We start from the raw sequence: 112,407 nt of genomic DNA, 5'->3' as shown, positions 1-112,407 counted from the left end.
TTACCCGTGACATCGCCCTCAACCACGGAGCGATCATCGTGACCGACTGCTGCGCCCACAACACCCCCATCCTGTCGCGCCGGAGCGCCTTCGGTCTGATCGCCCTGGGCGGCGGCGTCAGCCTGTTGTCCACCCTGGCGCCCGGCGTCGCCCGGGCGCGGGGCCACACCGAAATCCTGCTGCTGACCTGCATGGACTATCGCCTGACCGATGACACCATCGCCTATATGGAAGGCCACGGTCTCCATGACAAATACGACCACGTCGTCCTGGCCGGCGCCTCGCTGGGCGCTCTGACCGACAAATTCCCCAGCTGGGGCGAGACCTTCTGGACCCACATGGACGTCGCCATCGACCTCCACCACATCCACAAGGTCATGGTGATCGACCACCGCGACTGCGGCGCCTACAAGGTCCTTCTGGGCGCCGAGACCGTCGATACGCCGGACAAGGAACTGGCGGTCCACACTCAGCAGCTTCACGCCCTGCGCGACGCGATCAAGCAGCGCCACCCCCACCTGGAGGTCGAGCTGGCCCTGATGGATCTGGACGGCGATGTCGAGGAGATCGCCTGAGGCGAGGCAAAGCTTCCCCCGACTGCCCACTGGAAACACGCCCTGCCGTCAACGCCAGACGACAGGGCGCTTCATGCATTCCTTGTTTGCGAACCTAAGAAGCTGTTAGGCGCAAAGCGAGTTGAACGATGCCTCGTGACCGGTCACCGGTGACCGGTGACGGATAGACCCAACCTCCGGACCTCACAAGGAATAGTGTCTCCAGCAATATCGGCTTTGGAAACTGGTATTTGGACGCTGGGAGACGTCCACCTTCACTGTCGGCCTAATTGAGCGCGAGTTGAATATGCTTCCGCCGCGCTGAGGACAGTGAATATGCGAGTCAGGTCAACCCCTTGCGCTGCCGCAGCAAGGAATTGACGAACAATTTCATACGAGTTATAAGAACTGGCTCGGCGTGACCCCGCCGGGATTCGGGCCCGGATCGTCAGCTTAGCAGGCAGCCGCTCTATCCATTGAGCTACGGGGCCGTACCGGTTGAAGCCGGGCCGCAGAAAGAGGGATTGCCGTCCCCCTTTCCGCCAAGCCCGGATCAGACCCTCCTAACGAATGCGTGCCAACGCATCTTCATCTCCTTTCTCGTTAAGCCACCCCCGACTCGCGTTGGGGGTGGTCGCACGCCGTCTATGGACTGATTAAGGACAATGTTCAACCCACCCACAATAAACTTGCATTATGGGGTTCGTTGTGAGATCGGTTGCTCATGAGTTCCGATCTCGACACCACGCTGGTCACTGTAGATGACATCCTCGCGGCGCTCCGCGAGCGTGAAGAATTGACTGCTCGTCTTTCTGATGTGGAGCGTAAGATTCAGGGGATCCGGGCATTTATCGGAGAGGCCCGATTTTCAGCAATCAGCCCCATCAGCACAGGCGCTGCCGACGCACCCGCGACCCCACCCTCTTTTCGATCTGTCTTGCAAGAAGCCTTGGAAAATGCCCCTCGCGGCCTCACTTATCCGGAGCTACGTGAGATCCTTATTGATGCAGGGTTCGGAGAGCGACTAGAAAACTCACCTAACAACTTTTTCAACGCGATTGGGCGACTTTTGTCGCAGAATAAGGCTGTAAAGCGCGGCGGCCGGGTATTCTGGATGAATTTCTATGAGGCTCTCAGCGACGATGAATTGAGTGCGCTAGATGGTCACGACCAAGCCCACACTACTCCCGAAGCGATAATTGCCACCCTAAAGGAGGCTTCCGGTCCCCTGAAAGCTGCGGAAGTCATCGACATAATGGTCCAAACGCACAGCTATATCAAAGCTACAGCGATCTACGCTGCGCTAAGCCGTTTGACGAAAGACCGCACTCTCAAGCGTGATGAGCATAGCCGTTATTCGGTAGCCTGAACCTCTGGACCGGGGTCGAGTGGTCTGGACACGGCAAACTTAAACTGACCCACTACCCAGCTTGCAATCAGAACATATCCGGAACATAAATCCGGCATGGCCGCCACCGCAGTCTCGCTCGAACTGGTCTTCAGCCGGCCGGAAACCACCCTGTCGGTCACACGGGGGACGGCGCGGCTGATGCTGGACATGGGCTATGCGCCCCTGCTGGAGGTCTGCCTGCCCAATGGACGGCGGGCCGACGTCATGGCGGTCGGGCCGAAGGGCGACATCGTCATCTGCGAGGTCAAGTCGGGGGTGGAGGACTATCGCGTCGACCGCAAATGGCAGGAATACGGGCCGTTCTGCGACGCCCTGTATTTTGCGGTCGCGCCGGAGTTTCCACAGGACGTCCTGCCGGAGGCGCCCGGGCTGATCGTGGCCGACGGCTTCGGCGGGGCTGTCGTGCGGACGGCCCCGGTCAGTCCGCTGGCGCCGGCGCGACGCAAGGCCCTGACCCTGGCCTTCGCGCGGCTGGGGGCGATGCGGACGATGCGGGATTAAATCAGAGGCGGCGGAAGACGGCGGAGGCCAAACCTTCGGCCGTCAGGCGCGCCTCGACCTCGGCCAGGGCCTCGATCACGACCCCGCCCTTGTCGCCTGTGGAATGGATGATCCGTTCGGCGTCGATCATCAGGGCCGAATGGCCGGTCCAGTCCTGATCGCCGCCGGGCGCCAGCCAGACCACGATGTCGCCGCGCAGGTGCGGGCCGGCGGGGGCCGCCTGGCCCAGTTCGGCCTGGGCGTCGGAGCGACGCGGACCGGGCAGGCCGCAGGCCAGCAAGGCCTGCTGCACCAGGCCGGAACAGTCGGTGGAGACGGAGGAGCGGGCGCCCAACTCGTGCGGCCGGCCCAGCAGGCGTTCGGCCACGGCGGCCAGGTCGCGTTCGAAATCGCCGACGGGTTGCAGATCCGTCTCGGCCAGGCCCTCGGCCGTCTCGACCACCAGGGCGTTCAGCGGCAGGGCGGCGTCCACGGCGGCGACGCGGCGGGTCGGCAGGGGCGCCCCGGCCGACAGACTGTCCAGCACCACCCAGCCGACCACGCCGTCACGGCGCGCCCGGCCCCAGGCCCGACCGTTGGCCCGGTCCAGAACGTCGAAGATCTCGCCGTGCAGCAGCTGGTCGATGCGGTCGTCTCGGTCCGACAGGATGTCGGCCACGGCGACGCGGCAATGCATGGGCTCGGTCTTGCGATAGGCGGACGCGCGCACCAGCCCTTCCAGCGCCTGTTCGGCGAGGTCGGGGCGAGCGAGACGGTCGCCGGTCGGAAGAAGGTCGAGGACGTCGGTCAAACGTGGACTCGCATGGTTGAACCCAAACCCTATCGTCAGATGCCGAAGGGGCCGTTAACAGCCGTCTTTTTTCTGAAAGAAATCAACAGAACCGCGTTTTCAAATAGTGGAAACAAGCCCTTAGGGCCTGAGCCTCGCCGCCTTCGGGATAGCCGGGCCGGGCGCGGGGGTTCCAGGCGAAGATGTCCATATGCGCCCACGCGCCGGTGGTCGGGGCGAAGCGCTGCAGGAACAGGGCGGCCGTCACCGACCCCGCCTGGGCCCAGGCCGAGGAGTCGTTCTTCAGGTCGGCGATCTCGGTGTCCAGAGCGCTGCGATAGCCGGCCCACAGCGGCATCCGCCACAGAGGGTCGCGCACCGCGGTCGCCGCCGCCAGCAGGCCCTCGGCCAGGGCGTCGTCGTCGGTATAGAGGGGCGGCAGGTCCGGCCCCAGGGCGATTCGCGCCGCCCCGGTCAGGGTGGCGAAGTCCAGGGTCAGGTCGGGCCGATGCTCGCCGGCCCGCGTCAGGGCGTCGGCCAGGATCAGCCGCCCCTCCGCATCGGTGTTGCCGATCTCGATCGTCAGCCCCTTGCGGCTGTTCAATATGTCCCCCGGCCGAAAGGCGTCGGCCGAGACGGCGTTCTCCACCGCCGCCACGATGACCACCAGCCGCACCGGCAGATCGGCCTGCATGACCAGCCGCCCCAGGGCCAAGGCGTGGGCCGATCCGCCCATGTCCTTCTTCATGTTCCGCATCCCGGCGGCCGGCTTCAGGTCCAGCCCCCCGGTGTCGAACACCACCCCCTTGCCGACCAGGGCCACCAGGGGCAGATCGGCCTGGTCCAGCTTCCAGCCGATCTCGATCAGGCGCGGGGCGCGGTGCGGCGCGGCGGCGCGGCCGACGGCGTGGACGGCGGGATAGTTCGCCTCCAGCAGGGCGTCGCCCTCGGTCACCGTGATCGCGGCCCCGGCGCTCTCGGCGATCTCGCGGGCGATGGTCTCGATCTGCAACGGTCCCATGTCGGCGGCGGGGGTGTCGACCATCTCGCGCGCCAGGGCGCAGGCGGCGACGATCCGCGTTGTCTCGGCGAGGTCCAGCCCCTCGGGCGCGACCAGCCGGACCGGCGTCTTGTCCGGCCTGGCCTTGTAGCGGTCGAAGACATAGGCCCCCAGCAGGAAGGCCAGGGCGGCGGCCTGGGCCTGATGCGGCTCGGTCTCCAGACGATAGAGGCCGCCGGGCAGGCGGGCGGACAGGCCCCGCGCCGCCATCGGATCGAAGACCGGCCCCGTTCCGACCAGGACCTGGCCGATCCCGTCGCCCTGGGGCGCGATCAGAAGCTGACCCGGCTTGCCCTCGAACCCGTGCAGATCGGCCCAGCGTCTAGCGGCCGCATCAAGCACGCTGTCCGGGTCGACAAATCGGATTGGAATCGCGGCGCTGCCCTGGGAAGCGAGCTCTAGGAGGCTGTGGAACTCGCCCGTCATGGGAAATCCTTATCGAGGTCGGCGGATGGTCTAAGCCCGGCCTATCTCATACGGACATAGAATGGCGAGATCTCCGCGTCTCGCGCCTCTCCGCACACCAGCCTAGAATTCTGAACCGCACCACGTCGAGCAGCATTTGAGCTGCATAGCCGTTCAAAAATGTCATCCCAAGAAGGCCAAATTAGCCTGGGGAAGCACGAAACAGTCGAGCCAAGGAGCGGACGCTTGCAATCCCGTTTCCAAAGCGAGCTTGTTTAATCGTTGCAATCACGTCAGATATTTCACGACAAAAATATGTCTTCGCATTAGAGTTGAACACAATCAATGCTGATATTGACGTTAGGAACGCAAGCGAGCGCTTCGACTTGGATCTTCAACGCCGTGAGAGCTATATTCTCTGTAAACGAGATTCACGCCGCAAGCGCGATGAGTGAAGAAGGTTGCCAATTTCTCGGCATGATGCCCTCAGGCTTTGACCACTTCATTTTGAAATCACACCGAATGGATAGTAATCTTATCAATTTGGCTCGAATATCGTCATCCAAGGTTATAGTTACTTCTAGAGATCCTCGCGATGTTCTAGTTTCGCAAAAAGAGCGGTTCGATTCCGAGTATCGAGATCAAATAGGCTCGTTGTCACGCTCCCTAGTATCAATTGCTTCGATCCCCACGTCGCTTGACACGATGCACCTTCAATATGAAGATAGATTTTTTGAGCGTAGCGACACAATTCGTCGCCTCGCGAGTTTTCTATCGCTTCCCGTTACTGACGAGCAGTGCGAGTCTATCTTCGCCGCCTTGTCCCCCGAGGCTGTTCGAGCACAGATCTCGACATGGGTTTCAGAAGCCGCACCTCGCGACACAGAGGAATGGGACATGGCGACCCATTGGCATCCCGGGCATCTCGGGGATGGCCGATCCGGCAAGTGGGTCGGGGCCCTGCCAGACGTTGCGCGAAAAGCCGCTGAGGGCGCCCTAGCGCCTTTCCACGCCCCAAAAGACTTCCGCTCAGAAGAGACGTTTTGGTCCCCTTACCTGTTCAACGGACCAGAAACTGATAGGGGGGGGGCTGTAACCTTGAGCGTCAATGGGGAAGCGAGCTTGCTTGTTCACGGCCCCTACTTGTGCCTTCCCGTGGGGAGATGGATGATGCGCCCCGTTCTCAAAGCGCCCTCCGATGGTCGTTTGATCGCTATCAAGATGGACGCCTACACCTACGCCGATGACCGGGGTGTGATGGAGATGAAGACCTTGGTCCTGCCTATCACCGCGAAGAAGGCGCCAAGTTTAGAGATTGACGTCGTGGATCATCTTCACCCTCTTGAGTTTCGACTGTACTCCGTGAACGACGGTCGTAAGGGAACTTTCGAGTTCGGAGGCGTGCGTTTGAAATACCTCGGAGAAAGCTCGAACTTGGGTTTGCATCCCGCCATGTCTCGAGTTGCTTGAAGGATCGTCGTAGCCATAAAGATTTAAGGCTCCGCCGTCCGGCGCCAGTCGGCCGAAATGCGATCATGAAGCCGAATAGCTGATCTTAACCAACAGTTGACGCGAACCGGCGATTCTGGGGGCGACCGAGGACCGTCAGGACTCCACCCATGTCGCCCATGCCCGCCCTTCTCGCAACCGCCGCCCTGCTCAGCCTCTCGGCCGCACCGGCGCTTGCGGCCGATCCCGCCCCCGCCCAACAAGGCCGCGCCCCGGCCCCGGCCGAGACCCGCGCCGCCTATGAACGGATGGACGCCCTGTCGCGCTCGGTCTTCTGGGCCGGGGAGCAGGAGATCAATCCGGCCGATCCCGTGGCCGGGGTGAAACTGGCCCAGGCCCTGCGCGAAATGGGGCGGTACGACCAGGCGGTCCAGACCGCCGAGGGGGTGCTGACCGTCCAGCCGGCCAATCTCGACGCCCTGCTGGAGCTGGGTCGCGCCCATATCGCCCGAGGCCAGGCCTTCTACGGCGTCGCTCCGCTGGAGAAGGCGCGCGACCTGGCGCCGCGTGACTGGCGGGCCTATTCGCTGCTGGGCGTGGCCTATGAGCAGGTGCGTCGGTTCGACGACGCCCACGCCGCCTGGAACCAGGCCCTGGTCCTGTCGCCCGACAATCCCGACGTCCTGACCAACGCCGCCACGGCCGCCCTGACGCGCGGCGACGCGCCGGGCGCCGAGACCCTGTTGCGGCGTGCGGCGGCCCAGCCCGCCGCCTCCAGCCGGGTGCGCCAGAACCTGGCCATGGTGGTGGGCCTTCAGGGCAAGATGGGCGAGGCCGAACAGATCCTGCGCCGCGAACTGCCGCCCGAACAGGCCGAACAGAGCCTGCAATGGCTGAAAGCGCGCAATGCGGCGGGCGACGCGACGGCTTCGGGCGGGACGACGCCGGACACGGCCCGGACCTGGAGTTCGCTGCAGGGCGGTTGAGCCGCGATTTCAGACTCACAAAAACATAGTCTGAATTGTCTGAATCGTCTGAAATCTCCCTCATCCGAACTCTGGCCGCCCCTGCGGCGGCCACACCCCAGCCAGGATCGCACGGATTGGAAGACCGACAGGTCGAAGGCCGCGAGATTTCGTCAAGCCGTTGAAAACACAGGCGGCGAACGAGCGTCATTACGGGGGCTGGCCGGCGTCCGGTTGCCCCCGGTCCAGACCCGTGCTGGATAGGCGCATGGCTTCTCCCCACACGCCCAAGACCTATCAGGCCTTCCTGTTCGACCTGGACGGCACCCTGATCAGTTCGACCGCGGCCGCCGAACGGGTCTGGACCCGCTGGGCCGAGCGGCACGGCCTGGACGTGGCGCGTTTCATTCCCACCATCCACGGCGTGCGCGCGCCCGACACCATCCGCCGCCAGAACCTGCCGGACATCGACCTTGCCGAGGAGGCCGCCTGGGTCGAGCGCGGCGAGATCGAGGATGTGGACGGGGTCGTCCCCATTCCCGGCGCCCTGGATTTCCTCAAACGCCTGCCGCCCGACCGCTGGGCCGTGGTCACCTCGGCCAGCGTGCCCCTGGCCCGCGCCCGCATGGCCGCCGCCGGGGTCGAACCGCCCGCCGTCATGATCACCGCCGAACGGGTGGACCGCGGCAAGCCGGACCCCTCGGGTTATCTGCTGGCGGCCCAAACCCTGGGCGTCGATATCAAGGACTGTCTGGTGTTCGAGGACGCCGAGGCCGGGATCACGGCCGGCGAGGCCGCGGGCGCGGACGTCGTGGTCATCACCGCCGCCTGGACCCATCCGCTGGAGACGCCGCACCCGACACTGGCGGACTACGCCCAGGCGCGGCTGGAGGTGGAGGCCGACGGGGCGCTTGGGTTCTCGATCGAGACCTGAGCATTCCGGGTCAGGCTCGGCCGCCCCTCTTCCCTTATCTCCAGCCGTGCCAGGGAGGTGCGGATGAGCCGAAGCGTCATCGACAACTATCATGCGCGGATGCGCCGGGTGCTGGTCTTCATCGACCAAAACCTGGGGGCGGATCTGAACGTGGAGCTGCTGAGCGACGTGTCGGCCTTTTCCAGACACCATTTCCAGCGGCAGTTCTCTTCGCTGTTCGGGATCAGCGTCGGTCGGTACGTCCAACTGAAGCGGATGAAGCGCGCCTCCTACCGGCTGGCCTTTCGTGACGGGGCCAGCGTGCTGGAGATCGCGCTCGACAGCGGGTTCGAGGGGCCGGAGGCGTTCAGCCGCGCCTTCCGACGTCATTTCGACCAGAGCCCGACCGAGTTCCGAAGAGCGCCCCGCTGGACGCCCTGGCTTGCGGCCCAGACGCCGCTCACCCAAGCCCGGAGCCAGACCATGACACCCACCACACCCACCGAAGCCGAGGTTCGCATTCTCGACTTCCCGGAAACCGCCGTCGGCCTGCTGACGCACAGCGGCGATCCCGCCCACATCGGCGACACGATCCGTCGTTTCATCGCCTGGCGGAAAGCGGCGGGCCTGCCGCCGAAGATCAGCGCCACCTTCAACATCTTCCATACGGAGCCCGAGGATGACGCCGCCGCGCCCCATCGCATCGATCTGTGCGCCGCAACCCGGCGCGCGATCCTGCCGAACGCGGCGGGCGTGGTCGCCGGCGTCATCCCCGCCGGACGCTGTGCGGTGCTGCGACAGGTCGGCGGCGGCGACGATCTGAGCGCCTCGGCCGCCTGGCTTTATGGGCAGTGGCTGCCGCGCAGCGGACACGAGCTTCGCGACTTCCCCCTGTTCGCCCAACGCGTCAGCTTCTTCCCCGACGTACCGGAGCATGAGGCCGTCACGGACATCTTCCTGCCGATCCAGTCGTAGGCCGCCGTTCTCCCTCTCCCCTGCAGGGGAGAGGGAGGTTTCGCGGGCGCGGTTGTCGTCCTATGTTCGCACCATGATCGACGATCTCTACAGCGCGCGCATCCTGATGCTGGCGGCGAACCTGCCCCATGCGGGGCGGCTGGCGGCGCCGGGCGGGACCGGTGAGCGGGTGGCCAAACTGTGCGGGTCGCGGGCGACGGTGGATGTGACGCTGGACGACCAGGGCCGGGTCATCGACTTCGCCCAGGACGTCAAGGCCTGCGCCTTGGGCCAGGCGGCCGCCGGGGTGCTGGGCCAAGCCGTGATCGGCGCCGCGGCCGCAGAGATCGCCGAGGCGCGCGACGCCTTGTCGGCCATGCTGAAATCCGGCGGCGAAGGCCCCATCGGCCGGTTCGAGGATCTGCGGGTGCTGAGGCCCGTCGCCGACTATCCGGCGCGTCACGCCTCCACCCTGGTGGCGGTCGAGGCGACGCTTGAGGCCGTGAACCAGGCCCTGGCGGAACGAACTCGTCTCGCCGGCGCGGCCTGACGGGCTCTCAGCGGTTGATCCCCCTGCGATGACAGGGGATAAGCGCGGCGAACCCATCCAGCCCCGGCGAAGGGACATATGTCTCTCTATGAACGCGGCGTCCGCGCGGCCCATCGGGGCTACAAGCTGACGCTGTCCCCCCTGATCGGCCAACAGTGCCGGTTTCTGCCGACCTGTTCGGACTATGGGCGCGACGCCCTGATCCAGCACGGACCGCTCAAGGGGGGATGGCTCACCGTGCGTCGCCTCTGTAAATGCCATCCCTTCGGCGGCTCGGGCTATGACCCGGTTCCGCCTGCAAAGACTGACGAAAAAGAACAACAGTCATGATCGATCTGAAATTCCCTGACGGCGCCGTGCGCCAATATCCGGCCGGTTCGACGGCGCGCGACGTGGCGACCTCGATCTCGCCGTCCCTGGCCAAGAAGGCGGTGCTGGCCGAGCTGAACGGCGAGCAGCGCGACATGGGCCGGGTGCTGGAGACGGGCGGCGACTTCCGCCTGATCATGCGCGACGATCCCGCCGCCCTCTACACCATCCGCCACGACACGGCCCACGTCCTGGCCGAGGCGGTCCAGACCCTGTTCCCCGGCACCCAGGTCACCATCGGCCCGGCCATCGAGGACGGCTTCTATTATGACTTCTATCGCGACGAGCCCTTTTCGACCGACGACTTCGCCGCCATCGAGAAGGAGATGGGCCGGATCGTCGATCGCGACGCCAAGTTCGAGCGGGAGGTCTGGGACCGCGACGAGGCCATCGTCTTCTTCGAGGCGCGCGGCGAGAAGTTCAAGGCCGAGCTGATCAAGGACCTGCCCGAGAACGAGACCATCACCCTGTACAAGCAGGGCGACTGGATCGACCTGTGCCGGGGCCCGCACTTCCCCTCGACGCGCCATGTCGGCAAGGCGTTCAAACTGACCAAGCTGGCCGGCGCCTACTGGCGCGGCGATTCCAAGCGCGAACAGCTGCAGCGCATCTACGGCACCGCCTGGGCGACCAAGGAAGACCTGGACGCCTATCTCCAACGTCTGGAAGAGGCCGAGAAACGCGACCACCGCAAGGTCGGCAAGGCGATGGAGCTCTTCCACATGCAGGAAGAGGGCCGGGGCATGGTCTTCTGGCATCCCAAGGGCTGGATCCTGTGGCGCGTGCTGGAGGCCTATATGCGCCGCCGCCTGGACGCCGCCGGCTATGTCGAGGTCAAGACGCCCCAGGTGCTGGACCGCAAATTCTGGGAACAGAGCGGCCACTGGGACAAGTATCGCCCCAATATGTTCGTCTGCGAGACGGTCGAGGGCGAGACCCTGTCGCTCAAGCCGATGAACTGCCCCGGCCACGTCCAGATCTTCGACCAGGGCCAGCGCTCGTACCGCGAACTGCCGCTGCGCATGGCCGAGTTCGGCGCCTGCCACCGCTATGAGCCGTCGGGCTCGCTGCACGGCCTGATGCGGGTGCGCGGCTTCACCCAGGACGACGCCCACATCTTCTGCCGCGAGGACCAGATCGTCGAGGAGACGTCCGAGTTCATCAAACTGGCGCGCAGCGTCCACGCCGACCTGGGGATGGAGACCGCCTATATCAGCCTGGGCACCCGCCCGGAGAACCGCGCCGGTTCCGACGAGTTCTGGGACAAGGCCGAGGCCCTGATGGCCGAAGCCGCTCGCGCGGCCGGGACCGAGCCGGTGGTCACCGAGGGCGACGGCGCCTTCTACGCGCCCAAGCTGGACTTCATCGTCAAGGACGCCATCGGCCGTGAATGGACCTGCGGCACGATCCAGCTGGACTATGTCCTGCCCGAGCGGCTGGATGCGACCTACATCGCCGAGGACGGCCAGAAGCACCGGCCGGTCATGCTGCACCGGGCGATCCTGGGCAGTTTCGAGCGCTTCATCGGCATCATGATCGAGAACTACGCCGGCGCCTTCCCCCTGTGGCTGGCCCCGGTCCAGGCGGTGGTGGCCACCATCACCTCGGACGCCGACGACTACGCCCGCGACGTCATGGCCCGCTTCAAGGCCGCCGGCCTGCGCACTGAGATCGACCTGCGCAACGAGAAGGTCGGCTACAAGGTCCGCGAACACTCGGTCGGCAAGGTGCCCGTTATCGCCGTGGTCGGCCGCCAGGAAGCCGAGCAGGGCCTGGTCGCCATCCGCCGCCTGGGCTCCCAGGCCCAGACGGTCGTGACGGTGGAGGAGGCGATCCGCCTCCTGACCGACGAAGCGACCCCGCCGGATCTGAAGCGATCGCTAGCGGCTGTTTGAGGCCGCCTTCACGGCGAACGCCGCCTAGGATAAGTACAGCCTCACCATGCTCCCGTGTCCGTCCGGGCAAGGTTCGAAGGAGGGGGCAGTGATGTCCAGCACCATCCTGGTAACTGGCGGCGCCGGTTACGTCGGCTCGCACGTCTGTCTCGCGCTGTCCCAGGCCGGCTTCACGCCGTTGGTCTACGACAATCTGTCGAACGGCCATGAGAGCTTCGTCCAGTGGGGCGCGCTCGAGATCGGCGACATCCGCGACGGCGCGCGCCTGGATGCGATCATCGCCAGGCACAGGCCCGTCGCACTTCTTCATTTCGCCGCCCTGATTGAGGTCGGGGAATCGCTTGAGGAACCCGGCCGCTTCTATGACAACAATGTCGTGGGCGCCCTGACCATGATCGAGGCGGCGCGGCGAGGCGGGATCGAGGCTATGGTCTTCTCCTCGACCTGCGCCACCTATGGCGACCCCGCGTACCTGCCGATGGACGAGGCCCATCCCCAGGCGCCGCTGACCCCCTATGGCCGGTCCAAGCTGATGGTCGAGCAGGCCTTGGCCGACTATTCGACCTATGCCGGCTTCCGCTCGGTCTGCCTTCGCTACTTCAACGCCGCCGGCGCCGACGAGGACGGCCGGATCGGCGAGCGCCACCACCCCGAGACCCACGCCATTCCGCTGGCCCTCCAGACGGCCCTGGGTCAGCGTCAGGGTTTCAAACTGTTCGGCGACGACTATGACACGCGCGACGGCACGGCGGTGCGCGACTACATTCACGTCATGGACCTAGCTGACGCCCACGTGCGGGCGCTGAAATACCTGCTTGCCGGCGGCGAGACGACGGTCTTCAACCTGGGGACGGGGACGGGGACGACGGTCAAGGAACTGATCGACACCATCCGCCGCACCACCAACCGCCCCTTCCCTGTCGAGACCGCGCCGCGTCGCCCTGGCGACGCCCCTTGTCTGGTGGCCGACAACCGCCGGGCGCGCGAGGTTCTCGGCTGGCGGCCGACCCGGACCCTGGAAGACATCGTTCGCACGGCCTGGCGCTGGCATGCCGCCGAGCGGGAGGTGCAAGAGGCCTAGGCTATTGAAGCCCTGCGCACGAAACCGTTCACAGGAACATAAACCCGCCTGATCGCTTGTGATGGGGTGCGCCCCCGCGCCCCATCACAATTTGCGAGAGACGATCATGGCCGAGAAAACCCTCGACACCCTGTTCCACGACACGCTCAAGGACATCTATTACGCCGAGCGCAAGATCCTGAAATCCCTGCCCAAGATGGCCCGCGCGGCGCAGTCGCCCGAGCTGAAGGCCGCCTTCGAAAAGCACAAGGATCAGACAGAAGGCCAGATCGAACGCCTGCAGCAGGTGTTCGAGATCATCGGCAAGGCCCCGCGCGGCAAGACCTGCGACGCCATCGAAGGCATCCTGGCCGAGGGCGAGGAGGTAATGGAAGAATACAAGGACAACCCCGCCCTCGACGCCGGCCTGCTGGCCGCCGCCCAGGCGGTGGAACACTATGAGATCACCCGCTACGGCACCCTGAAGCGCTGGGCGCTGGTGCTGGGCATGAAGGACGCCGCCGCCCTGCTGGACGAGACCCTGCAGGAAGAGTCCCAGACCGACGAAGACCTGACCGGCATCGCCGACGCCGCCGTCAACAAGGACGCGATGAAGTCCGCCGCCTGATCCTGTCGGCCGGATAAGGAACGGAGGCGGCCGCGCGGTCGCCTCCGTTTTCGTGTGCGATCAGTCGCGCAGCAGTTCGTTGACGCCGGTCTTGGCCCGCGTCTGGGCGTCCACCCGCTTAACGATGACGGCGCAGTACAGCGACGGGCCGCCCTTGGGGTCCGGCAGAGCGCCCGGCACCACGACCGAATAGGCCGGCACCTCGCCCCGGAAGACCTCGCCCGTGGCGCGGTCGATGATCTTGGTCGAGCCCGACAGATAGACGCCCATGGCCAGGACCGCGCCCTCGCGCACGATCACGCCCTCGGCGACCTCGGCGCGGGCGCCGATGAAACAGCCGTCCTCGATGATGGTCGGGTTGGCCTGAAGCGGCTCCAGCACTCCCCCGATGCCCGCTCCGCCCGACAGGTGGACGTTCTTGCCGATCTGGGCGCAGGAGCCGACCGTGGCCCAGGCGTCGATCATGGCCCCCTCATCGACATAGGCGCCGATGTTCACGAAGGACGGCATCAACACGACGTTCCTGGCGATATAGGCGCCCTGGCGGACGATGGCGCCGGGCACCGAGCGGAAGCCGGCGGCCTGGTAATCGGCGGCGGCCCAGTCCCCGAACTTGTTGGGCACCTTGTCCCAATAAGGGCCGACGCCCGGGGCGTGGCTGGTCGGGCCGCGGTCGCCGGCGCGCATGATCTGGTTGTCGTTCAGCCGGAAGGACAGCAGCACCGCCTTCTTCAGCCACTGATGCGTGGTCCAGACCCCGTCCTCGCCGCGCGAGGCGACGCGGGCCTGGCCGGAATCGAGCAGGGCCAGGGCGGTCTCGACCGCGTCGCGGATATCGCCATGGGTGGCGGCCGAGACGTCGGCGCGGTCTTCCCACGCGGCCTCGATGACGGATTCGAGATGCGACAGGTCGGTCATGCGGCGTCCTTGAAGGTCAGGGCGTTGAGGAAGTCGAGAAGATCGGGGGCGATCCGGTCAATATGGTCCCCCAGGGGCTTGCCGTGGCCGTCGCCGATCAGGACGGTCGCCATACCCAGGGCCTTGGCCGGCTCCAGATTCTTCGGGGTGTCCTCGAAGAAGGCGGCGCAACGAGGTTCGAAATCGAACCGCTCGATCATGCGACGAAAGGCCGATGGGGCCGGCTTGGGCGTCAGGTCGCCGTCCTCGATGGCGAACACCCCCTCGAAACAGTCGGCGACGCCGATCCGGTCCAGCACCCGATGCGCATAGTCCCGCGCGCCATTGGTGAAGACGAAACAGCGCCCCGGCAGGGTCTTCAGACGCTCGGCCAGGCGCGGATTGGGCTCCACCCCGTCCAGCGGCACGTCGTGGACCACGTTCAGGAAGTCCTCGGGATCGATGGTGTAGTTGGCCATCAGCCCGGCCAGGGTGGTGCCGTGTTCATCCAGAAACTGGCGCTGCAGAATATGCGCCTCCTGGGGCGCCAGGCCGACCGCCTCGACCACATAGGCGTTGATCCGCGCCTGGACGAGGGACATCAGCCCCTGCTCGCGCGGATACAGGGTGTCGTCCATGTCGAACACCCAGGCGTTGACGTGCGACAGGTCGATCAAGACGCCTTCACCAGGGTGCCGGCGCCGAATTCGGTGAACAGCTCCACCAGCATGGCGTGGGGCCGACGGCCGTCCAGAATGACCACGGCCTCGACCCCGGCGCGCACGGCGGCCATGGCGGTCTCCAGCTTGGGAATCATGCCGCCGTGGGCGACGCCGGTGTCGATCAGGCCTTGCGCCTCCTCCAGCGTCATCTGGCGAATGATCTCGCCGTCCGCGCCCTTGACTCCCGGCACGTCGGTCAGCAGCAGCATCCGCTTGGCGCCCAGCGACCCGGCCACGGCGCCCGCCACCGTATCGGCGTTGACGTTATAGGTCTGGCCGTCCTCGGCCACCCCGATCGGGGCGATGACCGGCACCCAGTCCTCGGTCTCCGACGCGATCAGCCCCTTGATCAGCTTGGGATCCACCTTGGTCGGCTCGCCGACATAGCCCAGATCGACCTCGTGCTCGATCATGCTGTCGGGATCACGCTTGGTCCGGCGGGTCTTCTCGACCGTCAGCAGGCCGGCGTCCTTGCCCGACAGACCGACGCCGCGCACGTCCGCCTCCTTGCCGGCCATGGTGATCCAGTGGGCGATCTCCTTGTTCACGGCGCCGGACAGGACCATCTCGGCCACTTCCATCGTCGCCGGATCCGTCACCCGCAGCCCGTCGACGAAGCTGGACCTGACCCCGGCCTTGTCCAGCATGGCGCTGATCTGCGGCCCGCCGCCGTGCACCACGACCGGGTTGACCCCCATCAGCTTCAGCAGCACCACATCGGCCGCGAACTGACGCGCCACGGCGCTCTCGCCCATGGCGTGGCCGCCGTATTTGATGACCACGGTCTCGCGGTCATAGACCTGAATATACGGCAGGGCCTCGGCGAGCGTCTTCGCCGTCTCCCAGCTGCGTTCCTCGGACTGGCGTTCTGTTTCGTTCATCACCGGCGCGAGATAGCGGGGAAGGGGCGCAGCGTCACGAACAAAAGAGGCCCGCAGGATAGGCGCTGAGTCTGCGCGCGCAAAGCTAGCCCTGTGGGTCCATAGCGCCATGCTAGCCCAGCTCCCAACGAATAGAACGATATCACTCGGATACGCATTGAGCCATTGTTGTCGACGTGGCTTCAGGATAGTGTCCAGGCGGAAATCATTTTATCTCGCTAGAGGTTGGTGAGCTAAAATTATAGGTCAATGCTAAATATAGTTTACGCAGCAAAACCGACTAGGCTGATATAGATGTCTGACGACACTGCCCCAAAAAACGGACCAAACTTGACTGATATTGACAGAAAACTTTCAGAACTAATTAGGCTTCTGAATGAAGTCCGTCATGAAACGTGGCGATCGAGCGCTCTCGCGGTGTCTAAACAGCTCTGGGATGCGTTTGGTGCGGACGGCAGATACTCAGATCCAAAGACACTCGCCCGATACAATCGTCGAATGTATAGTCAACACGGTGAAGATGGTATTATCTCTGAGATATTTAGCCGCATAGGTGAAGGCAATAAACGATTTTTCGAGATAGGTGTTGGAGACGGGACGCAGAACACGACGCGATTCCTTTTAGAACGAGGCTGGAGCGGCGTGTGGGTGGAAGGATCCCCAGAACTTGCTGAATCGGCAAAGGAATTTATGAAGCAATACATAGATTCCGGCGATCTAAAAATTGTGCAGGCCTTTATTACCGCTGAAAATGTTAGCCAAATAGTAGACGAAGTCGATGAGAACGGCAAACTTGACTATCTATCAATAGATATTGACTACAACACACCTCACGTCTGGCGAGCCCTAAGAAGAAGCTCGAGGGTCGCATGCCTTGAATATAACTGCACTATGCCCCCAAACATCGCCATGACTGTGCCTTACGATCCAAACGGCGTGTGGGATGGAACCGCTTGGTACGGTGGCAGCCTAAAGGCCTTTGAGAATATCGGCCTTGAAAAAGGAATGGCTTTAGTCGGATCCGATTTAGTCGGGGTGAATGCCTACTTCGTCAATTTCGAAGAGGCGAAAGGAAAGTTCAGAGAGCCGTTCGACGCAGCTACTCATTATGAGCCCCCAAGGTATTATGAGTATGGCCATCAACACCCGCCGCCCACAACGCCTCGCCGCTGGGTGACGGAGTAATCCCTAAGGGCTTCAGGAGGCAAGCTGCGCTGCGCGGCGATGCCATGGTGTCGTAAAGGATGCGAGGAGAAGGCGCCTCGCCCCCCTCCCGTGATCAGTCGCCCGTCCTTGATCTAGCTCTCCCCTTCGGGCAAAGCGCTCGCTGGCAGGGGCCACACAGCTCAATACTTAACCTCTCTGGCCGCATGAGCTCACACGCTCGCCAGGATTGCGAGGCTGGACTTATGACGAAATCGAACACCGCCAACCACGATTACGAATGGGAATTGTCTCCCGAAAGTTATGTCGCATCCTTGTACCGCTCGGTGCTTAAGCGCGAGCCCGACGACGAGGGGCTGGCAGCCCACGTCGCCGCGTTAAGGGCGCACGGCGATCCGACGAAGATTCTGAACGCCTTCCTTTCCTCCCAAGAGTTGATGGACCTCAAGGCCAGGGAGATTCAGCAACGCCTCGAACACCAGAAATATTTCGGCAGCGCGGACGATCAAAGAGCCCCTTTGGATACAAAGGAGATCATTGAGTGCAGCCTGGGGCATTTTGATGATTTGAGCTTCATACAAAATATCAAGAACAGAAACGCGATTTATGGTCGAACAATCAGAAAAATCAAGACCATAGCCGTCTACTATCCAAAAATGAGCAACGGCGGCACGGAGCGAGTCACAGCCTCTCAAATTGTCGCCTGGCAAAGCCTGGGGCTAAAAGTAATCCTCATTACAGATTTACCCGCAGACCCAGAAAACGACTACGATTACGGCGGCGCGGAACGTCACATCATACCGCCCAAGATGATGCACAATCATGATTATCGGGACCGCGGGCATGCACTTCGCAAGATTTTAGATTCGAACTCTGTTGATCTCTTCGTTAATAATCTATGGGACGAAACCTCGACCGTATGGGATATTTTGGTCGCTAAGAGTATGGGAATTCCCGCGATTGTGGGGTGGCACAATATTTTCGACACTCGAATTCGAGAGCCTAATGATCTTCATTTGGCAAACATAAGAATATCTGGTTACGCACACGCTGATCTTGTGACCGTGCTGAGCACCGTCGATAAACTCTGGTTCGATTCCAGGGGCGTTCCTGCCCGCGTGTCCTACAATCCCCTCACGTTCGGCAAATTGCCGGCCCGCACCGCTCCTCTGACGGGCAAGACCGTCGTATGGGTGGCGCGCGCCGAACGGCATCAGAAGAGGCTGGATCTGGCGATACGCATGTTCCCCATGGTGTTGCAGAAGGTGCCGGATGCAACACTGCTCATTGTGGGAGGAGGGCCTGATTTGGAGTGGGCCAAGGAGTACGCCAGCTCGCTTGGTATCTCAAAACACGTGGAGTTCACAGGCTACACGACGAATGTCGCCCAATATCTCGCACGCTCAGACGTCCATATCCTTACATCCGAGTTTGAGGGGTGGTGTTTGGCCTTGGGGGAGGCCTGGGCGTATGGCGTTCCAAGTGTGATGTTTGAACTTCCCTACCTCGAATATGTGCAAAGCGGGCGCGGCCACGTGGCGGTCAAGATGCACAACATCCAGGCAATGGCTGAAGCCGTGTCCGGGTTGCTGCTTGATCCTTCCCGGCGTCGACAGCTCGGCAAGGAGGCAAGGGAGGTCGCGAAAGAGTTCCATGGAACCCCATTCAAGGAAGAATGGCGCAAAATATTGAAGGACATGGAAGCGAAGACAGACGCGACCGTGCCGATTTCGCAAGAAGAGCAATTGCGTGGTTACCGCGCACTGACCAAGGCGCTCGGTGATCGTTTCCTCGCGCTTACGGCCCATGAGCGAGAGCACTATGTGCCGCGTCTTCCAAGTGCAGCTCCCGTGCAGAAGCCGAAGAAGGCGAGCACACGTCGACTGGTAAAGTTCGCGCGGCTTGCCGCCGCTCCCTATGTCTTGGCTAAGCGGTCTGTCGAGAAGGCGTTTCTCCCCGAAACACGCTTGAGGATGATCGATCTGTCGCATGTCGGGTTAGGCGACAATCTGATGATTTGGGCCGGCCTGTTCACACTTCTCAAAAATGGCGCTCCGGTGTGCGCGCCGGGCTGCGTTCTGCACGTTCAGCCCATTTTGGCAGATCTCGCCTCGCGAATATTCTCATCCTTCGGCCTGGTCGTGCAGCGGGGTCGTCCAGAAGTTCAGTTGAGCCCGATCTACACTCCCCTTCCACCGGCTACGCGTCGTGAATGGTGGGCCACCTATGTGGGCCGCGATTGGCGGATGAACTGGGTGGAGGCACTGGATCAGCAGAAGACCTTCCCACGAGACGGTGCGGACCTTTCCTTCAAGGCTGATGTTCGACTGGGGCTTTCCGAGCGCCTTCTCTACAAGCGCCATAGCTGGGCTGAGGCTACGCCTGGCTACGTTGGATATCGCGTGTGGTTGCCGCTTGCCCTCAAACACAAAGTCTATCCCATAGTCTTCCTTTCGCAGATGAAGAGATCGCTGACGGACTTGCGGAAAATCACGGCAGATTACGTTGATGAGATTACGCCTGTGTCTGATCGCAAAACATATTCATCTCCAGCCGCCTTCCCAAGCGGAAAGTCTTTCCAGACCATTCCGCCCTTGGTTTACAAGGCGATTGACAGTGCAATGGGCGGCGACTTCTTCACTTGCTACGTACAAAATGATAGCCCCTGGAAGAATGATTTCGAAGATCATGCAGTCGCCACAAAAAACCTGAGCGACATCAAAGATACGTTCCGGGTCATCAAGTACTCCAGTTATCTTTTGACGACCGATAGTTTCACGTCTCATTTAGCTCAGTTCTTGAGAGATGATTTTACGCTCGTTTTGAGCCGCGATCTGCAAGAGAGCATACTTCACCCTGGAGCCAATCCGACTGTGGTGGCCAATCATCCTGCCTGTGCACCGTGTAACTATCAGGAAAGATATCATTTCGACCGTTGCGTAGCGGGCTACAAATACTGCCTGGGTTTTGAAAGCGATGCGTTCGTCAGCCGCATCGCCAGCGCCGTTCGGATGCGCGCAATAGCCTGATGCGTATTCTGGTATGCACCAACGCCTACCCCCCCCGCTTCATGGGGGGGGCGGAACTGGTCGCGCACGAACAGGCCAAAAGCCTGGTCACTCTGGGACACGAGGTTTTGGTCTTTGCCGGGGGAATCGTAGGGCGCGGCCCCCGGCATTCACGCACTGACGAATTCTATGACGGACTACCAGTGGTCCGGGTCGAGACGACGGAAGAAGACTACAGTCCGGCCTACATCAACTTCCTCCATCCAGAGATAGAGGACCACTTCCGGAATGTGCTAAAGTCATTTCGTCCTGATGTCGTGCATTTCCACAACATCATAGGCCTGTCTGTCAGACTGCCCATCTTGGCGAAGCGGGCGGGTATCAGAACCGTGTGCACGCTGCACGATTTCTGGGGTTTCTGCCCGCAAAACACGGGCGTTCGCCGCGACGGCGAGGCGTGCGACGCCTCCTTGCCCTGCGCCTCATGCGTGCCGCGAATTCACGACGGTCGCGGTCTCCATGTGCCTCTACGGCTGCGACGGGACATGGTGCGATTCTGCTTTGAACACCTCGACCACCTCATCGCTCCGAGTCGGTACGTGGCGGCTAGATATGCCGCTGCTGAACTGGTGGGCGATGATGTTTCCATCATCCCCAACGGCGTCCAGAAGCTTGATTCACAGCAATCTGACAGGGCGTCGATGTCGCGAACTCGCATTGCCTACATAGGATATTTCGGCCGGCACAAAGGCGTCGCCACACTCTTATCCGCTATGGCGCAGGTTGTGACGGATTTCGACATCGAGCTGGTTCTCGCCGGCGAGGGGCCGGAACAAGACAATTATCGAAAACAAGCCGAGGCTTTAGGTATTCTTGGTCGGGTACGTTTCCTGGGTAAGGTGCCTCATGAGGATATTGCCAGTGTTTACTCGGAGGCCGACATAGTTTGCCTTCCTTCTGTCTGGGACGAAAACCAACCGGTCTGCCTGATGGAAGCCATGAGCGCCGGACGGCCCGTCGTCGCTTCAAGAAAGGGCGGAATCCCTGAAATCGTCGAGCATGGGCGTAACGGCTTTCTGTTCAAGGCTGGCGATGCACAGGAGCTTGCGACGTGCCTGTCGATTCTGTGCGGCGACAAGAAGCTCCGCGTCGAAATGGGCAACCAGGGCAGGGATCAGGTCCTGCGACAGACTTACGAAGATCAGGCGAGATTTAACCTGGAGGTCTATGGCGCCCCTCCGCGCACCTGGCGGATCGATCCGCGTGTTGTTGTGTTCGGAAGCTTGCGGTTCAAACCGTCCTCCCGCGACGCAAGCATGTTCGCCGACCCACGCCATCGCCAAAAAATGTTCTTGCCGTTCCCCTGGCGCGCCGAAGGGGTGTTCTGCTGCGACTACGCATGGCTCATCCTGCCGCGCTGGGCCGGATCGCTCGCCTCTTTGCCCTTTCTGAAGTCCCCGATACCGCTGAGACTGCGCGGATTTCGGCGGGTCAGCCAGCTCCGCCGTAAAGGAAAGATGCTTTGAGAGGCGCTTTCACACGTCAAGCCTTGCATCAAGGCGGCGGTGTGCAGAATTGGCCGAGGCTCGTCGTCATGGCCACGATGCTGCTGGATTTGGGAGAGTAATTGGTGGCGATCTGGCCCAAGATCAGGCGACGCATCGAACTGAATCCCGCGCCGCAGACGCTTGAACGTTTTCGTGTCTGGCTGGACCGACGAAGGGTTGCTCGAACCGCCCACCCGGTCGACGGCGCCCCGATGCGACGCATGTTCATCGATGTCACAATGATCAGCAAGAACGACGCTGGAACCGGCATACAACGCGTCGTTAGAGCCTTGGCGCTTCAGAAGGATGAGATCCAGGCGCAAGGTTGGGATGTCTGGTATGTGGTGGCGTCCAGGCGGACGCCATACCATCGTATCGATTGGCCGGACATGCGGTCGTCCGAGCATCCCGTTGCGATTCACGCCCGAGCAGGGGACGTCTTCCTGGGGCTCGACTATTCGCTCGACGTCGTCCGGATTCACGAAAGGCAACTTCGCGGGCTCGTCGGCGAGGGCGCGCGCCTTTGGTTCCTGATTCATGATCTACTGCCAATACAGCGTCCCGAATGGTTCTCCCCCGAAAACGTCGCACGATACGGAAAATGGTTGCGCGTGCTGGGATCTCTATCCGAAGGTTTTTTATGCAACTCTGGGCAGACCGAATCGGAGTTGATCGAGGTGCTGAGAAGTCGCTTCGGATTAAGCAGGGGCTATCATACCCACGTCTTGCCAATGGGGACGGATATACAGGCCAGCCTTCACACTACCGGCGTTCCTGACGGATTCGATGACTATCTCGCGAGGCTGAAGCTTAATCCCACCATCTTGATGGTGGGCACTCTCGAACCTCGAAAAGGCCATCAGGGAGTGCTTGACGCCTTTGATCGACTTTGGCGGGAAGGTTTTGTTGGGAACCTCGTGATCGTCGGACGAGCCGGTTGGAAGGTCGCCTCCCTCCTCGACCGTCTGCGATCCCATCCTGAGCACGGGAAACGTCTTCATTGGCTTGATAACGCCAGCGATGAGACGTTGATGCGCCTCTATGAAGCCAGCGATGGGGTTCTGCTGGCGTCCTTGGCCGAGGGATTCGGGTTGCCGTTGACCGAGGCGCTACGCTACCGAAAACCGGTCCTTGCTCGAGATCTTGCGGTCTTCCGCCGCCATTCCTCATCCGGCATCCGCTATTTCCCTGTGCAGGCCGATACCACAGCCATGGCCGCAGCCATTTCTGCCTGGGTTGAGGAAATCCAGAGCGGCGCCATAGTCGTCCGTCCGGGCTGTGACACCGACTGGAGAGATTCCGTTTGCTCCCTTTTGTCGGCGCTCGACAAAACAGCGGTCGCCCCCCGCGAAGGTGGACGGGGCCCGGCCGCGACGTCATCGCCAAGTTGAGAATGCGGAAGCAACGGCCGGCGGCGAACTCGCCGTGCAAAAGTCTTAGCCGACTTTTCGACGAAGCTCCGAGACCGCGACCGTAATGTGATAGAGTGAGCTTGCAGGTGAGGCGGGTTCTTCAAAGCGCTGCTCTTCTGCATTCCAAACCTCACGCCACAGCCCATTTGGAGTCAGGAAAGAGTTCAGCGCTCGCCACGCCTCAATCGGCGATCCTGCGTGATCCGAGACAAGCGTAGCCTTCAGCCATTCCGTATGCGGCCATAAACGAACCGACGCCTGGGAGATGTCGCCGTTGTCGTACACTTCTCCAAACAGCAAACCTGAAACGGGGTCACGGCCGCGACGCAGGGTCGAAGACGCCAGCTCGACGACGCTGGGCATGCCTCGGTTGAGGATACGTTCCGCTTCATGGAACAGCCAGATCCATTCGAAGTGGTGCCCCGGTTCCGTGACCTTTCTTCCCTCGACGGAAAGCGGTTCGGATAGATCGTCGGAAAAGAACTCGTAGATGGCGCTGTTTTTGGCGTCGAAGAACCGGAGGATACAGAGCTCGATCAGGGTTTCACTGAGGGTGCTGAATACGGCATCGCCCATATGCTCGGAGCAGGCTAAGGCAGCCTCCAACAGATGCATATGCGGGTTCTGCCGCCTCGGTAGCCGAGAAGGCAAAGCTTCCTGAAAGCCGCCGCATGGATGAGAGAGCCGTTCAAGGATGAAGTCGACCAAGTTCACAGCTTCAGTGCGTAGGTCTTCGTCCCCCAGCAGCCGAAAGCCGTGCGCAAACGCGAAGAGCGAGAAAGCCAGATCGTAGAGATCACGGGTATCATCGATTACGCGACCTGCAAGATCTGTCCGCGCGGCGAAACCACCATCTGCATTGCGTAGGTTTGTTCGAAGAAAGTGAAGACCATGCTCCACGCCGGCCTGTGCTTTTGACACGCCAAGACGCGCAGCTTCCGCGAAGACATATATCTGTCTGGTTGTAACCCTTAGCCTCTTGAAATCTGATGCATTCTCCACGCCCGTAAAACTAAGGGCATCATAATAGCCGCCGCGTTCCCAATCGACGCCGCGTTCAAGCCACAGCGGAATGGCGACCTCAAAGAGCCAGTGGGACGCCTCCTGCGCGGCTTCCTGCAACCTGATCGCTTGAGTCATGCCTTAACCCTCGGACTGACTGCGGGCGATCAAATTGGAGGTTGACTGGCCGGCAACTATATCGACCCTAACCACAGCGCCTCCGCGTTTCTTGACGATATCAGCGCCGACGATCTGGTCTTCTTGATAGTCTGCGCCCTTGACCAGCAGGTCCGGCTCCAGAGCGGCTATCAGGTTTTGAGGCGTATCCTCATCAAACATAACGACCAAGTCGACGAAGCGAACCGCCGCCATGACGTCGGCGCGTGCGGCTTCCTTCTGGACGGGGCGAGTGGTCCCCTTCAGACGGCGCACGGACGCATCGGTGTTCAAGCCAACGACCAACCGATCACAGTACTCCGAGGCTTGCCGGAGAAGGCTAATGTGGCCGGGGTGTAGCAAGTCGAAGCAGCCGTTGGTGAACCCCACGGTCAAGCCTTCGTCTTCCCATTGGCGGCGGATGAGAACAGCGTCCTCCAAGGAGGCCTGGCGCACGTGGGGGGAAACCTCTGCCCGGCCCGACGCCGACTTCAGTTCCAACGCCTTGACGACTTCCCTGGCCGACGTCGTCGCTGTGCCCGCCCTGGCAATGACCAGTCCGGCTGCGGCGTTGGCGGCCTTCAAGGCCAGCAGCGGAGAGGCGCCGCTAGTGATCGCATAGGCGAACACCGATACGACTGTGTCGCCTGCGCCAGAAACGTCGAAAACTTCCTTTGCGTCCGTCGCCAGGGAGATGTCTTCGTCATCGACCGAAAATAGGCTTAGCCCCTCTTCAGACCGCGTCAACAGTATAGAGGCGCCGGAATCCTCCGCCGCGCGTTGAGCCGCAAGCTTGCAATTTGCGTCGTCCCTGCAAGCGATTCCAGTCGCTGCGGTCAGTTCCTTCCTGTTCGGCGTAATGAAGTGTGCGCCGCGATAGTCTGAAAAATTTCTGCGTTTGGGGTCTACGAAGATCTTCACACCCGCCAGACGGGCACGCGAAATCACCACCGAAAGCACCCGGTCAGACAAGCAGCCCTTCTCATAGTCCGAAAGAACGATTGCGGCCACATTGGGAAGCGCCGCATCGACTGTCGTCAGTATGAGTTCCTCGACATCGACGCCGACAGGACCTGAATGCTCTTTGTCCATCCTGAGCATCTGGTGATTTCCAGCCAGAATGCGAACCTTGGACGTGGTATGCCGGCCTGCAACTGCGACCAATCTAGTCGTTACGCCGCCAGATTCGAGGATGGACGTCAACCTTGCGGCTTCCGGGTCTTGTCCGACGATGCCGATGAGTGTGACAGAACCACCCAAGGCGGCGATATTCATCGCGACATTAGCGGCGCCGCCTGCGACTTCGTGATGTCCCATGTGCTTCAACACCGGGACGGGAGCCTCAGGTGAAATGCGCTCAACATCTCCGCTGGCGTAACCGTCCAGCATTACGTCCCCCAACACGAGAATTTTCATCCTGGAGTCGAACAGATTTTCTCCGCCGAATCTGACTGTATCTTTATCGGTAAGGGTCGCAGCCATGACAGTCATCCGATTATTACGCCGAAGCCCACACGGGGACAAATTAGGAGGCCGACGAAGTGATATTTACTGTTCTTCTGCCTACGATAGCAGATACAGTCAAACATACACGTCTTAATTGATACTAACTTTGACCGACATACTCTATATCACATCCAGAAAAGCTCAGCTTTCCTTTAAAGTGAGGATGCAGCGAAAGTATACGAAACTCTCCACACCACGCCTCATGCCTGATCGTTTCCATGAGGACTTCGTACATTCCAGCGACGTTAGGCGCCGCTTCGAAATAAACTCGATGGTGATTATCGCCCCAGTCGAAGGCTAGTTGGGACGCTCCGCCCTGGGGATCGATTTCCAGAACTGTTTTCAACCTCCACCGCCCTTTGGGAAGATGGATGTAGGGACCCGAGATGAGAGGGCCTGCGCGGCCGGTCAAGTCAATCTCCGTCGGCCCGTCATCGCTGGCGACCACTCGGGACCGGCGGCCCGAGCAGTGGAACAGCGATGCCCGCCAGTTCGCCTTTGCGCCATCGACCAATGGGAATTCGGAATAGACCGCCAGGGACGGTTCAATATTCTCATAGTGAGCGTCGAGCGGCGCGCGCACAACGTCGCCGAGTTTTGGCAGCGTGATGTGAACCTCGTTGCCGTCGACGATGGACGTGCCCTCGCTCTCGAGTTGCGCACACCGCGCGAGCCATTCGGACTGCCGCGTGATGTTCTCCAACGTGGTTGCGTCTTCGCACGGGACGCGATCCGTGATCGTTGGACGCACGAGGATCGCAACATTGTCCATGCCGTCGGCGTCAGGCGAAGCTGGCGGAGAACATTCCAGGATGAACCTTTCGTCTTCCGCCGAAATCTCGCCCTCCGAGGCTCCCAGCCAGTTCAACGTCCAACCTCTACTAAGCGCAACGGCCTCCACCGCGTCCCGCCAAACGCGATCCGCCTCGCCGGGTCCGAAGTAAACAACCAGGGAATGCACCATCAGGCCGCGCGGAGCCATACGTAGATGTCGATGGCCTCCTCAATATCGTCAAAAATTTTGGCGCTTCCGCTTTCGATTATGAGCGCGCGGTCGCAATGTTGCGAGATCAGGCTCATGTCATGCGACGCCATTAGATAGGCGCGCCCTGCACGATGCTGAAACAGCTCTTCTTCACACTTCCGCTGAAAGCGCGCGTCCCCAACGGCCACCAACTCATCGATCAGGTAGCAGTCGAATTCGATGGCTAGAGACAGCCCAAAGGCGAGTCGAGCCCGCATGCCGGAAGAGTAGTGCTTCACAGGCTTCTTAAGGGCCACGCCGAGCTCAGCGAAGTCATCAACGCGGTCGCGTAACTCTTGATAGTCCCTGCCATACAGACGCGACAAAAAATTGATATTGTCCAACCCTGACAGGCTGCCCTGAAAGCCGCCCCCAAAACCGATCGGCCACGAGGACTTCATCAACCAGTCGATTCGCCCTTCAGTGGGAGGGAGAATCCCGCCCAGCATTTTTATGAGCGTCGATTTTCCTTGCCCGTTTCGACCAAGAATGGCGAGCCGCCCGCTTCGAGAGATTTCAAAGTTGAGGTTCCGAAACAGCGGATTGTGGGCGGTTCGATAAGTCTTGCTGAGTCCCGACACACGGAGACCGACATCGTCCGGCATCACGATTGCCTATGCTCCCGAACGCCCGCCAGCACCAGCCATCCCAGGGCGTAGACGAGCAAAGCTGAGGCGAAGACGGTGAAGACGGCAAACCACCGGCGTGGCAAGGCTGGCTCATCTGGTATGTGAGGGCTGACAATGCGCTCCAGGTAGAGATTTTGTCGTCGCGCGTCATCACGCGCCGTGACAACGGCAGCGGTCGCCTGGACCAGTTGCCGATCGGCAATCTCCTGGGCAAGGACAAGCTGCTCATAGGTTCCAACGCTGGGGGCGAGCGAATTGGCGCTACCGGCGATTTTGGCTCGTTCAGAGGCCACCTGACGTTCATAGGCGGCTATGCGCCCATTCAGGCTGTCCAATTGAGGACTTGCCGGAGCTTCGGATTGAAGTTGATCACGCTCAGCCTTCAACTGGGCTATGTTCGCCAGCAGGCCGCCGATCAACTCGGAGCTTTCTCTCGCCGAAAGCGTGGGGTCGATATAGCCTTGCCGATTCCGAAAGGCTGCGAGTTGTGCTTGGGCGCTCTGCAGGGCCTGGCGGGCCTCATTTTGTGTCCGAGCAGCGTCGGCGACGAGGTCAGTCGCCGACCTTTCGTTCAGGCGATTTATCAGTTGTTCGCTGGCGATCAGCAGAGCGTTATTTATCGCGTAGGCGTCGTTCGGGCGGAACGCACGAACTCTTAGGGTGCTGATGCCCGTCGCCGAGTCATATCCTACCGTTACGAAACGTCGGAACCCCTTATAGAGCCCCTCCTCCGTTTGCGCGGCGCCGAAGCTGGGGTAGCGACTCAGAAAGTCTGCGTCCGGGCGCCCAATAATGGCCGCAACATCTTGCGTGCGCCGGACGTCCTTCAGGCCGTCGCGCGAAGTGATGTAGTCGTGCACCGCGAAGGAGTCGTTCGCGCCCGAGGACAAACCCACACCCTGAAGCGCTACGCCGAAACTTGAAGGTTGGTGCTGGCCCGGCGATCGAACAACAAATTTCGCTTCCGAGACATAGATGGGAGAAGCGATTAGAAGGTTGTAGATGAGCGCGATAATGGTCGGCAAAAGCACGACCAGCGCAAAACCCAACGGCAGCTTCCTCCAGAACGCCGGCGCTTTGGGCGCCGGCAGAAGAGCTTCGGGCGCAGGCCCCATATAGTTGATTTTTGTCTCGGTCATGATCTGCTGGGCCTAGTTAGGTCGCAATTAGTATTTTGTGCCGACTCACTCGACATCGATGCGATCGAGTGAACTGAAGATTAACAGTAACCCCACGACATTTAGGATCGCTCCCACAGCTATAGCGTAACTAAAGCTGTAGTGAGTCTCCACAAACTCGCCGAATATAGCGGCGCGTATCGCTTCGGTTCCATGGACAAACGGGACCAGCATGACGATTTTCTGGAAGGAATGCGGCAGCCAAGACACCATAAAGAATGCCCCGGAAACGGGGATCATGAGATAGCTAATCAGCCCCACGACACGCTCCATCGCCTCGAACCGCATGACCAGGCCAGTCATAATCAAGGCAAAACCCGCGCCCGAAAAAGCGACTGTCCCCCAACCGGCATACAAGAGCAGGATGTTGTGTGGCGGTCCTACCTGCCCGATCGCCAGAAGCGCCAAATAGAGCACTACGAAGGCGATTGTCGCGCCGCCGATTTCAAGCAGCATCCGCGCTATAAGGATGTGCATCGGGGTGACAAGGCGATGGTAGAGCAATCCCATATTTGCCTGGATCGCTGGCGTGAGCAGGCTGATGAGGTGCCTGATCAGGATCAGGCACATGTAGCCGCTCATCACGAAAGGCGCGAGTTGAATGCCGTGCTCAGAATTGAATGTCGGCTTGGTCAGCGCCCAAAGGAAAATAACGCCAAGACAAAAAACTAGAGGTTCAGCGACAAGCCACGCAAAGCCCAAGCCTTCTCGGCCGAAACGCGTCGCCATCTCCCTCATCAGCAAGGCGCCAACAACCCGGCCGTGTAGCTTAAAAAAAACGGGGATCATCGCACCAGATTTAAGTTCGTGGATCGAATATGGATCAGGGGAGAGGCCGACGAAACACCGAACATGTGACGACTTGTTGCTCTATGGCTCAAAACCGGCGTCGGTGAAAGCGCTTCTGCGGACGACAGCCACAGCGCGATCCTTATCCGCCCATGGGTGCTAAGCGGCGCCCTACAGATTCAACAGAGCCGGATCCCCGCCCTGGGCGGCGATGTTCACGCTGATCGCCTTTTCCGCCGCATAGCGGATCAGGCTGTTCGGCCCGCCCGCCTTCGGCCCGGTGCCAGACAGCCCCTCGCCGCCGAAAGGTTGCACGCCGACCACCGCGCCGGTGATCGAGCGGTTGACGTAGACGTTGCCGGCGGGGACCAGATCGATCACCTCGGCGGCGAAGGCTTCGATACGGCTGTGGACGCCCAGGGTCAGGCCGTAGCCGCGCGCGGCGAGCTTGCCGGCGACCGACTTCAGGTCGGAGGGGGCGTAGCGATAGATGTGCAGGATAGGGCCGAAGACCTCGCGTTCCAGGAAGTCGGGCGTGGGGATCTCGGCGAGGGTCGGGGCGAACAGGTCGCCCTTTTCCGCGCCCAGCGGCAGGTCGGCGCGGGCGATGATCCTGGCTTCCTTGGACAGGCGTTCGACGTGGGCTTCCAGGGCGCGGCGGGATTCGGGATCGATGACGGGGCCGATGTCGGTCTTGGGATCGGCGGGGTCGCCGACGGTCTGGACGGCCAGCGCGCCCTTCAGCCCCTCGATCAGGGCGTCGGCCGAGTCCTGGGGCACATAGAGAACGCGCAGGGCCGAGCAGCGCTGGCCGGCCGAGCCGAAGGCCGACTGGATCACGTCGTCGATGACCTGTTCCTTCAGCGCCGTGGTGTCGATGAACATGCCGTTCAGGCCGCCGGTCTCGGCGATGAAGGGGATGATGGCGCCGGGGCGGGCGGCGATGGCGCGGTTGATCGCGGCGGCCGTGTCGGTGCCGCCTGTGAAGGCGACGCCGTCGACGCCCGGATGCGCGACCAGGGCCGCGCCGACGGTCTCGCCGCGCCCGGGGACCAGGGCCAGCAGGGCCGGGTTCAGCCCGGCCTTGTGATACAGGCGCACGGCCTCGGCGGCGATCAGCGGCGTCTGTTCGGCGGGCTTGGCCAGGACGGCGTCGCCGGCGGCCAGGGCGGCGGCGATCTGGCCGGTGAAGATGGCCAGGGGGAAGTTCCACGGCGAGATACAGGCGAAGACGCCGCGCCCGTGCAGGAACAGCTGGTTGGTCTCGCCGGTCGGGCCCTTCAGCGTCTGGGGGGCGGTGAAGTCGCGCTCGGCCAGAAGGGCGTAATAGCGGCAGAAGTCGGCGGCCTCGCGCACCTCGGCGACGCCGTCGTTCAGGGTCTTGCCCGCCTCGCGGCTGAGCAGGGCGACCAGGCGGTCCAGATCGGCCTCCAGCGCATCGGCCATGGCGCGCAAGGTCACGGCGCGTTTGGCCCCGCCCTGACGGTCCCATTGAACCTGGGCGTCGGCGGCGGCCGCGACGGCGGCGTCGATGTCGGCCGCCTCGGCCTCGGAGGCATGGCCCAGCACCTGGGACCGGTCGAACGGATTGGTCACGGCCTGGGCCTCGATCCCGGCGCGCAGCTTGCCGCCGACGATCGGACCGGAGGTCAGCGTCTCGCGATCGACAAGCTCCAGCGCCCTGGCGTGGGCCTCGCGGTCGGCGGCCTGGGAATAATCGCGGCCGAGGGAGTTCTGACGATCGCCGTACATGTCTTTCGGAACCGGAATCTTGGGGTGACGGTCGGGCGCCTGCTCGACCAGGGAGATGGGATCGGCCGCGACGGCCGAAGCGGGCACGCGCTCGTCCAGCAGGGCGTGGACGAAGGAGGAGTTGGCGCCGTTTTCGAGCAGGCGCCGCACCAGATAGGGCAGCAGTTCCTCGTGCCCGCCGACAGGGGCGTAGGCGCGGACGATCACGGTCTCATCCGACCACGCCTCGTGCGCCGCGTCGTAGAGCGCCTCGCCCATACCGTGCAGGCGCTGGTGTTCGACCGCCACGCCCCGGTCGCGCGCCATGCGCCGCACGGCCGCCAGGGTGTGGGCGTTGTGGCTGGCGAACTGGCTATAGATCGCCGGCGCCGCCTCGATCATGGCGCGCGCGCAGACGAGGTAGTTCAGGTCGGTCGCCGCCTTGGTCGTATAGACGGGGTAGTCGGTGCGGCCGAACACCTGGGCGCGCTTGATCTCGGTGTCCCAATAGGCGCCCTTGACCAGGCGCACCATCAGCCGGCGGCCCGAGCGACGCGCCAGGTCGGCGACCCGTTCGATCATCTCCAGCCCGCGCTTCTGATAGGCCTGAACCGCCAGGCCCAGGCCGGTCCAGCCGCCCAGGCTGGGTTCGTGCGCCAGCCGGTCCAGCAGTTTCAGCGACAGGGCCAGACGGTCCGCCTCTTCCGCGTCCATCGTATAGTTGATGTCGTACCGGGCCGCGATCTGGGCCAGGCGCAGGATGCGGGGATACAGGGTCGCCCAGACGTCGTCCTCATGCGTCGCCTCATAGCGGGGCGACAGGGCCGACAGTTTCACCGAGACGCCGTGGCCGTGCTCGGGCCCCTGGCCCTTCGAGGTCTTGCCGACCGCCTCGATGGCGTCGGCGTAGATCTTCTCGTAGCGGTCGGCGTCGGCCATGGTCCGGGCGCCCTCGCCCAGCATGTCGAAGCTGCACAGCCAGCCTTCCTTGTTCGACCGCTTCAGCGCGCCCTGGATCGTGCGGCCGACGACGAACTGCTCGCCCATGATCTTGACCGCGGTCGCGACCGCCTGGCGGATGACCGGCTCGCCCAGACGACCGGCGATCCGCTTCAGGAAGCCGGGCAGGTCGCTGCGCGCCTCGTCGTCCACGTCCACCAGTTTGCCGGTCAGCATCAGACCCCAGGTCGAGGCGTTGACGAACAGGCTGTCGGACTGGCCCAGATGACTGGCCCAGTCGGCCGAGCCGATCTTCTCGGCGATCAGCCGGTCGCGCGTCTCCTCGTCCGGCACGCGCAGCAGGGCCTCGGCCAGACACATCAGGGCCAGACCCTCGCGGGTGCCCAGCGAGAACTGCTGCAGGAAGCTTTCGACCACCCCCTGTTTCTTCTGGCTGCGGCGGGCGTGTTCGACCAGGGCCGTGGCTTCGGCGACCACGGCGACGCGCTCGGCGGCGTCCAGCGGCGTTCTCGCCAGGTTGGCGGCCACGGCCTCGCGCTCGTCGCGGAACTTGTGCGCGTCCAGACCGTCCCAGGCGGCCAGGCTCGAAGGCTTGAAGGCGGGGGTGGTCATGGGCGGGAATTCCTGTGGATTTCCGCCGTATAGGCCGGAGTTCATTGAAGGTGCTTCGTATGATACGAGGCTGTCCCGAAGATCATTCGGCGCAGGAGCCCGATTTCCGATGATCGATATAGACCCCGTCGACCGCCGCATCCTGCGTGTGCTCCAGACCGACGGCCGGCTTTCCAACGCCGAGCTGGCGCGGCGCTGCAACCTGTCGCCCGCCGCCTGTTTCGAACGGGTCCGGCGCCTGCGCGAAAAGAAGATCATCACCGGCTACGCCGCCATGATCGACCCCGCCAAGGTCGGCCGCGACCTGCTGATCTTCGTCGAGGTCCTGCTGGACCGCACCACCGGCGACGTCTTCGAAGCCTTCGCCGCCGCCGTCCGCAGCCAGCCCGAGGTGCTGGAATGCCATATGGTCGCTGGCGGCTTCGACTATCTGATCAAGGCCCGGGTCGGCGACATGGACGCCTATCGCGCCTTCCTCGGCGACGTCCTGGTGCGGATGCCGGGGGTGCGCGAGACCCGGACCTATGCGGTGCTGGAGGAGGTGAAGTCGACGACGGTGCTGCCGTTGTAGAATTGAGGTGCTTGCTTCACGAGTCAGACCGCAACTTCCGGTCGGGCAAATGAGGTGACGAGGCCGCGCGTCGCGCCTAATAGGCAGAACCCTTGATCGTTCACGGCGTCGATAATGGCCACCCTCTATCCGGTTATCATGTGCGGTGGTTCAGGAAGCCGTCTCTGGCCGGCGTCCCGGCCTTCGCTTCCCAAACAATTCATCCCGTTGGCTGGAAATCGCTCGTTGTTCCAACAGTCTGTTGCACGCGTGAACGCCCTCACGCACGGAGGGGGCGAACTCATCGTGGTCGGCGGCAGCGCCCAACGGGCGGTCATCCTGGACCAGCTTGACGAAATCGGGGTGACCGCCGTCGTCCTGCTTGAACCGGAAGGACGGGACTCCGCCGCGGCCATGGCCGCCGCCGCGCTCTGGACCAGTCGCCGCACGTCCGACGCCGTCAATCTGTTCGTGGCGTCGGACCACCACATTCCTGACGACGAAGCGTTTCGCCGGTCGGTGAACGAGGCTGTTTCCGCGGCAGTGGACGGGCGTATCGTCACCCTGGGCGTAGTTCCGACAGAGCCCTCGTCGGCCTATGGCTATGTCGCCCCCTCTGGCCCAGCCTTGTCGGAGGTCTCCGCCTTCGTCGAGAAGCCGGATCAAGCGACCGCCCAACGGTACATTTCCGAAGGCTATCTCTGGAACAGCGGCAATTTCATCGTCCGTGCCGATGTGCTCGTTCGCGAGATCCTGGATAGGGCCCCCGCCGTTGGAGAAGCGGTCCGTACCGCATTGGATCAGGCCGAGATCGACGGGCCCTTTGTCCTGCTTGGGTCGAGTTTCGTCTCGGCTCCCAAGATTTCCATCGACTATGCCGTCATGGAGAAGACAAACCGCGCCTCGGTTCTGCCGGTCCGTTTCGAATGGTCGGATCTCGGCGCCTGGGACTCGGTCCATGCTTCGGGCGAAGGCAGCGTCGGCTTGCATATCCTGGAAGACTCGGAAGGCTGCCTGGTTCGAGCCTGCGACGGGGTGATGGTCGCAGCGATCGGCCTCAAGGACATCGGCATCATCGTTGAACGCGACGCAGTGTTGGTGACCGACCTCCGCAAGAGCCAGGACGTGAAAAAGGTGGTGGAGCGGTTGCGCAAACTGTCGCCCCAGCATCTCGACTTCCCCCGCGCCAATGCTCCGGAAACCCTCGACGCTGGCGCTGCACGGCTGACGACCTGGCTCAGGCAGGCTGCTCTTCCCGTCTGGTCCAGCCTGGGTCAGGATTCGACGGGCGGCTTCGAAGAGGTGGTCGCCCTGGACGGACGTCACGTCGCCACATCCCGGCGGGCTCGGGTCCAGGCGCGACAACTGCAGGTCTATGCCGAAGCGGGGCGCCAAGGCTGGCGAGGTCCCTGGAAGGCGGTGGTCGCCACCGGCCTGGATCGTCTGCGGGCCGTCTATCTTCGACCTGACGGCCAGATGCGAACCCTGCTGGCGGCGGACGGTTCTCCCCTCGACGAAACCGCGACGGTCTATGACCAGGCCTTCCTGATCTTCGCCCTGGCCTGTGTCGCCGATGCGACCCGCGCTCCGCAGCTCGAGGTCGAAGCCGCAGCGGTGCGCGACCTTCTGCTGGAACGCGCGGACAGCCAGGGGGGACTGACGGAACACGGCGCCCATCCCTATCAGTCCAACGCCCACATGCATCTTCTGGAAGCGGCGCTGGCCTGGGAAGAAACCGGCGGAGACCAGGCCTGGGCCGCGCTCGCCGACCGCATCGTCACCCTGGCGCGCGCCCGCTTCATCGACCCGGACACCGGTTGCTTGCGTGAATTCTTCCAGCAGGATTGGACCCCCGCTTCGGGCGACGATGGGCGGCTGGTGGAACCGGGACACCAGTTCGAATGGGCCTGGCTGATGGCGCGGTACGGCCGAAAACGCGCGGACCCGGCCGTCCTCGCCGACGCCTGGCGGCTCTATGAAGCAGGCCTCAAGGGCGTCGATCTCAAACGCGGCATCGCCATCGACGCCATGAACATCGACGGCGGCGTAAGAAGCCCGCGCGCGCGCCTCTGGCCCCAGACAGAATGGTTGAAGGCCTCCCTCATCCTGGCCTCGCTCAGCGACGACGGCCGGCGCGCTCTTTGCCTCGAACAGGCCGCCAGAGCCCAGAGGGCGCTATGGCGCTATCTGACGCCGCAGGGCCTCTGGCATGACAAGATGCTGGAAGGGGGCAAATTCATCGACGAGCCCGCACCGGCCAGCTCCTTTTACCACATCATGGCCGCCTATGTTCAGACGAGAGAGACCCTGGGCACGCTGGAGCCCGACAGGATCCCGGCCCTTCGCCTCTCATAGGGGTTTCCCCTACTCAAACACCCACGACCGTCTCGCCTTCGTCATCCGAACCGTCTAGAAGTTCCGCCCTTACTCAACGGCTCAGGGTCCGCCCGCCTCCATGCGCATCGTTCTGGCCACCGACGCCTGGGAACCTCAGGTCAACGGCGTCGTCCGCACCCTGACCCGCACCGTCGCGGAATGCCGCGGCATGGGTCACGAGGTCGAGGTCATCGAACCCAGCCTGTTCAAGACCATCCCCTGCCCGACCTATCCGGAAATCCGGCTGGCTCTGGGCGCGGAGGAAGAAATCCGCGAGATGCTCCGGGCGTTCGAACCCGAGGCCGTGCATATCGCCACCGAGGGTCCGATCGGCATCGCCACGCGCCGCATCTGCGTGGAATGGAAGCTGCCGTTCACGACCAGCTACCACACCAAATTCCCCGAATATGTCTCCGCCCGGTTCCCGATCCCGGTCCAGGTCGGCTATGCCTATATGAAGTGGTTCCACAAGCCGTCGGGCCGGCTGATGGTGGCGACCCCGACCCTGCGTGACGAACTGGTCGAGCATGGGTTCAAGAACGTCTCCCCCTGGTCACGTGGCGTGGACACCGAGATGTTCCACCCCGATCTGGAGCGCATCTACGACCAGATGGGGGGAAAAGACTGGCCCCGGCCCTTCTTCCTGAACGTCGGCCGGGTTGCGGTGGAAAAGAACATCGAGGCCTTCCTCGAGCTGGACCTGCCGGGCACCAAGATCATCGTCGGGGACGGCCCGGCCCGCGCGGAGCTCCAGGAAAAATATCCCGAGGCCAAATTCCTGGGCGCACGGTTCGGCGACGAACTGGCTCGCTGTTTCCGCGACGCCGACGTCTTCGTCTTCCCAAGCTGGACCGACACCTTCGGCCTGGTGATCCTGGAGGCCATGGCCGCCGGAACCCCGGTCGCCGCCTATCCGGCCCATGGCCCCATCGACATCATCCCCGGCTCGAACGCCGGCGCGATCGACGAGGACCTGAAGACCGCCTGCCTGAAATGCCTCGAACTCGACCGCAAGGTCGTCCGCGCCTATGCGGAGAAGTTCAGCTGGCGCGCCTCGGCGGATCAGTTCGTCGAGAATCTGCAGCCCTACCCCGAACCGGAACGCGGCCGTTTCTGGCGCCGCCTGCGCCGCATCGCCCGCATTCGCAAGCGCGCCGCAGCCTGAACACGCAGAATGCTCAAGCCCCGGCAGGATTTGACGCCGAATACGGCGGACTATGAGAATCTGGCCTTCGTGAAACCGACCGGGTTTCGGGAGTACGACGCCCGCTGGATTCTGGAAAAAGAGATCAATCTCCTCGGCATCCAGGCTCTGGGCCTGGGCCTGGCCACCTATGTGCACGAGATCGGCGTCGCGCCCAAGATCGTCACCGGCCATGATTTCCGCGGCTACAGCCTCAGCGTCAAACAGGCCCTGATCCTGGGCCTGCTGGAAGGCGGGATGGAGGTGCTGGACGTCGGCCTGGCCCTCTCGCCCATGGCCTATTTCGGTCAGTTCGAACTGGACGCGCCCTGCGTGGCCATGGTCACCGCCAGCCACAACGAGAATGGCTGGACCGGGGTGAAGATGGGGGCGAACAAGCCTCTGACCTTCGGCCCCGAGGAGATGGGCCGGCTCAAACAGATCGTGCTGAACGGCGAGGGCGTGGCCCGACCGGGCGGCAAGCTGGTGCGGGTCGAGGGCTTCCGCGAGACCTATGTGGCCGACGTCGCCTCCAAGGTGCAGATCAAGCGCCCGCTGAAGGTCGTCTGCGCCTGCGGCAACGGCACGGCCGGCGCCTTCGCCCCCGACGCCCTGCGCCGGATGGGGGTCGAGGTGATCGAGATGGACACCGACCTCGACTACACCTTCCCCAAGTACAATCCGAACCCGGAAGACCACGCCATGCTGGTGCAGATGGCCCAGCGGGTGCGCGAGACGGGCGCCGACCTGGCCCTGGGCTTCGACGGCGACGGCGACCGTTGCGGCGTGGTGGACGATACGGGCGAGGAGATCTTCGCCGACAAGATCGGCCTGATGCTGGCCCGCGACCTGTCCAAGGTTTATCCGGACAGCACCTTCGTGGTCGATGTAAAATCGACCGGCCTCTACAAGACCGACGAGATTCTCAAGGCCAATGGCGCCGAGGTGGTTTATTGGAAGACGGGCCACTCCTACATCAAGCGCAAGACCGCTGAACTGGGTGCCCTGGCCGGGTTCGAGAAGTCAGGCCACTTCTTCATGGCCGGAGACCTGGGCCATGGCTACGACGACGGCCTGGTGGCCGCCGGCGCGGTCCTGGCCATGCTGGACCGCAATCCGGGCAAGAAGCTGAGCGAACTGAAAGCCGGCCTGCCCGACGCCTGGACCAGCCTGACCATGTCGCCCCATTGCGACGACGAGCTGAAGTACGGGGTGCTGGAGCGGATCGTGAAGGAATACTCGGATCTGGCCGCGGCGGGCGGCAAGATCCTGGGTCGCAAGATCCTCGAGGCCATCACCGTCAACGGCGTGCGTGTGCACCTGGAGGACGGCTCCTGGGTCTTGGTTCGCGCCTCGTCGAACAAGCCCGAACTGGTCGTGGTGGTCGAGAGCATGCGATCCGAGGACGACATGCGCGACCTGTTCCGCAGGGAGATCAAGCCCCGCCTCGCCGCCTATCCCGAAATCGGCGCCTTCAACCAGGAAATCTAGGGCTGAACCAATCGGCCTGACGACCGCTTCCTGCAGACCTGCTGCTGGAGGCCAGATTGCCGCATTTCTATTTCCACACCGAAAACGGCGATTGTATTCGCGATGACCAGGGCGAGGATCTGCCCGATGTCGAAGCCGCCCGCGAAGAGGCGGTCACCGTCCTTGGGGAGATTCTGCGCTATCGCGGCGCGGCTTTTTGGGAAACGGCGTCGTTTAGCGTGATCGTGACCGATGCCGACGGCCGCACGGTAGTCAGCGTCACCGCCCGGGCCTCGGACGCGGCGCCGGAAGGTTGGACCTTGCAGGAGACCGGCGAATGACCACCGTCTCGCCCCCCTCCAGGATCACCACCCTGGTCGAGAAACTCTCGCTGCGCGATCAGGTCGCGCCGGATGAGATCGAGGCCTTGAAGGATGTGCTCGATCCGCCGCGCGAGATTCGCAGCGGCGCGGACATCGTCAAGGAACATTCCCATCCCATGCACAGCACGCTTCTGATCTCCGGCTTCTCGGCCCGCTACAGCAGTCTGGCGGACGGCGCGCGCCAGATCACGGAGCTCAATGTGCCGGGCGATTTCATCGACCTGCACAGTCTGCTGATGAAACAGATGGATCATGGGGTCGTGGCCCTGACCGACTGTGTCGTCGCCTCCGCCCCCCACGCCAAGCTGATCCGCCTGACCGAGCGCCATCCACACCTGACGCGGCTTCTATGGCTGGACACCATCATCGACGCCGCCATCCATCGCCAGTGGCTGGTGGCCATGGGGCGTCGCAGCGGCCTGGGCCATCTGGCCCATCTGGTGTGCGAACTCTATCTGCGTCTTCAGGCGGTCGGTCAAACGACGGGAAAGACAGGCGGAAAGGCCGATGGAATGCGTTTCGACCTGCCCCTCACCCAGGCGACCCTGGGCGACGCCCTGGGCCTTTCAACCGTTCACGTCAGCCGTCTCGTCACCGAGCTGCGCGGCGAGGGGGTGGTCAACTGGAGCGGCCGACAGGTGGAGATCCTGGACTGGCGCCGGCTGGCCGAGATCGCGGAATTCGACGCCACCTATCTGCGCCTTCAGAACGAGCCGGTGTAACGGCTTAACCCATGTTATCGCGCGCGGCTCCGCTTCGCGATTGATCGGCCCATGCTCCGACCGAATCTCGCGCGCGCACTCCTCTCCCAACTGGCGATCCAAGGGATGGAACCGGGCGAAGACCCCGTCTTTCCTGGCGCCCGCAGCCAGTCACTGCAGGCGGGTCGATCGCTTGTGACCCTGGTTCTGGAAGGCGTGGCGGCGCGGCAGGGAGCGAGGGATCCCGTCTGCCTCGGCCTCGTCGGTCCCGGCGACCTGCTGAACTTCGACGCCGCATTGGGAACGGGACCGGACGAGAGCGCTCTGTGGCTGACGCGCGGTCGCCAGGTCGTGATTTCAGCCGACAGCCTCATCGAGGTGATCGATCGCGACACCCTGATCGAGACCGCCCTGGTGGATATGCGCCGTCGGATGGAAACAGCCCGGGCCGAGGTGACGCGTCACGCGCATGGCCGGGTGACGGAACGCCTGGCCAGCCTCCTGCTCGACATCCACGCTCTCGGCGGCGCGACCGAGGTCACATTGCGCCAGAGCGACATCGCCGATCTTCTGGCCGTACGCCGGGCCGGAATTTCCACCGCGGCAGGCGAGCTTCGGGCGACCGGGGCGATCCGGGTGCGACGGGCGGCCATACTGCTGTCCGACATGGCCGCCCTGCAAAGGGCGGCGGGCTCAGTCGGCGAACAGGCCCCTCACTCCACCGTGACGGACTTGGCCAGGTTGCGGGGCTGATCGACGTCGGTGCCTTTCTGGACGGCGGTGTAATAGGCCAACAGCTGGACCGGCACGGCGTAGACCAGGGGCGCGATCAGGGGGTGGCAGTCCGGGGCGTGGATGCGGCGGATGCCGGCGCCGTGCAGATCCGGAGCCCTTTCCGGCGTGATCATGATGACCGGGCCGCCGCGGGCGGCGACCTCCTGCAGGTTCGAGGCGGTCTTTTCGAACACATCGTCCAGCGGGGCCAGGGCGATGGTCGGTGTCTCCTCGTCGATCAGGGCGATGGGACCGTGCTTCAGCTCGCCGGCGGCGTAACCCTCGGCGTGGATATAGCTGATCTCCTTCAGCTTCAGCGCCCCTTCCATGGCGAGGGGGAACATGGCCCCCCGGCCCAGGAACAGGACGTCGTCGGCCTTGGCCAGGTCCTGGACCACGGCGCGGATGCTGTCGCCCATGCGCAGGGCGTCGGCGATCAGGCGCGGGCTTTCGAACAGGGCCTTGACCAGTTCGCCCTCGGTCGCGGCGTCGATCCGGCCGCGCGCCACCCCGGCCGACACGGCCAGGGCCAGCAGGGCCGCGACCTGGGCGGTGAAGGCCTTGGTCGAGGCCACGCCGATCTCCGGTCCAGCATGGGTCGGCCACAGCACCTCGGCCTCGCGCGCCATGGACGAGGAATGGACATTGACCACCGCCGCCGTCTTCAGCCCCTGGGCCTTGCACCAGGTCAGGCTGGCCAGGGTGTCGGCCGTCTCGCCCGACTGGCTGACGGCGACCGCCAGGGTCCTTGGCGACACCGCCGGCGAGCGATAGCGGAACTCGGACGCGATCTCGACGTCGCAGGGCAGGCCCGCCAGCTTCTCGAAGGCGTAACGGGCGATCTGACCGGCGTAGAAGGCCGTGCCGCAGGCCACGATCTGGATTCGGTCGATGGCGGCGAAGTCCACGGCCTGAGGCTTGGCCGTACCTGTCACCAGGTCCAGATATTCCGACAGGGTGTGCTGGACGCTGTCGGGCTGTTCATGGATCTCCTTTTCCATGAAGTGGCGATATTCGCCCTTCTCGACCATCGCCGAAGAGGCCGAGACCTGGACCACCGCCCGTTCGACCGGAGAGCCGGTCACGTCGAACATCTGGGCGCCGCTGCGGGTCACGGCGACATAGTCGCCCTCTTCCAGATAACTGATCTTCTGGGTGAAGGGGCCGACGGCCAGGGCGTCCGAGCCCAGATACATCTCGTCCTCGCCCCAGCCGACGACCAGGGGGCTGCCACGACGGGCGCCCAGGATCAGATCGTCCTGGCCGTCGATCAGCACGGCCAGGGCATAGGCGCCGGTCAGCCGGTCCAGCGTGGCCTTGAAGGCCTCCAGCGGCGAGCGGCCCGTGTTCAGCTCGGCGTCCAGCAAATGGGCGATGACCTCGGTGTCGGTCTGGCTTTCAAAGACATGGCCCTCGGCGGCCAGCTCGGCCTTCAGCTCGGCGAAATTCTCGATGATGCCGTTGTGGACCAGGGTGACGCGCCCGGCCTTGTGCGGGTGGGCGTTGGCCGTGGTCGGGGCGCCGTGGGTGGCCCAGCGGGTGTGGCCGATGCCGACCGAGGCCGTCAGCGGCTGTTCGGCCAGGACGGCTTCCAGATTGCGGATCTTGCCCTGGGCGCGGCGGCGTTCGACCGCGCCGTCCACCATGGCGGCGACCCCGGCCGAGTCATAACCACGGTATTCCAGCCGTTTCAGACTGTCGATCAGCCGGGGAACGACAGGTCCATTGCCGGTGACGCCGATGATGCCGCACATGCGCAGGAACTCCGAGGAAGAGGGAAACAGAAGGGCGCCGCTTTGCACAGACGGCGATCCGGGGCTAAGCCACGCACCAGCCCCCACCGGCCGTCTATGCAATCTTAGGACGGACCGCACCTAAAAAGGGGTTTCGGAAGGTTTCCTGTTCGGGAACCGCCAGACGAAGGACCAGCCCGTGGGCGACAGGAAATATTTCGGCACCGACGGCATTCGCGGGCGCGCCAACACCTATCCGATGACAGCCGAGGTCGCGCTGCGCGTCGGCCTGGCGGCGGGCAAACTGTTCCGCACCGGGGATGACCGCCGTCATCTGGTGGTGATCGGCAAGGACACCCGGCTGTCGGGCTATACGATCGAGCCGGCCCTGGTCGCCGGTTTCGCCTCGGTGGGGATGGACGTGCGCACCTTCGGTCCCGTGCCGACGCCGGGCGTGGCCATGCTGACCCGGTCGATGCGCGCCGACCTGGGGGTGATGATCTCGGCCTCGCACAACGACTACGCCGACAACGGCATCAAGCTGTTCGGCCCGGACGGCTACAAGCTGTCGGATGAGATCGAGCTGAAGATCGAGGCCCTGATGGACGACGGCCTGGACCAGGGGCTGGCGCCGTCGAACAGGCTGGGCCGGGTCAAGCGGATCGACGACGCCCAGGCCCGCTATATCGAGATCGCCAAACAGGCCTTCCCGAAACGCCTGACGCTGCAAGGCCTGAGGATCGCCGTCGATTGCGCCAACGGCGCCGGCTACAAGGTCGCGCCCACCACCCTGTTCGAACTGGGCGCCGAGGTCTTCCCGGTCGGCGTGACCCCGAACGGAACCAATATCAACGCCGAATGCGGCTCGACCCATCCGGCGACCCTGGTCGAGGCGGTCAAACGCTACCGGGCCGACATCGGCATCGCCCTGGACGGGGACGCCGACCGGCTGATCATCTGCGACGAAAAGGGCCAGGTGGTGGACGGGGACCAGATCATGGCTCTCGTCGGGCTGGACTGGGCCAGACGCGGCCTGCTGACCGGCGGCGGCGTGGTGGCCACCGTCATGTCCAACCTGGGGCTGGAGCGCCGGCTGAAGGCCGAGGGCCTGACGCTGGAGCGGACCAAGGTCGGCGACCGCTATGTGATGGAGCGGATGCGCGAAGGCGGGTTCAACATCGGCGGCGAACAGTCGGGCCACATCATCCTGCACGACCACGCCACCACCGGCGACGGCCTGATGGCGGCGCTGCAGGTGCTGGCCGTTCTGGTGGACTCCGGCAAGCCGATGAGCGAACTGGCCCGCCAGTTCGACCCGGTGCCGCAGCGTCTGGAGAATGTCCCTTACACCGCCGGCAAGCCGCTGGAGAGCGACACGGTCAAGACCGCCATCGCCGAGGCCGAGGCGACCCTGAACGGCCAGGGGCGGCTGCTGGTCCGCCCCTCGGGCACGGAAAAGCTGATCCGCGTCATGGCGGAAGGCGACGACGCCGCCCTGGTCAAACGGGTGGTGTCCGAGGTTTCGGCGGCGGTGAAGGCGGCGGGATAATCTTCACCTCTCCGCGCGCAGGCGCGTGGGGAGGACAGGTCGCTCAGCGACCAGGAGGGGGCGACTCCGACGGCGGTGATGACCGGCTCAGCTTCAGACACCGAGTCGCCCCCGCCTGACGCTCGCTGACGCGATCGCCTGTCCTCCCCGTTGGGATCGAGCCTGTCTGCAATTTCACTTGCGGCCTGCGGCTCTCGGCGCTCCATTGCGGCCGACATCTTCGCAGGGGCCTTCCATGATCGACCGTCGCCGCCTTCTTCTGTCCGCCGCAGCCGGGGCGGGCCTGGCCGCCGCAGGGGGACAGGTCTTTGCCGGAACCGCCCCGGCCGGCGACGCCGCCGCAGCCAAGGCCGCCCTGGCCGGCTTCATGGACCAGACCTTCGAACAGACCCTGGACCTGAGCCCCGAGGCCGTCACCGCCTTCGGTCTGGACAAGGGCCCGCGCGCCGCCGCCAAGTCCCAGCTGACCGCCCCGACCCTGGAGAACGAGGAGAAGTTCCGCGCCTTCACCAAGGCCCAGCGCGCCGCGTTGAGCGCCATGGACCGCACGTCCATGGACGCCCAGGACGGCATCTATTACGACACCATCGCCGACAATCTGGACGGGGTGATCGCCACCTTCGCCATCCCCTATGGCCAGGGCGGCTGGCCCAACCCCTATCGGGTCAGCCAGCAGGGCGGCGCCTATCAGTCGACGCCGGACTTCCTGGCCAACCAGCACACGATCGAGACCGCCGCCGACGCCGACGCCTATGTGGCGCGCGTCAACGCCTTCGCCGACGTGCTGAGCGCCGAGACGGACCGTTTGCGTGAGGAGTACGCCCTGGGCGTCATTCCGCCGGACTTCATCCTGGCCAAGGCCATCGCCCAGCAGGACGGCATATTGGCCACGAACGCCGCCGCCTCGCCCCTGGTCGCCTCGGTGGCGGATCGAGCGAGGGCCAAGGGACTGACCGGCGACTGGGGCGCCCAGGTCGAGACCCTGCTGGCGCAGCGGGTCTATCCGGCCCTGTCGGCTCAGAACGCCCTGCTGAAGGCCGCCCTGCCCCGCGCCGGCCACGAGGCCTCGGTGCGTCGCCTGCCTCAGGGCCAGCAGTACTACGCCAACAGCCTGCGCTTCATCACCACCACGCGGCTGACGGCCGACGAGATTCACCGCACCGGCCGCGCGCAGATGGCCGAGCTGACCGCCCGCGCCGACGGCCTGCTGAAGGCCCAGGGCCTGACGCAGGGATCGGTGGCCGAACGGATCCGCGCCCTGGGTCAGGATCCGAAATACGTCTATCCCAACACCGACGCGGGCAAGGCCGAGCTGATCGAAAAGCTGAACGAGCAGATGGCCGACATGCAGGCCCGTCTGCCCGGCGCCTTCGGCCGCCTGCCCAAGGCCTCGGTCCAGATCAAGCGCGTCCCGCCCGAGATCGAAGCCGGCGCTCCGATGGGCTATTACAACTCGCCCAGCCTGGATGGGACGCGGCCGGGCATCTACTGGATCAATCTGAAGGACACGGCGGAATGGCCGTCCTGGACCCTGCCGACCCTGACCTATCATGAGGCGACGCCGGGCCACCACCTGCAGATCAGCCTGCAACAGGAGAGCGCGGCCGCGCCCAAGCTAATGAATTTGCTGGGCTTCTCCAGCTATGTCGAGGGCTGGGGCCTGTACGCCGAACAGCTGGCCGACGAACTGGGCGCCTATGAGAACGATCCGGTCGGCCAGATCGGCTATGTCCAGTCGCTGATGTTCCGCGCCGCCCGTCTGGTGGTGGACACCGGCATCCATTCCAAGGGCTGGAGCCGCGAACAGGGCATCCAGTACATGATGGAGGCCTATGGCGACCAGGAAGGCGCGGCCGTGTCCGAGGTCGAACGCTATTGCGGCTGGCCGGGCCAGGCCTGCGCCTACAAGGTCGGCCACAACGAATGGGTCCGCCTGCGCGAGAAGGCCAGGACCAGCCTTGGCGACCGGTTCGACCTGAAGGGTTTCCACGACACGGCCCTGGCCACCGGCGGCGTGCCCCTGTCGGTGCTGGAGCGGATCGTGGACGGCTGGGTGGCGACCCAGGCTTAGTCTAGTCGGGGCCTAGTCGGAGACCGTCAGGCCGTCGATGCGGCGCAGGCGGTTGTGGATGTCGGTGGCGGCGACGGCGGCCTCGGCCGTGGCGACGGCGATCTGGTTGAGGCCGCGCACCACGTCGCCGGCGGCGTAGAGACCCGGCACGCTGGTGGCCTGGTGCAGATCGACCTCCAGCCGGCCGTCGGAGGCCAGCCGGGCCTTGAGGCCCTGCGCCAGTTCGGCGTTGGGCGACGTGCCCAGGGCCGAATAGACGAGATCGAAGGTCTGGCTCTGGCCGCCATAGCTCAGGGCGGTCACCCGGTCCTGTTCGATATCGATGGCCTCAAGCGGGGCCAGAACCAGTTCGACGCCCAGCCGGTCCAGTTCGTCGCGACGGGTCAGGGCGGCGGCCGGGCCGATGTGGATCAGGGTCACCCGGTCCGAATAGGTGCGCATGAAGGCGGCCTCGCGCGCGCCCTTGTCGCTGTCGCCGATGACGGCGACCGCCTTGCCGGTCGCCTCATAGCCGTCGCAGATGGGGCAGATGCGGACCAGCGCCTTCTGCACCGCGCGCTCCACGCCCGGCAAGTCGGGGTGATGATCGACGACGCCCGTGGCCAGCAGGATGGCGCGGGCGCGGATGGATCTCCCCTCGACCTGGGCTATGAAGTCTTCGCCGTCATGGACCAGGCTCTCGACCCGACCCGGCCTGATGACGGCGCCGTATTCCTCGGCCTGTTCGCGCATCCGCTTCAGAATATCGGCGCCCGTGATGCCAGCCGGAAAGCCCGGCATATTGTGGCTGAGCGGGATCCAGCAGGCGCGCGGCGCGCCGGCGTCCATCACCACGGTCCGCCGACGAAACCGCCCGAGATAGGTCGCCGCCGTCAGACCGGCCGGACCCGCGCCGATGATCAGGACCTCCGGGTCGTTCACCGCGTGCGCCAGGCGACGGGCCACAAGTCGGACGGCACGCCCGCGCATTCCCCCATCGTGCTCTCCTGCGTCAGGACGAAGCGGTCGCCCGTCCAGGCCCAGGTCTGAGCCGAGCCGCAGTCGCCGATGCCGCGCCCCTTGGCGAAGGCCGACAGTGTGCGGGTCTTGGGATCATACGCCCCGTTGACGGTGGAGTTGTCGGGCATGACCGGGTCGGCGCCGGGTCCGGCCGTTCCGGCAAGGATCGCCGGACGCGGGTCGCGACCATCCGGCCCCGTCAGATACCAGTTGTGGGTGACATTATAGGCCCCCGCACCGCAGGGCACGCCCCACAGCTCGGTGCGGGCGTCCAGCCGGGCGGACATCACCATGTCGCTGACCGCCGGCATGGCCGATTCCTTCAGGCAGGTGCCGACCTCGGTGCGGGCGCGAAGGGCGGCGGGCACGCGCTGGTTCACGTCGCCGAAGCCCGCCTGATCCACTGCCGGCGCGGGCATGACCGTCGGCAGGGGCGGAGCGACGGGGACGGTGGAGGCAGGACGGTCGCCACGACGGATCAGGGCGGTGGGCGTGTTGAGGCGGCCCTGTTTCTCATCGATCCAGAGCAGGGCGGCGGCCGCCCCGTTCAGCGACACCGCCTGGGTAGAGGCGCCGCGAACGACCATGGACTTGCCCTGGGCCATGGCGTCGATGACAGGACGGGCGTCGGTGCGGATCAGGCCGACCGGGGCCTGGCTGTCGCCGTCGTCGTTGAGGGTCGCCGCAAAGGTGCGGCCGTCGATCGCCAGGCCGATCTGGCGCGAGGCGGGCGCGTCCCCGTCGGGCCAATAGCCGAAGTTGACCTCGGGCCTGGCGTCAGGGCCGGGCTGGAGGGCGATGCGGACCCAGCCCGCGGCGAATTCGGGCGCGAAGCCGAAGGCCCAGCAGGTCCCGTCATTGCCGCATGTGGCGCGCCAGTCCTTGAACTGGCGGGTCTCGCTGCGGGTCTGCAGCACGGGCGCCGGGGCGGCGGCAGGCGGCGTCGAAGAGGCCGGGGCCTGGGGCGAACCCGCCTTCTGAGCGGCGTCCTTGTCGCCGCAGGCCGCGACGGCGAGCGCAGACGCCGCCAGCGCCGAAAGGGCGACGCCCCGCAACAGATCGATGGTCCTCATGCCTTGTTCAGCTCCGAAGGTTTGTGCGCCGCGCGGGCGTCGGTCTTTGCGCTCTCGACGACATACTCCGGATTATCGGACGACGCCGCCGCCTTGTGCCCCTTGATGTGGGTTTCGGCGGTGATCGTCCTGCCCCCTTGCCGACGGATGCGCCCTGGCTGCGATCCCACCTTACGCGGTCGCCGGTCCTGAAGGTCTTGGCTGGCATGGGTGAACTCCTTGCGGCGTCGCTTGCTGTTCAGCGATCAGCCGTCGCATCAGTTCCACATCGATCACCGGCGGCGCCTCGCAGAAGGTGATGATCCACCGCTCGACGAGTTCGCGCTCTTCATCCGTCATTCCGTCGTCCGCCGCTGCGACCGGTCAGGCCCTTGGGGTCTAACAAGCCGAAACCCGTGACGCGGGTTCAACCTCGCCGTCAGGTTTTTTCCGAGCAGGGTTAACGGACGGCGGGGTTTGCGCGGACGCCCAGCCCCGCTATATCCCCGCCACGATATCATTCCCCAAAGTTCAGAGGCGGACCTCACGCATGGCCAAGATCAAGGTCGAAAACCCCATCGTCGACATCGACGGCGACGAAATGACCCGCATCATCTGGCAGATGATCAAGGACAAGCTGGTCTTCCCGTTCCTGGATCTCGATCTGGACTATTACGACCTGAGCATGGAGCACCGCGACGCCACCGACGACCAGGTGACGATCGACGCGGCCCACGCCATCCAGAAGCACGGCGTCGGCGTGAAGTGCGCCACCATCACCCCGGACGAGGCGCGGGTGAAGGAGTTCGGCCTGAAGAAGATGTGGAAGTCGCCGAACGGCACCATCCGCAACATCCTGGGCGGCGTGGTCTTCCGCGAGCCGATCATCTGCTCGAACGTGCCGCGCCTGGTGCCCGGCTGGACCCAGCCCATCGTCGTCGGCCGCCACGCCTTCGGCGACCAGTACAAGGCCACCGACTTCCTGATGCCCGGACCCGGCACCCTGACGATCAAGTTCGTCGGTGACGACGGCGAAGTGATCGAGCACGAGGTCTACAAGGCCCCCGGCGCCGGCGTGGCCATGGCCATGTACAATCAGGACGAGTCGATCCGTGAGTTCGCCCGCGCCTCGCTGTCCTACGGCCTCCAACGCGGCTACCCGGTCTATCTGTCGACCAAGAACACCATCCTGAAAGCCTATGACGGCCGCTTCAAGGATCTGTTCCAGGAAGTGTTCGACGCCGAATTCGCCGAGGACTTCAAGGCCAAGGGCCTGACCTACGAACACCGTCTGATCGACGACATGGTCGCGGCCGCGATCAAGTGGTCGGGCGGCTTCGTCTGGGCGTGCAAGAACTATGACGGCGACGTCCAGTCGGACGTGGTCGCCCAGGGCTTCGGCTCGCTGGGTCTGATGACCTCGGTGCTGATGACGCCGGACGGCAAGGTGCTGGAGACCGAGGCCGCCCACGGCACCGTGACCCGCCACTATCGCCAGCATCAGAAGGGCGAGGCCACCTCGACCAACTCGATCGCATCGATCTTCGCCTGGACCCGCGGCTTCAAGCACCGCGCCAAGCTGGACGGCAACGAAGCCCTGGGCACGTTCGCCGACACCCTGGAAAAGGTTGTGGTCCAGACGGTCGAGGCCGGTTTCATGACCAAGGACCTGGCGCTGCTGGTCGGCGACCAACAGGGCTGGCTGACCACCGAGGGCTTCCTCGACAAGGTCGCCGAGAACCTGAAGACCGCCCTGCCCGACGTCGGCTGAGCCCGTCCTCAAGCCGCGCGAAGCGCGGTAGGACAAACGAACGTCCTCAAGCAGCGCGAAGCGCGATAGGACCACCAAAAGAGAGCCCCGCCGGAACGATCCGGCGGGGCTTTTCATTGCGTCGTCGCGGAGGCCGTGCATGATCGGTTCCAGCGTGGGGGAGGCTTCGTGAAACGACTGTTCGGCAATCTTCTGATCCTGGCGGTCGTGGCCGCGGCCGTGGCCTTTTTCGCCGCGCCGGCCGTTGGCTTCTTCGCCATCCGGTCTGCGGCCGAGGCGGGAGACGTGCAGGGCTTGGCGCGACTGATCGATTTTGCGGCCGTGCGCCAGTCGCTGCGGCCGCAGCTGACCGGAAAGGCCCAGGCCCTGGCGCCCGCGCCCTCCTTCCTGGAAGACCCCATCGGGGCCGTGCGGCGCCAGATGGAGCGGAACCCGGTGCTGAACGGGCCGGACGTGGACGCCTATCTGACCCCGGCCGCCCTGGCGGCCCTGACGCGCGGCGAGGGCCGGTACGCCAGCCAACGGTCTAGCATGACCGCGACCGCCATTGCGGACGATGCGCCCCAACCCTGGCCCAAGCCGATCTTCTGGGGCGTGAACCGGGCGCGGATGGCGGTGGCGGACCAGGGCGGATCGCGCACCATCTTCACCTTCGAGCGCCGGGGGCCGTTTGAGTGGATCCTGGTCCAAATCGGCCTGCCGGACGGCGCGGCGCCGGCCGTGGCCGCGCCCGTCACTCCCGTTCCCGTTCCCGGCAAGACGGCCGCCGCCCCGCGCTGAGGCAACCGGCCCGCCGGAGTCCGCGTTGAGTCAGGATGGAGTTCCTATGCTGAAGAAGATCGTCGTCGGGCTTTTGGCCGCCGTGGCCGCAGGCCTGCTGATCGCCTGTTTCGTCTCGCCCTTCGTGGCCGCCCAGGGCCTGATCCGGGCGGCGCGCACCGGGGATGCGGCGGGACTGGAACGCCGCGTCGATTTTCCCGCCTTCCGCGCCAGTCTGAAGAGCGAGTTGAACGCCCGGGCCGCCCTGGAGATCCGCCACCGGGCGGGGGACGACACGGGTCTGGCCGCCCTGGGCATGCTGCTGGCGCCGTCGCTGGTGGACGGGGCCGTCGATAATTTCGTCACCCCCCAGGCCGTCGCCGCCATGGTCCGGTCCGGCGAAAAGCCCCGGCCGGAGCGGCCCGTGCCCGCAACGGACACCCCGGCCGCGCCCAAGTCCGAAATCCACCAGTCCTGGGCCTATCGCGGGTTCGACCGTTTCGCCGTCACCCTGACGCGCGATGATCGGCCCGACGACGCCCTGGTGCTGATCCTGGAGCGCCGCGGGATGTTCGACTGGAAACTGGCGGGGGTGGACCTGACGCCGGATCCGATGGGCTGACGGGCCTCAGCCCGCCAGGGCCGCCCGCACCGCCGCCAGACCGTCTTCAGCCTTGGATCCATCCGGGGCGCCGCCCTGGGCGAAGTCGGGTTTGCCGCCGGCGCCCTGGCCGCCCATGGCGATGACGGCGGCGCGGGCCAGGTCGGCGGCGTTGACGCGGTCGGTCAGGTCCGAGGTCACGGCGACGGTGACGGCGGCCTTGCCTTCGGTCACGCCGATCAGGGCGACGACGCCGGTTCCCACCTGTTTGCGGAAATCCTCGGCCACGCCGCGCAGGCCCTTGCCGTCCACGCCGTCCAGGACGCGGGCCATCAGCTTGATCCCGCCGATCTCTTCGGGCGCCGCGGCTGCGCCCGAGCCCCCGCCCAGGGCCAGCTGCTTCTTCAGCTCGGCGACCTGTTTCTCCAGCGTCTTGACCGAGCCCTGAAGGGCCTCGACCCGGCCGGGCACGTCCTGGGTCTGGATCTTGAAGTCGCGGGCCAGGCCGCGCGTCACCTTGGCCTGGGCTTCCAGATAGAGGCGGGCCGCCTCGCCGGTCAGGGCCTCAATGCGGCGGACGCCGGCGGCGACGCCGGTCTCCTGAACGATCTTGAACAGGCCGATGTCGCCGGTGCGGGCCACATGGGTGCCGCCGCACAGTTCGACCGAATAGGGAGCGTTATCGCTGACCAGCGAACGGCCCAGGGTCAGAACCCGGACCTCGTCGCCGTATTTCTCGCCGAACAGGGCGATGGCGCCGGCCTCGATGGCCTCCTGCGGGGCCATCAGCCTGGTCTCCGCCGGGACGTTCTGGCGGATGACGGCGTTGACCTCGGCCTCGATGGCCGCCAGCTCGTCCTCGGTCACGGGCGCCCCGTGGCTGAAGTCGAAACGGGCGCGCTCAGAGTCGACCAACTGGCCCTTCTGGGCGACCGCCGGGCCGAGCACATTCTTCAGCGCCGTGTGCAGCAGGTGGGCGGCCGAGTGGTTGGCGCGGGTGGTCATACGCTTGTCGGCGTCCACCAGCTGGGCGACGCGGGCGCCGATCTCAAGCGTCCCGGCCGTGATCTGGGCCGACAGGACATGCAGGTCGCCGGCGTGTTTCTTGACGTCAAGAACCTCGGCTTCCCCGCCGGGCCATTCCAGTGTGCCTTGATCCCCGGTCTGGCCGCCGCTCTCGGCGTAGAAGGGGGTGTTGTCGAACAGGATCTCGACGATGTCGCCGGCCTCGGCCGTCTCGACCGGAGCGCCGCCGTTCATGATGGCCAGGACCTCGCCCGAACCCTCGATGTTGTCGTAGCCGGTGAAGACGGTCGGACCCACGCGGTCGCGGATCGCCAGCCATTCATTGGTGTTGGCGGTCTGGCCCGAGCCCTTCCAGTGTTCGCGCGAACGCTGGCGCTGTTCGGCCATGGCGGATTCGAAGCCGTCGACATTGACCGAGAAGCCGCGACGACGGGCTTCGTCCTGGGTCAGGTCCAGCGGGAAGCCATAGGTGTCGGACAGGGTGAAGGCCGTCTGGCCGTCCAGCATGTCCCCCGGCTTGAAACCCTGAACCGCCGTGTCGAACAGGGCCATGCCCCGGCCCAGGGTGGTGCGGAAACGGACCTCTTCCTGTTTCAGCGTGTCCTCGATGAAGGGCTGGGCGCGGGCCAGTTCGGGATAGGCGTCGCCCATCTGGGCCACCAGGGTCGGGACCAGGCGGTGCATCAGCGGATCAGCGGCGCCCAGCAGGTGGGCGTGGCGCATGGCGCGGCGCATGATCCGGCGCAGCACATAGCCCCGGCCCTCGTTCGACGGGGTGACGCCGTCGGCGATGAGGAAGGAGGAGGAGCGCAGGTGGTCGGCGATGACCCGGTGGCTGGCGGCGCGCTCGCCGTCCGACTTGGTCGAGGTGGCGTCTTCCGAAGCGGCGATCAGGGTCTTGAACAGGTCGGTCTCGAACACCGAATGCACGCCCTGGAGCACGGTGGTCATCCGCTCCAGACCCATGCCGGTGTCCACGCTGGGCTTGGGAAGGGTGCGAACGATCTGGTCGTTCTCCTTCTCGAACTGCATGAAGACGTTGTTCCAGATCTCGACGTAGCGATCACCGTCCTCGTCCGGCGAGCCGGGAGGGCCGCCGGGGATCTTGTCGCCGTGGTCCCAGAAGATTTCGGTGCAGGGACCGCAGGGACCGCTGTCGCCCATGGCCCAGAAGTTGTCGGAGCCGGCGATGCGGATGATCTTATCGTCGCCGAAGCCGGTGACCTTCTTCCAGATCGCCGCGGCCTCGTCGTCGTCGATATAGACGGTGACCAGCAGGCGTTTGGCGTCCAGGCCGAACTCCTGCGTGACCAGTTTCCACGCCCGGTCGATGGCGTGTTCCTTGAAATAGTCGCCGAAGGAGAAATTCCCCAGCATCTCGAAGAAGGTCAGGTGGCGGGCGGTGTAGCCGACATTGTCCAGGTCATTGTGCTTGCCCCCGGCGCGGACGCATTTCTGAGACGAGGTGGCGCGCGGATAGGGCGGCTTGGACGCGCCGGTGAAATAGTCCTTGAACGGCACCATGCCCGCATTGACGAACAGCAGCGACGGATCGTTCTGCGGCACCAGCGGCGCCGAGTGCACCTTCTCGTGGCCGTCGGCCGCGAAGAAGTTCAGATAGGTGGCGCGGATCTCGTTCAGGCTGGGCATTTGGGCGTGTCTTCGGCTCGGTCGTCGCAAGGAACCGGCGTCATATAGGGTTTTGTCGGGGAACGCATCATCTGGTCCCGCCCCGCGCCCGTCGCGGTCGAGCCGGGGGAATGATCGCTTTGCGAAAGATCAAGGCGATCCTTCCGCGGAGCACCATTCTGCGGCGTCACACATGTCGGTTCGAAACTCGGATTTCGCGACGCCAGGGAAACAGGACAGGCCATGGGAACGACACAACTGCATCGCGGTCGGCTCATAGACCACATCCAGTTGGTCGTCCGTGATCTCCAGCTCAGTCGGGAATTCTACACGGCTGTTCTGAACGTGCTGGAGATTCCCGTCATCGATACGACCGACGGCTATTTCTGGGCCGATGAACTCGTCGTGTCCTCGCCGGAAAGCGCGGAGAGCCGGGGCGTCCTGACGGGTCGGCATCACCTGGCCTTTCAGGCCAAGGACCGCGCGACGGTCGACGCCTTCTATCGGGCGGCGCTGGCCCATGGCGCACGCGACAACGGCGCGCCGGGCGAGCGGGCCTATCATCCGGGCTACTACGCCGCTTTCGTGCTTGATCCCGACGGCAACAACATCGAAGCTGTGCACCATGGCGAGGCGCGGCGTAGCGCGCCGTCGGTGACGATCGGTTTCTGAGGATTCCGGGAGGCCGACAGGTCCACCTGCGTCAACGCCAAGGTCGGATTTCAGGGCTAAGGCCGGTTTCGCAAACCGACCCGTTGCGGACATTGCGCACAGGGCGCTAGCCGTCGATTGTCACGAGTCCAATCAGGGTGATGGCAATGCTGTTTTACATTTTCCCAATAGCGCAGCCGCCCTGGCTTTACCTTCAAATTGCGATAGCTGGCGCTTGGATCGCACTCGTGGTTTTTGATGTTCGGAATAATGGCCGCAAAGGTCTGCGCACTCTCCTACTGGTGCCCTTGGTGGTCGTCGCCTTTTGGCTGGTGATGATCGGCAACGTCCTGGATAGCTGCTCTAAGGTCGGGTGCTGACACCTGCGAGAGGTCAAAACATGTGAGTTGAACTTGTGATTGATTGACGCACACGTTCGAAGCGCGCAATTTCGCGCCTCTTGAGAGGACTGAAATGAAACGCGTTCAAAACCTCGCCATCGCGATCGCGACGGTCGCCACGACGACGGTGGCTTTCGGCCCTGCCGAGGCCCTGGTCCAGAGTTCCTGGGATCCTAGTCACGTGGCCTATTCTTATGTCTACTACGCCGATGCGGCCAAGACTCAGCAGCTTGGTACAGCTTGGGACACATGCCGCAAAAGCGGCAACAACATCTACGTCATAAGGCCCAACATCCCCACCGCCTATTACGACGAGACGCCTATGTTCGTCTGCTCGGAGATGGGGCCGTATCTGCCACCCGACTGGCCTTACTGATCGGCGAGGGGCGGTTCGATGAACCGCCCCTCTCATGCGCCTCACATCTTCGGCGGCGGGCCGAACTTGCCGGACTGGTAGTCCTCGATCGCCTGGATGATTTCCTCGCGGGTGGTCATGACGAAGGGGCCGTGGCTGAAGACCGGCTCGTTGATCGGTTCGGCGTGGCCCAGCAGGACGACGGCGTCGGTCTGGGCCGTGATCTCGACCGTGTCGCCCTCGCCCAGGGCGGCGAGGTTCCATTCGGGCACGGGGGTTCCGGCGACGGAGACCTGGCCCTTGACCGCATAGAAGAAGACGGTGCGGCCGGGCGCGACCGGAGCCTGGAACCGGGCGCCGGCGGGCAGGCGGACGACGGCCAGATGGATGTCGATCAGCGACTGGATCGGCGCCTTGACCCCCAGCCATTCGCCGGACACCGGCTCGACCACCACGCCGCCCTCGGTGGTGAAGGTGGGGATGTCGGCGGCCTGGAGCCCCACATAGTCGGGCTTGGTCATCTTCAGCCGCGACGGCAGGTTCACCCACAGCTGCAGGATCTCCATCGGCCCGCCGTTCCGCTTGAAATCGGCCGGCGACAGTTCGGCGTGGATCAGGCCCGAGCCGGCGGTCATCCACTGGATCCCGCCCGCCTTGATGATGCTCTCGCCCCCGCCGGAGTCGTTATGAGCCAGTTCGCCGTCCAGGATGAAGGTGACGGTCTCGAACCCCCGGTGCGGGTGCGGGCCGAACGGCAGGCCGGCGTTGCCCGGCGCATAGGTCTGGGGCCCGTGGTGGTTCAGGAACAGGAAGGGATCGACCTGGTCCAGGCCCGGACCGGGCACCGGGCGGCGCGTCGTCAGGTCGCCGATGTCGTCGCGATGGGCGGGATGCAGGCGAAGGACGGGGCGGGGCGTGATCTCGGTCATTCGTCACATATAGGGTGGCGGATTGGACATGGCGAGATCGGAGACGGGCTTGCAGCGCCGCCAGATCGGAAAAATCCAATTCCCGGCCGCCCGCGTAAATCCTCGATCCGAGACAGAGCGTGGATCGATCATGCGCAAATCCGACGGCCACGACACGGAACAGGCCACAGGCGGCAAGAATTCGCGATGTTGGTCACGGTCCGTTGACACCGTCGTTCTAGAGACACAAAAGCCTTCGCAACCGCACACGGCGATTGAATTCATTCGCTTTTGAGAACCATTCGCATGACCCAGCCCAGCCCGACCTCGGGTGGCGCCTCTAGCGACCGGACCGGTCGTTTCGTCACCCAGCCCAACGGTCACGTCACACCGCTTTCGCCCCACATCGGCATCTGGCGCTGGCACGTCACCATGGCGGCCTCCATCCTGTTCCGGGCCACCATCATCGCCGCCACCGTCGGCGCGCTGATCGTCGTCGCCTGGCTGGGGGCCCTGGCCTTCGGACCGGACGCCTATGCGGCCGCCCTGGCCCTGGCCGGGTCGCCGCTGGGCCTGTTCGTCGGCTTCGGCCTGACGGTCGTGCTGTTCTCCTTCATCCTGAACGGGACGCGTCACACGATCAACGACACCGGCAATGGCCTGACCATCAAGTCGTCCACGATCTTGTCGCGCATCGCGGTCTGGGCGCCGGTTCCGCTGGCGATCCTGTTCTGGGTCGTCCTGTTCGCCGTCGGGAGGGTTTCGCTGTGAGCGGTCAAGTCAAAGGGAACGGGGCCCGGTTCAAGAACAACGTCAAGATTTCCGAGCGCCATGGCGCCGGCGAATGGCTGGCCGAGCGGGTGTTGCTGGCCGTCGTGCTGCCGCTGGGCCTGTGGGTCGCCTCGACCGCCTTCACCCTGACGGGCGCCGGCTATGACGCCATGCAGGACTGGTTCGCCAACCGACTGAACGCCGGCCTGCTGGCGCTGACGGCCGTGGTCTTCTTCGGCTACGTCAGCGTGGCCTGGAAGGTCATCCTTGAGGACTATGTGCCCCAGCCGGGAACGCGCAAGGCGCTCGTGGCGCTGCTGAACCTGGTCTTCCTCGTGCTGGCGGCCGCCAGCGTGTTCTTCATCGTGCGGATGGCGCTGGGTTCGGCGCCCCTGCCCGCTGGTTTCGGAGCCTGATTAGCTGATGGCCGCTTACGAACTGATCGATCACGAATACGACGTCGTCGTCGTCGGCGCCGGGGGCTCCGGCCTTCGCGCCGCCCTCGGCGCCGCCCAGCAGGGGCTGAAGGTCGCCTGCGTCACCAAGGTCTTCCCGACCCGCAGCCACACGGTCGCGGCCCAGGGCGGCATCTCCGCCTCGCTGGGCAATATGGGCGAGGACAGCTGGCAATGGCACATGTACGACACCGTCAAGGGGTCGGACTGGCTGGGCGACCAGGACTCGATCGAATATCTGGTCCGTAACGCGCCCAAGGCCGTGTACGAGCTGGAACACTGGGGCGTGCCCTTCAGCCGCACCGACGAAGGCAAGATCTATCAGCGCGCCTTCGGCGGCATGACCCGCAACTTCGGCGAAGGCCCGGTGCAGCGCACCTGCGCCGCCGCCGACCGCACCGGTCACGCCATCCTCCACACCCTGTACGGCCAGTCGGTGCGTCGGGAAGTGAAGTTCTTCGTCGAATATTTCGCGCTCGACCTGATCATGCAGGCCCAGTCTGATGGAACTCAGGCCTGCACCGGCGTGACGGCGCTTCAGCTCGACAACGGCCAGCTTCACCAGTTCCGCGCCAAGATGGTGGTTCTGGCCACCGGCGGCTACGGCCGCGCCTATTTCAGCGCCACCAGCGCCCACACCTGCACCGGCGACGGCAACGCCATGGTGCTGCGCGCCGGCCTGCCGCTGCAGGACATGGAGTTCGTCCAGTTCCACCCGACCGGCATCTATGGCGCCGGCTGCCTGATCACCGAGGGCGCGCGCGGCGAGGGCGGATACCTGACCAACTCGGAAGGCGAGCGCTTCATGGAGCGCTATGCCCCGACCGTGAAGGACCTGGCCCCGCGCGACATGGTCAGCCGCTCCATGACCATCGAGATCCGTGAAGGCCGTGGCGTGGGCCCGAACAAGGACCACATCTTCCTGCACCTGGATCACCTGGATCCCAAGATCCTGCACCAGCGCCTGCCGGGCATTTCCGAAAGCGCCAAGATCTTCGCCGGCGTCGACGTGACCAAGGCGCCGATCCCGGTCCTGCCGACCGTCCACTACAACATGGGCGGCATCCCGACCAACTATCACGGCGAAGTCCTGACGCTGCGCGACGGCAATCCCGACAGCGTGGTGCCCGGCCTTATGGCCGTGGGCGAAGCGGCCTGCGTCTCGGTGCACGGCGCCAACCGCCTGGGCTCCAACTCCCTGACCGACCTGGTGGTGTTCGGCCGCGCCGTCGGCCTGCGCTGCGGCGAGGTGGTGGACAAGGCCTCGGCCGTGCCGTCCGCCTCCAAGGCCCAGACCGACGCCCACCTGGCCCGCCTGGACCGCTTCCGCTTCGCCGACGGCTCGACCCCGACCGCCGAGCTGCGCCTGTCCATGCAACGCGCCATGCAGGCCGACGCGGCGGTGTTCCGCACCGGCGAGACCCTGCAACAGGGCACCGACAAGCTGCGGGCCATCGACGCCGCCGGCGCCGACATCAAGACCACGGATCGCGGCCTGATCTGGAACACCGACCTGATGGAGACGCTGGAGTACGACAACCTGATCGCCCAGGCCGTCGTCACCATCGAGAGCGGGCTGAACCGCACGGAATCGCGCGGCGCCCACGCCCGCGAGGACTATCCGGATCGGGATGACGCCAACTGGATGAAACACACCCTGGCGTGGAAGCGTCCGGGCGAGCAGGTCCAGATCGACTACCGCCCCGTGCACAATTACACGATGTCCGACGACATCGCGTACATCGAGCCCAAGGCTCGGGTTTACTGAGGTCGAACGCAGATGGTTCAACTCTCCCTCCCCCGCGGCTCCAAGCCCACCAAGGGCAAGGTCCACAAGGCCGCGCCCGGCTCCAAGGACGTCCGCACCTACAAGGTCTATCGCTACGACCCCGAGGTCGATGCGGACCCGCGCTGGGACGTCTATGAGGTTCCGACCGGCGACCACGGCCCCATGCTGCTGGACGCCCTGATCCACATCAAGAACACCATCGACCCGACCCTGTCGTTCCGGCGGTCCTGCCGCGAAGGCATCTGCGGGTCCTGCTCGATGAACATCGACGGGCGCAACACCCTGGCCTGCACCAAGGGCTGGGACGAGTGCGAGTCGCACAACATCACCATCGCCCCCCTGCCGCACCAGCCGGTGGTCAAGGATCTGGTGACGGACCTGAGCCTGTTCTACGCCCAGTACGACTCGATCCAGCCCTATCTCCAGTCGGACGAGCCCGACCCCGAGAAGGAACGGCTCCAGACCCCGGCCGAGCGCGAGAAGCTGGACGGCCTGTACGAGTGCATCCTGTGCGCCTGCTGCTCGACCTCCTGCCCCAGCTACTGGTGGAACCAGGAGGAATACCTCGGCCCGGCGGCCCTGCTGCAGTCCTATCGCTGGATCTCCGACAGTCGCGACGACGCCACGCAGAAGCGTCTGGACGACCTGGAAGACCCGTTCAAACTGTACCGCTGCCACACCATCATGAACTGCGCCCAGGTCTGCCCCAAGGGCCTGAACCCGGCCAAGGCCATCGCCGAAACCAAGAAGCTGATGGTTTCGCCCAGCCGGAAGCGACAGGCGGCCTAAACGCCGCCGATGCTCCGATGACCGCTGAGGTCCTGCTGTTCGCCTATGGCACGCTGCAGGACCCGGCGGTCCAGACGGCCGTCTTCGGCCGTGAACTGGGGCCGGGCGCCCCGGACCGACTGAGCGGTTTTCGCCTGTCGCACATCCCCGGCGACGACCTCCCCGTCGACGACACTCAGGTCACGGCCGAGACCGGCCTCACCCACTATCCGATCCTGATCCCGACGACGGACGACGCCCCGCCCGTCCCCGGCCGCCTCTACCCCCTGACCCCCGCCGACCTGACCGCCGCCGACGCCTATGAAGGCGAGGCCTATCGCCGGGTGCGCGTGACGACGCAGGCGGGGGTGGAGGCTTGGGTGTATGTGGCGGCGGAGGCGTGAGGGGCGGGTTGGGCCAAAAGCGGACCTTCTCACGCTGACAGATTGCAGACATTTGCCGCTTGGAGAGCAGATGGCATATCTCAGTTTGCGACAGCGCGGTTGGACTTGTCCTCTGGACACTCGTCGGCCTGCGCCACACTGCGAAAGTCAGCGAGCAGCATTCTCCTCGCCTTTGATTGTTGTCACCGGCTACAATCGCGACGAGTGATCGCTCGGGAGGAGCAGGTGTCAGCACCGAAACAACTATTGGATCTCGTTGCGCGGTATGCAGCGAATCGCGACGATTTCAGAAAGACGACCTTTAACGAGACGCAGGCTCGTATCGAGCTTATCGACCCGCTGTTCACTTTACTCGGTTGGGATATGGCCAACTCGAAGGGCTATTCCGACGAGTACCGCGAGGTGATCCACGAAGACCGCGTACGGGTCGAAGGCAAATCGAAGGCTCCCGATTATGCGTTTCGCATCGGCGGCATTCGCAAGTTCCAGCTCGAAGCCAAAAAGCCTTCGATCAACATTGCCAACGATGGCGCGGCCGCTTTCCAAATCCGGCGCTATGCTTGGAGCGCCAAGCTCAGCCTCTGCGTTCTAACAAACTTCGAGAGCCTCGCGATCTATGACGCGGCCGCTAAGCCGGCGAAAACGGACACTGCAAAGAAGGCTCGCGCTAAGTTCTACAGCTACGCGGACTACGAGGCGAAGTGGGACGAGATTTACGAGTTGCTCTCGCCGGAGGGTATCCAGAAAGGAACTTTTGGCAAGTTCGCCGCCGGTGCCGGAGCACGGCGTGGCAGCACCACGATCGACAACCAGTTTCTGGAAGAAATCGAGTCCTGGAGAAGCGCACTCGCGATCGACATCGCGTCAAATAACCGCGGGCTCGATATCCGCGCGCTCAACCAGGCCGTCCAAGCCCTGATCGACCGCATCGTGTTTCTCCGAATAGCGGAAGATCGCGGCATCGAGAAGTATGGGCGGCTCAGGGATGCTGCCACGAAAGCGCATATCTACAAGCGCCTTATAGAGTCTTTCAGAGAAGCCGATCGTCGATACAATTCCGGCCTGTTCCACCTCATCAAGCAGCATCCGGAGGATGCCGAGGTCGACGAGGTCGCACCTGCCCTCAAGATATCAGACAGGGCACTTAAGCCCATCATAGACGGCCTGTACTATCCCGACAGTCCCTACGAGTTCTCAGAAATGCCCGCCGACGTCCTCGGCCAGGTTTACGAGCGCTTCTTAGGGAAGGTAATCACGCTTACGGCGGGCGTGGCCGAAATCGAAGTGAAGCCGGAGGTTAAGAAGGCCGGCGGGGTCTTCTACACGCCATCTTACGTCGTCAGGTATCTCGTCAACTCCACCGTAGGCGCTGACCTCGCTGTCTCCCAAGTGACCGACATCTCCGGCAAGGGGAAGAAGGCCTCAGCACCCTATCGCGTTGTCGATCCCGCATGCGGATCCGGCTCGTTTCTCATCGAGGTCTACCAAAAGCTGTTGGACTGGTATCTCGCCCAATATGTCAGCAGTGAAAAAACCTATTCAAAAGGAAAAGACGCGACGATCTATAAAAGCGAGGGAGGTTGGAGGCTGAGGATCGCCGAGCGCAAGCGAATCCTGTTGGATCATGTGTACGGCGTTGATATCGATCCTCAAGCTGTTGAGGTAACGAAACTTTCTCTTCTTTTGAAAGTGCTTGAGGGAGAGAACTCCGACGCAATAGCTAAGCAGATGGATCTTTTTAAGGATCGAGTGCTGCCAGATCTTGGCAACAACATAAAGTGCGGAAACTCCCTGATCGGAGAAGAGTATAATTCGCTTTATCCTGCCGATATGTTGAATCCCGAAATCCGCTACACGGTGAACACATTCGATTGGAAGAGCCGGTTCCCGAGTGTTTTTAAATCAGGCGGATTTGACGCGGTTGTTGGTAATCCTCCCTACTTCAGTATTGACAAGACGTGGGGTGCTGGCGACCATAAGACGAGTGCACTGAAGGCCATCTATCCTGATATCCATACCGACAAGACGGATATATATTACTACTTCTTGGCCAAGGGGGTGGACATCACCCAAGGCAGTGTTGGGTTCATCGTTTCACGGGCGTTCCTTGAGGCTGTGAAGGCTGAGAAAGTTCGGCGCTACCTGTCAACGCATTCAGGTGTCCTCGAAATCTTCGACTTCCAGAACTTCCCCGTCTTTGATGGGGTCGGTATCGCGACCGCAATGGTGGTCCTTTCTAAGAGAAAGCGGCCAAAACAGACACGCGTCGTCAAGGTTTCAGGGTCGATCGCGCCGACAGATCGGACGGAAAAGTTCCTGGCGGAAAGCGATGAGCTAGCCCGCTTCGACGTTGCCCGCGCGAATCTTTCGTCGGCCCCCTGGAGGTTATCAAACACAGATATAGCAGCCGTGTTTGCCCGTATCGACAAGTCGGGCGAGCCGCTTTCCCGGCTATGCAAGCTTGGGCAGGGGATGCAGACGGGGTTGAATTCTGTCTTCGGTGGAAAGACTAGGGCCAATATTGACGCCATGGGTGCCAAGCCTACCCAAGTCCGCCTGCGCGTACGGAACACGGATATCCAGCGCTTCCATATCCTCAATCGCGAGGAGCTTATGATCTACCTTGAGGACGTTCCAACGTTTGCGTCGCTGCCAGCCGGTGTGAAGAAATACCTAGAGAGCGAGCGGAGACATCTTGAGGAGCGCGCCGCCTTCATTCGCGGAAATTGCGAGTGGTGGCGGTGGACTTGGCCCCTGCAGAAGGAGCTGTACGGTGGTCCTCGCATCGTCTGTCCATATCTCGCCAAGGAGAACCGGTTCGCGATTGATGAAGACTTCAGCTTCGTCGGACTAACGGACACGACCGTGATTTTTCCAGCGAGCCAGAAAGAGAACCTAAAATATATCTGCGGACTCTTAAACTCTAGGCTCCTGAATCTCAGATTTAAGGGAATCGGGAAGCTCAAGAGTAATGGTATTCGGGAGTATTTTGACAATGCGGTCAGTCAGATGCCCATACGAAGGATTAACTGGACGAAGCTGGAAGACGTCAAAATCCATGATCGCATCGTTGAGCTGCACGACACGCTCGCAGATGCTCACCAGAAGCTGGCGCAGGGGCCTGCGGCCATCGTTGCGCGGGACCTACGCGACCAGATCTCAAACGAGGAGTTCGAACTCGATTCTCTAGTGTGCGAGCTTTACGGTTTTAGCGTTAGAGAGCTGGCGGATGCCGAAAAAGCCTTCGCTTGACCGCGCGGATGAGCCTTCTCCCCATCCGCCCTTGCACCATCCCCCCGGCTTGATATGAGCGGCGCATGGCCAGCATCACCTATATCGAGCATGACGGAACCGAGCACGTCGTCGACGTGAAACCGGGGCTCTCCGTCATGGAGGGCGCGATCCGGAACAATGTGCCGGGGATTGATGCGGATTGCGGCGGGGCCTGCGCCTGCGCCACCTGCCATGTCTATGTCGACGAGGCCTGGCGCGAGGCGACGGGCAAACCCTCGGCCATGGAGGAGTCGATGCTGGACTTCGCCGAAGAGGTCGAGCCCAACAGCCGGCTGTCGTGCCAGATCCGCGTGTCCGACGCCCTGGACGGCCTGGTCGTGCGCCTGCCGGAAAACCAGCACTAGGACCGCCCGGCCAGCGGGCGAAGACGTCTTTCGCCGCTTGAACCGCGCGCCCGGCGCCCCATCTGGATGCAGCGGCGCGGCGAGGCCGGGCGTGAGACGGGGGATTTCAGACGATTCAGACGATTCAGACGGTGTTTTTCCGCAGGCCGAGTCTGAATTCCGCGCGGCGGGGCGCCGCCCCGGGTCGCAGCGGGTCAATTCGCCGCTTGATGCCGGCGCATCCCGTCGCCATCTGAGCCGTTACGATCCTTCGACCCAGCACGGACCCCCGACATGACCTTCGCTGACCCCACCCTGGACCCCACTCTCTCGGGCGACCTGATCAAGGAGGGCACGGACGCCTCCTTCATGACCGACGTCATCGAGGCGTCGAAGCATCAGCCGGTCATCGTCGATTTCTGGGCCACCTGGTGCGGGCCGTGCCGGACCCTGGGTCCGGCGCTGGAGAAGGGCGTGCGCGCCGCCAAGGGGGCGGTGAAGATGGTCAAGATCGATGTGGACGCCAACCCGGCCTATGCGGGCCAGCTGCGGGTGCAGTCGATCCCCACTGTCTACGCCTTCGTCAACGGCCAGCCGGTGGACGGCTTCCAGGGCGCGATCCCCGACAGCCAGATCAAGGCCTTCATCGACAAGCTGACCGGCGGCGCCGGGGGCTCGACCGAAACGGCGCAACTGCTGGAGCTGGGCGAGGAATCGCTGGGCCTGAACGATTTCGGCGGCGCGGCCCAGGCCTTCGCCCACGTCCTGTCGATCGAGCCCGAGAACGAGAAGGCCGTCGCCGGCATGGCGCGGGTCTATCTGGCGAGCGGCGATGCCGAACAGGCCGCCCAGACCATCGCCATGGCCCCCCAGGACTCCAAGGAGCCGGCGGTCCAGAGCGTGCGCGCGCAACTGGCCCTGGCGGCCAAGGCGCCGACCGGGGCTTCCGCCGAGCTTGAGGCCAAGGTCGCGGCCGACCCCGACGACCACCAGGCCCGGTTCGACCTGGCCGAGGCCCAGAGCGCGGCCGGCGACTTCAAGGGCGCGGTCGATAATCTGCTGCACATCATCCAGGCCGATCGCGAGTGGAACGACCAGGCGGCCCGCAAGCAGCTGCTGGTCATCTTCGACGCGGCCGGCGTCAGTTCCGACGTCGCCAAGGACGGGCGTCGCCGCCTGTCCTCCATTCTTTTCTCGTAGGCGCCAAAACACCGGCCTCAAGCAGCCCGCAGGGCGATAGGCCAAGGAGACATGATGCCTCAAGGCTATGTTCGAGCCCTCGATCTGCCGCAGGTGATCCCGGTGTTCCCGCTGGAGGGGGCCATACTGCTGCCGCGCGGCCAGCTGCCGTTGAACATCTTCGAGCCGCGCTATCTCAACATGGTGGACGACGCCATGGCCGGGGACCGGATCATCGGCCTGGTCCAGCCCAAGGGCGGGACTCCGGCCCTGCCCGGCCTGTCGCCGGTCGGCTGCGCCGGGCGGATCACCGGTTTTGCGGAAACCTCGGACGGTCGGTATCTGATCACCCTGACCGGGGTGTCGCGGTTCCGCATCGCCGCCGAACTGCCGTCCAAGGCGCCCTATCGCCAGGTGCGCGCGGCCTTCGACGCCTATGAGGACGATCTGGCGCCCCCGCCGGAAGAGCCGGACTTCGACCGCCACGCCTTCCTCGACGCCCTGCGCGCCTACATGACCCACCGGCTGCTGGACATCGACTGGGATACGGCCGAGAGCGCGCCGATGGAGGCCTTGATCAACAGCCTGTCGATGGCCCTGCCGTTCGAACCGGCCGAGAAACAGGCCCTTCTGGAGGCCATGGGCCTGCTGCCCCGCGCCGAGGCCCTGACCGCCCTGCTCCGCATCGACGCCGCCGACGCCGGTGACGACGCGGCGCCGTCCATGCAATGACGGGCTCAAGTAGCGCGAAGCGCGGTAGCCCCCTAAAGAACCCTCAAGTAGCGCAAAGCGCGACAGGCCCAGAACAATGAGTGACGCCTTCAACACGCCCGTCTCCGTCGATCCCCGCTTGCTGGAGGTGCTGGTCTGCCCGGTCACGCGCGGCAAGCTGACCTACGACCGCGACGCGGGCGAACTGATCTCCGTCGGCGCCAAACTGGCCTATCCGATCCGCGAAGGCGTGCCGATCATGCTGGCCGAGGAAGCCCGTCAGCTGGACTGACTTATACTCCGCTCATCCCGGCGAAAGCCGGGACCCAGTGCTTTGGGCGAAAGGTCGGTGTGGTTCGCACAGCCTTGTCCCCACGCACTGCCGAGCGAAAGAACTGGGTCCCGGCTTTCGCCGGGATGAGCGGATGGGGGTTTCACCGGTGTTCCGGCGTTCTCATCCCGTAAACCCGCTACATAGAGAAGGCCTACCGATGTTGAAAATCGCCATCCAAATGGACCCGATCGAGGCCGTCGACATCGCCGGGGACACCAGCTTCCTGATGGCCGAGACGGCCCAGGCGCGCGGGCACCAGCTGTGGGTCTATGATTTCCGCACCCTGGCTCTGGAGGAGGGCCGCCTCTATTGCCGCGCCCGGCCGATCACCGTGCGACGTGAGGTCGGCAACCACGTCGACTTCGGCGACTGGGTGAAGCTGGACCTGGCCGAGGACGTGGACGTCATCCTGATGCGCCAGGACCCGCCGTTCGACATGGCCTATGTCACCGCCACCTATCTGCTGGAGACGGTCCATCCGAAGACCCTGGTGGTCAACGACCCGGCCCAGGTGCGTTCGGCGCCCGAGAAGCTGCTGGTCACCGCCTTCCCCGGACTTCAGCCGCCGACCCTGATCTCGGCCGATCCCGTCGCCCTGAACGCCTTCCACGAGCAGCATGGCGAGGTGGTGCTGAAGCCGCTGCACGGCAACGGGGGCTCGGGCGTGGTCAAGCTGCGCGCCGACGACCCTAATCTGGACGCCCTGATCGAGATCCACGCCGTGGGCAGCCGCGATCCGCTGGTGATCCAGAAATTCATCCCCGCCGTGTCCAAGGGCGACAAGCGCATCCTGCTGATCGACGGCGAGCCGGTGGGGGCCATCAACCGTGTCCCGGCGGCCGGCGCCGTCCGCTCCAACCTGCACGTCGGCGGCACGGCCATGCCGGTCGAGCTGACGCCGCGCGACCTGGAGATCTGCGCCGCCATCGGCCCGACGCTGAGGGAACGTGGCCTGATATTCGTCGGCATCGACGTGATCGGCGACTATCTGACCGAGATCAACGTCACCTCCCCCACCGGCGCCCAGCAGCTGAAGACCTTCACCGGCGTCGACGCCACCGCCCTGATGTGGGACGTGATCGAGAAGAAGTGCGCCGCACAGGTTGCGTGATCGCCACTTGAATTAGATTTCAGTTCATGGTTCGTTCCTTCTCCGGGTGGGAGAGGACGTCATGGTCGCGCGGGTTGTCACGGTCGCCTTCGACGGGGTCGAGGCCCGGCGCGTGGACGTCGAGGTCCAGCTGGTCGGCCAGGATCAGCAGACGGTGTTCAACATCGTCGGCCTGCCGGACAAGGCGGTGGCCGAAAGCCGCGAACGGGTGCGGGGGGCCTTTGCGGGCATCGGACTGGCGCTTCCGGCCAAACGGATCATCGCCAATCTGGCCCCCGCCGACCTGCCCAAGGAGGGCAGTCATTTCGACCTGCCGCTGGCCCTGGCCCTGATGGCGGCCATGGGGGTGATCGCGCCGGACGCCCTGGACGGCTGGGCGGCCATCGGCGAACTGGGGCTGGACGGCCAGATCGCGCGGGTCGGCGGCGCCCTGCCGGCCGCCGTGGCCGCCGACGCCATGGGGCTGGGGCTGATCTGTCCCGAGGCCACGGGGCCGGAGGCGGCCTGGGCCGGCGGCGCCCGCATCCTGGCGCCCCGCTCTCTGATCGCCCTGGTCAATCATTTCAAGGGAACCCAGGTCCTGCGCGCGCCGGAGCCCGGCCCGCTGGCGACCGGCGGCGTCGCGCCCGACCTGCGCGAGGTCAAGGGCCAGGAGGGGGCCAAGCGGGCGCTGGAGATCGCCGCGGCGGGAGGGCACAATCTGCTGTTCGTCGGCCCGCCGGGATCGGGCAAGTCGATGATGGCGCAACGCCTGCCGGGCCTGTTGCCGCCCCTGACCTCGCAGGAACTGCTGGAGACCTCGATGGTCTGGTCGGTCGCCGGCCTGATCGAGCGCGGCGCCCTGACCCGGGATCGGCCCTTCAGAAGCCCGCACCATTCAGCCTCGATGGCGGCCCTGACGGGCGGAGGTCTCCGCGCCAAACCGGGCGAGGCTTCGTTGGCGCACAACGGAATCCTGTTCCTCGACGAACTGCCGGAATACAGCGCCCAGGCCCTGGATTCCCTGCGCGCACCGCTGGAGACGGGCGAGATCGTGGTGGCCCGCGCCAACGCCCATATCCGCTATCCGGCTCGGTTCCAGCTGGTGGCGGCGATGAACCCCTGTCGGTGCGGCATGGGCGGGGCCGGGCGCGGCGCCTGCGGCAAGGCTCCCCGCTGCCAGCGCGACTACCAGAACCGCATCTCCGGCCCCATGTTCGACCGCATCGACCTGACGGTGGAGACCCCGCCCGTCACCGCCGCCGACATGACCCTGCCCCCGCCGGCCGAGGGGACGGCCGAGGCCAGGGCCCGCGTCGCCGCCGCCCGCGCCATGCAGGAGGACCGGGTGCGCGACGCGGGGCTGGATCCGGCCCAGGGGCTGAACGCCCGCGCCTCGGGCGACACTCTGGATCGGTTCGCCACGCCTGACGAGGCGGGCCGGATGCTGCTGATGCGGGCGGGCGAGGCCGGGGGGCTGACCGCACGGGGCTGGACCCGCACCCTGCGCCTGGCCCGCACCATCGCCGACCTGGACGGCTGCACCGGCGTGCTGCGGCGCCACATCGCCGAGGCCCTGATCTATCGCCGCACCACCGTGGGGGCCGAGGCCGACTTCGACCGACGCCAGGCCCAGCGGGGCGAGGGGTCCGAGATCCGGGAAGCGACGGCGGAACAGGCGCCCTTCCTCTATTCGTGAGAGGGACAATCCTTAACCCGCCGCCCCTATATTGCCGGTCTACGGAGACGATGATGGCGCGACGGGCGGCGACGAAACGGATCGAGACCCAGGCGACGCAGGCCGTGGATCCGGCCCAGCAGTTCCTGCGGCTGATGAGCCACGAGATGCGCACGCCGCTGAACGGCGTGCTGGGCATGATCAATCTGCTGCAGCGCACGCGGCTGGACGGCGCCCAGCGCGCCTATGCCGAGAATGCGCGCCAGTCGGCCGAACATCTGCTGGGCCTGGTCAATGACCTGCTGGACTACGCCCGGCTGGAGGCGGGGTCGCTGGAGTTCGACCTGGCGCCGGTCGATCTGGAAGGCCTGGTGCGCGGCGTCGCCGAACTGCTGAGCCCGCGCGCCCACGACAAGGGGCTGGAGATCGTCTGGTCGGTCGCCGCCGACGCCCCCGACATCCTGGCCGACGAGGGCCGGCTGCGACAGGTGCTGTTCAATCTGGCCGGCAATGCGGTCAAGTTCACCGAGACCGGCGGCGTGCGTCTGTCGGTCGAACGCGTCACCCCGGATCCCACCGACATGGACGACGGGCGCGTCCGTCTGGCCTTCATCATCGACGACACCGGCCCCGGCGTGCCGGCCGAAGCCCGCGCCCGCATCTTCGAGGAGTTCGGCCACGCCGATTCCTCCGACGCCGTGCGCCATGACGGCGCGGGCCTGGGCCTGGCGGTGGTGCGCAAACTGGCGACGGCGATGGGGGGGACGGCTCGGGTCGAGGATCCACCGCACGGCGCCGACGCCGATGCTCGCGGCGGAGCCCGTTTCCGCTTCGAGGCCGGGTTCCTGCCCGTCGCCGGCCCGCGCGACACCCCGCTGCACGGCCAGACGGTTTGCATCGACTCGCCCGATTCCTTCGTCCACGCCGCCGCCGCCGATCAGATCAAGGCGTCCGGAGGCCGGGTCGCCGCCAAGGCCCCGGTGACCCTGGTCGACCATGCGGGCGCCCCCGCCGGCGACCTGGCGCCTCTTCCGCCCGCAGGGCGGGGCGTCGTGCTGCTGAAGCCGTCCGAACGGGACCTGATTCCCCGCTATCGGGCCGCCGGCTTCCACGGCTATCTGATCAAGCCCCTGCGCCGGGCCTCCCTGGCCGAACGGGTTCTGGCCGCCGTGGGCGCGGACCCCGCCGCCCCGACCGCCGTCTCCGCGCCTGAAGACGACCGCGTGGTCCCCGCCCGGTTCGCCGGCGTCCGCGTGCTGCTGGCCGAGGACAATCCGGTCGGCGCCCTTCTGGCCCGCACCCTGCTGCGGCGCGAAGGCTGCACCGTCGAGACCGCCGCCACGGGCCATGAGGCCGTCGCCGCCCTGGCGCGCGCCCGCTATGACCTGGTCTTCATGGACATGCGGATGCCGGGCATGGACGGTCCCGCCGCCGCCCGCGCCATCCGCGCTGCGGGCGACGCCACTCCCATACTGGCCCTGACCGCCAACGCCTTCGCCGAGGACCGGCGCCTGTGCCTGGAGGCCGGAATGAACGACCATCTCGTCAAGCCGCTGGACGCCGAGGCCCTGCGCGCCGCCCTGGCCCGCTGGACGAAACGCGACATCCGCGCCAAGGTCGGCTGAGTTACAGGCGCCCGCGATTCCGGCCGCCGCCGGAGCCGTGCATGACCGATCAAGCCACCCCCGCCGCCGCATCCGGCAAGGCGACGCCCGCCGGCCGTTTCGGTGGTCTGGCCGTCTATGGCGAACGGCGCGTCTTCATCATGCTGTTGCTGGGCTTTTCGGCCGGCCTGCCCAATCTGCTGATCTTCGACACCCTGTCGGCCTGGCTGCGCGAGAGCGGCCAGACGCTGGAGGTGATCGGATTCTTCGCCCTGGCGACCCTGTCCTATTCGCTGAAATTCGTCTGGGCGCCGCTGATTGATCGCACGGCGGTGCCGATCCTGACGCCCCTTCTGGGCCATCGGCGCTCCTGGATGCTGCTGACCCAGGCCGTCATCGTTTTCGGTCTGTGGTCGATTTCCGGTCTCGATCCGTCGAACGCCCTGCTGGCCGTGGCCCTGTTCGCCACCCTGGTCGGCTTCTTCGGCGCCACTCAGGACATCGTCATTGACGCCTGGCGGATCGAGGCGGCGGATGACAGTCGCCACGGTGCCATGGCCGCCGCCTATCAGATGGGCTACCGCGTCGCCATGATCGTGGCCGGGGCCGTGCCCCTGGTCCTGGCCGATCTCTACAACTGGAATGTCTCCTATGCGGTGATGGCCGCCCTGATGGGTTTCGGCGTCGCCGGCGTCCTGTTCGCCCCGCGCGAAAAGGCTCATTCGATCCGACCCATTCCGGTGGGCGACACCCCCTCACGGCCGAGGTGGGAGGTGCTGGAATGGATCGCCCGCCTGATCCTGATCGCCGCCGCCGCCATGGTCGTCGGCTCGGGCCTGACGGCGCAGGCAGGCCCTCTGAATGGTCTGCTGGGTCTGTTCGGCCTTGGAACGGATGGTCAGGCCGCCATCGCCGACGCCTGGGCGGCCCGGCCGGGCGGCGTCTATCTCCAGGTCCTGTCGGTTTTCTCGGGCTTGGCGCTTCTGGTTCTGGCCTGCTGGCCTATTCCCGGCTTGAGAACCCGCCCGGGCGCCTATCTGGCCGGGTCCTTCGGCGAACCTCTGGCGGACTTCTACAAGCGGTTTTCGGGAGTGGCGACGCTGATCCTGGCGCTGATCTGCGTCTATCGCCTGGCCGATTTCGTGCTGAACATCATGAACCCCTTCTATCTGGACCTGGGCTTCACCAAGACGGAACTGGCGGAAGTTCGAAAGGTCTTCGGGGTCGTCATGACCACCCTGGGCGTCTTTATCGGCGGTTGGTCGGTGGCGCGGCTAGGCCTGATCCGCACCATGGTGATCGGCGCATTCATGAGCCCGCTGTCCAACCTGGTCTTCGCCTGGCTGGCGACCCAGGGCCCCAGTCTGCCGGCCCTGACCTTCGCCATCGGGGTGGACAACAGCGCCACGGGCTACGCCGGCACGGCCCTGATCGCCTATATGTCCAGCCTGACGTCGATCGGCTTCACCGCCACCCAGTACGCTCTTTTCAGTTCGCTATACGCCCTGCCGGGCAAGCTGATCGCCTCTCAGTCCGGGCGTATCGTCGAGGCCTCGGCCCGAGCGGCGGAGGGAACCGGTCCATTCGCGGTTTTGCGCCCGCTGTTCGCCCGTCTTCCTGAGGGCTCGCTGGCCGCAGGCGCCGCGACCAGCGGTGTGACGCCGGCCGCCCTGGGGGTCGGCTATGTGGTGTTCTTCCTCTATTCGACCGTCATCGGCGTCTTCGCCATCGTCCTGGCCTTCGTCGTGGCCGCCAAACAGACCGCGCTTCAAGCGCGCCAGCAGAGCGGGGTCGAAGAGGACGCCGCCATCGCGGCGACGGAGGGGCAGCCGTCCTGACGACGCCCAAGAAAAGGCCCGCCGGACGCCGGCGGGCCTCCTTCGTTCCAGTGTTGGCCGGTCCTAGTGCTTGGCGTTTTCGGCACCCTGGCTGACCGCCGAACCGGCTGCGGAGACGTCGCGGCCGACGCCCGAGATGGTGTTGCAGGCCGACACGGCCAGGGCGGCGGCGACGATGGAGAGGGCGATGATCTTGCGCATGGTGAAAACCCGGATGTTATGGTCAAGCTGTCCCCCAACGCCGCGCCTGGGCATAGGTTGCATCAAGCGGCGCCATATCGCGATTTTGACCGATCCCTGTTGGATCGTCGTGACGCTGCCGTGCTGACACGCTTGCTTCGGACGGGCGACGCCCCGAAGGTGGACGCCTGTTCTTCGAGGGGTTGTCCATGCGTCGTCTTCTGATCTCGTCCGTCGCCGGCCTGGCGGTGCTGTCCGGCGTTCCGGCCCTGGCCCAGACGCCAAACGTGGCGCCGACCGCCGCGCCGTCGGCCCAGGCCCAGAGCGAGGACGCGCGGTTGAACGCCTTCTTCGAAGAGGCTTTCCAGGCCCGCATCGCCCTCAGCCCGCAACAGATGACGTCGCTGGGCATCAAGACCGACTATGACAGGCTGGACGACGTCTCGGACGCCGCCGCCGACCGCGCCCTGGCCCTGTCCGAAAGCCAGCTGGCCCGGATGAAGACCGAGTTTGATCCCGAGACACTGGGGCCTCAGGCGCGGCTGTCGTGGCGGATGTTCGAATACGGCGTCCAACAGGCCCGACTATCGAACCAGTGGCGCGACTGGGGCTTTCAGTTCGCCGCCAATGGCAATCCGACCACCAGTCTGCCCGTCTTCCTGATCAACAATCACCGCGTCTCCAGCGTCGCCGACGCCGAGGCCTATGTCGCCCGGCTGCGCGCCGCCCAGGTCCAGATGAGCCAGGTCGCCGACGAACTGCGTCAGCGCGCGGCGGCCGGCGTGGTGTCGCCCCGTTTCGTGTTCGAGCCCTCCATCGCCAATACCCGCAACGTCATCTCCGGCGCCCCGTTCGACGATGGGCCGGACAATCCGGTCTGGGCCGACTTCAACAAGAAGGTCGCGGCGCTGGAGGCCGACCAGGCGACCAAGGACCGGTTGCTGTCCGAGGGACGCGCCGCCCTGACCGGCCCCTACAAGGCCGGGTTCGACACCGTGCTGGCGGCCCTGGCCGAGGTTCAGCCTCTGGCCGACAGCGACGCCGGCGTATGGCGCCTGCCGCAGGGTGAGGCCTATTACAACGCCCGGCTCCAGCTCTCGACGACGACCGACCTGACCGCCGACCAGATCCACCAGATCGGCCTGGACGAGGTCGCCCGCATCCAGGCCGAGATGGAGACCATCAAGACCCAGGTCGGCTTCACCGGCACGCTGCAGGACTTCTTCGTCTTCCTGAAGACCGATCCGCGCTTCCAGTATCCGAACACGCCGGAAGGCAAGGAACAGTATCTGACAGACGCGCGCGGCTTCATCGCCCAGGTGATGGCGGCGGCGCCCCAATGGTTCTCGACCCTGCCCAAGGCGGCGCTGGAGGTGCGGGCGGTCGAACCGTTCCGCGAAGCCACGGCCTCGATCGCCTTCTACAACTCGCCGGCGCCGGACGGGTCGCGGCCGGGCATCTATTACGTCAACCTGTCGGACATGACCCAGGTGCTGAAGCCCCAGATCGAGGGCATCAGCTATCATGAGGGCGCCCCAGGGCACCATTTCCAGATCGCCTACGCCCAGGAAATTGAGGGCCTGCCGCGCTTCCGCCGCTTCGGCGGCTACGGCGCCTATGCCGAGGGCTGGGGACTGTATGCCGAGCAGCTGGGCAAGGAGATGGGCTTCTATCAGGACCCCTATTCCGATTTCGGCCGGCTCTCGACCGAGCTGTGGCGGGCCGTGCGGCTGGTGACCGACACGGGCCTGCACGCCAAACGCTGGAGCCGGGAGCAGGCGATGGACTATTTCCGTCAGAACTCCCTGCTGTCCGAACGCGACATCGAAAAAGAGGTCGAGCGCTACATCACCAATCCCGGCCAGGCGACCAGCTACAAGATCGGCGAGCTGAAGATCGAGGAACTGCGCGACCGCGCCAAGGCGGCGCTGGGCGACCGGTTCGACATCAAGGACTTCCACGCCGTGGTCCTGGGCTCCGGCTCGGTGCCGCTGGACGTTCTGGAAGACCAGGTCGACGGCTGGATCGCGGCGGGCGGCGGGGCGCCGATGGCCTAGACACGCCTTTCTCCCTCCCCCTCGGGGGAGGGGGGTCGCGGAGCGACCGGGTGGGAGCGGCCCGGCAGGGACGCACTTGAATGATGTCGGAAAAATTGCTGAGGACGGCGCTTTGCCGCCCCCACCCGACCTCGCTTCGCTCGGTCACCCTCCCCGGAGCGGGGAGGGAAAGGTCTGGAGTCGGATTTTTCCGACTTTATGTGTATGAGCCGCCGCCATGCCCTTCACAGCAACCGTCCTGACCATGTTTCCCGAGGCCTTTCCCGGCCCGCTCGGCGTGTCGCTGATCGGCACGGCCTGGCGCGAGAAAGGCTTGTGGAGCCTGGATACGGTTGACATTCGCGCCTTTTCCACAGATACGCGCGGCTTCCTGGACGACACCCCTGCGGGTGGCGGCCCGGGAGCTGTGCTTAAGGCGGACGTGGTGGCCCGGGCGGTGGATAGCCTGCCGGGACCGAAACGGCCGCTTTTGTACATGAGCGCCCGGGGTCAACCCCTGACCCAGGCGCGCGTCAAGGAATGGGCGAAAGCAGACGGGATCGTCGTGCTGTGCGGCCGTTTCGAGGGGGTGGATCAGCGGGTGCTGGACGCACGCGGGTTCGAGGAGGTCTCGGTCGGAGACGCGGTGCTCGCCGGCGGCGAGGCGGCGGCCATGGTCGTGATCGAGGCGTGCGTAAGACTGATCCCCGGCGTGCTCGGCGCGGCAGACAGCCTGTCGTCCGAAAGCTTCGAGGATGGGCTTCTGGAACACCCGCAGTACACGCGACCGCGGACGTTCGAGGGGCTGGAGATACCCGAGGTGCTGCTGTCGGGCGACCACAAGAAGGTCGCCAAATGGCGCGAGGCGCAGCGGGAAGAGACCACGCGGGAGCGACGACCAGACCTCTGGGAAGCGCATCTCGCCAAATCACAGGCAAAGAGCGCAAAGCTCGAGGAGAAATGACATGAACATCGTTCAACAGCTGGACGCCGAAGAAAAAGCCCGCGTCCTGGGCGAACGCACCATCCCGGTCTTCCAGCCCGGCGACACCCTGCGCGTCAATGTGAAGATCAAGGAAGGCGAGCGCGAGCGCGTCCAGGCCTTCGAAGGCGTCTGCATCGCCCGTGACGGCGGCGGCATCAGCGAGACCTTCACCGTCCGCAAGATCTCGTTCGGCGAAGGCGTCGAGCGCAAATTCCCCATTCTGTCGCCGAACATCGAGTCGATCGAAGTGAAGCGCCGCGGCGTCGTGCGTCGCGCCAAGCTCTATTATCTGCGCGATCGTCGCGGCAAGTCGGCCCGGATCGCCGAACGCCAGACCGTCCGTCCCGCCAAGGGCGTCGTGGTTCCGGAAACCGGTTCGGCCGCCAAGGGCGACGAAGCCTGATTTGACATTGTCGCGCGCGGCTTGAGCGCGGATCGTGCTGAAATGACGAAGGCCCCGGCGACAGCGCCGGGGCCTTTTTCATGCGCGGCGACTGACCCTACTGCGGGTACAGGGGATTGGACGCGTCCCTCTGGCCTTCCAGGCTGCGATTCAGGTCGTGAACCTCGTCATGATCGGCCTTCACCAAGGCGTAGGCCCGACGGATGGTCTCGCGGGTCGTGGCCGAAATGCTGGCGTCTTCCAGCGCCCTTTCGAACTTGGCGGCGATAAAGCCTTCGCCGCTGTCGATGGAGCCGACGACCGTGTCGTCGTTGCGCAGCAGGGCGTGTTTGACGTCGAGAAAGGCGCGGTGGGCCTTGGCCAGGATCGAGCCCTTGGATTCCGGGTCGCCCCCCAGGCCCCGCACGGCCTCGGACAGGTCGTCCGCCACCTGCTGGCGTTCGATGCTGCGGCGCTCGAACAGGCTGGTGTAATCGGGATCGCGGGATTCCACGGCGGCTTCGCCATAGCCGTCGGCGCTGTCCAGGGTCGTCTCGATCAGGCTGTTCAGAACCTTGATGTCGTGGGCGTTGGGATTGGTCATGTCTTCCGTTCCTCCGCGATTGCGGTCGAACGGCGGAATGGCTGGGCGAGGCCTTGGTTGCCGCCCCGCGACATCAAAGTTTGGTGCGCAGGGACCACAGTTCCGGGAAGCAGCGCTTGGTCAGGGTCGAGGCCAGATAGGCCGCCCCCTCGGTGCCGCCGGTGCCGCGCCGCCGGCCGATGATCCGCTCGACCGTGACGACGTGCTTGTGCCGCCAGGTCAGCAGGGCGTCGTCCAGATCGACCAGCTTCTCGGCCAGTTGATACAGGGCCCACCAGCGCTCGGTGTCGCGATAAACCTCCAGCCAGGCCGCCTCCACCGCTTCGGACGGCTCATAAGGCTGGGTCACGTCGCGGTTCAGCACCTCGGCCGGGATAGGCAGCCCTGCCTGGGCCATCTGGGCCAGGGCGTCGTCGTACAGGCTGGGGGCCGCGATGGCGGCTTCCAGCGCGGCCAGGGCCTCTGGCCGGTCGGCGTGGAACTTCAGGAAGCTGGCGTCCTTCAGGCCCAGCATGGCCTCGAACCGGCGGAACTGGTCGCTCTGAAAGCCCGAGGAGGAGCCCAGCGAACCCCGGAACCGCAGATAGTCCGACGGGGTCATGGTCGAAAGAATGTCCCAGCTGTGGGTCATCACCGCCTGGATGCGCGAAACCCGGGCCAAGCTCTTGTAGGCCGGGACCAGGTCGCCGGCGCGAACCAGCTGCTGGGCCAGGGCTGTCTCGTGCAGGATCTGCTTCAGCCACAGCTCCTTGGTCTGGTGGATGACGACGAACAGCATTTCGTCATGCTGATCCGACAGCGGATGCTGGGTCGAGAGCAGGTCGTCCAACGCCAGATAGCCGGCGTAGGTGATGTCGCTGGATTGGGTCATGCGCCGCTATCGCCCGCGGGGGGCGGATGCGCAAGCCGGCCTAGTGCTGGCCCTGGCTCGAAGCGTTCGAGGCGATCTGACGGCCGGCGTCGAAGGCGTCGCGGGCGCCTTTGTAGATGAAGCCGTAGGTCGGATAGACGGTCGTGCCCAGGCCGTTGATCGGATTGTACCAGACCTTGACCTGAGACCAGTCGTTGGACGGCGAGACGTCCACGACGGTGACGTTTTCCTCGACCTTGCCGCGGCTGCCGCCCCAGTTGGCGTGGGTCACGCGCACGACCCGGTCGGTCAGGATATCGGAGACGACGGCGACATGGCCCCGGCTCATCCGGCCTTCGGGACGGAAGACCAGGACCGAACCCGTTTCGGGCGCGTCGCCGGTGCGGAACTTCTCGGTGGCCTGACGCCACCAGGTCCAGGCGTCGCCGAAGATGTTGATGCCCGAGAACATGCGGGCGAAGGTCACGCACTGCCAGTACGGCTCATCGGCCTTTGCGGAAACAGGGGTGACGCCCAGCGCAAAAAAACCGAGGGTCGCCGCAACCGCGGCGGCTTTGAGCCGTTTCATCATGCTGAGGTCTCGTCCCGACTGCCGATGGTCTTTTTAGACCATAGGAAATTAGGATTGAAAAACCCTTTTCGGCGTATCGCCGTCCTGTGGTTTGTCGCTTGACGCTGTTTTGCGTCCTTGCGCCATCCCTCTCAAAGCCTTGCGAGCCGGGTGTTCCACCAGGTGGTAGGACAGGGCCGCCCCGACCGGCAAAAGCGCCAGAATCGCCAACCACACGAAAAGTTGAAGCTGCTTGTCCGGGGCGTCGGTCAGCTTGGCCGCGAGGTTAACGGCCAGAAGTTTCCAAGGCACGCAGACCATATAGACCGAATAGCTGATCTCCCCCAGATAGACCGCTGGCCTGGACGCCAGCCATCCGGCCCGCTCGTTCGGCAGAGACGCCAGCGACAGGATCAGGGCGCCGGCCAGCAGGACGGTGATCCCGTCCCATAGGCCGAGCGCCGCGCTCAACACCATCAGACCGAACGACACGGCCGAAGCGGTCCAGGGCGCCTTCAGCGGCGCCTTGCGATAAACCAGGTACAGGGCGCAGCCCAGGGCGAAACAAGGCACGATCCGCAAGGCGCCCCAGCGGATGGTCGCCTCGGTCAACGGGAAGCCCGCGACGCGCTCGAACCCGTAATACAGCACCGTCAAGAAGGCGGCCGTACCGACCACGGCCGCTACCGGCTTCTCACGCGCGCGCCAGAAGACGAAGGCGAACAGGGGGAAGCACAGATAGGCGAACCATTCCGCCGAGATCGACCAGGACGGATGATTCCAACCGGCGACGGGGGCCAGGCCCCAGGCGTGGACCATCAGCAGATTGGCCGGAAGCGAGACCCACGACAGCACATTGCCGTCCACGCTCATCCCGGCGACCAGGGCGACGGCGGCCAGCAACCCCACCCCGACCAGGGTCGCCACATGCAGGGGATAGACCCGCGCCACCCGCGCCCACAGGAAGCCGCGATACGAAAACCGCTTCTCGCCGGCCGACTGAAGATAGACGTGGCTGAGGATGAAGCCGGACAGGACGAAGAACAGTTCGACCCCCAGATAGCCCTTGTCGACAAGGCCGGACGACCCGGCGCCGGCCAGGTTTTCCCAGTAGGTATAGACGGCCACCCAGATCGCCGCGCCGAAACGCAGGGCGGTGATGGGGCGCAGATCGACGGGCGTCTGGACGGGGGTCATGGTCTCACCTTGGCACGTCGGGCTTTGCGAACCGTGAAGGCCCGCAAGGACCGCGCCTGTCCCGCCCGGGTCCGGCGGAAACCGGCCGGCAGGGCCGTGTCCGCCCCCGTTCGACCCGGAGGCCGGACCTCCATCTTCATGCCGTCAGAGGAAGGAGTAGGGATCGACGTCGACGGTCAGCCGGACCGAGGCCGGGACCTTCACCCGCGTCAGCCAGGCCCGCAGGAAGGCCTGAAGATTGACGTCGCGGTCGGCCCGCACCAGCAGCCGTTTGCGCCGCCGTCCGCGCACCAGGGCCAGGGGCGCGTCGGCGGGGCCATAGACCTCCAGCCGCTCGGCGTTGGGAATGGCCTGGGCCAGGTCGGCGGCGACCTTTTCCACCGCCGCCGCATTCTCGCTGGACAGGATGATCGCCGCCAACCGGCCGAAGGGGGGCAGGGCGGCGGCTTCCCGCTCCGCCATCTCCGCCTCGACGAAGGCGTCCCGGTCGCCGGCCGCCAGGGCCATCAGCACCGGATGTTCGGGGGTCCAGGTCTGCAAAATGGCCCGCCCCGGCCGGTCGGCGCGGCCCGCCCGCCCCGTCGCCTGGGCCAAGAGCTGATAGGTGCGCTCGGCCGCCCGCAGGTCGCCGCCCCTCAAGCCCAGATCCGCATCCACCACCCCGACCAGGGTCAGGCGCGGGAAGTTGTGCCCTTTGGCGGCGGCCTGGGTCGCGACCAGGATGTCGATCTCGCCGTCGGTCATCCGCTGGATCAGGGCCCGCGCAGACTTGGCGTCCGGCGCGGTGTCGGAGCTGAACACCGCCGTCCGCGCCTCGGGGAACAGCTGGCGCACCTCCTCCTCGACCCGTTCGACGCCGGGACCGACCGAGACCAGCGAGTCCTCGGCCCCGCACGACGGGCACAGTTTGGGCCGCGCCATGGAGAAGCCGGTCAGATGGCAGACCAGCCGGCCGGTGTAACGGTGCTCGACCAGCCAGCTGTCGGTGTCCGGCGCCGTCAGCCGGTGCCCGCAGACGCGGCACAGGACGACGGGCGCATAGCCGCGCCGGTTCAGGAACAACAGCGTCTGCTCGCCCCGCGCCAGGGTCTCGCCCACCGCCAGACGAAGCGGTTGCGACAGCCAGGTCTGGGGATCGGGCGTGTGCTGGCGCAGGTCCAGCAGTTCGATGTCGGGCATCACCGCCACCCCGTGACGCGCGCCCAGCTTCAGCCAGTCGTAACGCCCGGCCTGGGCGTTCCACAGGGTCTCCAGCGACGGCGTCGCCGAGGCCAGGACCACCGCCGCCCCCTCGATCCGGGCCCGCGCCACCGCCAGATCCCGTCCGTGATAGACCAGACCTTCTTCCTGTTTGAACGAACTGTCGTGCTCCTCGTCCACCACGATCAGCCGCAGATCGACGAAGGGCAGGAACAGGGCCGAGCGGGCGCCGACCACGATGTTGCAGCGGCCGGCGACCACCGCCTCCCACACCTGACGGCGGCGCGGCGGGGCGACGCCGGAATGCCATTCGGCCGGGGCGGCGCCGAACCGGGCCGTGATCCGCTCGATCAGGGCCTGGGTCAGGGCGATCTCGGGCAGAAGAATCAGGATCTGCGCCGCCGGATCGGCCCGCAGCACCCGCGCGATCGCCTCCAGATAGGCCTCGGTCTTGCCCGACCCCGTGACCCCGTCCAGCAGGAAGGGCCGGAAACCACCGCCCGTCACCCCGGCCGCCAGGGCCGAAGCCGCCGCCGCCTGGTCGCCGTTCAGGGTCGCCGGCGCATGGTCGGGGTCGGGCCGGTCGAACGCCGCCTCGGCCGCGATCTCGATGATCTCCAGCACCCCCTCGTCGATCAGTCCCTTGATCACGCCCGACGACACCCCGGCGGCGCGCGCCAGATCGGCGCCCGCCATGGCGCGCTCACCCAGGGCCTCCAGAACGCCCGTCCGGGCCGGGGTGGCGCGCGCCGGGTGGCGGTCGCCGACCCGCCGCACCCGGCGTTCCGGCCGGGGACGCGGCGCGCGCAGCCCCTTCAGCGCGGTCGCCGCCATCTCGCCCGGTGGGGACAGGGTCCAGCGCCCGGCCCATTCGACGAAGTCCATCACCCCGGCCGGTAGCGCAGGGTCGTCCAGTCTCGACTCGACCGATTTCAGCCGCCGGTTGGAGCCGGTGGTCTCGAACACCTCGGCCACCACGCCCCGGATCAGCCGTGGCCCCAGCGGCACGGCGACCTGATCGCCGCGCGCCAGCGTCATGCCTTCGGGCGCCTCGTAATCGAAGGCTTCCGGCACGGGCAGGGGAATGAGGACCGAGGCGACGTTCATGCGATCCTCCCCCATTGGGGGAGGGGGACCGCCCGAAGGGTGGTGGAGGGGGCAAGGGCGGACGGGGTGTGGAGCGTGGAGCGCCTGCGCGCGGGCAGGCCCCCTCCACCGCTCCGCGGTCCCCCTCCCCCGACGGGGGAGGATTTGGCTCGCGTCTCGATCTCCACGCCGCTAAAAGCCAAACTCATGAAACTCTTTCTCGATACCGCCGACGTCGCCGTCATCAAGGACATGATCCCCACCGGCATGGTGGACGGCGTCACCACCAATCCGTCGCTGATCGCCAAGTCGGGCCGGAACATCGCCGAGGTCATCGCCGAAATCTGCGCCCTGGTCGAGGGGCCGATTTCCGCCGAGGCCGTCTCGCTCGATTTCGAGACCATGGTCAAGGAGGGCGACAAGCTCGCCGCCATCGCCCCGAACGTGGTCGTGAAACTGCCCCTGACCTGGGACGGCCTGCGCGCCTGCCGCGTCTTCACCGACAAGGGGATCAAGACCAACGTCACCCTGTGCTTCTCGGCCGCCCAGGCCCTGCTGGCCGCCAAGGCCGGCGCCACCTTCGTTTCGCCCTTCGTCGGCCGGCTGGAAGACAATGGCGCCGACGGCATCGCCCTGCTGGAGGAAATCCGCGTCCTGTATGACGTGCACGGTTTCGAGACCCAGATCCTGGCCGCCTCGCTGCGCAACGTCGCCCATGTGGCCGCCGCCGCCGTGGCCGGTTCGGACGCCGCCACCTTCGGCGCCGACACATTCAAGGCTCTGGTAAAGCACCCGTTAACCGACAGAGGTCTTGATGCCTTCGTGGCGGACTGGGCCAAGACCGGTCAGTCCATTCTGTAAATCGCGCGTCACGGAGAGGTCTGTTTGAGCGGCTCATTGGACCTTTTCGAAACCGCCGAGGCGGAGGCCGTCCCCCATCTGGGCGACGGCCTGCATTGGCCCGAGGTGCGCGGCTGGCTTCAGACCCATCCCCAGACCCTGCTGGACGATCGCTCCCTGCTGGAAGAGATCGGCCTGCGTCCGCACGGCCGCAATGTGGTCGAGTTCGGCGCCGCCGCCCTGACGCGGCTCGAAGCGGTGGTCGAGCGTGAGGCCGGCGCCCGGCGTGAGGTCGAGACCATCGCCCGCGCCAATTTCGCGGCCCAGACCCAGACCCATGTCGCCGCCCTGGACCTGATGGAGGCGCGCAATCATTCCGATCTGGCCCGCCGTCTGGATGCGGCGGCCCAGGGCCGGTTCGGCCTGGCCGGCGCCGCCATCGCCATGGAAAAGCCGGGCGGCGTGCCCTTCGGCTGGCGTGCGCTGGAGACCGGCGCGGTGGACAATCTGTTGGGCGAACACGGCCTGACCTGGCTGGGCCCGATGTTCGAGGGGCTGGACCTGTTCGGCGCGGCCGCCGATCAGGTGAAGTCGGTCGCCCTGATCCGCATGGCCCCGCATCTGACGCCGGGCGAACCGCCCCGGTCCTGCCTGTGCGCCTTCGGCTCGCCCGAAGAAGCGGGTTTCACCCCGACCATGGGCTGCGAACTGGCCGCCTTCCTGGCCCGGGTGGTGGAGCGGATGGCCGAGCGATGGCCGGTGTTGAACTGACCGCCGCCGACGCCCTCCTCGCCTGGCTCGAGCATCTGGCGCACGAGCGGCGGCTGTCGCCGCGCACCCTCGAGGCCTACGGCCATATCGGTCGGCTGTATGTCGCCTTCCTCGAACGCCATCGCGGCGAGGCCCTGTCGCTGAAAGGCCTGGGAACCGTCACCGCCGCCGAGGTTCGCGCCCATATGGCGGAGCGCCGATCAGGCGATCATCCCCTGGCGGCCCGGTCCCTCAGCCAGAGCCTGTCGGCCATTCGCGGCTTTCACGCCTTTCTCGACCGGCGGCTGGACACGCCCGCCCCCCAGCTGGCCCTGGTGCGCGGCCCCCGGATCAAGCCGTCCCTGCCCCGGCCCGTGACGGAGGATCAGGCGCGCGGCCTGTTGGCCGAACCCGACGCCGACCCGGACGCCGAACCCTGGGAGGCCGCGCGCGACCGCGCCGTCCTGACCCTGCTCTACGGCTGCGGCCTGCGGATTTCCGAGGGCCTGTCCCTGACCCGGGCCGACGCCCCGCTGGGCGAAACCCTGCGTGTTCTCGGCAAGGGATCCAAGACCCGGATCGTCCCGGTCCTGCCGGCGGTCCGCGCGGCGGTGGACGCCTATCTGGCGCTCCAGCCCTTTCCGCTTCAGCCGTCCGACGCCCTGTTCCGCGCCCGGCGCGGCGGTCCGCTCAGCCCGCGCCACGTCCAGGCGTCGGTCCAGCGGCTGCGCGGCCGGCTGGGCCTGCCTGAACGCACCACCCCCCACGCCCTGCGCCACAGTTTCGCGACCCATCTGCTGGGCGCCGGCGCCGACCTGCGGTCGATCCAGGAACTGCTGGGCCACGCCAGTCTCTCGACGACCCAGAAATACACCGGCGTCGACGCCGAACGCCTGCTGAACGCCTATGCGGCGGCCCATCCGCGCGCCTAGCGTCTGATCCGCTAGATCGCCCTCACCGCGCCACCGTCCAGCCGGATCAGCGAGCCGGTGACATAGGCGGCCAGGGGGCTGGCCAGGAAGGCGGCGGTGGCGCCGAACTCCTCGGTCGCGCCGATCCGGCCGACGGGGATGGATTTCACGGATTCGGCGCGGGCCTCCTGCGGCGTCACGCCGGTGCGTTCGGCCGTCGCCTGGTCCAGGCGGGCGATGCGCGGGGTGTCGATCCGGCCCGGCAGCAGGGTGTTGACCGTGACCCCGTCCGGCCCGACCTCGTTGGCCAGGGTCTTGGCCCAGGCGGCGACCGAAGCCCGCAGGGTGTTGGACACCCCCAGGGCGGCCGACGGCTCGACCACGGTGATCGAGGCGACGTTCAGGATCCGGCCCCAGCCGGCGGCCCGCATGCGCGGCAGAACCCGGTCGGTCAGGCGGAAGACCGACAGCACCATGGATTCGAAATGATCACGCCAGACCGAGGGCTCCAGCCCCGACACGCCCGACGGCGGCGGCCCCCCGGTGTTGTTCAGCAGGATCTCGATATGGCCGCCCAGCAGCTCCTCGGCCAGGTCGGCGGCCCTCATCAGGGCCTCGTGATCGGCCAGATCGGCCGTGACCACGGCCGCCTTGCCCGGGCCCATGGCGTTCAGTTCGTCGGCCACGGCCTGAAGCCTGGCCGCGTCGCGCGACAACAGGGCCACATGGGCGCCTTCGGCCACCAGGGCCGTGGCCACGGCCCGGCCCAGGCCGGACGAACCGCCGCAGATCAGGGCGCGTTTGCGCGTGAGTTTCAGGTCCATGTCGGCTCCATGCTTTGGCTCAGGCGGCGGATATCGGGTTTCCGTAGCGTCAGCGCAACGCGGCGTTAACCGACGCAGCGCACCTTCGTCTTCATGTGGCCGCCAGCAACCGTCTGGATCGGCCGTGGAGGGCCGGCCCATGTCGACCAAAATAACCTCGAGCGTGCGTCGCCACAGCGACCATTTCGAGCCGCAGGACACCGATCCGCACGAGCAGCGCCGCCTGCGCGGCCAGCTGGAGCAGATCGACTACGCCGCCTATGTCGCCAACAAGGAGCTGATCGGCCAGGCCCTGACCGGGCTGGACGCCGCCTCCCTGCAGAAACTGGCCGTCCTGACCGCCGGCGCCCGCGCCAAATGGGGCGCCGAGGCCCTGCGCCTGGCCCACTCGGGCTCGCCGGTCACCGCCGACCAGGTCGCCCGCCTGACCGCCGCCCGCACCGCCTTCGACGAACTCGCCGAAGTCTACGAGGCCCTGCGCCGGATGGTGGAGCGCGGGTATGCGGTGTTGAAGTAGGGAGACCGAGGGGTCGCCATCTCTCCCAGGAACCGCGGGGGGTGTCGTTCCGTTTGTATCGCCATGTCCCTTAGACGCACTCTTCCAATCCTTGCTCTGGCGGGCGCCGCCGTCGCCCTGACCGCCTGCGCCACCTTCCAGCGCGGTCCTGTCGGCAACACCGCCGTTCCCCAACCCGCCCAGGCCGTCGACCTGAACCGCTACGCCGGTCTCTGGTACGAGATCGGCCGCTACGAGAACGGGTTCGAGCGCGACTGCGAGGGCGTCACCGCACGATACGCCGTGCGGGACGACGGCCTTGTGGGGATACTGAACTCATGCCGCCAGGGCGGCCTGACCGGCGAGGAGAAGACCGTCGAGGGCAAGGCCAAGATCGTCGAGGGAAGCCGGAACGCCAAGCTGAAGGTCTCGTTCTTCGGTCCCTTCTACGTGGGCGACTATTGGGTGCTCGCCCGCGCTGAAGACTATTCTTGGTCTATCGTAGGTGAGCCTTCGGGCCGCTATCTTTGGCTTCTGAGCCGCACGCCCCACCCGTCTCGCGACGTCCGCGACGCCATCCTGCGCCGGACCCGAGAACTGGGCTACGACCTGTCCATGGTGCGCGAAACCCGGCAGCCTTAAGCCGCAGCCCCAAAGCCCAAGTCATTGAAGGATAACGCCTGGTGGAGCCGAGGGGAGTCGAACCCCTGACCTCGTCATTGCGAACGACGCGCTCTACCAACTGAGCTACGGCCCCGTTTCCAGTGCTGGATCGGGCCTCCAGGCGAGGCCGGGACATAGAAGGCGGGCGGGCGTGGTGTCAACGGGCTTGTGCGCGCAATCGAAGCAGGGTCGCGAGGGGCGTTGTCGGAAGGGGGCGGGACAGGCTAAAAGCGCCGCTCGCTCAAGCAGGAGAAGCGTCCATGGGTTTCGCCATCGTCTGGCTGGTCAACGCCGTCATCAGTCTGATGATCTGGTTCATCATCGCCCAGGCGATCCTGAGCTGGCTGGTCGCGTTCGACGTGATCAACTACCGCAACCGTTTCGTCTATTCGGTCGGCACCTTCCTGGACCGGATCACCGCGCCCCTGCTGGAGCCGTTCCGCCGCATCATCCCGAACCTGGGCGGAATCGACATCTCGCCCATCGTGGTGATCCTGCTGCTTCAGTTCGCCAGCGTCCTGTTCAACCGCGCCGCCGCCCCCGCCCTGATCGGGCTTCTGGGCTGAGGCCGGGCGTCGGTCCGGGCGGACACGGTGCGCAGGATTCTCATGTGCAGGGACGATTCCACCCTTGCGCCACGCCGCCACCTTCCTAAAGGTGCCCGCCCGACCATTATAGACCACGGTTCATGAGCACGATCACCACAGTCGCCGTCCTGGGCGCCGGACAGATGGGCGCAGGCATCGCCCACGCGGTGGCCCTGGGCGGTTATTCGGTCCGGCTTTATGACGTGGCCGCCGCCCGACTGCCGCTGGCTCAGGGCGAGATCGCCGCCAGCCTGTCGCGCCATGTCGCGCGCGGCCTGATCGGCCAGGCCGACGCCGACGCCGCCCTGGCCCGCATCACCGTCACCGAGGTCATCGCCGACGCCGTGACCGGCGCCGACCTGGTGATCGAGGCCGCGCTGGAGGACGAGACGGTCAAGAAGAGCGTCTACGCCCAGGTCGCGCCCCACCTGGGGCCGCACACCCTGCTGGCCTCCAACACCTCCTCCATTTCGATCACCCGCCTGGCCTCGGCCTCGGACCGGCCCGACCGGTTCATCGGCCTGCACTTCATGAAGCCGGCGCCGGTGATGAAACTGGTCGAGATCGTGCGCGGCATCGCCACCTCGGCCGAGACCCATTCGGCCGCCGTCGCCTTCGCCGAGAGCCTGGGCAAGACCACCACCGACGCCGAGGACTTCCCGGCCTTCATCGTCAACCGCATCCTGGTGCCGATGATGAACGAGGCGATCTTCGCCCTGTACGAAGGGGTCGGCAATGTCGCCTCCATCGACAAGGCCCTGCGCCTGGGCGCCAATCATCCGATGGGGCCGCTGGAGCTGGCGGACTTCATGGGGCTGGACGTGGTCCTGGCCATCATGAACGTGCTGTACGACGGCCTGGCCGACAGCAAATACCGGCCCTGCCCCCTGCTGGTGAAATATGTCGAGGCCGGCTGGCTGGGCCGCAAGAGCGGGCGCGGCTTCTACGACTATTCCGGCGACACGCCGGCGCCGACGCGATGAGCCGGTTCGAGAGCTACAGCGACCTGCCGGGGCAGGCGACGATCCATTCGCGCCCCGCGCCCCTGTATCCGATCCTGGCGTCCGTCGCCGGCGCCGCCTGGCCGCCGCTGCTGCTGACCCTGCCGCTGTGGCCGCCCCACGCCGTCGCGCTCGGCCGTGATCTGGACTGGCGTCTCATGGTGCTGCTGATCGGACTGGTGGTGGTTCCCTTGGGTCTGTGGCGCATCATCGTCGAGCGTCGTGACAGCGGCCGGCCGGGATCACGCCTGGGCGTGGTGTGGCGGTTCATGCTGTTCGGCGGACTGGCCGCGGCGGGCTTGCAGGTGGCGGTGGCCCTGGGGATGGTGATCTCGGGCTGGTTCGAGGCCGGCGACGTGATGCAGGCTCTGGGCGCGACCGAGACGACCCTGCTGATCTACGGCGTCGGGGGCCTGCCCATCGCCATGATCGTGGGCGTCAGCTACGCCCTGTGGGCCGGACTGTGCGCCGCCTTCATCGCCTTCGAGGCCAAGCCGGCGGTCAAGGACCGGCTGGGCTTGATGCCGAGAGGCTGAGGCCGGCGGCCCTTTCGGCTGCGGGATTGGGGAATCCGATGTCGATGGAAGACCAGGGGAATGACCGCGCCGGGGTCGGCGACGCCGTCCTGGCGCCGGTCGAGGCGGGCGCGCGGATCATCAGCCTCGACGTCATGCGCGGCCTGGCGGTGCTGGGCATATTGGCCGTCAATGTCGCCTCGTTCGGCCTGCCCTTCATGGTCTATGGCGACGCGGACCTCAGCCCCTTTCCCGTGACCGGCGCCAACGCCGTGGCGCGCTGGGCGGTGGATGTCTTCTTCCACCAGAAATTCATCACCCTGTTCTCGATGCTGTTCGGCGCCTCGATCTTCCTGGTCGGGAACGAGCGGGGCGATGCGGCGCGCGGGCGTCTGCTGCGACGGCGGCTGTTCTGGCTGGCGGTCATCGCCCTGATCCACGGCCTAGCCTTCTGGTACGGCGACGTCCTGCTGCTGTACGCTTGGTCCGGCCTGTTCGTGATGCTGATGCGGTCGTTCTCCGCCCGGCTGCTCATCGGGATCGGCCTGGCCGTGACCCTGGCGCTGGGCGCCATGCAGGCGGGCGCCGCCTGGCTGATGGTCGCCGGCCCGCCGGTGGTCGTCGACGCCATGAGCGAGGGCGGCCCGCAGTATTCGCTCGACGCCGTCAACGCCGCCATCGCCGCCTATCGCAGCGGCTGGGCCGGGGCCATGGGCCAGAACCTGACGGCCTGGCTGTTCCTTCAGGGCGCCAGTCTGACCATGTTCGTCTTTTCGACCGTGGCCCTGATGATGACGGGCATGGGCCTGTTCAAGGCGGGTTTCCTCAGCGGCCGGGCGCCGACGAGGCTCTATCTGGCGGTCATCGCGGTCGGCGGCGCGGTTCTGGCCCTGCTGGGCGTTCTGGAATGGGCCGAGGTCATGGCGCCCCGGGGGAGCCACCCGACGCGCGGCCTGTCGGAGGTCGTCGCCTCCTTCCCGATCTTCATCACCCTGGCCTATGTCAGCCTGATCGTTCTGATCACCCGGCACGGGGCGTCGTGGCTGGCGCCCCTGCGGCCGGTGGGCCAGATGGCCTTCACCAACTATCTGACCCAGACCCTGATCATGACCAGCCTGTTCTACATGCCCTGGGGTCCGCGCCTGTTCGGCCAGGTGGACTATGTCGGCATGTGGGGCCTGGTGGCGGCCGTCTGGGCGGTTCAACTGGTCTGGTCGTCGCTATGGCTGGCGGCCTTCCGCATGGGGCCGCTGGAGTGGGTCTGGCGCTGTCTGACCTACGGCCGCTGGACGCCGATCCGAAAAGCGGGCTGATCGCGCTTTTATCGCAGGCGCGAAGGGATTAACTGAGGGCCATGGCCGCCCCGGATACTCCTGCCGAAACCTTCAAGCGCGCGCTGGGCCATGCCGCCCGCGCCCTGGCCGAACAGCCCGAGCTGGAGGTGGTGTTCGGGTCGGACGGTCCGCGGCTGGCGGGCGGGGTCCTGACCCTGCCGCATCCGCCGCGCGACCCTTCGGGGCCTGAGAGCGCCTCTCTGCGGGGCCAGGCCGACCGGCTGGCGCTGCGCCTGGCCAATCACGACGCGGCCATCAACGCCCGGATGCGGCCCGTCGACACCAAGGCGGCAGAGGTGTTCGACGCGGTCGAACAGGCGCGGGTCGAGGCGGTGGGCTCCGAATATCTGGCCGGGGTGCGCGACAACATGGGCGCCGCCCTGGTCACCCGGCTGGAAAAGACCGGCGCCCTGCGCATCACCGATGCGGACCGCGTTCCGGTGGCCGAGGCGGTGGCCCTGCTGGTGCGCGAAAGGCTGACCGGCCGCCCGTCGCCCGACGGCGCCAAGTCCATGCTGGACCTGGTCCGCGCCGGCATCGAGGCCAAGGCCGGTGACAAGCTGGACGCCCTGGCGGCGACCGCCGGCGACCAGGCGGGCTTCGCCGAGAAGATGCGCGAGGTGCTGCGCGCCCTCGACCTGGATCCCGGCGACGGCCGGGGCGAAGACTCCTCCGAGGGTCCCGGCCAGGACGAACCCGATCCCCAGGACCCCGAAGCCAGCGACGAGCCGGACGAGGACGAGGACGAAGAGGGCGGCGAAGGCTCCCAGTCGATGGAGGGCGACGCCGACGATCAGTCGTCGGAGGACGAACGCGACAGCCGACCCGAGGGCGCGCCCGGCGACCCGCAAGGCGACGCCTCCGAGGACGGGCCGGAACTGAACGAGGGCCAGCAGCCCAATCGCCAGCAGACCGCCGACGACGGTCGGGCCGTGGATTTCTATCGCGTCTTCACCACCGCCTATGACGAGGTGGTGGACGCCGCCGACCTGTGCGACCCGATGGAGCTGGAGCGGCTGCGCAACCTGCTGGACCAGCAGCTGACCATCCTGTCCAGCGTCGTCTCGCGCCTGGCCAACAAGCTGCAGCGCCGCCTGCTGGCGCAGCAGAACCGCTCCTGGACCTTCGATCTGGAAGAGGGGATGCTGGATACGGCCCGCCTGACCCGGATCGTCACCGACCCCACCGCCCCCCTGTCGTTCAAGGCCGAGAGCGAAAGCCCGTTCCGCGACACGGTCGTGACCCTGTTGCTGGACAATTCCGGTTCGATGCGCGGGCGTCCGATCATGGTGGCGGCGGTCTGCGCCGACATCCTGGCGCGGACCCTGGAGCGGTGCGGGGTCAAGGTCGAGATCCTGGGCTTCACCACCCGGGCCTGGAAGGGCGGACAGAGCCGCGAAGCCTGGATCAGCGCCGGCAAGCCCGCCAATCCGGGCCGCCTGAACGACCTGCGCCACATCATCTACAAGGCTGCCGACGCGCCCTGGCGCCGGGCCAAGAAGAACCTGGGCCTGATGATGCGCGAGGGCCTGCTGAAGGAGAATATCGACGGCGAGGCCCTGCAATGGGCGCACAACCGCCTGCTGGCCCGGACCGAGCAGCGGCGCATCCTGATGGTCATTTCCGACGGGTCTCCGGTCGACGACTCGACCCAGTCGGCCAACGCCGCCCTCTATCTGGACAAACACCTGCGCCAGGTGATCGCCGAGATCGAGGACCGGTCGCCGGTCGAACTGCTGGCCATCGGCATCGGCCATGACGTGACCCGCTGGTACCGCAAGGCCCTGACCATCGTCGATGTCGAACAGCTGGCCGGGGCCATGACCGAGAAACTGGCCGAATTGTTCGAGGCCGAGGGCGCGGCCGGCCCCACGCGCCGGACGCGGAAGAAACTGGCCGCATGACCCGTTTGCGCCGTCTGGCCGCCGTCTGGGCCGCCCTGTCGCTGACGGCCTGCGCCACCGCGCTCAGCGCGCCCCAGCCGAACCTGGCGGGGATGGACGGCTGGACCTACGCCCCGGCCCAGCTGAAGCCTGTCGGCCTCGGCCTGCCCGGCGCGGTCCTGGCGCCGGGTGTCCATTTCGCGGGCGGGGTGGAGATCGTGGCCGGCCTGGGTTCGCCGCTGCACGGTCTGTCGGACCTGAAACTGACCGGCGACGGCGGCTTCGTGGCCGTGTCGGACGCCGGAGACCTGGTGCGCGGCGAGCTGCGGCTGGACGCCCGCGGGCGGCTGATCGGCGTCGATCATCTGGCCACGCGTCGGCTGACGCTGGAAGACGGCGGACCGATCATAGACAAGGTCGACGGCGACGCCGAGGGTCTGGCCCTGACCCGCTCGGGCGACCTGCTGATCAGTTTCGAACGCCGTCATCGCATCTGGAACTATGGCCCCCTGTCGGCCCTGAAGACGCCGACGCCCGCAGCCTCGCCTGACGCCGTCTTCCCCGACAATGAAGGTCTGGAAGGTCTGGCCGCCGCCCTTCCGGGAGATCGTCAGGACGGTTGGCGCGCGGCGGGCGAGACGGGCGGCGTCTGGGATTGCACGTCCGCCGGATGCCGCCTCGTCGCCTCGCAACCGACCGAAGCGCCCCAGAGCGCCGATTATCGCAACACCGGCCTGGATCGCGACCCGTCCGGCGACGGCTGGTTCATGGTCCAGCGCCGCTACAGCCCGCCGTTCGACATGCGGGGCCGTCTGCGTCGTCTGTCGTCGGACGGAACGCCGGGGCCGGTGCTGATCGAGCTGAAACTGCCCGGCACGACGGATAATTTCGAGGGGGTGGCGGCCGAGCGGCGCGGCCGGGCGACGCGGCTTTATCTGCTGTCAGACGACAACGCCAACCCCGCCCAGCGCACCCTGCTGCTGGCTTTCGACCTGCGCTGAGGCGCCTCAGGCCGCCCCCGCCCACTGGGTTGATTCAGGCTCGCTCGCCACGGATCGCAGCGCCTTGACGAAGTCGTCGCGCCAGATGCCGACATCGGTGTCGCGCACCACCTGCATCAGGGCCTCCCATTTCCGGATCCTTTCGGACAGGGGCATGGTCAGGGCCTTCTGGATGGCGTCCGACAGTTCCTCGCGGCTGTAGGGATTGACCAGCAGGGCCTCGCCCATCTGTTCCGCCGCCCCGGCGAACCGCGACAGGATCAGAACGCCGGGATCGTCGGGGTTCTGGGCCGCGACATATTCCTTGGCCACCAGGTTCATGCCGTCGCGCAACGGCGTCACCAGCCCGACCTTGGCCGCCCGATAGATGCCCGCCAGCTGATCGCGGCGATAGGTGCGGTTCAGATAGCGGATCGGCTGCCAGTCCATGTCGCCGAAAGCGCCGTTGACCCGTCCCGCCAGGGAATCCAGACGCGCCCGCAGATCCTGATAGGAGTCCACGTCGTCGCGCGAGATGGGCGTCACCTGCAGCAGGAAGACCTCGCCCCGCATCGAGGCGTTGTCGTGAAGGAACTGCTCATAGCCCAGCAGCCGTTCCTCCAGCCCCTTGGAATAGTCCAGCCGGTCCACGCCGACGATCATGGACCGGAAGGCCGCCGACGCCGCCATCCGGTCATAGGTCCGCGCGCCAAGGGTCGAGTTCCGCGCCGCCAGGAAGCCGTCCACGTCGATGCCGATGGGGAAGACGCCGGTCTGAACCCGTCGCCCGAAGCACTCCAGCCCGCCGTGGCCGAACAGTTCGCCCTGGGCTTCGCTGACCACATAGTCGGTGAACAGGTCGCTCCATTCCTGGGTGTGGAAGCCGATCAGGTCGAAATCGAACATCGACTCCACCAGTCGCCGGTGGTGGGGCAAGGTGACCAGCAGCTGACGCGCCGGCCAGGGCGTGTGCAGGAAGAAGCCGATCCGGTTGCGTATCCCCAGGCGGCGCAGGTCCCGCGCCATCGGGATCATGTGATAGTCGTGAATCCAGATGACGTCGTCCGGCTGGATCACCGGCGCCAGAACCTCGGCGAACCGTCGATTCACCCGCTCATAGCCCTCGCCGTAGGACCTTTCGTACTGGGCCAGATCGATGCGGTGATGGAACAGCGGCCACAGGGTCTTGTTGGCGTAGCCGTTGTAATATTCGTCGACGTCCTGTGGCTCCAGATCGACCAGGCCGACCGTGACCCCGGCCCGGTCCTCCACCTTCATCTCGCCGGTGAAGGTCTCGATCGTCTCGCCTGACCAACCGAACCACAGCCCCTCGTATTTTCTCAAGGCGGCGGACAAGGCCATGGCCAGCCCGCCGGCCGAGCCGGCGGCAGGATCGGTGGGGGCCGAAACCCGGTTGGATACGACGATAAGACGGCTCATGATTTCACTTCGGCAACGACCCCAGCCCCGGGGTCAGACACGGCGTTCGGCGGTTTAACGCACGTCGGTCCAAGAACGGCTCAACATCACGGCGCAATTGATGATGCCGACCAGAGAATAGGTCTGGGGATAGTTGCCCCACAGTTCGCCATCCTCGACCGAAATATCTTCGCTCAGCAAGCCCGCCTCGGTGCGACGGCTCAGCATTTCCTGGAAAATTTCCCGGGCTTCTTCGACCCGGCCGTTCTGGTGCAGGGCTTCGATGAACCAGAAGGTGCAGAAGTTGAACGCCGTCTCCGGTTCGCCGAAATCGTCCGGTTCGACATAGCGGAACAGGAAGGCGCCCTTCTTCAGATCGCGTTCGATGGCGTCGAAAGTGGCGACCTGACGCGGGTCATGGGCGTCAAGGAAGCCCAGATCCGTCAGTTGCAACAAGGAGGCGTCCAGTTCGCGACCGCCGAAACTGGCGGCGAACCGCCCCTCGTCCGGGAGGAAGGTCTCGCTCTCGACCCGCTCGCGGATGATCGTGGCCCGTTCACGCCAGACTTCGCCCCGCGCGCTGAGGCCCAGATGGTCCGCCGCCTTGGCCAGACGGTCGCACGCCGCCCAGCACATGACCGACGAATAGGTGTGGACGCGGGCGATGGTGCGGAACTCCCACAGGCCGGCGTCGGTCTGGTCATGCATGGCGAAGGCCCGCTCGCCGACCTTCTCCAGGGCGTGGAAATCCTCGACCGTGCCGGGACGCAGCAGACGCTGGTCATAGAAGGCCTGAACCAGAGGCAGGACGATCTGTCCGTACACGTCGTGTTGCAGATGCTCGTGCGCCTGATTGCCGATCCGCACCGGCTTCATGCCGCGGTAGCCCTCGACCGTATCGACGATGCTCTCGCCGATGCCGGGCTCCAGACCCACCCCATAGACCGGCTGCACATGGCCGCCCGCGGCGTCATCGACCAGATTGCGCAGATAGCCGAGATAGTTTTCCAGGATGTCGACCGCGCCCAGCCGGTTCAGCGCCCGCACCGTATAATAGGCGTCGCGGATCCAGCAGTAGCGATAGTCCCAGTTGCGGCCGCTCTCCTTGAACTCGGGCACCGAGGTGGTCATGGCGGCGACGATGGCCCCCGTCTCCTCATAGGCGCACAATTTCAGGGTGATGGCCGCGCGGATGACCGCCTCCTGATAATCCAGCGGCAGATACAGTTTGCGCACCCAGTCCTGCCAATAGGCCACGGTGCGATCCAGCGCCGCCTGAACCCCGGGACCGACGTCCTGATCATAGCCCTCGTCCGGCCCCATGAAGAAGGCGTGCGGCCTTTCCAGGCGGAACACCCGTTCTTCCAGCACATGCGACACCGGACAGTCGGTGGTCAGGCGGAAGGTCACGTCGGGACACATGAAGCGGATATGGTTCGAACCGGACGTGCAGGGCGCCGGCCGGGCGCCCCAGTCGGCGGACGGCCGCAGCCGGATGCGAATGCGCGGCGTGCCTTTCAGCGGCCGCACGATCCGTCCGAAGGCCAGGGGCCGATAGGTGCGTGAGTGTTTCGGATGGCGCGGGGCGAAGTCGATGATCTCGACCGCAGCGCCGTCTTCCGCCGTCAACACCGTGCGCAGCACCGGCGTGTTGCGGATATAGGCTTGGCTGACCTGCTCCAGCCCCTCCAGTTCGACGGACCAGTAGCCATGCGCCGGATCCTCGCCGTTCATCAGGGACGAGAAGACCGGATCGCCGTCCACGCGCGGCGCACAAGCCCAGACGAACCGGCCCTGACGATCGATCAGGGCGCTGATGGCGCAGTTGCCGATGGGGAAGAGATCAAGATTGGGTTTCATCGGTTCAGGCCTTCGCCACGGCTTCGAGCCAAGTCAGGACGGCGTCTACGTCGTCCAGTCGATAGCGGGCGGCCGTCTCGCGTTGCGGCCCCACCAGCACGCCGTATCCGCCCAGAGCCGCCGCAGCCTCGAACCCGTGTTCGTCGGTCAGGTCGTCGCCCAGCATGACAGGGATAGCGTCCTTGAACGGGGCGTCCTGCATGAAATCGGTCACGGCCGTGCCCTTGTCGGCGCCGGGCGTCTTGAGTTCCAGCACCATATGGCCGGGTTGCAGGCTCAGGCCCGTTTCGACCTGCAAGCGTTTGGCCAGGGCCTTGGCCGCGTCCGTCTGATCCGGCGCCTGACGATAGTGCAGCCCGGCCGAGACACCCTTGTCCTCGACGATGACGCCCGGCCGATCTGCGGCGAAGGCCTTGAAACCGGCCAGGGCCACGGCGACGCCGGCGTCAGGCGCGCCGCGGCGGATGGACTTGTCTTTCAGACGACGCTCCAGCCCATGCACGCCGGAAGCCGAGGTCAGGGCGTGATCAGAAATCCGGTCGATCTCGGCTATTGTCCGACCACTGATGATGGCGACACGGCCCGCCAGTCGGGCTTCGACCGCCTTCAGCGCGGCCGTTCGACGCGCGACCGGTCCAACGCCGTCCGGCGTCGGCGCCATGGGCGCCAGAACGCCGTCCATATCCAGGAACAGGGCGATCCCGTCCGCGACGACAGGCGGCGACGGCAGCAATAGAGCTTCTGCTCCGGCGTGAGACGGCATGTGGCGTGCACTCATTTTGACTTCCCCAGCACCTCGTAACGCGCCACTCCGGCAAAGGTTGACCCGAAAGCGACAAAGTCGTCTGAAAGGACACGTTGCGCGCGGCCTTGGGATGGGGCAGATCGCGCGCCTCGCACCAAGGAGAGCCCACAAGGGGCCTGACAGACCATGACCGAGATCGCCCACTCGTCTCCCGATGACATCGCCGCCATGACCGATCGCGCCCGCGACGTGATGCGGCTGAACATCGAGGCGCTGGAGGCCTTGGAGCGGTCGATCGACGTTTCGATGGCCCGCGCCGTCGATGTCATCATGAGCCGGCCGGGCTATGTGATCGTCACCGGCATGGGCAAGTCGGGCCATATCGGCGGAAAGATCGCCGCCACCCTGGCCTCGACCGGCACCAGCGCCTTCTTCGTCCATCCCGCCGAAATGAGTCATGGCGACCTGGGCATGTTGCGCCCGGACGTGACCGTCCTGGCCATTTCAAACTCGGGCGAGAGCCGCGAACTGCGTGATCCGCTGATCTTTTGCCAGCGCAACGGCATACCGGTCATCGCCATCACCCAGCGGCCCGCCAGTTTCCTGGGCCGCAACGCCGCCGTCTGCCTGACCATGCCCAAGGTGGCCGAGGCCTGCCCCAACGGCCTGGCGCCGACGACTTCGACCCTGATGACCCTGGCCCTCGGCGACGCCCTGGCCATGGTGCTGATGGACCGCCGCGCCTTCAGCGCCATGGACTTCGGCCTGCACCACCCCGGCGGCGCCCTGGGCATGAGCCTGCAAAGCGTGCGCGAATGGATGGGAGACAATGCAGCGGCCCCGGCCAGCGTGCCCCTGAACGCCAACTTCAGTGAAGTCGTTTCGGCCATAACCGAGGGACGAAAGGGCGCCGTCGCCGTGCTTGACCTGGACGGGACGCTGGCGGGAATCGTCACCGACGGCGACCTCCGCCGCGCCTTCCAGCGCGACACCACCAATCTGACGGCGGCCGACATCATGGGTCCCAATCCCATCACCGTCGATCCGGACGCGCGGATGAGCGACGTCGTCGATCTGCTGACGGCGAACAAGATCGCCAATCTGTTTGTCGTCGAAGAGGGCCGGCCGACCGCCATCGTCCACATCGCCGAACTGATGCAGGCCGGCTACGTCGCCTGACACCCCGATCATGCGAATCCTCTACGACGCCAGCCGGCTGATGAGCCGGGCCGACCGCTCCGCCCCCACGGGAGTCGATCGGGTCTGTCTGGCCTATGCCGAATGGCTGCTGTCCCGCCCCGACGTCGTCACCATACCGGTGCGGGGCCGCAAGAACAGACTGGTGGCGGTCGACACCGAGTGGTTCCGCCGGTTCGTCGGCGAACTGCGGGCGCGGTGGAACGGGGCTGCGGATGCGTCGGGCGATCCGGCGCACGAGGCGCGGCTGCTGGCCGCGCTGACCGCATCGGTTCGCCCGAACCAGTCGGTGATCAGCCCGCCGCCCGCGCCGTCACTCAAGAAGCCGGCGGACAGAAGCCGGGTGCTGAAACAGTTTTTCCGCTCGCGCCATGTCATCGCACCGCCGCCCGCCGATCTCTATCTCAACGTGGGCCACACAACGCTGCACGAGCCGACGGCCTTGATTGAGCTGGAGGCGGCGGGTGTGGAACGGGTTGTTCTGCTCCACGACTTGATTCCGATCACCCATCCGGAATTCTGCCGTGCCGGCGACGGCGCCAAACATCACGCCCGGGTCGCCAACACCCTGCGATACGCCAGCCGCGTCATCGTCAACTCGGCCTCCACAGGCGACGAGCTGCGCGCCTTCGCCTCTCGCGAAGGCCTGCCTCAACCGCCCGTCCATGTCGCGCACCTTGGGTTGGAGCCCGTCTTCATCGACGGCGACATCGTAGAGACGACCCGACCGTATTTCGTTCATGTCGGCACGATCGAGGCCCGCAAGAATCTGGCGCTTCTACTGACCGTCTGGCGGCGGCTGGAAGAACGGCTGGGCGAGAGGACGCCGTCCCTTGTGCTGGTCGGGCGCTACGGTTGGGAGAATGAGGCGGTGCTGGATCATCTGGAACGGTCCCCGAACCTGCAAGGCGTCGTGCACCAGGCGTCCAACCTCTCCGACGTCCTGCTGGCGCGGTTGATGCGGGGGGCGCGGGCGGTTCTGGCGCCGTCTTCGGTCGAAGGCTTCGACCTCCCGGCGGTCGAGGCCCGCGCCATGGGGCTGTCCCTGCTCGCTTCGGACATTCCGGCCCACCGCGAACTCACGCCCGATGCGGCGCTGATCGATCCGCTGGATGGGCTCGGCTGGCTGGCGGCGGTCGAACGCGCCGCCCAGGAAAGACCCGCGCCGCCGACGCCTCAGTCCGCCCCGTCCTGGGCGGGACATTTCGACATCGTCGCCGAGGCCATCGGCCTATCGCCGGCTTCGCCTCTGGCGGGCGTCTCCAAAGACTTGTAATCAGTCCGCGAACAAGGGCCGTCCTGCTTCATGACTCGCACCATCCTCCCCCTCGCCATCGTCGCCATTCTGGGCGGGTGCTCCACCCTGCCGCGTGACGGACCTTCAGGCGCCTCGATCAACGCCGGCGCCACGACGCCCCAGGCTCTGGGCAGCTACGCTCTGGTGCCCCTCACCTATGAAGCCACCGAACGGATGAAGGCGGTGCCGCCCCAGTTCTTCGGCACCCTGGTCGCCGCCTCCAGCGAGCAGCCGGCCGATGTGATCGGCATTGGCGACACCCTGGCCATCTCGATCTACGATCCCTCGGGCTCCCTGTTCGGCGGCGCGCTCGGCAGCGGCTCCAGCGCCAATCGCACTCTGTCGACCCTGTCCGGCGGGTCCCAGGCCCTGCCGGGCGTGACCGTCGACCGCAGCGGCTCGGTCGCCGTGCCCTTCGCCGGTCAGGTCCGCGTCCAGGGTCTGACGGCGCCCCAGGCGGCGGCGGCCGTTCGGCGCGCCCTGGTCGGCAAGGTCGCCAATCCCCAGGTTCTGGTCGGCATCGCCGACAACGCCTCCAATACGGTCAATGTCTTCGGCGACGTGCGCCGGCCCGGTCGCGCGCCGCTGGGCGTCAACAGCGACCGGATTCTGGACGTGATCGCCGCCGCCGGCGGCTCCGCGCGTGAAACCGACGACCTGACCATCAGCGTCCAACGCGGCAGCCAGACCTATACGGCCCCCATGACCGCCGTGACGACGGAGTTCGGCGAGAACGTCCGCCTGCAACGCGGCGACGTGATCAATGTCCAGTACAAGCCGCGCCGCTTCTCGACCTTCGGCGCCCTGAATGCGGTGACGCAGGTCGACATGCCCGCCGGGGTCATGACCCTGACCGGCGCCATGTCGAAGGTCGGCGGACTGAACACCAATACAGCCAACGCCCGTCGTGTGATGGTCTTCCGCTTCGAGCGTCCGGAAGTGGCGCAAGCCCTGGGGATCAACCAGCCCGCTACCCCGCGGGGCGTGCCCGTGGTCTATGAGCTGAACTTCAACGAGGCGGCCAACGTCTTCGCCGCCACCAATATGCAGATCATGCCGGAAGACGTGATCTATGTGCCCCTGGCCGGCGCTGCCGAGGCGCGGAAATTCTTCGAGTTCGTTCAGACTGTCACTCGCGTGGTCTATGACGTGTCGGTGACCAGCGCCGTCAACATCGACTGAGGTGCCGGGGCGCTGGCGGAGCCTGCTGTCCCAACTGAGCGGCCCCGCGTCCGGTCGCCTTAGAAGGACAGACGACGACAGCGCGGCGGCGGCTCCCTTCGACCGTCCGTCCGATCTCGAGCCGTCTGCGCCAGACCCTCTAGAGATCGCGCTCGTCGAGATCGAGACCGGCGCGCTGGAGGTCTATGCCCGCGCCGGCCTCCCGACTAAGCCGGGCCATTACCGCAAGCCGCCGGGCACGGAGGCTTGGACCTTCATCGCCGCCACGCTGTCACCAGAGGCGCGCTTCGCCCTGACGCTGGACCATCCCTCAGAGATGGGTTGGCGCTTCGCCCGCCTGCAGGACCTGGGCGCGCGGTCCGGCCGGGCGGACCTTCGCGCGGCGTCCCGTCTGCTGAACGAGATCGCTGATCTGCGGGCCGCCCGCCGCGGGATCCTGAAAGAAGATCATCTGTTGATCGCGCTGGAATTGGGCGGCGCCTGGCGCGCGCTCAGGGACTCAAAGGCCGTAACCGCGTCGCGCCTGACCCTGACGCCTCCCCGATCCGAACCGCCCAAGGCCGCTAAGACGCCCCGGAAACCCCGTGCGAAGCGCGACAAGTCGTCCGAGGCGCGCTAGGAACGCCGCCTTCCCGAACGCCAGAGTCTGCCCATGTCCGACGCGCCCGAATATCCGCCCGAGACCCGTCCGGTCGGACGCATCATCGCCATGCCGGCGGACACCAACCCCGAAGGCGACATCTTCGGCGGCTGGCTGCTGGCCCAGATGGACGTCGCGGGCGCCACCCCGGCCTTCGAACTGGCCCAGGGCCGCTGCGCCACCGTGGCCCTGGACGGCATGGTGTTTCACCAGCCGGTCGCGGTCGGCGACGAGGTCAGCATCTACGCCGACGTCATCAGCACCGGCCGCACTTCGATCCGCATCCACGTCGAGGCCTGGAAACGCGCGCGCGGTCAGCCCCTGGCGACCTCGGTCCGCGTGACCCAGGGCGTCTTCACCTATGTGGCCATCGACGAGAACCGCAAGCCGCGCCCGCTGCCAGGCAAGGACTAGGCGGGCCCCTCAAGGTCTGGCGTCGTCCGGTTGACAGTGGCGCAGCCGGACCACCAAATGCTCAGGCCGTTTGGGGGAACAGCATGGTCATCATCGCCGCCTATATCGCGGGTCTCTTTCTGATTTTGCGGGAGGGCGTTCCGTGGCTTAAAGCGCGAGCGTCCGGGGTCATCTACACACGCGGCCACCGACGCCATAAGGTGTTGCGCGCGGAAGAGCCGGAACGCTTCGCCGCCCTGGCCGCGAACCGGTTTCGAGCCATGGGCGTCGGCGCACTGGTTCTGGCGCTCGCCGTCGGCTGGACCGTTTGGAGCGTCTTCGGCGCCGCTTTGCAGGCGGTTGCTCCGCTGTAGAACAGCGTGCGGCGCCTGGAAATCTTGACCTGCCGCCGACGCGCGCCTACGTCCCGGCCATGGCCCTCCGACGTATCCTCACCATCGACATCCCCGCCGACCTGGCGATTCTGAAACAGGTCTCCAAGCCCGTCGCCGCCGTGGACGACGCGGTGCGTGCGCTGATGGACGACATGCTGGAGACCATGTACGCCGCGCCGGGCATCGGCTTGGCCGCCGTTCAGATCGGGGCGCTGGACCGGGTCATCGTCATGGATCTGGGCGATCGCGACGGAACCGTCTGCGAAACCGAGGAAGAAGACACGTCGGAGGCCGCCGAGGCGCGCAAGAACCCGCGTTTCTTCGCCAATCCGGAAATCCTGTGGACCTCGGACGAACTCTACACCTACGAAGAGGGTTGCCTGTCGATCCCCGAGTATTTCGACAAGGTGGAACGCCCCGCCCGCGTCCGCATTCGCTATCTGAACCGTGACGGTCAGTCGGTGGAGGAGGAGGCTTCGGGCCTCTACGCCGTCTGCATCCAGCACGAGATGGACCACCTTAACGGCGCGCTCTTCATCGACCACCTGTCGCGGCTGAAGCGGGATCGCGCCGTGACCAAGGTCAAGAAGGCCGCCCGCGACAGGATCGCCGCCTGATGACCCGACGCCCCACTCGCCCCATCCGCCGCGGCCAGTCCCTGGTCATCGACACCCAAGGCCGCCGTCGCCTGACCCGCAGCCAGAAGATCGGCGTCGCCGGGGTCGCGACCCTGGCCGGCGTCGCCCTGCTGGGCGTGGTGGCGGGCCTGCTGCTGGACCGGCTGCTGGACTTCGACGACGCCCTGGACGCCGGCGGCGAGTGGGACGAGGGCGGCGGCGTCTTCACCCGCTGGCAGTAGGCGGCCTAAAGTTCTAAAGGCGTGCCCATGCGCCTTGCCTTCATGGGAACTCCCGATTTCGCCGTGCCGTCCCTGGCCGAGCTTCTCGCCTCGGGCCACGAGATCGTCGCCGTCTATTCGCAGCCGCCGCGCCCCAGGGGCAGGGGCCAGAAGCTGACGCCGTCGCCGGTTCACGCCTTCGCTGAAACCATGGGCCTGCCCGTCTTCACGCCCGAGAGCATGAAGTCGCCCGAGGCCGTCGCCGACTTCCAGAGCCTGGATCTCGACGCCGCCTGCGTCGTCGCCTACGGCCAGATCCTGAACGCCGAGGTGCTGGCCGCGCCCCGGCTGGGCTGTCTGAACCTGCACGGCTCGCTTCTGCCCCGCTGGCGCGGCGCGGCGCCGATCCAGAGGGCCATTATGGCCGGCGACGCCGAGACCGGGGTCCAGATCATGCAGATGAGCCTGGGCCTGGACGAAGGCCCGATCCTGCTGGGCGAGGTGATGGACATCCGGCCCGACGACACGGCCGCCAGCCTGTCCGAACGCATGGCCCATGTCGGCGCCGGCCTGTGGCCCCGGGCCCTGGCCGCCATCGATCGCGGCGGCGTCACGCCGACCGAACAGGTCGGCGAACCGACCTATGCCCGCAAGATCACCCCCGCCGAGGCCCGCATCGACTGGACCCGTCCGGCGGCCGAGGTGGACGCCCATATCCGCGGCCTGTCGCCCTTCCCCGGCGCCTGGTTCGAGGCCCCGTCTGAGGCTGGCCCGGTTCGGGTCAAGGCCCTGCTGTCGGCCGTGGCCGACGGATCAGGCGCGCCCGGCGCGGCGCTGGACGACGCCCTGACCGTCGCCTGCGGCGCCGGCTCCGTGCGACTGCTCCGGGTCCAGCGCGAGGGCAAGGCGGCGCAATCGGCCGAGGAAATGCTGCGCGGCTTCCCCCTGCCGGCCGGGACCGTGCTCGGCTGATGCCGCGCTACAAGCTGACCCTCGAATACGACGGCACGGCCTACAACGGCTTCCAGGCCCAGGAGGACCAGCCGACGGTCCAGGGCGCGGTCGAGGCCGCCATACTGGCTTTTTCGGGCGAGCGTATCCGCATCGCTGCGGCGGGCCGCACCGACACCGGCGTCCATGCGACAGCCCAGGTGATCCACGCCGATCTGGAGCGCGACTGGCCGGTGGACACCGTCCTGAACGCCGTCAACGCCCATCTGATCAAACAGGACGTCTGCGTCCTGTCGGCCGAATACGCGCCCGATCCCGACTGGCACGCCCGCTTCTCCGCCACCGGGCGGGGCTATCTGTACCGGATCCTGAACCGTCGGCCCCAGCCGGTGCTGGAGCGCGACCGGGTCTGGCACGTCAAGAAGAGCCTGGACGCCGAGGCCATGCACCATGCGGCCCAGGTGCTGGTGGGCCTGCACGACTTCACCACCTTCCGCGACGTGGGCTGCCAGTCCAAGTCGCCGGTCAAGACCCTGGATGTGGCCCGCGTCTCCCGCTTCGGCGAGGAGGTGCATCTGGTCTTCCAGGCCCGCAGCTTCCTGCACCGCCAGGTCCGGTCGATGGCCGGCACCCTGGTCGAGGTGGGTCTGGGCCGCTGGACCGCCCACGACGTCAAGGCGGCGCTGGAGGCGAGGGACCGCGCCCGGTGCGGCCCCGTCGCCCCCTCGGCGGGGCTCTATCTCAGCGGCGTGCGCTACGACTGAACCCCGCCTGGGGCCGGGTCAGCCGCGCTGCTGAACCAGAACCTCGGCGATCTGCACCGCGTTCAGGGCCGCGCCCTTCCTCAGATTGTCGTTCGAGACGAACAGGGCCAGGCCGTGCTCGACCGTCGGATCGGGGCGCACCCGGCCGACGAAGACCGGGTCCTGGCCCGCCGCCTCCAGCGGGTTCGGCACGGCGGTGACGACCACGCCCGGCGCCTGGGCCAGCAGATCCAGCGCCTGGGCCGCCGACAGCGCCCGATCGAACTCGACATTGATCGACAGGGAGTGGCCGGTGAAGACCGGCACCCGCACACAGGTGCCCGAGACCGGCAGGCCGGGGATCTCCAGGATCTTGCGGCTCTCGTCGCGCAGCTTCAGCTCCTCGTCGGTATAGCCGTCCTCGCCGAGCGTATAGTTCAGGGCCACGACATTGGCGGCGATCGGCACGACCCACTTCTCGGGCGCGCCGAAGTCCACCGCCCCGCCGTCGCGGGCCAGGGCCGCGCCCTGCCCCACGGCCGCGCGCGCCTGGTCCTCCAGTACGCGAATTCCCTCGACCCCGCCGCCCGAGACGGCCTGATAGGTCGAGACCGTCAGACGCTTCAGCCCCGCCGCATCGTGCAGGGGCTTCAGCACCGGCATGGCGGCCATGGTGGTGCAGTTGGGATTGGCGATGATGCCCTTGGGCAGGTCAGCCAGGGCGTGGGGGTTCACCTCGGCGACCACCAGCGGCACCTGGGGGTCGGAGCGCCATGCCGACGAGTTGTCGATCACCACCGCCCCGGCGGCCGCCACCTTGGGCGCCAGGGCCTTGGACGTATCGCCCCCGGCCGAGAAGAAGACGATGTCCAGCCCGGCGTAGTCCGCCGTCGCCGCATCCTCGACCACGATCTCGGTTTCGCCGAAGCGAACCGTCTTGCCCGCCGAGCGGGCCGAGGCGAACAGGCGCAGCGAGGCCAGCGGGAAGTTCCGCTCGGCCAGCAGGCCGCGCATCATCTCGCCGACGAGGCCGGTGGCGCCGACGATGCCGACATGCGGCGGATTGGACGGGGAAAAGGACATTCAGGCGTCTCCTGGAAGGATGGAGGCGCGGGGTTCAGCCGGATCGACCGCCCCGCGCATCGGCGGGGCTTGGGATCGGGGTTCGGCGCTTCAGACCGCGCGCACACCCGAAACCGCCCCGCCGAAGCCGGTGGTTTTCGAGGTAATCGCTTTGGTCATGGTGCGGGTCACGGCGACGCTCTCTAAGGGCAAGGATCGGTCGTGTAAACAGGCTTTTGGAGACAAGACCGGCGCGGCGCTCGGTTTTCGACGGCTCAACGTGCAAAAATCCGTCACCCCACGGCAAAATCATCGGGGGGCCGAAATTGCACTGCACCCCCGAAAACGGTGCAATGTGCAAAAGAGTGCAATTTGGCGAGCCTCCCTTCGATATCGATGGGAAGGATTAGGCCCGCTGGAAAGCGTGGGTGGTTGGAGGCCGAATCTTTCAGTCTGGCGGTTGCTTTGCCGACGGAATATTTGCGGAATTAGGATAGCTGGCTGCCGAAGCGGACCTGAACGCCCCTCTAAACGCAGTCGCCGTTGAACTGGCAAGCGTAGAAAAGTGGGCCGACGATCACGACGAAAGCCAGGAAAAACAGACCAGCGAATATCACGACAATGGCGATCAGCCATTTTGCCCAGAACGGGATAACTGGCAGCTTCAAGGTCGTTTCCTTCCGTTCCACCCGCATAGTCGCTGCGTCAATGAAAGTCCGCAACGGGTCGGACCACGAATCGACACCAGCGCGGAAAGCCGACATCGGCCACACCGCTCAAATGCGGACGCGCCGAACTGCCGCTAGGGGTGGGGAGCGGACTTTGGCCCTTGGCGGGCGCGCAACGCTGGTGCGATATTGCGGGTAGCCGAAGGAGATGATGATGGCGGACGGCTGGCTTGTGCGAGTTGAAATCGAAGCAGGCCGTGGGGAGATTACCCCGTTGGTCTTTGCCGTTGCGATTGTTGACCATCAGGAAGCCATCGAGGCCGCTCGCCGATCCCCCGATGTAGCTCAGGAACAAGCCCGACCGCGAACGCTTGCCGAGCCGTGGCCGATTTTCAGCGCGAACATCGTCGCCCCCATGGACGCGAAGACGGTCCAGAAGTTGAACTTACAACCGGGCGAACTCTGGAATGTTTATCGGCCAGAGATGACCGACCGCATCCGGTTCGCTACGAAACCATAGCTGCCGTTCGCAAGCAGACGTTCTCAAAGTCTGCAACGGGTCGGACCAAGACATCGACACCAGCGCGGAAAGGGGACATCGGCCCCACAGCCCGAAAGCGGACGCGCCGAACTGCGGCTAGGGGTGGGATGCGATCCTATCGCGGGTTACGATGCGGGATGGCAGAAGATCAGATTTCGGTTCAGCGATTAATGGATCGCTTCCGCGATGCGTCGAAGGACATCTTCGACCGCCACTTCGATGACGAGTTCGTCGCGGACCGCTTTGGATGGGTTCAGGACGCCATGTTCCTCGTCATGGTGCTCAACTACTTCGATTTATCCGCGAAGAAGGAAGTCTACCCGGAGCTTGCCATCGCGCCAGAAGACGGTGCGAAGGTGGCCGTCCAAGCTGACAGTAGGCTTGCAGCACTCACGGAGGGTGATGTCCTTCACTACCGCTACTGTTTCGACGAGAAGCAAGACAGCTACGATATGGCCTTCGTCGTCGCGACGGTCGTGCAGGCATCTGACACTGAGCTTATCGGTCACGACGTAGCATTGAGCTATTCAGACTGCCGATTTGTCGGGTCTGTCGATCTCACGAACTAATGTCCGCAACGGGTCGGTCTGCGAAATTGCCGCCGGCTCCGAAACCTGACCTTCCCCCGCACACCTCAGCGGCAGGCACAGCCTCGGCCGCACCCCCGCCGTCATCCTCGGGCTTGACCCGAGGACCGGGCGCTGATCGGGCGCTGCGTCAGGCCCTCGCACAAGCGGCGGCCCCTTCGAACCTCGGGTCAAGCCCGAGGATGACGGATTGGGAGTGAGCGCCTTCCGGTCCAAAGGCGGGCGACACGAAGGGCTGTTCGGGGTCGAAGCATGACTTAAACCTGGGCCGGAAAGCAGACGTTCAGATCGACCCCGCCGGCCATCGTCGTTCTCGACTTGTGGCGACGGTCCAACCTCCCGCAGTTTCCGCAGGACAGCCCTCACAATTCCAGATGCAGGAACTGGCTGAATTCATCCGCCTCGTACCCGGCGAAGGGTCCGCCGTCGATGAAGCCTCGTCGGCGGTACATCGCCAGGGCCGGTTCGAAGGCGTCGCCGCGGCCGGTTTCCAGGCTCAGGCGTTTGACGCCTGCGGCCCGCGCAGTCTCGATGATCTGTTCCAGCAGCACCGCCGCCACGCCGCGCCGCAGATGGTCGGGGTGGGTGCGCATCGACTTCACCTCGGCCTGATCGGCGTCGATCAGCTTCAGGGCGCCGATGCCGGCCAGGGCCTCGCCGTCCCAGGCGCTCCACACCGTGACGTTCGGCTGAAGCAGGCCGGTCAGGTCCAGGGCGTTGACGTGACAGGCCGGAGAATTGGCGTGCATGCCCGACAGGTGGAAGGCCAGCAGGGCGCGAACCGCCTCCCCGCTAGATCATCCACCCGCAGGTCGAACAGGGGCTCAGACCTTGGACAGGATCAGCGTGCCGTTGGTGCCGCCGAAGCCGAAGCTGTTGGACATGACGTGGGTCAGTTCGCCCTCGTGGCGCTGACGCAGGATGGGCATGCCCTCAAAGGCCGGATCCAGGGTCTCGATATGGGCGCTCTCGGCGGCGAAGCCGTTCTGCATCATCAGCAGGCAGTAGATGGCTTCCTGCGCGCCCGCCGCGCCGAGCGAGTGGCCCGTCAGCGACTTGGTCGAGGAGATCATCGGCATCTGGTCGCCGAAGACGGCGCGGACGGCCTCCATTTCCTTGGAGTCGCCGACCGGGGTCGAGGTGCCGTGCGGGTTCAGATAGTCGATCACCGGATTGCCGGCCTGTTCCAGCGCGATCTTCATGCAGCGCTGGGCGCCCTCGCCCGAGGGGGCGACCATGTCGTAGCCGTCGGAATTGGCGCCATAGCCGGTGACTTCGGCCAGAATGGTCGCGCCGCGCGCCTTGGCCCGCTCGTATTCTTCCAGCACCACGATGCCGGCGCCGCCGGCGATGACGAAGCCGTCGCGGTTGACGTCATAGGCGCGCGAGGCGACCGAGGGGGTCTCGTTGAAGTCGGACGACATGGCGCCCATGGCGTCGAACATGTTGGACATGGACCAGTCGATGTCCTCGCAGCCGCCGGCGAAGACCACGTCCTGCTTGCCCCACTGGATCTGCTCGACCCCGGCGCCGATGCAGTGGGCGGAGGTCGCGCAGGCCGAGCTGATCGAATAGTTGACGCCGCGCATCTGGAACCAGGTCGACAGCACCGCCGAGGGGCCGGACGCCATGGCCTTGGGCACGGCGAACGGGCCGATCCGCTTGGGCGAGCCCTTCTCAATGGTGGTGGCCGCCGCCTGCAGGATCACCTGGGTCGAGGGGCCGCCTTCGCCGACGATCAGGCCGATACGGTCGTCCTTGATCTCGTCCGCCGTCATGCCCGACGACTTCAGGGCTTCCTCAAAGGCGATGTGCGCCCAGGCGGTGCCGTTGGCCAGGAAGCGGGCGGCGCGACGGTCGATCAGCTCTTCCCACGGGCCGATCTTGGGCGGGGCCCAGACCTGGCTGCGGAAGCCGTATTTGGCGTGATCGGGCGCATGGACGACGCCCGAACGGGCTTCGCGCAGGGACTGGGTCACCTCTTCGGCGCCGTGGCCGATGGAAGAGACGATGCCCAGGCCGGTGACGACGACACGACGCATGGTGTTTCCTTCTTAAGCTTCTCGACCCGAGCTTCTCGAGCGGGGGCCTTCCGCGCTGTCCGCGGTTATATAGGCGTTTAGGCGCCCGCTTGCTCATCCTTGGCGGCGCCAAAGAGTCCCACCCGCATGTCGTTGCAGGTGTAGATGACCTCGCCGTCGGCCTCCAGCACGCCGTCGGCGATGCCCATGACCAGTTTGCGATTGATGACCCGCTTCAGGTTGATCTTGTAGACCACCTTCTTGATGTCCGGGGTGACCTGGCTCGTGAACTTGACCTCGCCGACGCCCAGGGCGCGGCCGCGGCCCGGACCGCCGATCCAGCCCAGATAGAAGCCGACCAGTTGCCACATGGCGTCCAGGCCCAGGCAGCCGGGCATGACCGGGTCGCCGATGAAGTGGCACTGGAAGAACCAGAGCTCGGGATTGATGTCGAGTTCGGCCTCGACATAGCCCTTGCCGTGCGCGCCGCCGTCGGCCGAGATCTGGGTGATCCGGTCGAACATCAGCATCGGCGGGGCGGGCAGTTGGGCGTTGCCGGGACCGAACAGTTCGCCGCGCCCGGAGGCGAGCAGGGCCTCGTGATCGAAGGACGAGGGATATTGGGACTGGGTCAAGGCGGTTCCGTTACGTCTGCTGTTGCTGGCGGGTTACACGACCGCGCGACTTCGCTCAACACCAAGGGTTACGGCGGTCAGTCCCGACCGGTCCCGGCGGGGCGGTTGGCGTTGCACAGCGCCCTCTGCTGGGTTCCGAACACCGCCCGTTCCTGGACCCAGCCGCGCAGGCGGCGCGCCCGAACCTGGCACCAGCCGTCCTCGCACTCGTCCAGCGACACCAGCGAACGGGGCGACAGGCGCGCCCGCACGGCCGAGGCCTGGGACTTGCCGGCGTGGATCATCACTTCTTCGGGCGAGGTGTTGAAGACGGACCGGCGGCCCGACGACACCGTGCGGTGGATCCAGGCCACGGCCCCGTCCGGGTCGCAAATCTTGCGCCATTCCGTCGTCTCGGCGACCACCTGCACCGGCAGGCCGGCGGCGCGGTATTCCCACAGAATCGGATAGTCCAGCCCCGGTCCCTGACGCGCGCGGACGTGCGACGACTTCAGCGAGATCCAGCGCGGCACCTCCAGCCCCGTCGGCGTTGGCCGGCCGTCGGGCATGGTCGCGCCCGCGCCGGCCATGAGGCCCACGCCCAGAATGGCCAGGGCGAGGGCGCTGCGGCGTCGCAGGCTTTGGAAGATGGCGGAGGCTTTGCTAGACACTGGATGGAACGACCCGTCGCGCGGGCTTTCGATCCTGAAATCGCCGCCCGCTAACCAAGGCCCGCAATGTCCGTCCGCAAGCTTAAGGTCGTATTAACCAGACGCCTGCCCGACGCGGTCGAGACGCGGATGCGCGAGCTTTTCGACGCCGAGCTGAACCTGAAGGACCAGCCGATGGACCGGGCGGCGCTTCAGGCGGCGGTTCAGCGCGCCGAGGTTCTGGTCCCCACCATCACCGACGTCATCGACGCCGACCTGATCAATGGCGCCGGCGACCAGCTGAAGATGATCGCCAACTTCGGCGCCGGGGTAGACCATATCGACATCGACGCGGCCGTGGCGCGCGGCGTCATCGTCACCAACACCCCCGGCGTCCTGACCGAGGACACCGCCGACCTGGCCATGAGCCTGATCCTGGCCGTCAGCCGCCGCATCGTCGAGGGCGCCCAGGTGGTGGCCGAGGGGCGGTTCGAGGGCTGGACCCCGACCTGGATGTGCGGCCGCAAACTGTGGGGCAAGCGGCTGGGGATCGTCGGCATGGGCCGGATCGGCCAGGCCCTGGCTCGTCGCGCCAGGGCCTTCGGCCTGCAGGTCCATTATCACAACAGGAAACCCGTCTCCGCCCTGATCGAGGAGGAACTGGGCGCGACCTATTGGGACGATCTGGACCAGATGCTGGCGCGGATGGACATCGTCTCGCTGAACTGCCCGGCGACGAAAGACACGCATCATCTGCTGTCCGCCGAACGCCTGGCCCGGCTTCAGCCCCACGCCATATTGATCAACACCGCGCGCGGCGATCTGATCGACGAGGCGGCCCTGGCCCAGGCCGTGGCCACCCGCTCCCTGTCCGGCGTCGGCCTGGACGTGTTCGAGAACGAGCCGGCCATCCACCCCGGCCTGCTGGGCCAGCCCAATGTCGTGCTGCTGCCCCATCTGGGCTCGGCGACGCTGGAGGCGCGCCAGGACATGGGCGACCGGGTCATCGCCAATGTCATGACCTACCAGAACGGCCACCGCCCGCCGGACCGGGTGATTCCCGCGATGCTTTAGGGCGCGCTCTAATCGACCGCCCTATATTTGGCGTTCGTTCTGCCTTCTGCCCCAAAGACGAGGAGACGTTGTGTTCTGGAGTTTCATTTCAGCCGTTGGACGTCGGAAGGACAGGCCAGCCCGGAGCAGCGCCCCGTCTCATCAACTCAGCCAAGGGATTCTCGCCTCAGAAATCCTCGTTGATGCGCGAGATGCCAGGAGCGATTCCGCCGAAGTAATCGTCGAGATTTGTATCGATTTCTGCAACTGGTGCCGTCAAGACGCGGCCTTGCTGGTAGAAGAAGTCTGCGCCGACGCCTGGAAAAGCTATTACGTCGATTTTTATCTCGCGCAGGTGAATAACGGCGGACACGGGCAGTTCGCTGGAAACTCGAGCATGAGACCTGCGGAGCTGGATTTCATCGATCAAGGACTGGCCGCCATGGGCGCGGCTGATTTTCTCTCGGTCTTTCGAGACTTCCGTTCTGCAATGGACGCTGACCCGATCTTGCTCGAGGCTGTGATAGAAGGCGGCGGGTTCGGCGACATCCCCCCTGTAATTCAAGCGCTGGATAACCGATTTTTCACCTTGAAGGGCACGCAGCGCCTGCTCGGACAGAATGCGGCATGGTTGAAGTCCTTGCCCTCATGGACGCCCCTTGAGCTAGATGAATTGCGGCGCAGGAAGGCAGCAATTCTTACGGCCAACCGCTTTCGATCGGAGCGAATGACCGCCTCCCTGCGACGCTGAAGGTAAACCTCTAGGGCGCGGCCAGAAGGCGTTCGGCCGCATCCGGATATTTCTGCGCCAGCCGCGCGGCCCAGTCGGCCTTCATCGCCAGGGGCGACCGGACCTCGCGGATGCGGCGTTCGACCAGGGCGGCGGCCTCGCGGTGGACGGGCCAGTCCATCAGGAAGCCCAGGGCGGTCTCGAAATCGGCATAGGCGGCGGCGTGGGCCAGGGCGCGGTCCAGGGCTTCGACGTCGTCGAAGTCCGGCAGGCGGGACAGATAGGTTCGCAGGGCCGGCGCCGACAGGTCGCGTTCGAACAGGACCCAGCGCAGGTCCTGGGCCTCGGCCTTGCGCCCCTCGGCCTCCAGCAGGTCGATGGAGGCCGCCTCCCAAGCCTGGGTCAGGGGCGGCGGTCCGGCGCTCGGCGACCGGCCGAAGGTGAAGCGGCGGTTCGCCGCAGTCGGCTTCAACGCCGCCTCCAGCGCCTGGCGCGCCTCGACCACCCGGCCCGCCGTCAGCAACCGCCGCGCCGCCGCCGCCGCGAAATCCGGCGATCCCTGTTCGTCCGGCGTAACCAAGGACAGCCACAGATCCAGATCCTCGGCCCGATCCGCCAGTCGCCGGACCGCCGTTCGAGCGCCGCGGATGCCCGAACCCGTATCCATCAGCGCCAGCAGAGCCCGCGCCAACTCGGGGCTCAGGGCCTCGCCCGCCGCGCCGATCCAGCGGGCGTAGTCCAGCGGATGGCGTTCGATCGCGGCGGCCAGACGTTCCATCGCGGCCTGATCCATCAGCGCCGTCTGAGCGACGGTCCAAAGCTCGGGCGCCGCCGTCTCAAAGGCGGCCGTCATCTCGCCGCGCGGATCCTTGACCCGCAAAGTCAGCCCACGAAACAGGTCGAACCAGGCGATCAACCGATCCAGCCCGGCGACGGGCGCCGTCGGGGCCAGATCCACCACCACCGCGCGGCGCAGCATGTCGAGGTCGCGCAGCAGGTCCGGCCGTTTGCGCCAGGACACCCGCGCCCGTGCAGACGCCAGGGCCGTCAGCCGCTTGTCCAGCT

At 65.7% G+C, this 112,407-nt stretch carries 108 protein-coding genes and 2 tRNA genes (1 of these 110 running past the window's edge); 72 read left to right on the top strand and 38 right to left on the bottom strand.

Translation table 11 applies throughout. The features are described from left to right. Positions 1-38: 38 nt before the first annotated feature. Positions 39-575 (top strand): carbonic anhydrase, encoded by a 537-nt coding sequence (locus ACP7CK_RS09760; protein ID WP_426025875.1) that lies wholly within the window; start codon positions 39-41, stop codon positions 573-575. A 398-nt stretch (positions 576-973) separates the two neighbouring features. On the opposite strand, the gene ACP7CK_RS09755 is transcribed toward ACP7CK_RS09760, so the two are convergent. Continuing rightward, positions 974-1,045: transfer RNA gene (locus tag ACP7CK_RS09755), tRNA-Ser, on the bottom strand. A gap of 233 nt (positions 1,046-1,278) precedes the next feature. Between ACP7CK_RS09755 and ACP7CK_RS09750 the strand changes: the two genes are divergently transcribed. Both ACP7CK_RS09750 and mmcB read left to right on the top strand, forming a co-directional pair. Further along, positions 1,279-1,923 carry a hypothetical protein gene (locus ACP7CK_RS09750; RefSeq protein ID WP_426025874.1) on the top strand — a complete coding sequence of 215 codons (645 nt, stop codon included), beginning with the start codon at positions 1,279-1,281 and terminating at the stop codon, positions 1,921-1,923. Between the two features lie 96 nt (positions 1,924-2,019). After that, positions 2,020-2,466, top strand: a complete 447-nt coding sequence (mmcB, locus tag ACP7CK_RS09745; RefSeq protein WP_183197465.1) for a DNA repair putative endonuclease MmcB — start codon at positions 2,020-2,022, stop codon at positions 2,464-2,466. A gap of 1 nt (position 2,467) precedes the next feature. On the opposite strand, the gene ACP7CK_RS09740 is transcribed toward mmcB, so the two are convergent. Then, a complete protein-coding gene (locus ACP7CK_RS09740; RefSeq protein ID WP_426025873.1) occupies positions 2,468-3,256 on the bottom strand; it encodes a C40 family peptidase in 789 nt (262 codons plus the stop codon). 82 nt (positions 3,257-3,338) lie between these two features. Then, the gene (locus ACP7CK_RS09735; RefSeq protein ID WP_426025872.1) at positions 3,339-4,721 is read right to left on the bottom strand and encodes a leucyl aminopeptidase family protein; all 1,383 of its coding nucleotides are present in this window, start codon (positions 4,719-4,721) and stop codon (positions 3,339-3,341) included. Positions 4,722-5,045: 324 nt separating this feature from the next. Between ACP7CK_RS09735 and ACP7CK_RS09730 the strand changes: the two genes are divergently transcribed. The 9 genes from ACP7CK_RS09730 (at position 5,046) to ACP7CK_RS09690 (ending at position 13,483) form a co-directional block, all read left to right on the top strand. Beyond that, entirely contained in the window at positions 5,046-6,170 is a 1,125-nt protein-coding gene (locus ACP7CK_RS09730) for a sulfotransferase domain-containing protein (protein ID WP_426025871.1), read from the top strand. Positions 6,171-6,319: 149 nt separating this feature from the next. Next, positions 6,320-7,135: a tetratricopeptide repeat protein gene (locus ACP7CK_RS09725; protein ID WP_426025870.1), complete on the top strand. Its 816-nt coding sequence runs from the start codon at positions 6,320-6,322 to the stop codon at positions 7,133-7,135. 247 nt (positions 7,136-7,382) lie between these two features. Further along, on the top strand, positions 7,383-8,048 hold the full coding sequence (locus ACP7CK_RS09720) for an HAD-IA family hydrolase (RefSeq protein ID WP_426025869.1): 666 nt from the start codon (positions 7,383-7,385) through the stop codon (positions 8,046-8,048). Between the two features lie 63 nt (positions 8,049-8,111). Beyond that, positions 8,112-9,002, top strand: a complete 891-nt coding sequence (locus ACP7CK_RS09715; protein WP_426025868.1) for an AraC family transcriptional regulator — start codon at positions 8,112-8,114, stop codon at positions 9,000-9,002. Between the two features lie 73 nt (positions 9,003-9,075). Then, the gene (locus tag ACP7CK_RS09710; protein WP_426025867.1) at positions 9,076-9,531 is read left to right on the top strand and encodes an iron-sulfur cluster assembly scaffold protein; all 456 of its coding nucleotides are present in this window, start codon (positions 9,076-9,078) and stop codon (positions 9,529-9,531) included. 78 nt (positions 9,532-9,609) lie between these two features. Next, positions 9,610-9,861 (top strand): membrane protein insertion efficiency factor YidD, encoded by a 252-nt coding sequence (gene yidD / locus ACP7CK_RS09705; protein WP_008261575.1) that lies wholly within the window; start codon positions 9,610-9,612, stop codon positions 9,859-9,861. Beyond that, positions 9,858-11,795 (top strand): threonine--tRNA ligase, encoded by a 1,938-nt coding sequence (gene thrS, locus ACP7CK_RS09700; RefSeq protein WP_426025866.1) that lies wholly within the window; start codon positions 9,858-9,860, stop codon positions 11,793-11,795. The genes yidD and thrS overlap by 4 nt, the downstream gene beginning before the upstream one ends. 91 nt (positions 11,796-11,886) lie before the next feature. Further along, on the top strand, positions 11,887-12,876 hold the full coding sequence (galE, locus tag ACP7CK_RS09695; RefSeq protein ID WP_426025865.1) for a UDP-glucose 4-epimerase GalE: 990 nt from the start codon (positions 11,887-11,889) through the stop codon (positions 12,874-12,876). A 106-nt stretch (positions 12,877-12,982) separates the two neighbouring features. After that, positions 12,983-13,483 (top strand): ferritin-like domain-containing protein, encoded by a 501-nt coding sequence (locus ACP7CK_RS09690; protein ID WP_426025864.1) that lies wholly within the window; start codon positions 12,983-12,985, stop codon positions 13,481-13,483. Positions 13,484-13,543: 60 nt separating this feature from the next. Here the strand turns inward: ACP7CK_RS09690 and dapD are convergent, their stop codons facing one another. From dapD to argB, 3 genes are read right to left on the bottom strand one after another with little or no spacing between them, the layout of a single operon-like run. Next, positions 13,544-14,401, bottom strand: a complete 858-nt coding sequence (dapD, locus tag ACP7CK_RS09685) for a 2,3,4,5-tetrahydropyridine-2,6-dicarboxylate N-succinyltransferase (RefSeq protein WP_426025863.1) — start codon at positions 14,399-14,401, stop codon at positions 13,544-13,546. Further along, the gene (locus ACP7CK_RS09680) at positions 14,398-15,057 is read right to left on the bottom strand and encodes a pyrimidine 5'-nucleotidase (RefSeq protein ID WP_426025862.1); all 660 of its coding nucleotides are present in this window, start codon (positions 15,055-15,057) and stop codon (positions 14,398-14,400) included. Before ACP7CK_RS09680 ends, dapD begins: the two co-directional genes overlap by 4 nt. Further along, entirely contained in the window at positions 15,054-15,983 is a 930-nt protein-coding gene (gene argB, locus ACP7CK_RS09675) for an acetylglutamate kinase (RefSeq protein ID WP_008258977.1), read from the bottom strand. Before argB ends, ACP7CK_RS09680 begins: the two co-directional genes overlap by 4 nt. Positions 15,984-16,277: 294 nt before the next feature. Between argB and ACP7CK_RS09670 the strand changes: the two genes are divergently transcribed. From ACP7CK_RS09670 to ACP7CK_RS09655, 4 genes are all read left to right on the top strand, one after another. After that, a complete protein-coding gene (locus tag ACP7CK_RS09670; RefSeq protein ID WP_426025861.1) occupies positions 16,278-17,168 on the top strand; it encodes a hypothetical protein in 891 nt (296 codons plus the stop codon). 224 nt (positions 17,169-17,392) lie between these two features. Then, the gene (locus tag ACP7CK_RS09665) at positions 17,393-20,176 is read left to right on the top strand and encodes a glycosyltransferase (protein WP_426025860.1); all 2,784 of its coding nucleotides are present in this window, start codon (positions 17,393-17,395) and stop codon (positions 20,174-20,176) included. Further along, complete coding sequence (locus tag ACP7CK_RS09660) at positions 20,176-21,681, top strand: glycosyltransferase family 4 protein (protein WP_426025859.1); 1,506 nt, start codon at positions 20,176-20,178, stop codon at positions 21,679-21,681. Before ACP7CK_RS09665 ends, ACP7CK_RS09660 begins: the two co-directional genes overlap by 1 nt. 104 nt (positions 21,682-21,785) lie before the next feature. Next, the gene (locus ACP7CK_RS09655; RefSeq protein ID WP_426025858.1) at positions 21,786-23,093 is read left to right on the top strand and encodes a glycosyltransferase family 4 protein; all 1,308 of its coding nucleotides are present in this window, start codon (positions 21,786-21,788) and stop codon (positions 23,091-23,093) included. 45 nt (positions 23,094-23,138) lie between these two features. On the opposite strand, the gene ACP7CK_RS09650 is transcribed toward ACP7CK_RS09655, so the two are convergent. From ACP7CK_RS09650 to putA, 7 genes are all read right to left on the bottom strand, one after another. Then, positions 23,139-24,254, bottom strand: a complete 1,116-nt coding sequence (locus tag ACP7CK_RS09650; protein WP_426025857.1) for an AGE family epimerase/isomerase — start codon at positions 24,252-24,254, stop codon at positions 23,139-23,141. A gap of 3 nt (positions 24,255-24,257) precedes the next feature. After that, complete coding sequence (gene rfaE2 / locus ACP7CK_RS09645; protein ID WP_426025905.1) at positions 24,258-25,688, bottom strand: D-glycero-beta-D-manno-heptose 1-phosphate adenylyltransferase; 1,431 nt, start codon at positions 25,686-25,688, stop codon at positions 24,258-24,260. A 190-nt stretch (positions 25,689-25,878) separates the two neighbouring features. Continuing rightward, positions 25,879-26,646, bottom strand: coding sequence for a hypothetical protein (locus tag ACP7CK_RS09640; protein WP_426025856.1), 768 nt, complete (start codon positions 26,644-26,646; stop codon positions 25,879-25,881). A 95-nt stretch (positions 26,647-26,741) separates the two neighbouring features. Continuing rightward, positions 26,742-27,407: an ABC transporter ATP-binding protein gene (locus ACP7CK_RS09635; protein WP_426025855.1), complete on the bottom strand. Its 666-nt coding sequence runs from the start codon at positions 27,405-27,407 to the stop codon at positions 26,742-26,744. Beyond that, on the bottom strand, positions 27,407-28,570 hold the full coding sequence (locus ACP7CK_RS09630; RefSeq protein ID WP_426025854.1) for a chain-length determining protein: 1,164 nt from the start codon (positions 28,568-28,570) through the stop codon (positions 27,407-27,409). Before ACP7CK_RS09630 ends, ACP7CK_RS09635 begins: the two co-directional genes overlap by 1 nt. Positions 28,571-28,615: 45 nt before the next feature. Then, positions 28,616-29,398 (bottom strand): ABC transporter permease, encoded by a 783-nt coding sequence (locus tag ACP7CK_RS09625; protein WP_281380223.1) that lies wholly within the window; start codon positions 29,396-29,398, stop codon positions 28,616-28,618. A gap of 171 nt (positions 29,399-29,569) precedes the next feature. After that, the gene (gene putA / locus ACP7CK_RS09620; RefSeq protein WP_426025853.1) at positions 29,570-32,701 is read right to left on the bottom strand and encodes a bifunctional proline dehydrogenase/L-glutamate gamma-semialdehyde dehydrogenase PutA; all 3,132 of its coding nucleotides are present in this window, start codon (positions 32,699-32,701) and stop codon (positions 29,570-29,572) included. A 109-nt stretch (positions 32,702-32,810) separates the two neighbouring features. Here putA and ACP7CK_RS09615 point away from each other — a divergent pair, with 109 nt between their 5' ends. The 7 genes from ACP7CK_RS09615 (at position 32,811) to ACP7CK_RS09585 (ending at position 40,117) form a co-directional block, all read left to right on the top strand. Next, positions 32,811-33,272: an Lrp/AsnC ligand binding domain-containing protein gene (locus ACP7CK_RS09615; protein ID WP_008263363.1), complete on the top strand. Its 462-nt coding sequence runs from the start codon at positions 32,811-32,813 to the stop codon at positions 33,270-33,272. A gap of 114 nt (positions 33,273-33,386) precedes the next feature. Continuing rightward, complete coding sequence (locus ACP7CK_RS09610; protein WP_426025852.1) at positions 33,387-35,606, top strand: AGE family epimerase/isomerase; 2,220 nt, start codon at positions 33,387-33,389, stop codon at positions 35,604-35,606. Between the two features lie 100 nt (positions 35,607-35,706). Beyond that, positions 35,707-36,792: a glycosyltransferase family 4 protein gene (locus ACP7CK_RS09605; RefSeq protein ID WP_035305868.1), complete on the top strand. Its 1,086-nt coding sequence runs from the start codon at positions 35,707-35,709 to the stop codon at positions 36,790-36,792. A 9-nt stretch (positions 36,793-36,801) separates the two neighbouring features. After that, positions 36,802-38,301 (top strand): phosphomannomutase/phosphoglucomutase, encoded by a 1,500-nt coding sequence (locus tag ACP7CK_RS09600; RefSeq protein ID WP_426025851.1) that lies wholly within the window; start codon positions 36,802-36,804, stop codon positions 38,299-38,301. A 56-nt stretch (positions 38,302-38,357) separates the two neighbouring features. Further along, positions 38,358-38,621, top strand: a complete 264-nt coding sequence (locus ACP7CK_RS09595) for a DUF6894 family protein (protein WP_008263959.1) — start codon at positions 38,358-38,360, stop codon at positions 38,619-38,621. Beyond that, positions 38,618-39,385 (top strand): Crp/Fnr family transcriptional regulator, encoded by a 768-nt coding sequence (locus ACP7CK_RS09590; protein WP_426025850.1) that lies wholly within the window; start codon positions 38,618-38,620, stop codon positions 39,383-39,385. The genes ACP7CK_RS09595 and ACP7CK_RS09590 overlap by 4 nt, the downstream gene beginning before the upstream one ends. 105 nt (positions 39,386-39,490) lie before the next feature. Further along, entirely contained in the window at positions 39,491-40,117 is a 627-nt protein-coding gene (locus ACP7CK_RS09585; protein WP_426025849.1) for a Crp/Fnr family transcriptional regulator, read from the top strand. Here ACP7CK_RS09585 and glmS read toward each other — a convergent pair. After that, positions 40,078-41,892: a glutamine--fructose-6-phosphate transaminase (isomerizing) gene (gene glmS, locus ACP7CK_RS09580; RefSeq protein ID WP_426025848.1), complete on the bottom strand. Its 1,815-nt coding sequence runs from the start codon at positions 41,890-41,892 to the stop codon at positions 40,078-40,080. The genes ACP7CK_RS09585 and glmS overlap by 40 nt on opposite strands. 178 nt (positions 41,893-42,070) lie before the next feature. On the opposite strand from glmS, the gene glmM reads away from it, so the two are divergent. Together glmM and ACP7CK_RS09570 are read left to right on the top strand one after the other, a co-directional pair. After that, a complete protein-coding gene (gene glmM / locus ACP7CK_RS09575) occupies positions 42,071-43,420 on the top strand; it encodes a phosphoglucosamine mutase (protein WP_426025847.1) in 1,350 nt (449 codons plus the stop codon). Positions 43,421-43,655: 235 nt separating this feature from the next. Then, positions 43,656-45,491 (top strand): DUF885 domain-containing protein, encoded by a 1,836-nt coding sequence (locus ACP7CK_RS09570; RefSeq protein ID WP_372705915.1) that lies wholly within the window; start codon positions 43,656-43,658, stop codon positions 45,489-45,491. Positions 45,492-45,503: 12 nt separating this feature from the next. Here the strand turns inward: ACP7CK_RS09570 and ACP7CK_RS09565 are convergent, their stop codons facing one another. The 4 genes from ACP7CK_RS09565 to ACP7CK_RS09550 are packed head-to-tail and all read right to left on the bottom strand — an operon-like array spanning position 45,504 to position 47,902. Then, on the bottom strand, positions 45,504-46,412 hold the full coding sequence (locus ACP7CK_RS09565; RefSeq protein WP_426025846.1) for an NAD(P)/FAD-dependent oxidoreductase: 909 nt from the start codon (positions 46,410-46,412) through the stop codon (positions 45,504-45,506). After that, entirely contained in the window at positions 46,409-47,563 is a 1,155-nt protein-coding gene (locus ACP7CK_RS09560) for a DUF1176 domain-containing protein (RefSeq protein WP_426025845.1), read from the bottom strand. Before ACP7CK_RS09560 ends, ACP7CK_RS09565 begins: the two co-directional genes overlap by 4 nt. Continuing rightward, positions 47,560-47,733, bottom strand: a complete 174-nt coding sequence (locus ACP7CK_RS09555; protein WP_426025844.1) for a DUF2945 domain-containing protein — start codon at positions 47,731-47,733, stop codon at positions 47,560-47,562. Before ACP7CK_RS09555 ends, ACP7CK_RS09560 begins: the two co-directional genes overlap by 4 nt. Position 47,734: 1 nt before the next feature. Further along, on the bottom strand, positions 47,735-47,902 hold the full coding sequence (locus ACP7CK_RS09550; protein ID WP_426025843.1) for a hypothetical protein: 168 nt from the start codon (positions 47,900-47,902) through the stop codon (positions 47,735-47,737). 190 nt (positions 47,903-48,092) lie between these two features. On the opposite strand from ACP7CK_RS09550, the gene ACP7CK_RS09545 reads away from it, so the two are divergent. The 3 genes from ACP7CK_RS09545 (at position 48,093) to ACP7CK_RS09535 (ending at position 50,694) form a co-directional block, all read left to right on the top strand. Further along, positions 48,093-49,313, top strand: coding sequence for an NADP-dependent isocitrate dehydrogenase (locus ACP7CK_RS09545; RefSeq protein ID WP_008258947.1), 1,221 nt, complete (start codon positions 48,093-48,095; stop codon positions 49,311-49,313). Between the two features lie 168 nt (positions 49,314-49,481). Next, the gene (locus ACP7CK_RS09540; RefSeq protein ID WP_426025842.1) at positions 49,482-50,093 is read left to right on the top strand and encodes a DUF2939 domain-containing protein; all 612 of its coding nucleotides are present in this window, start codon (positions 49,482-49,484) and stop codon (positions 50,091-50,093) included. A gap of 46 nt (positions 50,094-50,139) precedes the next feature. Further along, positions 50,140-50,694, top strand: coding sequence for a DUF2939 domain-containing protein (locus tag ACP7CK_RS09535; protein WP_154726775.1), 555 nt, complete (start codon positions 50,140-50,142; stop codon positions 50,692-50,694). A gap of 6 nt (positions 50,695-50,700) precedes the next feature. Here the strand turns inward: ACP7CK_RS09535 and alaS are convergent, their stop codons facing one another. Beyond that, positions 50,701-53,349, bottom strand: a complete 2,649-nt coding sequence (alaS, locus tag ACP7CK_RS09530; RefSeq protein WP_426025841.1) for an alanine--tRNA ligase — start codon at positions 53,347-53,349, stop codon at positions 50,701-50,703. A gap of 222 nt (positions 53,350-53,571) precedes the next feature. Between alaS and ACP7CK_RS09525 the strand changes: the two genes are divergently transcribed. Both ACP7CK_RS09525 and ACP7CK_RS09520 read left to right on the top strand, forming a co-directional pair. Then, entirely contained in the window at positions 53,572-54,000 is a 429-nt protein-coding gene (locus ACP7CK_RS09525) for a VOC family protein (protein ID WP_426025840.1), read from the top strand. 453 nt (positions 54,001-54,453) lie between these two features. Beyond that, positions 54,454-54,756 carry a hypothetical protein gene (locus tag ACP7CK_RS09520; RefSeq protein ID WP_292147964.1) on the top strand — a complete coding sequence of 101 codons (303 nt, stop codon included), beginning with the start codon at positions 54,454-54,456 and terminating at the stop codon, positions 54,754-54,756. Positions 54,757-54,797: 41 nt separating this feature from the next. On the opposite strand, the gene ACP7CK_RS09515 is transcribed toward ACP7CK_RS09520, so the two are convergent. Continuing rightward, positions 54,798-55,664, bottom strand: coding sequence for a pirin family protein (locus ACP7CK_RS09515; protein ID WP_426025839.1), 867 nt, complete (start codon positions 55,662-55,664; stop codon positions 54,798-54,800). A 285-nt stretch (positions 55,665-55,949) separates the two neighbouring features. On the opposite strand from ACP7CK_RS09515, the gene sdhC reads away from it, so the two are divergent. From sdhC to ACP7CK_RS09445, 14 genes are all read left to right on the top strand, one after another. Then, complete coding sequence (sdhC, locus tag ACP7CK_RS09510; protein ID WP_081836258.1) at positions 55,950-56,414, top strand: succinate dehydrogenase, cytochrome b556 subunit; 465 nt, start codon at positions 55,950-55,952, stop codon at positions 56,412-56,414. Further along, positions 56,411-56,830: a succinate dehydrogenase, hydrophobic membrane anchor protein gene (gene sdhD / locus ACP7CK_RS09505; RefSeq protein WP_154726779.1), complete on the top strand. Its 420-nt coding sequence runs from the start codon at positions 56,411-56,413 to the stop codon at positions 56,828-56,830. The genes sdhC and sdhD overlap by 4 nt, the downstream gene beginning before the upstream one ends. A 7-nt stretch (positions 56,831-56,837) precedes the next feature. Continuing rightward, positions 56,838-58,637, top strand: coding sequence for a succinate dehydrogenase flavoprotein subunit (gene sdhA / locus ACP7CK_RS09500; protein WP_035310652.1), 1,800 nt, complete (start codon positions 56,838-56,840; stop codon positions 58,635-58,637). 12 nt (positions 58,638-58,649) lie between these two features. Then, positions 58,650-59,447 (top strand): succinate dehydrogenase iron-sulfur subunit, encoded by a 798-nt coding sequence (locus ACP7CK_RS09495; RefSeq protein WP_035310651.1) that lies wholly within the window; start codon positions 58,650-58,652, stop codon positions 59,445-59,447. 17 nt (positions 59,448-59,464) lie between these two features. Then, entirely contained in the window at positions 59,465-59,830 is a 366-nt protein-coding gene (locus tag ACP7CK_RS09490) for a gamma-glutamylcyclotransferase family protein (protein ID WP_426025838.1), read from the top strand. Positions 59,831-60,055: 225 nt separating this feature from the next. After that, a complete protein-coding gene (locus ACP7CK_RS09485) occupies positions 60,056-63,082 on the top strand; it encodes an Eco57I restriction-modification methylase domain-containing protein (protein WP_426025837.1) in 3,027 nt (1,008 codons plus the stop codon). Between the two features lie 65 nt (positions 63,083-63,147). Continuing rightward, positions 63,148-63,468, top strand: a complete 321-nt coding sequence (locus tag ACP7CK_RS09480) for a 2Fe-2S iron-sulfur cluster-binding protein (protein ID WP_008259676.1) — start codon at positions 63,148-63,150, stop codon at positions 63,466-63,468. Between the two features lie 273 nt (positions 63,469-63,741). After that, complete coding sequence (locus ACP7CK_RS09475) at positions 63,742-64,647, top strand: tetratricopeptide repeat protein (protein ID WP_426025836.1); 906 nt, start codon at positions 63,742-63,744, stop codon at positions 64,645-64,647. A 54-nt stretch (positions 64,648-64,701) separates the two neighbouring features. Next, positions 64,702-65,358 (top strand): LON peptidase substrate-binding domain-containing protein, encoded by a 657-nt coding sequence (locus tag ACP7CK_RS09470; RefSeq protein ID WP_369733966.1) that lies wholly within the window; start codon positions 64,702-64,704, stop codon positions 65,356-65,358. Positions 65,359-65,434: 76 nt separating this feature from the next. Then, positions 65,435-65,629, top strand: a complete 195-nt coding sequence (locus ACP7CK_RS09465) for a Trm112 family protein (RefSeq protein ID WP_008261770.1) — start codon at positions 65,435-65,437, stop codon at positions 65,627-65,629. 199 nt (positions 65,630-65,828) lie between these two features. Beyond that, a complete protein-coding gene (gene gshB / locus ACP7CK_RS09460) occupies positions 65,829-66,782 on the top strand; it encodes a glutathione synthase (RefSeq protein WP_426025835.1) in 954 nt (317 codons plus the stop codon). 61 nt (positions 66,783-66,843) lie between these two features. Continuing rightward, the gene (locus tag ACP7CK_RS09455) at positions 66,844-68,460 is read left to right on the top strand and encodes a YifB family Mg chelatase-like AAA ATPase (RefSeq protein ID WP_426025834.1); all 1,617 of its coding nucleotides are present in this window, start codon (positions 66,844-66,846) and stop codon (positions 68,458-68,460) included. A gap of 50 nt (positions 68,461-68,510) precedes the next feature. Continuing rightward, complete coding sequence (locus ACP7CK_RS09450; RefSeq protein ID WP_426025833.1) at positions 68,511-70,064, top strand: response regulator; 1,554 nt, start codon at positions 68,511-68,513, stop codon at positions 70,062-70,064. Between the two features lie 41 nt (positions 70,065-70,105). Next, on the top strand, positions 70,106-71,881 hold the full coding sequence (locus ACP7CK_RS09445) for an AmpG family muropeptide MFS transporter (RefSeq protein ID WP_426025832.1): 1,776 nt from the start codon (positions 70,106-70,108) through the stop codon (positions 71,879-71,881). A 63-nt stretch (positions 71,882-71,944) separates the two neighbouring features. Here the strand turns inward: ACP7CK_RS09445 and ACP7CK_RS09440 are convergent, their stop codons facing one another. Further along, a complete protein-coding gene (locus ACP7CK_RS09440) occupies positions 71,945-72,082 on the bottom strand; it encodes an entericidin A/B family lipoprotein (RefSeq protein ID WP_008261150.1) in 138 nt (45 codons plus the stop codon). Positions 72,083-72,270: 188 nt separating this feature from the next. Here ACP7CK_RS09440 and ACP7CK_RS09435 point away from each other — a divergent pair, with 188 nt between their 5' ends. The 3 genes from ACP7CK_RS09435 (at position 72,271) to rplS (ending at position 75,485) form a co-directional block, all read left to right on the top strand. Beyond that, on the top strand, positions 72,271-74,118 hold the full coding sequence (locus ACP7CK_RS09435) for a DUF885 domain-containing protein (RefSeq protein ID WP_426025831.1): 1,848 nt from the start codon (positions 72,271-72,273) through the stop codon (positions 74,116-74,118). 217 nt (positions 74,119-74,335) lie between these two features. Continuing rightward, entirely contained in the window at positions 74,336-75,061 is a 726-nt protein-coding gene (gene trmD, locus ACP7CK_RS09430; protein WP_426025830.1) for a tRNA (guanosine(37)-N1)-methyltransferase TrmD, read from the top strand. Position 75,062: 1 nt separating this feature from the next. Beyond that, entirely contained in the window at positions 75,063-75,485 is a 423-nt protein-coding gene (rplS, locus tag ACP7CK_RS09425) for a 50S ribosomal protein L19 (RefSeq protein ID WP_008262119.1), read from the top strand. Between the two features lie 97 nt (positions 75,486-75,582). Here rplS and ACP7CK_RS09420 read toward each other — a convergent pair whose 3' ends face one another. The 5 genes from ACP7CK_RS09420 to ACP7CK_RS09400 form a co-directional block, all read right to left on the bottom strand. Beyond that, a complete protein-coding gene (locus ACP7CK_RS09420) occupies positions 75,583-76,068 on the bottom strand; it encodes a PA2169 family four-helix-bundle protein (protein ID WP_008261194.1) in 486 nt (161 codons plus the stop codon). A gap of 73 nt (positions 76,069-76,141) precedes the next feature. Then, positions 76,142-76,939, bottom strand: a complete 798-nt coding sequence (locus ACP7CK_RS09415) for a tryptophan 2,3-dioxygenase (RefSeq protein ID WP_154726717.1) — start codon at positions 76,937-76,939, stop codon at positions 76,142-76,144. Between the two features lie 40 nt (positions 76,940-76,979). Further along, positions 76,980-77,510, bottom strand: a complete 531-nt coding sequence (locus ACP7CK_RS09410; RefSeq protein ID WP_008259345.1) for a CHAP domain-containing protein — start codon at positions 77,508-77,510, stop codon at positions 76,980-76,982. A 48-nt stretch (positions 77,511-77,558) separates the two neighbouring features. Next, a complete protein-coding gene (locus ACP7CK_RS09405) occupies positions 77,559-78,686 on the bottom strand; it encodes an acyltransferase family protein (RefSeq protein WP_426025829.1) in 1,128 nt (375 codons plus the stop codon). A gap of 144 nt (positions 78,687-78,830) precedes the next feature. Continuing rightward, a complete protein-coding gene (locus ACP7CK_RS09400) occupies positions 78,831-80,993 on the bottom strand; it encodes a primosomal protein N' (RefSeq protein ID WP_426025828.1) in 2,163 nt (720 codons plus the stop codon). A gap of 186 nt (positions 80,994-81,179) precedes the next feature. On the opposite strand from ACP7CK_RS09400, the gene fsa reads away from it, so the two are divergent. Genes fsa through ACP7CK_RS09385 form a run of 3 tightly spaced genes read left to right on the top strand, consistent with a single transcriptional unit; the run spans position 81,180 to position 83,494 of the window. Continuing rightward, positions 81,180-81,833, top strand: a complete 654-nt coding sequence (fsa, locus tag ACP7CK_RS09395; protein WP_287927566.1) for a fructose-6-phosphate aldolase — start codon at positions 81,180-81,182, stop codon at positions 81,831-81,833. 36 nt (positions 81,834-81,869) lie between these two features. Next, the gene (locus ACP7CK_RS09390) at positions 81,870-82,583 is read left to right on the top strand and encodes a DUF484 family protein (RefSeq protein ID WP_426025827.1); all 714 of its coding nucleotides are present in this window, start codon (positions 81,870-81,872) and stop codon (positions 82,581-82,583) included. Beyond that, positions 82,565-83,494, top strand: coding sequence for a tyrosine recombinase XerC (locus ACP7CK_RS09385; protein WP_292148420.1), 930 nt, complete (start codon positions 82,565-82,567; stop codon positions 83,492-83,494). Before ACP7CK_RS09390 ends, ACP7CK_RS09385 begins: the two co-directional genes overlap by 19 nt. 11 nt (positions 83,495-83,505) lie before the next feature. Here the strand turns inward: ACP7CK_RS09385 and ACP7CK_RS09380 are convergent, their stop codons facing one another. Next, positions 83,506-84,297, bottom strand: coding sequence for an SDR family oxidoreductase (locus ACP7CK_RS09380; protein ID WP_008261776.1), 792 nt, complete (start codon positions 84,295-84,297; stop codon positions 83,506-83,508). Between the two features lie 139 nt (positions 84,298-84,436). On the opposite strand from ACP7CK_RS09380, the gene ACP7CK_RS09375 reads away from it, so the two are divergent. Continuing rightward, positions 84,437-84,814 carry a hypothetical protein gene (locus ACP7CK_RS09375; protein WP_035309283.1) on the top strand — a complete coding sequence of 126 codons (378 nt, stop codon included), beginning with the start codon at positions 84,437-84,439 and terminating at the stop codon, positions 84,812-84,814. 63 nt (positions 84,815-84,877) lie between these two features. Beyond that, positions 84,878-85,435: a lipocalin family protein gene (locus ACP7CK_RS09370; RefSeq protein WP_008259211.1), complete on the top strand. Its 558-nt coding sequence runs from the start codon at positions 84,878-84,880 to the stop codon at positions 85,433-85,435. A 39-nt stretch (positions 85,436-85,474) separates the two neighbouring features. On the opposite strand, the gene ACP7CK_RS09365 is transcribed toward ACP7CK_RS09370, so the two are convergent. Beyond that, positions 85,475-85,550, bottom strand: a tRNA-Ala gene (locus ACP7CK_RS09365). Positions 85,551-85,716: 166 nt separating this feature from the next. Here ACP7CK_RS09365 and ACP7CK_RS09360 point away from each other — a divergent pair. The 6 genes from ACP7CK_RS09360 to ACP7CK_RS09335 all read left to right on the top strand — a co-directional run bounded on the left by ACP7CK_RS09360 (position 85,717) and on the right by ACP7CK_RS09335 (position 91,777). Continuing rightward, complete coding sequence (locus tag ACP7CK_RS09360; protein WP_008262663.1) at positions 85,717-86,022, top strand: YggT family protein; 306 nt, start codon at positions 85,717-85,719, stop codon at positions 86,020-86,022. 122 nt (positions 86,023-86,144) lie between these two features. Then, positions 86,145-87,026: a 3-hydroxybutyryl-CoA dehydrogenase gene (locus tag ACP7CK_RS09355; protein WP_292148417.1), complete on the top strand. Its 882-nt coding sequence runs from the start codon at positions 86,145-86,147 to the stop codon at positions 87,024-87,026. Further along, entirely contained in the window at positions 87,023-87,580 is a 558-nt protein-coding gene (locus ACP7CK_RS09350; RefSeq protein ID WP_154725830.1) for a phthalate transporter, read from the top strand. Before ACP7CK_RS09355 ends, ACP7CK_RS09350 begins: the two co-directional genes overlap by 4 nt. A 38-nt stretch (positions 87,581-87,618) precedes the next feature. Then, entirely contained in the window at positions 87,619-88,872 is a 1,254-nt protein-coding gene (locus ACP7CK_RS09345; RefSeq protein ID WP_426025826.1) for a DUF418 domain-containing protein, read from the top strand. Between the two features lie 41 nt (positions 88,873-88,913). Beyond that, positions 88,914-90,797 (top strand): cobaltochelatase subunit CobT, encoded by a 1,884-nt coding sequence (gene cobT / locus ACP7CK_RS09340; protein ID WP_426025825.1) that lies wholly within the window; start codon positions 88,914-88,916, stop codon positions 90,795-90,797. After that, entirely contained in the window at positions 90,794-91,777 is a 984-nt protein-coding gene (locus ACP7CK_RS09335; protein WP_426025824.1) for an esterase-like activity of phytase family protein, read from the top strand. The genes cobT and ACP7CK_RS09335 overlap by 4 nt, the downstream gene beginning before the upstream one ends. Before the next feature lie 6 nt (positions 91,778-91,783). On the opposite strand, the gene ACP7CK_RS09330 is transcribed toward ACP7CK_RS09335, so the two are convergent. The 3 genes from ACP7CK_RS09330 to otsB are packed head-to-tail and all read right to left on the bottom strand — an operon-like array spanning position 91,784 to position 95,813. Further along, positions 91,784-93,196 carry an alpha,alpha-trehalose-phosphate synthase (UDP-forming) gene (locus ACP7CK_RS09330; RefSeq protein ID WP_008264209.1) on the bottom strand — a complete coding sequence of 471 codons (1,413 nt, stop codon included), beginning with the start codon at positions 93,194-93,196 and terminating at the stop codon, positions 91,784-91,786. 54 nt (positions 93,197-93,250) lie between these two features. After that, positions 93,251-95,035: a glycoside hydrolase family 15 protein gene (locus ACP7CK_RS09325; RefSeq protein ID WP_426025823.1), complete on the bottom strand. Its 1,785-nt coding sequence runs from the start codon at positions 95,033-95,035 to the stop codon at positions 93,251-93,253. Between the two features lie 4 nt (positions 95,036-95,039). Further along, complete coding sequence (otsB, locus tag ACP7CK_RS09320) at positions 95,040-95,813, bottom strand: trehalose-phosphatase (RefSeq protein ID WP_426025822.1); 774 nt, start codon at positions 95,811-95,813, stop codon at positions 95,040-95,042. A 153-nt stretch (positions 95,814-95,966) separates the two neighbouring features. Here otsB and ACP7CK_RS09315 point away from each other — a divergent pair, with 153 nt between their 5' ends. From ACP7CK_RS09315 to truA, 10 genes are all read left to right on the top strand, one after another. Then, positions 95,967-96,959, top strand: a complete 993-nt coding sequence (locus ACP7CK_RS09315) for a KpsF/GutQ family sugar-phosphate isomerase (RefSeq protein WP_426025821.1) — start codon at positions 95,967-95,969, stop codon at positions 96,957-96,959. A 10-nt stretch (positions 96,960-96,969) separates the two neighbouring features. Next, positions 96,970-98,253 (top strand): glycosyltransferase family 4 protein, encoded by a 1,284-nt coding sequence (locus ACP7CK_RS09310; protein WP_426025820.1) that lies wholly within the window; start codon positions 96,970-96,972, stop codon positions 98,251-98,253. Between the two features lie 30 nt (positions 98,254-98,283). Continuing rightward, positions 98,284-99,456 carry a polysaccharide biosynthesis/export family protein gene (locus tag ACP7CK_RS09305; RefSeq protein WP_426025819.1) on the top strand — a complete coding sequence of 391 codons (1,173 nt, stop codon included), beginning with the start codon at positions 98,284-98,286 and terminating at the stop codon, positions 99,454-99,456. 1 nt (position 99,457) lies between these two features. Beyond that, positions 99,458-100,075 (top strand): hypothetical protein, encoded by a 618-nt coding sequence (locus ACP7CK_RS09300; RefSeq protein WP_426025818.1) that lies wholly within the window; start codon positions 99,458-99,460, stop codon positions 100,073-100,075. Positions 100,076-100,108: 33 nt separating this feature from the next. Further along, positions 100,109-100,510, top strand: a complete 402-nt coding sequence (locus ACP7CK_RS09295) for an acyl-CoA thioesterase (RefSeq protein ID WP_292148398.1) — start codon at positions 100,109-100,111, stop codon at positions 100,508-100,510. An 83-nt stretch (positions 100,511-100,593) separates the two neighbouring features. Then, the gene (locus tag ACP7CK_RS09290; RefSeq protein WP_292148397.1) at positions 100,594-100,863 is read left to right on the top strand and encodes a hypothetical protein; all 270 of its coding nucleotides are present in this window, start codon (positions 100,594-100,596) and stop codon (positions 100,861-100,863) included. Between the two features lie 59 nt (positions 100,864-100,922). Beyond that, positions 100,923-101,501 (top strand): peptide deformylase, encoded by a 579-nt coding sequence (gene def, locus ACP7CK_RS09285; protein WP_426025817.1) that lies wholly within the window; start codon positions 100,923-100,925, stop codon positions 101,499-101,501. Further along, complete coding sequence (locus tag ACP7CK_RS09280; RefSeq protein WP_426025816.1) at positions 101,501-101,743, top strand: hypothetical protein; 243 nt, start codon at positions 101,501-101,503, stop codon at positions 101,741-101,743. The genes def and ACP7CK_RS09280 overlap by 1 nt, the downstream gene beginning before the upstream one ends. Positions 101,744-101,770: 27 nt before the next feature. Beyond that, entirely contained in the window at positions 101,771-102,694 is a 924-nt protein-coding gene (fmt, locus tag ACP7CK_RS09275) for a methionyl-tRNA formyltransferase (RefSeq protein ID WP_426025815.1), read from the top strand. Beyond that, positions 102,694-103,437: a tRNA pseudouridine(38-40) synthase TruA gene (gene truA, locus ACP7CK_RS09270; RefSeq protein WP_426025814.1), complete on the top strand. Its 744-nt coding sequence runs from the start codon at positions 102,694-102,696 to the stop codon at positions 103,435-103,437. Before fmt ends, truA begins: the two co-directional genes overlap by 1 nt. Positions 103,438-103,455: 18 nt before the next feature. On the opposite strand, the gene ACP7CK_RS09265 is transcribed toward truA, so the two are convergent. Together ACP7CK_RS09265 and ACP7CK_RS09260 are read right to left on the bottom strand one after the other, a co-directional pair. Next, a complete protein-coding gene (locus ACP7CK_RS09265) occupies positions 103,456-104,499 on the bottom strand; it encodes an aspartate-semialdehyde dehydrogenase (protein ID WP_426025813.1) in 1,044 nt (347 codons plus the stop codon). A gap of 506 nt (positions 104,500-105,005) precedes the next feature. Beyond that, the gene (locus ACP7CK_RS09260) at positions 105,006-105,146 is read right to left on the bottom strand and encodes a hypothetical protein (RefSeq protein ID WP_426025812.1); all 141 of its coding nucleotides are present in this window, start codon (positions 105,144-105,146) and stop codon (positions 105,006-105,008) included. A gap of 214 nt (positions 105,147-105,360) precedes the next feature. Between ACP7CK_RS09260 and ACP7CK_RS09255 the strand changes: the two genes are divergently transcribed. Both ACP7CK_RS09255 and ACP7CK_RS09250 read left to right on the top strand, forming a co-directional pair. Then, positions 105,361-105,666, top strand: a complete 306-nt coding sequence (locus ACP7CK_RS09255) for a hypothetical protein (protein ID WP_426025811.1) — start codon at positions 105,361-105,363, stop codon at positions 105,664-105,666. Positions 105,667-105,824: 158 nt separating this feature from the next. Beyond that, positions 105,825-106,256 carry a hypothetical protein gene (locus ACP7CK_RS09250; RefSeq protein WP_426025810.1) on the top strand — a complete coding sequence of 144 codons (432 nt, stop codon included), beginning with the start codon at positions 105,825-105,827 and terminating at the stop codon, positions 106,254-106,256. Positions 106,257-106,636: 380 nt separating this feature from the next. On the opposite strand, the gene ACP7CK_RS09245 is transcribed toward ACP7CK_RS09250, so the two are convergent. The 4 genes from ACP7CK_RS09245 to ACP7CK_RS09230 form a co-directional block, all read right to left on the bottom strand. Beyond that, positions 106,637-107,023 (bottom strand): GNAT family N-acetyltransferase, encoded by a 387-nt coding sequence (locus tag ACP7CK_RS09245; protein WP_426025809.1) that lies wholly within the window; start codon positions 107,021-107,023, stop codon positions 106,637-106,639. Positions 107,024-107,098: 75 nt separating this feature from the next. After that, positions 107,099-108,316 (bottom strand): beta-ketoacyl-ACP synthase I, encoded by a 1,218-nt coding sequence (gene fabB / locus ACP7CK_RS09240; RefSeq protein WP_426025808.1) that lies wholly within the window; start codon positions 108,314-108,316, stop codon positions 107,099-107,101. A gap of 77 nt (positions 108,317-108,393) precedes the next feature. Next, positions 108,394-108,930: a 3-hydroxyacyl-[acyl-carrier-protein] dehydratase FabA gene (gene fabA / locus ACP7CK_RS09235; protein WP_426025807.1), complete on the bottom strand. Its 537-nt coding sequence runs from the start codon at positions 108,928-108,930 to the stop codon at positions 108,394-108,396. Between the two features lie 77 nt (positions 108,931-109,007). Beyond that, entirely contained in the window at positions 109,008-109,580 is a 573-nt protein-coding gene (locus tag ACP7CK_RS09230; protein WP_008262295.1) for an SH3 domain-containing protein, read from the bottom strand. Positions 109,581-109,646: 66 nt separating this feature from the next. Between ACP7CK_RS09230 and ACP7CK_RS09225 the strand changes: the two genes are divergently transcribed. Both ACP7CK_RS09225 and ACP7CK_RS09220 read left to right on the top strand, forming a co-directional pair. Next, positions 109,647-110,633 carry a 2-hydroxyacid dehydrogenase gene (locus tag ACP7CK_RS09225; protein ID WP_426025806.1) on the top strand — a complete coding sequence of 329 codons (987 nt, stop codon included), beginning with the start codon at positions 109,647-109,649 and terminating at the stop codon, positions 110,631-110,633. A 70-nt stretch (positions 110,634-110,703) separates the two neighbouring features. Beyond that, a complete protein-coding gene (locus tag ACP7CK_RS09220) occupies positions 110,704-111,363 on the top strand; it encodes a DMP19 family protein (protein WP_426025805.1) in 660 nt (219 codons plus the stop codon). Positions 111,364-111,373: 10 nt separating this feature from the next. On the opposite strand, the gene ACP7CK_RS09215 is transcribed toward ACP7CK_RS09220, so the two are convergent. After that, positions 111,374-112,407 carry the 3' portion of a DUF6880 family protein gene (locus tag ACP7CK_RS09215; protein WP_426025804.1) on the bottom strand. Its footprint extends 172 nt past the window's final position, so 1,034 of the gene's 1,206 nt are visible here — the last part of the coding sequence; its start codon lies beyond the right edge, outside the window — the gene reads right to left on this strand; it ends in the stop codon at positions 111,374-111,376.

The sequence above is a fragment of the Brevundimonas sp. TSRC1-1 genome (assembly GCF_049898245.1).
GTDB classification, from domain to species: Bacteria; Pseudomonadota; Alphaproteobacteria; order Caulobacterales; family Caulobacteraceae; genus Brevundimonas; species Brevundimonas mediterranea_A.
The sequence above is the reverse complement of the archived record's forward strand: the minus strand, read 5'-3'. Positions and strand labels throughout refer to the sequence as shown.

Excerpts from the sequence above, each read along its gene's own strand:
- ACP7CK_RS09355 (WP_292148417.1), top strand. The coding sequence starts at position 86,145 with ATGAGCACGATCACCACAGTCGCCGTCCTGGGCGCCGGACAGATGGGC.
- mmcB (WP_183197465.1), top strand. The coding sequence starts at position 2,020 with ATGGCCGCCACCGCAGTCTCGCTCGAACTGGTCTTCAGCCGGCCGGAA.
- ACP7CK_RS09490 (WP_426025838.1), top strand. The coding sequence starts at position 59,465 with ATGACCGCTGAGGTCCTGCTGTTCGCCTATGGCACGCTGCAGGACCCG.
- ACP7CK_RS09405 (WP_426025829.1), bottom strand. The coding sequence starts at position 78,686 with ATGACCCCCGTCCAGACGCCCGTCGATCTGCGCCCCATCACCGCCCTG.
- ACP7CK_RS09590 (WP_426025850.1), top strand. The coding sequence starts at position 38,618 with ATGACCACCGTCTCGCCCCCCTCCAGGATCACCACCCTGGTCGAGAAA.
- ACP7CK_RS09475 (WP_426025836.1), top strand. The coding sequence starts at position 63,742 with ATGACCTTCGCTGACCCCACCCTGGACCCCACTCTCTCGGGCGACCTG.
- truA (WP_426025814.1), top strand. The coding sequence starts at position 102,694 with ATGCCGCGCTACAAGCTGACCCTCGAATACGACGGCACGGCCTACAAC.
- ACP7CK_RS09400 (WP_426025828.1), bottom strand. The coding sequence starts at position 80,993 with ATGAACGTCGCCTCGGTCCTCATTCCCCTGCCCGTGCCGGAAGCCTTC.
- ACP7CK_RS09375 (WP_035309283.1), top strand. The coding sequence starts at position 84,437 with ATGTCGACCAAAATAACCTCGAGCGTGCGTCGCCACAGCGACCATTTC.
- thrS (WP_426025866.1), top strand. The coding sequence starts at position 9,858 with ATGATCGATCTGAAATTCCCTGACGGCGCCGTGCGCCAATATCCGGCC.
- ACP7CK_RS09545 (WP_008258947.1), top strand. The coding sequence starts at position 48,093 with ATGGCCAAGATCAAGGTCGAAAACCCCATCGTCGACATCGACGGCGAC.
- galE (WP_426025865.1), top strand. The coding sequence starts at position 11,887 with ATGTCCAGCACCATCCTGGTAACTGGCGGCGCCGGTTACGTCGGCTCG.
- sdhA (WP_035310652.1), top strand. The coding sequence starts at position 56,838 with ATGGCCGCTTACGAACTGATCGATCACGAATACGACGTCGTCGTCGTC.
- ACP7CK_RS09435 (WP_426025831.1), top strand. The coding sequence starts at position 72,271 with ATGCGTCGTCTTCTGATCTCGTCCGTCGCCGGCCTGGCGGTGCTGTCC.
- ACP7CK_RS09440 (WP_008261150.1), bottom strand. The coding sequence starts at position 72,082 with ATGCGCAAGATCATCGCCCTCTCCATCGTCGCCGCCGCCCTGGCCGTG.
- ACP7CK_RS09245 (WP_426025809.1), bottom strand. The coding sequence starts at position 107,023 with ATGCACGCCAATTCTCCGGCCTGTCACGTCAACGCCCTGGACCTGACC.
- ACP7CK_RS09265 (WP_426025813.1), bottom strand. The coding sequence starts at position 104,499 with ATGTCCTTTTCCCCGTCCAATCCGCCGCATGTCGGCATCGTCGGCGCC.
- ACP7CK_RS09280 (WP_426025816.1), top strand. The coding sequence starts at position 101,501 with ATGACCCGACGCCCCACTCGCCCCATCCGCCGCGGCCAGTCCCTGGTC.
- yidD (WP_008261575.1), top strand. The coding sequence starts at position 9,610 with ATGTCTCTCTATGAACGCGGCGTCCGCGCGGCCCATCGGGGCTACAAG.
- ACP7CK_RS09650 (WP_426025857.1), bottom strand. The coding sequence starts at position 24,254 with ATGACTCAAGCGATCAGGTTGCAGGAAGCCGCGCAGGAGGCGTCCCAC.
- trmD (WP_426025830.1), top strand. The coding sequence starts at position 74,336 with ATGCCCTTCACAGCAACCGTCCTGACCATGTTTCCCGAGGCCTTTCCC.
- ACP7CK_RS09610 (WP_426025852.1), top strand. The coding sequence starts at position 33,387 with ATGGCCACCCTCTATCCGGTTATCATGTGCGGTGGTTCAGGAAGCCGT.
- gshB (WP_426025835.1), top strand. The coding sequence starts at position 65,829 with ATGTTGAAAATCGCCATCCAAATGGACCCGATCGAGGCCGTCGACATC.
- ACP7CK_RS09550 (WP_426025843.1), bottom strand. The coding sequence starts at position 47,902 with ATGACGGATGAAGAGCGCGAACTCGTCGAGCGGTGGATCATCACCTTC.
- ACP7CK_RS09560 (WP_426025845.1), bottom strand. The coding sequence starts at position 47,563 with ATGAGGACCATCGATCTGTTGCGGGGCGTCGCCCTTTCGGCGCTGGCG.
- ACP7CK_RS09385 (WP_292148420.1), top strand. The coding sequence starts at position 82,565 with ATGGCCGGTGTTGAACTGACCGCCGCCGACGCCCTCCTCGCCTGGCTC.
- ACP7CK_RS09330 (WP_008264209.1), bottom strand. The coding sequence starts at position 93,196 with ATGAGCCGTCTTATCGTCGTATCCAACCGGGTTTCGGCCCCCACCGAT.
- putA (WP_426025853.1), bottom strand. The coding sequence starts at position 32,701 with ATGACCACCCCCGCCTTCAAGCCTTCGAGCCTGGCCGCCTGGGACGGT.
- fmt (WP_426025815.1), top strand. The coding sequence starts at position 101,771 with ATGCGCCTTGCCTTCATGGGAACTCCCGATTTCGCCGTGCCGTCCCTG.
- ACP7CK_RS09725 (WP_426025870.1), top strand. The coding sequence starts at position 6,320 with ATGTCGCCCATGCCCGCCCTTCTCGCAACCGCCGCCCTGCTCAGCCTC.
- ACP7CK_RS09225 (WP_426025806.1), top strand. The coding sequence starts at position 109,647 with ATGTCCGTCCGCAAGCTTAAGGTCGTATTAACCAGACGCCTGCCCGAC.
- ACP7CK_RS09690 (WP_426025864.1), top strand. The coding sequence starts at position 12,983 with ATGGCCGAGAAAACCCTCGACACCCTGTTCCACGACACGCTCAAGGAC.
- ACP7CK_RS09480 (WP_008259676.1), top strand. The coding sequence starts at position 63,148 with ATGGCCAGCATCACCTATATCGAGCATGACGGAACCGAGCACGTCGTC.
- ACP7CK_RS09535 (WP_154726775.1), top strand. The coding sequence starts at position 50,140 with ATGCTGAAGAAGATCGTCGTCGGGCTTTTGGCCGCCGTGGCCGCAGGC.
- fsa (WP_287927566.1), top strand. The coding sequence starts at position 81,180 with ATGAAACTCTTTCTCGATACCGCCGACGTCGCCGTCATCAAGGACATG.
- ACP7CK_RS09470 (WP_369733966.1), top strand. The coding sequence starts at position 64,702 with ATGCCTCAAGGCTATGTTCGAGCCCTCGATCTGCCGCAGGTGATCCCG.
- ACP7CK_RS09455 (WP_426025834.1), top strand. The coding sequence starts at position 66,844 with ATGGTCGCGCGGGTTGTCACGGTCGCCTTCGACGGGGTCGAGGCCCGG.
- ACP7CK_RS09615 (WP_008263363.1), top strand. The coding sequence starts at position 32,811 with ATGATCGATATAGACCCCGTCGACCGCCGCATCCTGCGTGTGCTCCAG.
- ACP7CK_RS09415 (WP_154726717.1), bottom strand. The coding sequence starts at position 76,939 with ATGACCCAATCCAGCGACATCACCTACGCCGGCTATCTGGCGTTGGAC.
- ACP7CK_RS09630 (WP_426025854.1), bottom strand. The coding sequence starts at position 28,570 with ATGACCGAGACAAAAATCAACTATATGGGGCCTGCGCCCGAAGCTCTT.
- def (WP_426025817.1), top strand. The coding sequence starts at position 100,923 with ATGGCCCTCCGACGTATCCTCACCATCGACATCCCCGCCGACCTGGCG.
- ACP7CK_RS09665 (WP_426025860.1), top strand. The coding sequence starts at position 17,393 with ATGACGAAATCGAACACCGCCAACCACGATTACGAATGGGAATTGTCT.
- ACP7CK_RS09625 (WP_281380223.1), bottom strand. The coding sequence starts at position 29,398 with ATGATCCCCGTTTTTTTTAAGCTACACGGCCGGGTTGTTGGCGCCTTG.
- ACP7CK_RS09410 (WP_008259345.1), bottom strand. The coding sequence starts at position 77,510 with ATGATGAAACGGCTCAAAGCCGCCGCGGTTGCGGCGACCCTCGGTTTT.
- ACP7CK_RS09570 (WP_372705915.1), top strand. The coding sequence starts at position 43,656 with ATGATCGACCGTCGCCGCCTTCTTCTGTCCGCCGCAGCCGGGGCGGGC.
- ACP7CK_RS09295 (WP_292148398.1), top strand. The coding sequence starts at position 100,109 with ATGTCCGACGCGCCCGAATATCCGCCCGAGACCCGTCCGGTCGGACGC.
- ACP7CK_RS09315 (WP_426025821.1), top strand. The coding sequence starts at position 95,967 with ATGACCGAGATCGCCCACTCGTCTCCCGATGACATCGCCGCCATGACC.
- fabB (WP_426025808.1), bottom strand. The coding sequence starts at position 108,316 with ATGCGTCGTGTCGTCGTCACCGGCCTGGGCATCGTCTCTTCCATCGGC.
- ACP7CK_RS09350 (WP_154725830.1), top strand. The coding sequence starts at position 87,023 with ATGAGCCGGTTCGAGAGCTACAGCGACCTGCCGGGGCAGGCGACGATC.
- ACP7CK_RS09660 (WP_426025859.1), top strand. The coding sequence starts at position 20,176 with ATGCGTATTCTGGTATGCACCAACGCCTACCCCCCCCGCTTCATGGGG.
- ACP7CK_RS09445 (WP_426025832.1), top strand. The coding sequence starts at position 70,106 with ATGACCGATCAAGCCACCCCCGCCGCCGCATCCGGCAAGGCGACGCCC.
- ACP7CK_RS09515 (WP_426025839.1), bottom strand. The coding sequence starts at position 55,664 with ATGACCGAGATCACGCCCCGCCCCGTCCTTCGCCTGCATCCCGCCCAT.
- ACP7CK_RS09585 (WP_426025849.1), top strand. The coding sequence starts at position 39,491 with ATGGAACCGGGCGAAGACCCCGTCTTTCCTGGCGCCCGCAGCCAGTCA.
- ACP7CK_RS09635 (WP_426025855.1), bottom strand. The coding sequence starts at position 27,407 with ATGCCGGACGATGTCGGTCTCCGTGTGTCGGGACTCAGCAAGACTTAT.
- ACP7CK_RS09750 (WP_426025874.1), top strand. The coding sequence starts at position 1,279 with ATGAGTTCCGATCTCGACACCACGCTGGTCACTGTAGATGACATCCTC.
- ACP7CK_RS09715 (WP_426025868.1), top strand. The coding sequence starts at position 8,112 with ATGAGCCGAAGCGTCATCGACAACTATCATGCGCGGATGCGCCGGGTG.
- glmS (WP_426025848.1), bottom strand. The coding sequence starts at position 41,892 with ATGTGCGGCATCATCGGCGTCACCGGCAATGGACCTGTCGTTCCCCGG.
- ACP7CK_RS09255 (WP_426025811.1), top strand. The coding sequence starts at position 105,361 with ATGGCGGACGGCTGGCTTGTGCGAGTTGAAATCGAAGCAGGCCGTGGG.
- ACP7CK_RS09465 (WP_008261770.1), top strand. The coding sequence starts at position 65,435 with ATGAGTGACGCCTTCAACACGCCCGTCTCCGTCGATCCCCGCTTGCTG.
- ACP7CK_RS09380 (WP_008261776.1), bottom strand. The coding sequence starts at position 84,297 with ATGGACCTGAAACTCACGCGCAAACGCGCCCTGATCTGCGGCGGTTCG.
- ACP7CK_RS09360 (WP_008262663.1), top strand. The coding sequence starts at position 85,717 with ATGGGTTTCGCCATCGTCTGGCTGGTCAACGCCGTCATCAGTCTGATG.
- ACP7CK_RS09325 (WP_426025823.1), bottom strand. The coding sequence starts at position 95,035 with ATGAAACCCAATCTTGATCTCTTCCCCATCGGCAACTGCGCCATCAGC.
- rplS (WP_008262119.1), top strand. The coding sequence starts at position 75,063 with ATGAACATCGTTCAACAGCTGGACGCCGAAGAAAAAGCCCGCGTCCTG.
- otsB (WP_426025822.1), bottom strand. The coding sequence starts at position 95,813 with ATGAGTGCACGCCACATGCCGTCTCACGCCGGAGCAGAAGCTCTATTG.
- ACP7CK_RS09730 (WP_426025871.1), top strand. The coding sequence starts at position 5,046 with ATGCTGATATTGACGTTAGGAACGCAAGCGAGCGCTTCGACTTGGATC.
- ACP7CK_RS09495 (WP_035310651.1), top strand. The coding sequence starts at position 58,650 with ATGGTTCAACTCTCCCTCCCCCGCGGCTCCAAGCCCACCAAGGGCAAG.
- ACP7CK_RS09290 (WP_292148397.1), top strand. The coding sequence starts at position 100,594 with ATGGTCATCATCGCCGCCTATATCGCGGGTCTCTTTCTGATTTTGCGG.
- ACP7CK_RS09305 (WP_426025819.1), top strand. The coding sequence starts at position 98,284 with ATGACTCGCACCATCCTCCCCCTCGCCATCGTCGCCATTCTGGGCGGG.
- ACP7CK_RS09735 (WP_426025872.1), bottom strand. The coding sequence starts at position 4,721 with ATGACGGGCGAGTTCCACAGCCTCCTAGAGCTCGCTTCCCAGGGCAGC.
- ACP7CK_RS09370 (WP_008259211.1), top strand. The coding sequence starts at position 84,878 with ATGTCCCTTAGACGCACTCTTCCAATCCTTGCTCTGGCGGGCGCCGCC.
- ACP7CK_RS09605 (WP_035305868.1), top strand. The coding sequence starts at position 35,707 with ATGCGCATCGTTCTGGCCACCGACGCCTGGGAACCTCAGGTCAACGGC.
- ACP7CK_RS09345 (WP_426025826.1), top strand. The coding sequence starts at position 87,619 with ATGTCGATGGAAGACCAGGGGAATGACCGCGCCGGGGTCGGCGACGCC.
- rfaE2 (WP_426025905.1), bottom strand. The coding sequence starts at position 25,688 with ATGAAAATTCTCGTGTTGGGGGACGTAATGCTGGACGGTTACGCCAGC.
- ACP7CK_RS09670 (WP_426025861.1), top strand. The coding sequence starts at position 16,278 with ATGTCTGACGACACTGCCCCAAAAAACGGACCAAACTTGACTGATATT.
- ACP7CK_RS09710 (WP_426025867.1), top strand. The coding sequence starts at position 9,076 with ATGATCGACGATCTCTACAGCGCGCGCATCCTGATGCTGGCGGCGAAC.
- alaS (WP_426025841.1), bottom strand. The coding sequence starts at position 53,349 with ATGCCCAGCCTGAACGAGATCCGCGCCACCTATCTGAACTTCTTCGCG.
- ACP7CK_RS09335 (WP_426025824.1), top strand. The coding sequence starts at position 90,794 with ATGACCCGTTTGCGCCGTCTGGCCGCCGTCTGGGCCGCCCTGTCGCTG.
- argB (WP_008258977.1), bottom strand. The coding sequence starts at position 15,983 with ATGAACGAAACAGAACGCCAGTCCGAGGAACGCAGCTGGGAGACGGCG.
- ACP7CK_RS09600 (WP_426025851.1), top strand. The coding sequence starts at position 36,802 with ATGCTCAAGCCCCGGCAGGATTTGACGCCGAATACGGCGGACTATGAG.
- ACP7CK_RS09720 (WP_426025869.1), top strand. The coding sequence starts at position 7,383 with ATGGCTTCTCCCCACACGCCCAAGACCTATCAGGCCTTCCTGTTCGAC.
- ACP7CK_RS09450 (WP_426025833.1), top strand. The coding sequence starts at position 68,511 with ATGATGGCGCGACGGGCGGCGACGAAACGGATCGAGACCCAGGCGACG.
- dapD (WP_426025863.1), bottom strand. The coding sequence starts at position 14,401 with ATGACCGACCTGTCGCATCTCGAATCCGTCATCGAGGCCGCGTGGGAA.
- ACP7CK_RS09250 (WP_426025810.1), top strand. The coding sequence starts at position 105,825 with ATGGCAGAAGATCAGATTTCGGTTCAGCGATTAATGGATCGCTTCCGC.
- cobT (WP_426025825.1), top strand. The coding sequence starts at position 88,914 with ATGGCCGCCCCGGATACTCCTGCCGAAACCTTCAAGCGCGCGCTGGGC.
- ACP7CK_RS09525 (WP_426025840.1), top strand. The coding sequence starts at position 53,572 with ATGGGAACGACACAACTGCATCGCGGTCGGCTCATAGACCACATCCAG.
- ACP7CK_RS09520 (WP_292147964.1), top strand. The coding sequence starts at position 54,454 with ATGAAACGCGTTCAAAACCTCGCCATCGCGATCGCGACGGTCGCCACG.
- ACP7CK_RS09420 (WP_008261194.1), bottom strand. The coding sequence starts at position 76,068 with ATGACCAATCCCAACGCCCACGACATCAAGGTTCTGAACAGCCTGATC.
- sdhC (WP_081836258.1), top strand. The coding sequence starts at position 55,950 with ATGACCCAGCCCAGCCCGACCTCGGGTGGCGCCTCTAGCGACCGGACC.
- ACP7CK_RS09310 (WP_426025820.1), top strand. The coding sequence starts at position 96,970 with ATGCGAATCCTCTACGACGCCAGCCGGCTGATGAGCCGGGCCGACCGC.